Below are 97,867 nucleotides of genomic sequence, written 5' to 3'. Positions count from 1 at the left end.
CTCCCCCCCTACCCACACACTCTTTCCCTCCACGCCGCTCTTCCGTTGTGGGGGCCCGCCAGGGCCGGCCGCTCGCGGCCGGCCCCGCGCGGCGGCCGGGGCCCGGTCCCGGATACGGGAAGGGCCCGGTGCGGTTTTCCCGCACCGGGCCCTTCCCGTATCCGTATGCCCTACGGCAGCTGTGCCGTCCGCGCCTCGCGGCTCACGCGCCGGTTGTCACGGAAGGTGTTCACACGCCGGGCCGTCGCGAAGAGGGGGATCACGGCGCCCAGCACGACCTGGAGCGCGCACCCGGTCTGGAGCAGCAGCTGCCCGCCCGGGGCGTCGAACGCCCACGCCGCCAGCAGGCCCATCGCCCCGACGATCCAGCTGAGCATCGCCACCGCGAGGACACCCCGCGGCTTGGGGTACTCGACGCGGCTCACCATCAGCCACGCCGTACCGATGATGGCCAGCAGCGTCGGGATGAACGGCAGCTCCAGCAGCACGATCGACACGACCGTCAGTGCGCCGAAGGGGCTCGGCATGCCCTGGAACATGCCGTCCTTCATGGTCACGCAGCTGAATCTGGCGAGCCGCAGCACCACCGCCAGCAGCACCACGATCGCAGCCACCGCGGAGACCCGCTGGTGCGCGTCGTCCGCGACCATCCCGTACACGAGGACGAAGTACGCCGGGGCCAGCCCGAAGCTGATCAGGTCTGACAGGTTGTCCAGTTCGGCGCCCATCGGCGAGCTGCGCAGCTTGCGCGCCACGAGCCCGTCGCAGAGGTCGAAGATCGCCGCGAGGAGCATCAGGATCACGGCGGTGGCGGCGCTGTGCCGCGCCATGCCGGTCTCCTGGCTGCCCGTGAGGTGCGGGATCAGAATGCCGGTGGTGGTGAAGTACACCGCCATGAAGCCGCACGTGGCGTTGCCGAGCGTGAGGGTGTCCGCTATCGAGAGCCGCAGCGAGAGCGGCATCTCCTCCGCCTCGTCGGCTCCGTCCGCCTCCGCGTCGGTGACCCAGTTGGCCGGTGTCTCGGGATCAATCACGGTCAATTCGAGTCACCCCCGCAGTCGTGGTCTGACCGACCTCGACAGCGACGTCGACACCTTCCGGAAGGTAGATGTCCACGCGCGATCCGAAGCGGATCAGGCCGATGCGCTCACCCTGCTCGACCTTGGTCCCCTGAGGGATGTACGGCACGATGCGCCGGGCGACCGCCCCCGCGATCTGCACCATCTCGATGTCGCCGAGCTCGGTGTCGAAGTGCCAGACAACGCGCTCGTTGTTCTCGCTCTCCTTGTTGAACGCCGGCACGAAGCCGCCCGGGATGTGCTCGACGGACGTCACCGTGCCCGCCAGCGGCGCGCGGTTGACGTGGACGTTCAGCGGGCTCATGAAGATGGCGACCCGAGTACGCCCGTCCTTCCACGGCATGATGCTCTGCACCACCCCGTCGGCGGGCGAGATGACCCTGCCCTGAGCGATCTCGCGCTCGGGGTCGCGGAAGAACCACAGCATGCCCGCCGCCAGAGCGGTGGTGGGCACAGCGATGGCCGCGGCACGCTTGGAACGGCGTGAGCGGGCAAGACTGAGTGCAGCGGTGGCGACGGTCGGCAGGAGCCACGGCGATGCTCCGCGTGCGATGCGTACGCCGAGGTGGCTGCCGCGAGGTGCAGAGGTTTGGCTGTGGGGCATGGATGACCTTCGTAGCGGATGATGCCGCGCGGATGCGGGGGACGGCGGCTTTTGGGCGATGCTATCGGTTGCGGGCCGCAACTGGGCAAGCCAGCAGCCGAGTCGGCGGCCGGAAGACGATGACAGGGTGTGATCTTCTTCGCGGCCGAACCGACCTAAAAGCGACAATCAACCCTGGAACCGGTACTCCTCGAGCAGCCGACGCCCGATGATCATTTTCTGGATCTCGGCGGTACCTTCACCGATGAGCAGCATCGGAGCTTCCCGGTAGAGACGCTCGATCTCGTACTCCTTCGAGAACCCGTAGCCACCATGGATACGGAAGGCGTCCTCCACGACCTCCTTGCAGTATTCGGAGGCGAGGTACTTCGCCATCCCTGCTTCCAGGTCGTTTCGTTCCCCTGAGTCCTTTTTGCGAGCTGCGTTGACCATCATGGCATGAGCAGCCTCGACCTTGGTAGCCATTTCGGCCAGCTTGAACTGGATCGCCTGGTGCTGGGCGATCGGCTTGCCGAAGGTGTGACGCTGCTGGGCGTACGAGACACCCAGCTCAAAGGCGCGTTGTGCGACGCCACAGCCACGGGCGGCCACATTCACCCGGCCCACCTCGACGCCGTCCATCATGTGATAGAAGCCTCGGCCCGTGACCCCGCCGAGGACACGATTGGCCGGAATGCGCAGTCCGTCCATGATGAGCTCGGTGGTGTCGACCCCCTTGTAGCCCATCTTGTCGATCTTCCCGGGGATCGTCAGGCCCGGCCGGACCTCTCCGAAGCCGGGCTCCTTCTCCACCAGGAAGGTCGTCATCGACTTGTGGGGCGCGGTCCCCTCGGGGTGTCCTTCGTCACTTCGTACGAGAACGGCGACCAGCGTTGACGTTCCGCCGTTCGTCAGCCACATCTTCTGACCGTTCAGGACGTACTCGTCGCCGTCCTTGACCGCCTTCGAGGTGATCGCCGACACATCGGAGCCGAGCCCCGGCTCCGACATCGAGAAGGCGCCGCGCACCTCGCCGGCCGCCATCCGGGGCAGGAAGGTGTCCTTCTGCTCCTGCGTGCCGTGCTGCTTGAGCATGTACGCGACGATGAAGTGGGTGTTGATGATGCCGGACACGGACATCCAGCCGCGCGCGATCTCCTCCACGCACAGCGCGTACGTGAGCAGGGACTCGCCCAGACCCCCGTACTCCTCCGGGATCATCAAACCGAAGACACCCAGCTCCTTCAGCCCGTCGACGATGTCCTGCGGGTACTCGTCGCGGTGCTCCAGCTCCGTCGCGACCGGAATGATCTCCTTGTCGACGAAGTCCCGGACCGTCGACAGGATCTCCTGCTGGACATCGGTCAGACCGGGGGTCTGCGCGAGTCGGGCCATGGCTACTTCTCCGTCTTTTCCGAAGGGGCGTTCAGCTCCGGGCGGCCCGGCTGCTCGCCGCCGCGCTCCTTGATGTACGTCTCGGTGGGGACCATCACCTTGCGGCGGAACACGCACACCAGGGTGCCGTCCTGCTTGTAGCCCTTGGTCTCGACGTACACGATCCCGCGGTCCGACTTGGACTTCGAGGGGGTCTTGTCGAGCACGGTCGTCTCGCCGTAGACGGTGTCGCCGTGGAAGGTCGGCGCCACGTGGCGCAGCGACTCGATCTCCAGGTTGGCGATCGCCTTGCCGGAGACGTCCGGCACGGACATGCCCAGCAGCAGGGAGTAGATGTAGTTGCCCACGACAACGTTCCTGCCGAAGTCCGTCGTCTTCTCCGCATAGTTGGTGTCCATGTGGAGCGGGTGGTGGTTCATCGTCAGCAGGCAGAAGAGGTGGTCGTCGTACTCGGTGACCGTCTTCCCGGGCCAGTGCTTGTAAACGGCACCGACTTCGAACTCTTCGTACGTACGGCCGAACTGCATGGTGCTCACGCCTCCGGGGCTTCGAACTTCGAGGTACGGGTCATACCGGCGGCGCGGCCCTTGCCGGAGATGACGAGCGCCATCTTGCGGCTGGCCTCGTCGATCATCTCGTCGCCGAGCATCGCGGAGCCCTTCTTGCCGCCCGCCTCGGACGTGTAGTACTCGTACGCGTCCAGGATGAGCTCGGCGTGGTCGAAGTCCTCCTGGGAGGGCGAGAACACCTCGTTGGCCGCGTCGACCTGCCCCGGGTGCAGCACCCACTTGCCGTCGAAGCCGAGCGCCGCGGCGCGGCCGGCCACCTCGCGGAAACCGTCCACGTTCTTGATCTGCAGGTAGGGGCCGTCGATCGCCTGCAGGTCGTTGGCGCGGGCCGCCATCAGGATCTTCATCAGGATGTAGTGGTACGCGTCGGCCGGGTAGCCGGGCGGCTGCTCGCCGACCACCAGCGACTTCATGTTGATGGAGGCCATGAAGTCGGCCGGGCCGAAGATGATCGTCTCGATGCGCGGGGAGGCCTGGGCGATGGCGTTGACGTTGTTGAGGCCCTGGGCGTTCTCGATCTGCGCCTCGATGCCGATCCGGCCGACCTCGAAGCCCATCGTCTTCTCGATCTGGGTGAGCAGGAGGTCGAGCGCGACGACCTGCTCCGCGTTCTGGACCTTCGGCAGCATGATGCAGTCCAGGTTCGGACCCGCGCCCTCGACGACCGTGACGACGTCACGGTACGTCCACTCGGTGGTCCAGTCGTTGACCCGCACGACCCTGGTCTTGCCCGTCCAGTCGCCCTCGTTGAGGAACTTGACGATGGTGTGCCGCGCCTCGGGCTTGGCGAGCGGCGCGCACGCGTCCTCAAGGTCCAGGAAGACCTGGTCGGCCGGCAGCCCCTGGGCCTTCTCCAGGAAGCGCGGGTTGGAGCCGGGGACCGCCAGGCAGGAACGGCGCGGCCGGAGACGGTTCACAGGCGTGGTCATGCGGGGACCTCCACAGGGTCGAGCTTGTTCGCTTTCCGGATCTCGTCGACGATACGGCCGATGATCTCGGTGATACCGAAGTCCTTCGGTGTGAAGACGGCGGCCACTCCGGCCCGCTTCAGTTCGGCGGCGTCGGCGTTCGGGATGATCCCGCCGACGATGACCGGGATGTCCGAGGCGCCAGCCTCGCGCAGCCTGGCCAGCACGTCGGGGACCAGCTCGGCGTGGGATCCGGACAGGATGGACAGCCCCACGCAGTGCACGTCCTCCGCGAGCGCGGCGTCCACGATCTGCTCCGGGGTGAGCCTGATCCCCTGGTAGACCACCTCGAAACCGGCGTCACGCGCGCGTACCGCGATCTGCTCGGCGCCGTTGGAGTGCCCGTCCAGCCCCGGCTTGCCGACCAGCAGCCGCAGCCGCCCCGCGCCCAGCTCGGAAGCCGTCCGCGCCACCTTCCCGCGTACGGCGGCGAGCGGGGTGCCCTCCTCGGCCGTGATGGCCACCGGCGCCGACGAGACGCCCGTCGGCGCGCGGTACTCGCCGAAGACGTCCCGCAGCGCCCAGGCCCACTCGCCGGTGGTGACACCCGCGCGGGCGCATTCCAGGGTGGCCTCGAAGAGGTTCGCGTCACCGGCGGCCGTCGCCTTCAGCGCGGCGAGCGCCTCCTGGGCGCGGGCCTCGTCGCGGTTGTCCCGCCACTCGTGGAGCTTCGCCACGACCCGCGCCTCGTTGGCCGGGTCCACCGTCATGATCGCGGTGTCCAGGTCCGCGGTGAGCGGGTTCTCCTCGGTCGTCTCGTAGACGTTGACGCCGACGATCTTCTCCTCGCCGGACTCGATCCGGGCCCGCCGCTCGGCGTGCGAGGAGACCAGCTGCGACTTGAGGTAGCCGGACTCGACGGCGGCCATGGCGCCGCCCATCTCCTGGATCCGGTCGATCTCCGCCAGGCACTCCGTGACCAGGGCGTCCACCTTGGCCTCGATGACGTGCGAACCGGCGAAGATGTCGTCGTACTCCAGCAGGTCGCTCTCGTGCGCCAGCACCTGCTGGATGCGCAGCGACCACTGCTGGTCCCAGGGCCGGGGCAGGCCCAGCGCCTCGTTCCACGCCGGCAGCTGCACGGCACGCGCGCGTGCGTCCTTCGACAGCGTCACCGCCAGCATCTCCAGGACGATGCGCTGGACGTTGTTCTCCGGCTGCGCCTCGGTGAGGCCGAGCGAGTTGACCTGCACGCCGTAGCGGAACCGGCGCTGCTTGGGGTCCTCGATCCCGTACCGCTCCCGTGTGATCCGGTCCCAGATGCGGCCGAAGGCGCGCATCTTGCACATCTCCTCGATGAACCGGACGCCCGCGTTCACGAAGAAGGAGATGCGGGCGACCACCTCACCCCTGCGCTCCTGGGGCACCTGCCCGGAGGCGAACACCGCGTCGAGGACGGCGATCGCCGTCGACATGGCGTACGAGATCTCCTGGACCGGCGTGGCGCCCGCCTCCTGCAGGTGGTAGCTGCAGATGTTGATCGGGTTCCACTTCGGGATGTGGTTCACCGTGTAGGTGATCATGTCGGTGGTCAGGCGCAGTGAAGGACCCGGCGGGAAGACGTGCGTCCCGCGCGAGAGGTACTCCTTGACGATGTCGTTCTGCGTCGTGCCCTGGAGCTTGGTGATGTCCGCGCCCTGCTCCTCCGCGACCACCTGGTACAGCGCCAGCAGCCACATGGCGGTGGCGTTGATGGTCATGGAGGTGTTCATCTGCTCCAGGGGGATGTCCTGGAACAGCCGGCGCATGTCCCCGAGGTGGGAGACCGGGACCCCGACCCGGCCCACCTCGCCGCGGGCGAGGATGTGGTCGGGGTCGTAGCCGGTCTGCGTCGGCAGGTCGAACGCGACCGACAGGCCGGTCTGCCCCTTGGCGAGGTTTCGCCGGTACAGCTCGTTGGACGCCTCGGCCGTGGAGTGGCCGGCGTACGTCCGCATGAGCCAGGGGCGGTCCTTCTTCCGTTCCGTCATCAGATGTTCCGGAAGCGGTTGATGGCGTCGATGTGCTTGTCCCGCATCTCCTGGTTCTTCACGCCCATGCCCTCCTCGGGGGCGAGGCAGAGCACGCCGACCTTGCCCTGGTGGAGGTTGCGGTGGACGTCGTACGCGGCCTGGCCGGTGTCCTCCAGGGAGTACACCTTCGACAGCGTCGGGTGGATCTTGCCCTTGGCGATCAGGCGGTTGGCCTCCCACGCCTCGCGGTAGTTGGCGAAGTGCGAGCCGATGATGCGCTTCAGCGACATCCACAGGTAGCGGTTGTCGTACTCGTGCATGTAGCCCGAGGTCGAGGCGCAGGTGGTGATCGTGCCGCCCTTGCGGGTGACGTAGACGGACGCGCCGAAGGTCTCGCGGCCGGGGTGCTCGAAGACGATGTCGATGTCCTCGCCGCCGGTGAACTCGCGGATGCGCTTGCCGAAGCGCTTCCACTCCTTGGGGTCCTGGGTGCGCTCGTCCTTCCAGAACTTGTAGCCCTCGGCGTTGCGGTCGATGATCGCCTCGGCGCCCATCGCGCGGCAGATGTCCGCCTTCTGCTCACTGGAGACGACACAGATCGGGTTGGCACCGCCGGCGAGGGCGAACTGCGTGGCGTACGAGCCGAGGCCGCCGCTCGCGCCCCAGATGAGCACGTTGTCGCCCTGCTTCATGCCGGCGCCGTTGCGCGAGACGAGCTGGCGGTAGGCGGTGGAGTTCACCAGGCCCGGCGCCGCCGCCTCCTCCCAGCTGAGGTGGTCCGGCTTGGGCATGAGCTGGTTGGACTTGACCAGCGCGATCTCCGCCAGGCCGCCGAAGTTGGTCTCGAAGCCCCAGATGCGCTGCTCGGGGTCGAGCATCGTGTCGTTGTGGCCGTCCGAGGACTCCAGCTCGACCGACAGGCAGTGCGCGACGACCTCGTCGCCCGGCCGCCAGGCGTTCACCCCGGGGCCGGTGCGCAGGACGACACCCGCGAGGTCCGAGCCGATGATGTGGTACGGCAGGTCGTGGCGCTTGGTGAGCTCGGAGAGCTTGCCGTACCGCTCCAGGAAGCTGAAGGTCGAGACCGGCTCGAAGATCGAGGTCCACACGGAGTTGTAGTTGACCGAGGAGGCCATGACGGCCACCAGGGCCTCGCCCGGACCCAGCTCGGGCAGCGGCACGTCGTCGACGTGCAGCGACTTGCGCGGGTCCTTCTCGCGCGTGGTGAGACCGGTGAACATCTCGGTCTCGTCCTTGTGCACGGTCACCGCGCGGTAGGACTCGGGGAGCTGAAGAGCGGCGAAGTCGGCGGACGTGGTGTCCGGGGACTGGATCGCGTCCAGGATTTCCTTCACGGTGTTGCCTCCGGCGAAGCGTCGCGTCCTGAGGGGACGCTGAGGGGAACGTCGAGGATGTGCTGCTGTGGAGGTGTGCCGTCGGTTCGGCGGTGGTGCGGGTGTGGCGGCGCTGGGTGGTGCGCAAAGGTGCCTGTGACGCAGGCGTCCGGGCGCGCGAGCCGAGGGGCTTGCGGGGACAGCCGGCGTACGAGAGGTCTCTGCACGCCGGCCGCCCGGACACTTTCAACGTATGACACCGCGTGCCAGGCCGCAAGACACTGAGTGCCAAGAATTTCACTCAGATGCAATCAGCCGGTCACAGATGAGCGATGATCGATCACAGGTGCCGCGGAGACGCGAAACGCCCGCCCGGCTCGACGGTCGCGTCGAGCCGGGCGGGCGTCCCGGACGTGCCCGGTGGTACGGGTGCGGACGGGCTCAGTGGCAGGTCACCGGCGGTCCGCAGCGGGTCGGCGGCCGGTCAGCGGTGTTCCTTGAGGGTCCGCTCGATCGTGCGCATGATGTCCTCCAGCGGGGCGTCCGTGCGCGCCACCGTCACCAGGACGTCGCCGGTGGTGCGCGCGGTCGCGGCCGGCGCGGCGGATGAGGAGTGCGAGGCGTGCGTACCGGCCGTGCGGCCGGCGCCTATGCCCGTGCCGAAGGTGTCCCGGACGATGGCGAAGGCGTGGTCCAGCTGCGCCTCCACGTCCCCCTGGCCGCCCGCTCGCAGCCAGCGCCGCAGCACATGGTTGTGCGCGGTGACGACCGCCGACGCGGCCACCTCCGCCAGCAGCGGGTCGTCGTTCCCGTCGTGGTGGTCACGCTCGTCGAAGTGGCCCAGCAGATACCGGGTGAACAGCCGCTCGTAGCGGGCCACCGAGGCGATCTCGCGCTCCCGCAGGGTGGGCACCTCCCGGGTGAGCCGGTAGCGCTCGACGGAGACCGCGGGCGACGCCGCGTACATCTTCATGACTTCCTTGATGCCCCGGCAGACCGTGTCCAGCGGGTGCTCGTGCGGCGGGGCGGCGTTCAGCACCGCCTCCGCCCGCACCAGGGTGTCGTCGTGATCGGGGAAGATCGCCTCTTCCTTGGAGCGGAAGTGGCGGAAAAACGTCCGGCGTGCGACCCCCGCCGCGGCGGCGATCTCATCGACGGTCGTCGCCTCGTACCCCTTGGTCGCGAACAGTTCCATGGCCGCGGCCGCCAGCTCGCGGCGCATCTTGAGGCGCTGCGCGGCGGCGCGGCTGCCCGCGGCGCTCTCGGGGGCGTCGGGTGCGGAGGTGGCACGGGAGGGCCGACGGGCGGGATCAGCGGGCTGGGACATGACCTGAACGTACTGCATCCGCGCGGGGGACCGCGCCTGTGGGCCCGCCCCCGGGGGCGGGCCGCTCACCCCGCCGAGCAGCCCGCCCCACTCCCCGTACGGCTCAGCGCCGGGCATATTCGCGGAAGCCACGCCCCGTCTTCCGGCCGAGGCACCCCGCGGCCACCAAGTGCTCCAGGAGGGGCGCCGGGGCCAGGCCCGGGTCGCGGAACTCGCGGTGCAGCACCCGCTCGATGGCGAGGGAGACGTCCAGACCGACCACGTCCAGGAGCTCGAACGGGCCCATCGGGTAGCCGCCGCCCAGCTTCATCGCGACGTCGATGTCGTCGAGCGAGGCGTAGTGCTCCTGCACCATCTTGATCGCGTTGTTCAGGTACGGGAAGAGCAGCGCGTTCACGATGAACCCGGCCCGGTCGCCACAGTCCACCGGATGCTTGCGGATCCTCGCGGTGACCTCCCGGACGGTGGCGTGCACCTCGTCCGCGGTCAGCACCGTACGGACGATCTCCACCAGCTTCATCGCCGGGGCCGGGTTGAAGAAGTGCATCCCGATGACGTCCTGCGGGCGCGAGGTGGCGCGGGCGCAGGCGACGACGGGAAGGGACGAGGTCGTGGTCGCCAGCACCGCGCCCGGCTTGCACACCTTGTCCAGCGTCGCGAAGAGCTGCCGCTTGATCTCCAGGTCCTCGGCGACCGCCTCGACCGCCAGGTCCACCTCGGCGAACGCGTCCAGCGAACCGGCCGGGGTGACCCGGGCCAGCGTCTCGTCACGCGCCTCGGCGGTCAGCCGGCCCTTGTCGACGGAGCGCGCGAGGGACTTGGCGATGCGCGCCTTCGCCGTCTCGGCCTTCTCCAGGGAGCGGGCGGCGAGCACCACGTCGTACCCGGCCTTCGCGAAGACCTCCGCGATCCCGCTCGCCATGGTTCCCGAGCCGGCGACGCCGACCGAGCGGACCTCACGGGTCGCACCCGTGACGGCCGTCTCCGCCGGGGTCCACGCGTCGCGCACCACGACCGGGCTGCCCGGCTCCTCGTACGTGTAGAAACCGCGGCCCGCCTTGCGGCCCGTCAGGCCCGCGTCGCTCAGCTGCCGCAGGACCGGCGCCGGGGCGTGCAGCCGGTCGCCCGACTCGGCGTACATGGCCTCGAGGACCGTACGGGCCGTGTCGACGCCGATCAGGTCGAGCAGGGCCAGCGGGCCCATCGGCAGGCCGCAGCCGAGCCGCATCGCGGCGTCGATGTCCTCGCGGGAGGCGTACTTCGACTCGTACATCGCGGCCGCCTGGTTCAGGTAGCCGAAGAGCAGCCCGTCCGCGACGAAACCGGGGCGGTCGCCGACCGCGACCGGCTCCTTGCCGAGCGCGTGGGCGAGGTCGGTGACGGCGGCGACGGCCTGCGGGGCGGTCAGCACCGAGGAGACCACCTCGACCAGCTTCATCGCCGGGGCCGGGTTGAAGAAGTGGAGCCCCAGCACACGCTCGGAGTGCGCCGAGTCGGCGGCCAGCCGGGTCACGGACAGCGCGTTGGTGCCGGTGGCGAGGATCGCGTCCGGACGGACGATGGAGTCCAGCGCGCGGAAGACCTGCTGCTTGAGCTCGTACGACTCGGGCACGACCTCGATCACGAGGTCCGCGTCGGCGGCGGCCTGGAGGTCGGAGAAGGTGCGGAAACGCGCCAGGATGTCGCGCCGCTGTTCCTCCGTGATCCGCTCACGGGCCACGGAGCGGGCGGTGGCCGCCTCCAGGGAGGCGACCGCGCGGCGGGCGGCCGCCTCACTGATGTCGATACCGATGACCTCGCGGCCGGCCCGGGCCAGGACCTCGGCGATGCCGGCGCCCATCGTGCCGAGGCCGACGACGGCGATGGTGGAGAGAGGGGTGTCCATCACGGGACTCCAGGGATGAGTGACGACTGATGAGGGGAGCGCGGGGGACGCGCTCGCGGCGCGAGGGCGTCCCGTCGCGGGCGTGCCGCGCGCAGGTCGCGCTGGAGAGACCGACGGACCCTGTCCCGGAGCCTCGTCGTACAGATGTGCCGAACCGACGGACACGTCACCCCTGGCCTTGCGGCAGGGGAGATGCCCCCAGGCGGCGGCTGCGTCACCAGGCCACCGCGAGGGCTGAAGCGGGTGTGTCCCGCTCACTTGAGCTTAACCGGCGGGTAACGAGCGCGCCAGTCCCGGTAACTCCCCGAGAAGTGTGACGCTGGCTACGCTGACGGCCATGGACGAGGAGCTCCGGTCGCTCACGGACCGGTTACGGGACGAGGCGGACGGATCCCCCGCCTACGAACGGCTGATCGCCGTAAGGAACCGCGAGGAGCTCGCCGCGGTCCTCACCCGGCCGGGACAGCCACTGTGGGCCCGCGAGATCGCCGCTTTCCGGCTCGGGCTCGCCGGCGACCGGCGGGCCTTCGAGGCGCTCGTCCTCCTCCTGAACCACCGCGACCCGGAGCGCTGCGTGTCCGCGGCCTACGCCCTGGCGCGGCTCGGCGACCCCCGGACGGCCCGGGCCGCCGCCGCCCTCGCCACCAACGAACTGCGCGTCGCCTACGCGCTGACCCCGGTACGGCTGCTCACCGAGCTGCGCGCGGCCGAGTCCGTCCCGGCGCTGATCACCGTGCTGGGGCGCCGCCTCGCCGCCCCGGGTGACCCGCACTGGCGCGTCGCCCTCGCCTGCGCGGAAGGCCTCGGCACCCTGGGCGACCCCCGCGCCCGGCCCGTCCTGGAGGCGGCCCGCCGCCACCCGCGCCTCACCGCCGCCGCGGCGAAGGCGCTCACGCTGTTACGGACGGACGGCGCGCCCGCCCCGTGACAGGGGCCCTGACAGGGGCCGGGCGCAGCGGAGCTCCGGGAGCGAGGCGCCCCCGATCTCCCACAGCTCCTCCGTGCCGTCGGGGGCGAAACCGAAGGCCTCGTAGAAGCGGCGCGCACGGCTGTTGTCCTTCAGGACCCACAGGCGCATGGCCGGGTACCCGGCGGCCGTGGCGCGGGCGGCCGACTCCAGCAGCAGGGCGCGGCCCACCCCCGTGGAGAGGTGCGCCGGGTCGACGTACAGCGCGTACAGCTCGGCGTCGGCGGTCACGGCCCCCCCGTCGCGGTACGGCCCGTGGCACGCCCAGCCCACCACCTCACCGGCGCGTTCCGCGACCAGGTTGACCACCTCCGCGGGGGCCGCCGCGAGGTGGTCGCGGCGGCGGGCGGTCTCCTCCGGGACGCTCATCGCGGACAGGAAGGCGTCGGGGACCAGCCCCTGATACGCGAACTGCCAGCCCCTCACCCGGATGCGGGCGACCGCCGCGCAGTCGGTCGCCGCCATCCCCCGTACACCCACGGTCATCCGACCTCCCCCACCGGTCGCTCGCCCACCTCATCCTGGCGCACGGCGATCAGAAACGGGGAACCCTTTTCCGGTGGGGCGGCTCCACCGCGCGCGCCGGGCGGGCCGGTTGCGGGTCCGGGGTGGCCGCGCACACCGCGTCCGCCACGCCCACGCCGGCGCCGCGCGGCACGGCGCCCGTCTCCAGGTACCGCGCCAGATGGCCGTCCAGGCAGGCGTTGCCGCCCAGCGTGATCGCGTGGTTGCCGCCGCCCTCCTCGACCACCAGGCTGGAGCCGCGCAGCTGCTGGTGGACGGTGACGCCACCGCCGTACGGCGTGGCCGCGTCGTCCGTCGCCTGGAACAGCAGGACCGGCGGCAGAGCGTCGTTCGTCACGTCCGGCGGGGTCAGCCCGTCGACCGGCCAGAACGCGCACGGCGCGTTGTACCAGGCGTTGTTCCAGGTGGAGAAGGGCGCCTTGGCGTGCGTGGCCCAGTTGTCGCGGAGCCACACGCCCCACTCCCGCGGCCACACGGCGTCCCGGCACTGCACCGCCGCGTACACCGAGTACCCGTTGTCGTCCGTCGCGTCGGACGCCGCCAGCGCCCCGTACGCCTCGACGAGCGGATCGGGGTCCTGCTCGTTGACGTAGGCCGAGAACGCCTCCGCGAGCCGGGGCCAGAAGCCGTTGTAGTAACCGCCCGGCAGGAACGTGTCCTCCAGCTCGGCCGGGCCGACCTTCTTGCCCGCCGGCGTCTTCTTCAGCGTCTCCCGCATGGTGTACCAGCGGGCCTCGACCTCCGCCGGGTCGGTGCCGAGGCGGTACGTCGCGTCGTGCTTCGCCACCCACGCCATGAACGCCTTGTGGCGGGCGTCGAAGGCGAGGTCCTGCGCCATGTTCGCGCCGTACCAGACCGCGTGCGGGTCGACGACCGAGTCCAGCACGACCCGCCGCACCCGCTGCGGGAACAGCTTGGCGTAGACGGCGCCCAGGTACGTCCCGTACGAGTACCCGAAGTAATTGATCTTCTCCGCGCCGAGGGCCCGGCGGATCACCTCCAGGTCCTTCGCCGCGTCGACCGTGCCCAGGTGCGGCAGCAGGTCGCCGTACTTGTCCCCGCAGGACTTCGCGAAGGACGCGGCCCGCACCAGGTTGCTCCGCTCCGTCTCGTGGTCGAGCGGCCGGGAGTCGGGGCGCACGGGCGTGAAGTAGCCGGGCTCGCAGTCGAGCGCCGGCCTGCTCGCGCCCACGCCCCGCGGATCGAATCCGATGATGTCGTACTGCGCCGCCACCTTCGCCGGCAGCGAGGCCGCCACGAACCCGGCCATCGTGCGCCCGCTCGCCCCCGGGCCGCCCGGGTTCACCAGCAGCGGGCCCTGGAAGGTCTTCGCGGTGTGGGGGATCCGCGACAGCGCCAGGGTGATCCGCTCGCTCCGCGGGTCGTCGTGGTCGAGCGGCGCCTGCACCGTCGCGCACTGGAGCCTGGGGTACTCGTCGGTGGCGCATGCCTTCCACACGGGGCCGGGCGCGGTGGCCCGGGGCTCCGCCGTGGACGGTCCGGCGGTCACCGCGCCCGCCACCAGAGCTCCGGCGGCGATCAGCACCCCTGCGCGTTTCTGCATATGGCCTCCCGAGCCGGCGGAACGGTCCCTCGGCGGATCGTCCCCGCATTCCGGCCCGGAAGGTCATGTTCCGATCGGAGTTGACCCGATCAGAGGAGGGTGAGCTGCGTGGGCCGCGCGGCCTCCGGCCCGGGTGGCACGACGGGAGCGCGGCGTGCGGCGCCCGGCCGCGAGGGCCCTATGCCGAACTCGTCGGCCAGTTCGTGCACCTGACGGGTGATCCGGCGCTGATACCACTTGGGGGCGTACGCACCGTCCGCGTACATCCGCTCGTACCGCTCCACCAGGTGGGGGTGGTGCCGGTGCAGCCAGGTCATGAACCACTCCCGCGCCCCCGGCCGCAGATGCAGCACGAGCGGGGTCACGGAGGTCGCCCCGGACTCGGCGATAGCGCGGACCGTGGCGCGCAGCTGGTCGGGGTGGTCGCCCAGGAACGGGATGACCGGCGCCATCAACACCCCGCACCCGATGCCGTGGTCGGTCAGCGTCCGTACGACGTCGAGGCGGCGCTCCGGCGCGGGAGTGCCCGGCTCGACCGTGCGCCACAGCTCGCGGTCGGTGAAGCCGACCGAGACGGAGATGCCGACCTCCGTCACCTCCGCCGCCTGGACCAGCAGGTCCAGGTCGCGCAGGATCAGCGTCCCCTTGGTGAGGATCGAGAACGGGTTGGCGTGGTCGCGCAGGGCGGCGATGATGCCGGGCATCAGCCGGTAGCGGCCTTCCGCCCGCTGGTAGCAGTCGACGTTCGTGCCCATGGCGATGTGCGCGCCGTGCCAGCCCGGGGAGGCGAGGCGGCGGCGCAGCAGCTCGGGTGCGTTGACCTTGACGACGATCCGGGAGTCGAAGTCCAGTCCGGTGTCCAGGTCGAGATAGCTGTGCGTCTTGCGGGCGAAGCAGTACACGCACGCGTGCGTGCAGCCCCGGTACGGATTGACCGTCCATTCGAACGGCATCCGTGAGGCCCCGGGCACCCGGTTCACGATCGAACGGGCCCGCACCTCGTAGAAGGTGATGCCGCGGAATTCGGGCGTGTCGAACGTACGGGTGGTCACGGCGTCCGTACCGAACAGCACGGCCTCCCCGGCCCCGGTCGGGTTGTCGCTCAGATTGTCCCAGCGCATGGACGCCTCCTCGGGTAGCACTGACCAGAGAATAGAACAGATGTTCCCATGATCGCCTCTGGTCGGATTTGGGCGCGCCCCGCGCAGGTGATTGGCTGGGGTCTCCCTTTACGAACGAGTGCTGGAGGACAAGGCATGGCGCAGGTCGAGGCCACGACGGAGCGGGTCATCGCGGCGGACGCGGAGACGGTGTTCGACGCGCTGGCCGACTACCAGGGCACCCGCGCGAAGCTGCTGCCGGAGCACTTCAGCGAGTACGAGGTGCGCGAGGGCGGCGACGGCGAGGGCACTCTCGTCCACTGGAAGCTCCAGGCCACCAGCAAGCGCGTCCGCGACTGCCTGCTGGACGTCACCGAGCCGACCGACGGCCGGCTCGTGGAGAAGGACCGCAACTCCTCCATGGTCACCACCTGGACCGTCACCCCGGCCGGTGAGGGCCGCTCCAAGGCCGTCGTCACGACCGTGTGGAACGGCGCCGGCGGCATCGGCGGCTTCTTCGAGCGGACCTTCGCCCCCAAGGGCCTCGCCCGCATCTACGACGAGGTGCTGGCCAAGCTGGCCGCCGAGGTCGAGAAGTAGTCCAGCGGCAGCGGTCACCGATTCGGGTGGTCCTCCCGTCGGCTCCCCGGCGCCCGCCGCGCGGGGAGCGGCGGGAAACCACCTGATGGACGGGCGGCCACCGCCACCCCTCCGCACCCTGCGAACCCGCCTTGCCCGGCGCCACCAGCGGCCACCTCCCGCTCCGACAGCTCGGTTCGGGCATCGGCGCCGCCGCCGTCGGGACCCTCTTCGTCGTCGAGGGCGTCACCGAGGGCGGGATCACGGCGTACGGGGGCACCCCGGTACACGGGGAGGCGACGGCGCGGGTCTTCCTGCCGTCGGCCGCCGTGCTCGTCCTCGGACTGCTCCTCGCCTGCCTCCTCAAGGGGAGACCGCCGGTGTCCCACCACACCACCGCCGCCTCGCCTCCGCCCCCCTGGCCCGCACCACCCCCGACGGCGACGTCCGCACCCCCGGCCGGGCGGCCCCGCCGCGCGACTCCGGCGTCGCGGTGTGCGGCACCGTCCGGCACCAGGACGGCAGCCGCGTACGAGCGCCGCCCTCACCCTCGTCGACGGGCAGGGACGGCGGATCGGACGCGACGCGAGCGGCGAGGACGGCCGCTACGCGCTGACCGTGCCCGGCCCCGGCTCGTACGTGATGATCGCCGCGGCCGGCGGCCCCAGGCCGCCACCGTCACCGTCGGCGAGCACCCGGTCGACCTCGACGTGGCGCTCGGCGGCGCCGGACGGCTCACCGGCCGCGTCGTCACCGCCGACGGCACGCCCCTACGCGACGCGGCGGTCACCCCGACCGACGTCTGCGGCGACGTCGTCGCCGCCACCCGCACCGGGCGGGACGGCGACCACGCCCTCACCGGACTGGTGGCGGGCGAGCACACCCTCGCCGCGAGCGCCCCCGCCCACCGGCCCGCCGCCCTGCCGGTGAACGTGCGGGCGTACCGCGAGACCCGGCAGGACATCGAGCTCGCCGGCGGCGCGCCGCTGGGCGGCAGCGCGCGGGCCACCGGCCCGCCACCCCGTGGAGGACGCCCGCGTGACGCTGCTGGACGCCCCCGGCAATGTCGTCGACGCCCTCACCACCGGCCCGGACGGGCTGTGCCGTTTCGCCGACCTCTCCTCCGGCGCGTACACCGTCATCGCCTCCGGATACCCGCCGGTGGCGACGGTGCTGCGGGTGGCGGGCGGCGGACGCACCGAACGCGATGCGCGGCGCGGGCACGGGGACTGACCGCCCGGGCCGGGGACGTGTGCCGGGGCGACCCGGCGTGCGGGACTCAGCCGGTCTTGCCGCGGCCCGACATCGCGTCGCGCAGCCGGTCGACCAGCCCGGCGCCCGGGGCGAGCAGCTTGTTGGCCGGGGGCTTGTCCGGGGCGGACGGGTGGGGGCGCGTCGGCGCCGTCTTCTTGGCCTGGCGGACCTTGTCGCCCAGCTGCTCCAGCACCTCGGGGGAGCACGCGTCCCGCAGCCGGGGGAAGAGGTTGTTCTCCTCGTCGAGAATGTGCGCCCTGATCTCCGTCATCAACTTGCTGATCAGCATGTCGAAACGGGGATCGTCCGCCGCGCAGCCCTCCAGGTCCTTCATGGTGCGCTCGGCGGCGGCATGGTCGTTCAGCTCCTTGTCGGCGAGCGCGTCACCACCGGTGATGTGCTCGCGCACGGCCGGGTAGAGGTACTCCTCCTCGGCGACCGAGTGCCGGACCAGCTCGATGGTGGCCTGGTCCGCGTACTGCTTGCGCCGCTCGTCACCGGGCGGCAGCTCCTCGATGTTGGTGAAGAGCTCCTCCACTTCCTCGTGGTCGTGCGTCAGCTCGGCGATCACATCTCCGCCATGTCCCACGGGCGTCACTCCTCTGTGCGAATCCTGCGATTGCGGAAGTGCCATGATGTGGGCCAGGCCACTTTCGCTTCGTGAGCCACGCCATTTGAGGCGGTGAATTGCGGCGGTAGCGTTCCGGCGTGTCCCCAGACCTCAGCCCGCTCATCGCGGCCACCGCCCAGTGGCTGACCCGCGCCTACCCGTCCGGTGGCGGCGCGCTGGAGTCCGCCCTCGCCGGCGTACAGGCGCGGCAGGCGGTGACGGTCGCGGCATGGCTGCGCTACCCCACCGAGATGGACGCCGCGCTGGTCGCGTTCGCGGGGCCGGGAGGCTCGGCCCGGCTCGACTGGATCACCGGCGCGGACGGCGACGCGACGGCGGGCGAGGACCCGTGGCGCACCTGGGTCGACGAGGTCGTCGCCAGCTGGGCCGCCGCGCTGCTCAGCACGCCGGGCCTGGCCGCCACCGCGATGGGCGTCCTCGTCGCGTCCGGCCGCATGGACGGCCCGCCGGTCGACTTCCGGCGCCTGGTGACACCCGACGAGCACGACCGGCGGGCCGCATCGCTCCTGCGTCACCCCGATCTGCTCGCCCCGATAGCGGACCTCCACCGCGCCGAACTGCTCGACCGGCTCGCCCTGGCGGTCTGACGCCCGGGGCGGTCTGAGCGCCGAGATCCGACGTCCGGGGCGGTCCCACGGCTGGGAGGGCCCGAGGACTGTGACGGTCCGACGGCCTCAGCCGCCGTCGGTCGACGTCCCGCCATTCCCGCCGCCCGTGTCCGCGCCCGCGCCCGTGTCCGCGCCCGTGTCCGCGTCCGTCCGCGCCGCCGTCAGCGTCCGGATCACCTCGTCGTCGCCCACCTGGTCGAAGTCCAGGTACCACTGGCCCACCGACGAGAACGGCCGCGGCTGGTGCAGGTACACCAGCTCGTCCGCCTCCGCCGCCACCAGCCGCGCCGCCTCCGCCGCGCACACCGGCACGGCCATGACCACCCGCGCCGGTGCCATGTTCCGCACCGCCCGCAGCGCGGCGCGCGCGGTGACGCCGGTGGCCAGCCCGTCGTCGACCACGACGACGGTGCGGCCGCGGACGTCCGGCATCGGGCGGCCACCGCGGTACAGCTCCTCCCGGCGGCGCAGCTCGGTCCGCTCGCGCGCCACGGTCGGCGCCAGGCGCTCCTCCGTCAGACCGAGCGCGGCCAGCGTCCGCCGGTCGTACAGCGGAGGGGCCTCCCCGGCCACCGCGCCGACCCCGAGCTCCGGGTTGTACGGCGCGCCGATCTTGCGGACGACGAGCACGTCCAGGGGCGCGCCCAGAGCCGTGGCGATCTCGTCGGCCACCGGCACACCGCCCCGCGGCAGGGCCAGCACGATCGGGTCCGTCAGCGTGCCGTCGCGCTGCCGCTCGGCGAGGCGGGCGGCGAGCTCCCGCCCGGCCTCTCTGCGGTCGCGTAGAAGCACGGCTGCCTCACTTCCCTCGCCCCACGGGCCACCCGGGCCGCGTCACTCCCATGGGACGATCGCGCTCATGGGGCGGAACCAGTCCCGCGCGGCGGCCGCGGCCTGCTCCAGCGCGCCCGGCTCCTCGAAGAGGTGTGTCGCCCCCGGCACCACGTGGATGCGGTACGGGGCCCTCAGCCGCTCCGCGGCCTCCTCGTTCAGCCGCAGCACGTGATGGTCCGCCCCGCCGACCACGAACAGCACCGGCGCCCGTACGGCCGCCAGCGCGTCGCCCGCCAGATCCGGCCTGCCGCCCCGCGACACGACGGCCCGCACGCGTTCCGGACGCTCCGCCGCCGCCACCAGCGCCGCCGCCGCGCCCGTACTGGCGCCGAACAGCCCCACCGGCAGCCGCGCCGTGTCCGGCTGGGCGGCGAGCCAGTCCACGGTGGCCGTCATACGCCGGCCCAGCAGCGGGATGTCGAAGCGCAGCGCCGCGGTGACCATGTCGACGCGCTCCTCCGCCTGGGTGAGCAGATCGACGAGCAGGGTGCCCAGGCCCGCGTCCCGGAGAACCCCGGCCACCGCCCGGTTGCGCGGGCTGTGCCGGGAGCTGCCGCTGCCGTGGGCGAAACTCACCAGGCCGTGCGCGTCCGCCGGCAGCGACAGGTCTCCGACCAGGGGGGCGTCCCCGGCGTCGATGCGGACGGTCCGCTCCGACGGAGTCGTCATCGAACCCACCTCCGCTGCTCCGCGCGGGCTCCCCACGCCCGCCGGGGTACCCACCGCCGCCCGGGACATGCGGCGCGCGGGGTCTGTTTCGTGACGCGGCCCGCTCGGTAGGGTCGGAACTCCGGGCACAGCGGACCCGGTGAGAACGGAGCGGCCTTGAAGATCCTCATCAGCGCCGACATGGAGGGCGCCACCGGCGTCACCTGGCCCGCCGACGTGCTGCCCGGCACCCCCCAGTGGGAGCGCTGCCGCTCCCTGTTCACCTCCGACGTCAACGCCGCCGTCCTCGGGTTCCTCGACGGCGGCGCCGACAAGGTCCTCATCAACGAAGCCCACTGGACCATGCGCAACCTGCTGCTGGAGCACCTCGACGAGCGCGCCGAGATGATCACCGGGCGCCACAAGACGCTCTCCATGGTCGAGGGGGTCCAGCACGGTGACGTGGACGGCGTCGCCTTCGTCGGCTACCACACGGGCGCGGGCAGCGAAGGCGTCCTCGCCCACACCTACCTCGCCAACTCCATCACCGGCGTGTGGCTGAACGGCGTCCGCGCGAGCGAGGGCCTGCTCAACGCCCATGTCGTCGCCGAGTACGGCGTCCCCGTCATCCTCGTCACCGGCGACGACCTGACCTGCGACGACGCCCTCGGCTACGCCCCCGAGGCCCGCAAGGTCGCCGTCAAGGACCATGTGTCGCGGTACGCGGCGGTGTGCCGCACCCCCACCCGTACGGCCGCCGACATCCGTGCCGCGGCCCAGGAGGCGACCGCTCTCGCCGTACGGTACGAACCGGTGCGCGGCGGGCCGTTCACCGTGGAGCTGGAGTTCGACGCCGAGCACCTCGCGGCGGCGGCCACCGTCGTACCGGGCGTGGCGGCGAGCGGGGAGCGGCGCGTCGCCCACACCAGCGAGACGATGTACGAGGGCATTCGCACCTTCAAGGCGGTCACCACGATCGTCTCGGCCGCGGTGGAGGAGCAGTATGGCTGACGTGACCCCCTACGACACTTCCGGCAGCACGCCGTTCGACACGGACTCGCAGGCGCTCGACGAGGTGGTCACCTTCACCTCCGAGCTCATCAGGATCGACACCACCAACCGGGGCAGCGGCGACTGCCGGGAGCGGCCCGCCGCCGAGTACGTCGCCGAGCGGCTCGCCGACGCCGGGCTCGAACCGGCGCTGCTGGAGCGCACCCCGGGCCGTACCAACGTGGTGGCCCGCATCGAGGGCACCGACCCCTCCGCCGACGCGCTCCTCGTGCACGGCCACCTCGACGTGGTACCGGCCGACGCCGACGACTGGGACGTGCACCCCTTCTCCGGGGAGATCCGCGACGGGCTGGTGTGGGGCCGGGGCGCCGTCGACATGAAGAACATGGACGCGATGATCCTCGCCGTCGTGCGCGAGTGGGCGCGCCACGGCATCCGGCCCCGCCGCGACATCGTCATCGCGTACACCGCCGACGAGGAGGCCAGCGCCGCCGACGGCGCCGCCCATCTCGTACGCCACCACCGGCACCTCTTCGAGGGCTGCACGGAGGGCATCGGCGAGTCCGGCGCCTACACCTTCCACGCCGGACCCGACCTGGAGATCTACCCGATCGGGGCGGGGGAGCGCGGCACCGCCTGGCTCAAGTTGACCGCCGAGGGCCGGGCCGGGCACGGCTCCAAGGTCAACCGGGAGAACGCGGTCAGCCGGATCGCCGAGGTCGTCGCCCGCATCGGGCGGCACCAGTGGCCGGTGCGCCTGACCCCGACCGTGCGCGCGGCCCTGACCGAACTCGCCGCGCTGTACGGCGTCGAGGCCGATCCCGACGCGGACGACTTCGACGCGGACACGCTGCTGGGCAAGCTGGGCCACGCCGCCGCCCTCGTCGAGCCGACGATCCGCAACAGCGCCAACCCGACCATGCTGCAGGCCGGTTACAAGGTCAACGTGATCCCGGGAGTCGCCACCGCCCACGTGGACGGACGCGTGCTGCCCGGCTCCGACCTGGAGTTCGCCGAGACCATGGACATGCTCACCGGACCGGATGTGGAATGGGAGTTCCAGCACCAGGAGATCGCCCTCCAGGCGCCCGTCGACTCACCGACGTACGCGAAACTCCGCGCCGCGCTGGAGCACTTCGAACCGGACGCGCACGTCGTGCCGTTCTGCATGTCCGGCGGTACGGACGCCAAGCACTTCGCCCGCCTCGGCATCACCGGCTACGGCTTCGCACCGCTGCGGCTGCCGGTCGGCTTCGACTACCAGGCGCTCTTCCACGGCGTCGACGAACGCGTCCCCGTCGAGGCGCTGCACTTCGGCATCCGCGTCCTGGACCACTATCTGCAGACCGCGTAACGACCGCACGCCCAGCGCACGAGCACCGCACGAAGACCGCACGACCACCGCACCTGGACCGCGTAAGGGGGAGCGCCCGGAATGGTACCCACGGGGGCTTACGGAACCTGGCCGTCACCCATCGAGGCGTCGCTCGCCGCGGCGCGCGACGGACATCCCGAGTACGTCGCCGCCGTCGGCGACGAGGTGTGGTGGACCGAGCCGCGCCCCACCGAGGACGGCAGGCGCACCCTCGTCCGCAGACACGCCGACGGCACCGAGGAGCCGGTGCTCCCCGCACCGTGGAACGTCCGCACCACGGTCCTGGAGTACGGCGGGCAGCCGTGGGCCGGAGCGGTCCGGGAAGCCGGCCCGCTGGTGGTTTTCAGCCACTTCCCCGACCAGCGCCTGTACGCGTACGAACCGGACGGCGACACACCCCCGCGGCCGCTCACCCCGCTGTCCCCGGTGGGCGGCGGGCTGCGCTGGGCGGACCCGGTCATCCACCTCGACCTCGGCGAGGTGTGGTGCGTCCTGGAGGAGTTCACCGGCGAACGCCCCGGTGACGTGCGGCGCGTCATCGCCGCCGTGCCGCTCGACGGGTCGGCCGCCGGCGACCGGACCGCCGTACGCGAACTGACGGACGGCCGGCACGGGTTCGTCACCGGGGCGCGCCGCTCCCCGGACGGGCGGCACGTCGCGTGGATCGCCTGGGACCACCCGCGGATGCCGTGGGAGGGCACCGTCGTACTGACCGCGGAGGTGAACGGGAGCGGCCCCTTCACCGGGGTCCGGCAGGTGGCCGGGGGCGACGACGAGGCGGTCTGCCAGGTGGACTGGGCGGCGGACGGCTCGCTGCTGTACGTCTCGGACGGCGGGGGCTGGTGGGAGCCGTACCGCCTGCGGCCCGGGTCGGGCCCGCAGAGCCTGTGCACGGGCCGGACGGAGGAGTTTGGCGGCCCGCTGTGGCAGATCGGGCTGAGGTGGTTCCACCCCCTGGACAACGGCCTGGTCGCCGTCGTCCACGGCAGGGGCGCCACCAGCCTCGGCATACTCGACCCCGAGACCGGTGAACTCGTCGACGCGCCCGGCCCCTGGACCGCGTGGACGCCCACGCTCGCCGTGCACGGCACCCGCGTCTTCGGCGTCGCGGCCAGCCCTCGCAGCGCGTACGAGGTGGTCGAACTCGACACCAGCACCGGCCGGACACGGGTCATCGGCTCCCCGCACGACGACCCGGTCGACCCGGCGTACTACCCGGAACCGCAGATCCGCACCTTCACCGGCCCCGACAACCGCGAGATCCACGCCCACATCTACCCGCCGCACAGCCCCGACCGGATCGCACCCGACGACGAACTCCCGCCCTTCGTGGTGTGGGCCCACGGCGGCCCGACCGGGCACGTCCCGCTCGTACTCGACCTGGAGATCGCCTACTTCACCTCACGAGGCATCGGCGTCGCGGAGGTCAACTACGGCGGCTCCACCGGCTACGGTCGGGCCTACCGGGAACGGCTGCGGGGGCAGTGGGGCGTCGTCGACGTCGAGGACTGCGCCGCCGTCGCCGAGGCGCTCGCCGCCGAGGGCACCGCCGACCCGGCCCGGCTGGCGATCCGCGGCGGCAGCGCGGGCGGCTGGACCGCCGCCCTGTCACTGGCCGCCACTCGTCTCTACGCCTGCGGCACCCTCCTCTACCCGGTCCTCGACCTGACCGGATGGGCCGAGGAGGCCCACGACTTCGAATCGCGCTACCCGGAGTACCTGATCGGCCCGCCCGACGAGGTCCCGGCCCGCTACCGGGAGCGCGCCCCGCTCTCCCTCGTCGACCGGATCACCGCACCGTTCCTGCTGCTGCAGGGCCTCGACGACGTCGTGTGCCCGCCCGCGCAGAGCGAACGGTTCCTCGCCGCGATGGCGGGGCGCGGCACTCCGCACGGCTACCTCGCCTTCGCGGGGGAGGGGCACGGCTTCCGGCGCGCCGACACCATGATCCGCGCCCTGGAGTCGGAACTCTCCCTGTACGTCCAGACGTTCGGCATCACCCGCTTCGACGTCCCCCCGCTGGAGCTGAGGAAATGACGCCGCGTCAACGCCCGCGCCGCCTCCGCTCCGGCGACCGGGTCGCCGTCGTGGCGCCCAGCGGACCGGTGCCCGAGGAACGGCTCCAGGCGGGGCTCGACATCCTGCGCGGCTGGGACCTCGACCCGGTGGTGATGCCCCACGTCCTCGACTCGCGCCTCGGCTACCTCGCGGGCGACGACGAGGCGCGCGCCCGCGATCTGACGGACGCCTGGTGCGACCCCGCCGTCGCCGGGGTGATCTGCGCGCGCGGAGGGTACGGCGCGCAGCGCGTGGTCGACCTGCTCGACTGGCCGGCGATGCGGGCGGCGGGCCCCAAGGTGTTCGTCGGCTACAGCGACGCCACGGCGCTCCATGAGGCGTTCGCGGAGCGCATGGGGATCGTCACCCTGCACGGCCCGATGGCCGGGGTGGTGCCCTTCCTCAAGGACGCCCGCACCCAGGACTCGCTGCGCGCCACGCTCTTCGCGCCCGAGTCCGTGCGCACCCTGGGCCCGGACACCGCGCGCCCCCTGGTGCCCGGGCGGGCGCGCGGTGTCACACTGGGCGGCTGCCTCGCCCTGCTCGCCGCCGACCTGGGCACCCCGCACGCCCGCCCGTCCGCGGCGGGGGGCCTGCTGCTCCTGGAGGACGTGGGCGAGGAGCCGTACCGCATCGACCGCATGCTCACCCAGTTGCTGCGCGCCGGCTGGCTCGACGGCGTGGCCGGTGTCGCGCTGGGCTCCTGGGAGGAGTGCGGCCCGTACGAGGAGGTACGGGCCACGCTGCTGGACCGCCTGGGCGGCCTGGGTGTCCCGATCGCCGAGGAGTTCGGCTTCGGCCACGGCCCGACGGCCCTCACCATGCCGCTCGGGGTGCCCGCCGTCCTGGACGCGGAGGCGGGCACGATCACGCTGGACGCGCCCGCCCTGCGGTGAGCCGGATCAGGCGGTGGTGCAGGCGGCGCCGTTGAGCGTGAAGGCGGCGGGCCGGCCGTTCGCGCCGTCCCAGGTGGCGAGGAAGCCCAGGGTGACGGAGCCGTTCGCCGGGATCGTCGCGGTGTAGGAGGCCGGGGTCACGGCGACGGCGGACCCGGCCTGCGCGGGCGTACCGCCCCACATCTGGGTGACCCGCTGCCCGTCGGGGAACGTCCAGCCCAGTCGCCAGCCGCTCACGGGGGCCGCCGTGGTGTTGCGTACCGTCACCTCGGCCTGGAAGCCCCCGCCCCACTGGTGGGTGACCCGGTAGGCGACCGCGCAGCCCGGGGCCGGGTCGCCGCCGCCGGGACCGCGGTAGACGCTCGCCTCCTTCGCGGTACGGGCGATGCCGTCCACGCCGTGGAAGAGGCGTCGGCCCCAGTCGGTGAGCGCGGCGGGGTCGAAGGCGGTGGCCATGTCGAGGTATTCGACGCCGCCGCCGTTACCGCTCCAGGACCAGCCGAGGTAGCCCAGGCCGAGGGCCTGCGCGGTCGCCAGGATCGCGTCCTCGTCGGGGTTGCCGTCGGAGTGGTCGTGGCCGAACTCGCCCACGACGATGGGCAGCCGGGCGGCGACGAAGCGCTTCAGGTAGTCCTCGACTTCGGCGGCGGTGTCGAAGACGCCGTACATGTGGATGGAGAAGACGGTGTTGCGCAGCGGGTCGGCCGCGAGGACGGACGCGGCGTTGTCGCGCATGGTGAACGACCAGTCCTGGCCCCAGTTGGGCGCGTCGACCATGAGGGTGTGGGTGAACCCGGCGGTGCGCAGGGCCCGGACGGCGGCCTTGGTGTCGGCGGTCCAGCCGGACGCGTTCGTGTTGCCGTACGGCTCATTGCCGATGTTGACGATGACGTACCGCTCCTGGCCCTTGAGCGCGTCGGCCACGCCGGTCCAGTACTCGACCGCGCGGGAGAGCGGGACGGCGGCGCTCTGCTCGCCGTAGCCGGTGGTGTCGTGGACCTCCAGGACGCAGATGAGCCGGTTCTCCTTGCACAGCCCGACGACGCGGGCGACGTCGGCGGAGTCGTTCCTGGCCCACTGGTCACCGGAACTGAGCACCACGCGCACGGTGTTGGCGCCGAGCGCCTTGATGTCCCGGAAGGACGAGGTACGGGTGGGATACCAGGTGTGGGCGTGGTTCACGCCGCGCATCACGAAGTCGCTGCCGTCGGCTTCCAGCAGCCGGCCGGTCTCGCCGAGGTGGAAGCCCGTGGCCGGTTCGGCCGCCGAGGCGGGTCCGGCGACGGGGGCGGAGAGGAGCAGGGAAAGCAACAGAAGGAGGGGGGTTGCGATGGCCCGACGTAATCGCATGCGGGGCTCCTGGAGAGTGGGGGAGGGGGAGTGGGAGCGCTCCCATGGGGTCAGGGACATCAAGCCAGAGCCCGCCGGGAGTGTCAACGGCCCGCGCGGCATCGCCCGGAGTCACCATGGACACCATGACGGAACCCGCAGACACCCCGGACGCCCCCGCCCCCGATCCGGCCGACGCCCGGGTGGCCGAGCGCCTCGTCCCCTTCTGGCTGGAGGAGGCGGCCCGCTACGACGCGCCCGCGGCCGAGGAGGCGAGGCGCGGTTGGGAGCAGGGTCGTCTGTCGCCCGACGCCGCGCGCGAACTGGCCGACTGGGTCACCGCCCGGGTCACCGACACGGGCTTCAACGAGGACGAGGGCCCCACCCCGGACGGCCCCGCCCGCATCGGCGTCGCCGACAAGGCCGCCGTCCACCGGTGGCTGGCGGCGCAGGGGTACGACATCTGAGCACGCCCGCCCGGTGGAGTGGGCAGGATGCGGGAAACTCGCGCACACGCGTTGAGGTGGTCCGGCACGTGTCGCACGATGAGCCCGGCTGCTTCCTTGCCGTCGGTTTGCCCTCGGCGCTCCCGGTGCCCCCGGTGTGGAGGCCCTTCGTGTCGTCGTCGCGCGCCGCCCTGCCCCGACTCCGTACGCCCCTGGCTCCGGCGGTCGGTGCCGCGCTCGCCGCGCCACTCGTCGCCGCTCCGCTTCCGTCGTCGCCCGCCGTCGCCGCCCCGGCGGCGCCACCGGCCGCGGCGGGCCGGCCGGTGGCGCCGGGCCGACAGCGGCACCGAGCACGCTGGCGCCCACCGTCACCGCGCTGACGTGCACCGTCACGCTTCCCGGGATGGCCCACCGGTACGAGACGGGTCACCGGCTCCGGTTCGTCCTCGCCGCGGGCTACGGCGCGTACGCCGGCACCCGCGGCATCCAGCCGGTGACCGTCACCGGCGCCCCGCAGGACACCTGCATCCTCGAACTGCCCGTGGTCAGCGGGACGCCGCGATGGCCGCGTAACCCGGGCGGATCACCTCGTCGATGATCCGCCGGCGCTCCGGCAGCGGCAGGAACGCGGCCTCGACGGCGGCGATCGTGAACTCCTCGAAGACCTCGGGGCCGTAGCCGAAGGCGTCCACCATGTGCTGGAACTCGCGGCTCATGGTGGTGCCGGAGACCAGGCGGTTGTCGGTGTTCAGCGTGATGCGGAAGCCGAGGCGGCGCAGCTGGTCGATCGGGTGCGTCGCGTAGTCCTTCGCGGCGCCCGTCTGGAGGTTGGAGGTCGGGCAGACCTCCAGGGCGATGCGGTTGTCCCGGACGTACGCGGCGAGGTGGCCGAGCGTGGCGGAGCCGTCCTCGTGCGTCCGGATGTCGTCGGTGATGCGGACGCCGTGGCCGATGCGCTCGGCACCGCAGACCTGCACCGCCTCGTGGATCGACTCCGCGCCGACGGCCTCGCCCGCGTGGATGGTGAAGTGGCAGTTGTGCCGCTTGAGGTGCTGGAAGGCGGGCAGGTGGCGGGCCGGCGGGTTGCCGATCTCGCCACCGGCGATGTCGAAGCCGGCCACGCCGCGCTCGCGGTGGGCGACGGTCAGCTCGGCTATCTCCAGCGAGCGGTCCGTGTGGCGCATGCCGGTCAGCAGCGTGCCGACGGTGATGCGTCCACCGGCGCGGCGCTCGCCCTCCCGGAAGCCGTCGTTCACGGCCTCGACGACCTCGTCGAGGCTCAGACCGGCGGCGAGGTGCTGCTCGGGGGCGTACCGCACCTCGGCGTAGACCACGCCGTCCGCCGCCAGGTCCTCGGCGCACTCGGCCGCGACGCGGAAGAGCGCGTCGCGGGTCTGCATCACCGCACAGGTGTGGGCGAACGTCTCCAGGTAGCGCTCCAGCGAGCCGGAGTCGGCGGCGTCACGGAACCACACCGCGAGGGCGGCCGGGTCCTCGGTCGGCAGGCCGGTGTAGCCGCACGCGCGGGCCAGCTCGATGATCGTGGCGGGGCGCAGGCCGCCGTCCAGGTGGTCGTGGAGGACGGCCTTGGGTGCGTGGCGGATCCAGTCGGCAGCGGCGGGGGCGTCGGCGGGAACGTTGTCAGACAAGTGCATGGGGCGGGAGTGTACGCCACGGCCCGGGCCTGCGCCGTGACCTGTTCGACAGCGGTCAGTTCGACTGGAGGACGGGCAGGGCCGCCGCCCCCGTCGGCAGCATGTGCTTGGCCGCCATGATCGGGGTGTCCCCGGCCCGTACCACCTGCGTGATCAGTACGGCGGGGGTGTCGGCGGGCCGGCCGAGCTGCTCCCCGCGCCGCTGCCCCACGAGGGTCGCGGTCACACTGCTGTGCGCGGTCAGGGGCATCCCGCGCGAGGCGCCGACGAGCACGGCCAGCATCGACGTGCGGTCGGCGTCACCCGGCCCGGTGGTGGCCGGCCCGGTGGTGGCCGGCCCGGTGGTGGCCGGGCGGGGGGCGACCGAACCGGTGGCGACCGGCCCGACGGCGCCCAGCGCGGCGGCGAAGGCCGGGTGGGCGCGTTCCAGGACGTCCTCGGCGGCGGCCCATTCCTGACTCAGCGCCGCCGCCGTGCCGTCCGCGGCCAGCAGCGACTCCCAGAACCGCAGCTCGGCGCGGGCGGGTGCCAGCAGATGCTGGGTGGTGAAGTCGGTGGGCTCCTCGACGGTGCGCAGCAGGCCGCGTACGCGGACGGGGGCGCCCGCGCCGATCAGCTCCTCCAGCGGCTGGATGTGTTCGAAGCCGCGCCGGGGCGGGCGGTCGCTGACGGTCCGGCCGACCCCCCGGCGCACCGTGAGCAGGCCGTCCTCCTGGAGGAGCAGCAGGGCCTCGCGCAGGGCGGGGCGGCTGACGCCGAGCTCGGCGGCCAGCTTGGGCTCGGAGGGGAGGGTCGAGCCCGGGGGATAGGTGCCCGCGTGGATCGCGTCCGCGATCCGCTCGTACAGCACCACGACCGGTCTCCGCTGTTGTGCGCTGACCACCACTGCCCCTCCTCGGCCCGACCTGTCAGCAAGTTATGCCGACCCCGCCCGGGCGGGCAACGGCGGCTCGGTCTCGATTGAGGTGCGGAGATACCGGGATTCGAGCAGCCGACGAAAGTCACAGCCGTGGGGGTCTTGACGTTTACGCGCGTAGATCTCAGGCTGTCTCGCGGCACTTGTCTGACAAGGTGCCGCGCGTCTGCGTGGGGATGGTGTGAAACCCATGGCGCACGGACGCACCGACGCAGTGATCTCCGACGGCATGACATCCAAGGCAAAGGGGCCGACATGTCCAACACGCTCGGCCGGACACGTTCCGGAGCCGAATCCGATCTGGCGGGGCGCGGCCCCATGCTGCTGGCGATGGTCCTCGCCGTCCTCGGCTATCAGATCAACGCGACCATGCTGAGCCCCGCGCTGCCCGATGTCATCGAGCGCCTCGGCACCACCACCGCGGCCGCCGGTCTCTCCCAGACGCTGTTCTTCCTGATGGCCGCCATCGGCCAGGTCACGCTGGCCCGCCTCAGCGACCAGCGCGGCCGCAAGCCGATGATGGTGCTCTGCGCGGTCGTCCTGATCGTCGGCAACCTGCTCTGCGTCTTCGCGCCCAACATCGAGATCTTCATCGCGGGCCGCGTCCTGCAGGGCGTCTCCGCCGCGATGTTCACCCTCGCCTTCCTCACCCTGAACCAGCTGCTCACCCCGGCGGGCTTCGGCAAGGCCGCAGGCATCATCACCGCCGTCAACGGCGGCCTCGCCGGGGTCGACGCCATCGCGGGCGGCCAGATCGCCGACACCATCGGCTTCCGGGGCATCTTCGTCTGCTCCACCCTGATCGCCGTCGCCGGTCTGATCGGCGTCCGCCGGTACGTCCCCGACGTCCCGCCCACCGCCGACGCCGGCGCCCGCTTCGACTCCCGCGGCATCGCCGCCCTCGCCCTCGGCCTCACCGGCGTCCTCGTCGGCCTCGCCCAGGGCGCCGCCTGGGGCTGGACCTCCCCCCTCACGCTCGGCTTCCTGCTCGGCGGCGTCGCCTCGCTGGTCTTCTTCGTCGTCTCGCAGAAGAGCGCCGCCAACCCGGTCATCGACCTCGACGTGCTCGCCTCGCGCCGCGCCTGGCCGCTCCTGCTCACCACCGTCTGCACCCTCGGCGGAGCGTTCGGCGCGATCGCCCTCACCATCCCGCTCTTCTCCCAGGACGCCCGCGTCGGCCTCGGCCTGTCCGCCGTCACCGCCGCCGTCCTCTTCCTGACCCCGATCCAGCTGATCGGCGTGGTCTCCGCCCCGCTGACCGGCCGCCTCGGCCCGAAGATCGGCTGGCGCACGATCGTGGTCACCGGTGCCGTCGCCAACTTCGTGATCTTCGTCTTCGCCACGCTCTTCCTGCACAACGAGTGGATCCTGGTCGCCTCCCTGGCCGCGCTCGGCGTCACCTACGGCGGTTTCATGCTCACCGGTCTCAACGGTCTCGCCGTCACCACGGCCCCCAAGGACAAGCCCGGCTCGCTCTCCGGCCTCAACGGCGCCTGCTTCGGCATCGGGGCCTCCCTCGGCATCGCCCTCGCCTCCGCCATGATCACCGCGGGCAGCGACGCCAAGGGCGTCACCGAGGCCGGCTACCAGCACGCCATGTACGCGGCGCTCGCGCTGCTCGCCATCGGCGTCGTCACCGCGCTGCTCATCCAGCGCCCCGACCCGGCACAGGCGGTCGACGCCGACGAGCCGCGGCTGGTCGTCACCCACCACTGAGCCCCCGGGCCCGCGCCGTTCGCGCCCGCCTCACCCGTACGGCCTGTTCCACCGCCCCCGCGCGGCCGGGATCTGTTCATCCTAGTCCCGGGGGCGGGCCGCGTTCCGGTGTTCATTTCTTCAGGAGGCGAAAGTGAGACGTGCGGCAACAGTGACGGCGGGCCTGGTGCTCGGCCTGACGGCCCTGACGGGGACGGCGACGGCGGCGACCACGGTGAACCCGCCGACCGTGGCGACCACGGCCTCCGCGCCGGTGCCGGACTTCACCGGCAAGGGGCTGATGACCGTCTTCTCCACGATGGACTACCGCACGCGGGTCGACGTCCACGACGCGAGCGGGTACGGCCGCACCGTGCTCTGGCCGTCCAACTGGAAGATCTGCTCCCAGCACCCCGCCCCCGGCACGGAGCTCGGGGACCGCGCCCTCTCCGTCGAGGTGGTCAAGAAGACGGAGAAGTGCCCCGCCAAGAGCGCCCGTTGACGGCGCGACTACGCTGACCGGATGCCCGGCCCCAGCACATCACGCACGTACACGGCGGAAGGACCGCGCGCCGGTATCCGGCACTTCACCTACGAGGACGCCGCCGAGTTCACCGCGCGGGCCCGGGAGAGCCGGGACCTGCACCGGCCCTGGCTCTTCCCGCCCGTGACCCCCGACGCCTACGCCACCTACGCACGCGTGCTCATCGAGCAGCCGGACCGGGAGGCGTTCCTGGTCTGCGAGCGGGAGGCGGACGGCGCGATCGCCGGGTTCATCAACATCAACAACATCGTGCGCGGCGGCTTCCTCAACGGCACGCTCGGGTACGGGGCCTTCGCCCACGCGGCCGGGCGCGGCCTGATGAGCGAAGGGCTCGGCCTCGTCCTGCGGTACGCCTTCGGCCCGCTCGGGCTGCACCGGCTGGAGGCCAACATCCAGCCCGGGAACGCCGCCTCTCTGGCGCTCGTGCGCCGCGCGGGGTTCCGGCTGGAGGGCTTCTCCCCATCCATGATCTTCATCGACGGCGAGTGGCGCGACCACGAACGCTGGGCGATCACCGCGGAGATGCTCACCAGCCCTTCCGGCTGACGCACCTCGCCGTCGGCGGGCGCCGCCCGCGGGCCGCTGGACATCGCCCTGGTCGAAGCCCCTCCAACCTGGGCTGCGGCCCCCCGCCCGGGCACCGTCCCCGGCTGCCACAAGCCGGCCGGGCCCTGCGGGAGAACCGGATCGTCCAGCGGCTCGGCGCGTACGAAGGCGGCGTCGCGTGCCACCACGGTACGACCGGGGCGCCGACTGACGGGAGTGCGACGGCGTCTTCCACGCGGCGGCCGTCGCCGCATACACGGGAAACTCGCGACCCTGGTCGCACACCATGTGCGCGCCGGGGACTTCCCCCTCCTGCTGGGCGGGGACTGCTCCATCCAGCTCGGCGCCTCGCTCGCGCTGCGGCGGCTCGGACGGTACGGGCTCGCCGCCCGGGGATGCCCGCACGTCCGAAGGGCTGCGGGGGAACCTCCGCGGACTTCCGGCACCCGGGCGACTCCGACCGGGTCGGCGCGGCGGCGGAGGATGAGCCGGCGCTCGCCACCGGGCGGGGACAGGACGACCTCACCGACATCGACGGCCCGCGGCCCTGCCTCCGGGACCGGACGTACGGCTCCTGGGCATCCGGGACGCCGACGACGAGCGCACGAACTCGCCCACCTCGAGATTCCCACCGTCCCGGTCGGCGAGAGCCGAAGGTGGGGCGCCGCCGGGCCTGCCGCCGCGACCGTCCGCTCCCCGGGAGCGGCGGCCCTCGACGGCTTCCGGGTCCACTTGGACCTGGGCCCGAGTGGGATGCCGGCCGTCGACAGCCCCGACCCCTACGGGCTGCTGCCCGCCGAACTCGCCCCGCTGCCTGCGGACGCTGGTGCGCTCCGAACGGTGCGTGGGCCTCAACGTGACCATCCACGAACCGGACTTCGACCCCGACGGCACGGCGGGCACGCTCCTCACCGACCCCGTGGTCGACGCCTTCCACGGGGAGTGACCACGAGGCGGACCGGGTGGCTGCCCGGCCCGGCCCGTCAGCGCTTCCGGTCGACGTACTCGAAGACCGAGCCGTCCGGGTGGACGGCGATCACATTGCGCCCCACCGGCGTCTCCACCGGGCCCGCCAGGACCTGGGCGCCGACCTCCGAGAGGGTGGCGTGCGCGGCGTCCACGTCCTCGACGGCGATCGTGGCCATCACCTTGCGCAGCACCGCCAGCTCCGCCTCGGGGCCGCTCATCAGCAGGAAGCAGCCCACGGCGGCCACCGACACACCGCCGCGCTCGAAACGGAGCGCGCGGCTGCCGGTGAGCCGTTCGTAGAAGAGCACCGACCTGTCCATGCTCTCCGGGTCATCGAGGCAGATGCGCAACGTGGCGCCGAGGATCTCCATACCGGCGAGGGTAGTTGGCGCCGGGCCACCGTGAGATCCGTTCGGCCGGTCAGGCCTCACACCCGGCACAGCACCTCGCCGTGCGGCACCATGAACCACCCGTCGTCCCGCCGGCCCCACGCGCGCCACCCCTCGGCGATCACGGCCAACTGCTCCCCGGTCGCCTGCCCGCCCTCCACGGCGAGCTTCGCGTACACCGAATCGGTCGTGCGGTCGGCCCACAGGCCGCTCCACCACGCGCGCTCGTCAGGCGTGGCGAAACACCAGGTCGCGGCGGTGGCGGTGATGTCGGTGAGGCCCGCCTGCCGTGCCCAGGACAGCAGCCGCCGGCCCGCGTCCGGCTCGCCGCCGTTCGCGCGCGCCACCCGCCGGTACAGCCGCAGCCAGTCGTCCAGGACAGGCGCCTCGGGGAACCACGCGAAGGCGCCGTAGTCGCTGTCGCGCGCCGCGACGACACCTCCGGGGCGGCACACCCGTCGCATCTCACGCAGCGCCCGCACCGGGTCACCCACGTGCTGGAGCACCTGGTGGGCGTGGACCACGTCGAAGGAGTCGTCCGGGAAGTCCAGCGCGTGGACGTCGGCGATGGTGAACGTGACATTGTCCAGCCCGCGTTCGGCGGCCACGGCGCGCGCCTGGTCCAGGACGTCACCGGAGGCGTCCACCCCCGTGACCCGGCCGCCGGGAGCGACGAGCGCGGCCAGGTCCGCCGTGATCGTGCCGGGTCCGCACCCCACGTCCAGCACGTCGAGGCCCGGCCGCACCTCGCCCAGCAGGTACGCCGCGGAGTTGGCGGCCGTGCGCCACCGGTGGGAGCGCAGCACCGACTCATGGTGTCCATGGGTGTACACAGCGTCCGGCACGTCGGCGTCCGTCATGGCCGTACTTCCTTCGGGGCGTGGTGAGTTGGTGTGATCACCGTACGCCGACGTGCCGAATGATGAGATCGGCGTCTTGCGATACGGACAGCGGGTGTTGCTGTCGGCCCGGCTCCGCGCCGGCGCGGGGTCCTGCCCCGGCGCGGGGCGTTACCCGCCGGGGCCCACGGGTACCCGCCGCCCATGGACGCGAACCGACCCGCGACGGCGCGCACGGTCGTGATCACGGGAGCCGGTGGCGGGGTGGGCCGTGCGACGGCCCGGGCCTTCGCCGCCCGCGGCGACCGCGTGGCGCTCCTCGCCCGTGGCGAGAAGGGGCTCGCGGGTGCCGCGGCCGATGTGCGGGCGGCCGGCGGCACGCCCCTGACCGTGCCCGTCGACGTCGCCGACCCGCACGCCCTGGAGCTGGCCGCCGAACGCGTGGAGGACGAGCTCGGACCGATCGACGTCTGGATCAACAACGCCTTCACCGCCGTCCTCGCCCCGTTCTCCGAGATCACTCCCGGCGAATTCCGCCGCGTCACCGAGGTCACCTATCTCGGCTACGCGAACGGCACCCGCGCGGCCCTGCGCCGCATGGTTCCCCGCGACCACGGCACCGTCGTCCAGGTCGGATCCGCCCTCGCCTACCGGGGCGTGCCGCTGCAGTCCGCGTACTCCGGCGCCGAACACGCCATCCAGGGCTGGAACGAGTCGCTTCGCTGCGAACTGCTGCACGCCGGGAGCCGGGTGCGCACCACCATGGTCCAGCTGCCGTCCGTCAACACACCGCAGTTCGAGTGGGTGCTCTCCCGCATGCCGGGCCGCGCCCGCCCCCTCGCCCCCGTCTACCAGCCCGAGGTCGCCGCCCGGGCTGTCGTGCACGCCGCCGACCACCCGGGCCGCCGCGAGTACCGGGTCGGCGCCGTCACCGCGGCCACGCTCATGGCCAACGCGCTCGCCCCCGGCCTGCTCGACCGCCACCTCGCCCGGACCGGCTACCGCGCTCAGCAGCAGGGCGGCAACGGCCGCCCGGCCCACGCCGACGAACCCGCCCCATGCAACCTGTGGGCGCCCGTCGACGGCGCGCTCGGCCAGGACTTCGGCGCCCACGGCCGCTTCGACGGCGAGGCCCTCGACCTGTACGCCGATACCGTGCTGCTGCGCCACCCCGCCGTCCTGGCCGCCGCCGGGGCCGTCGCCCTCGTGGGCGCCGGAGCGGTGCTGCGCGGGCGCGGGCACGCGGGGCCACGGGCCGTCGGCCGCTGGGGCGGCGGCCCGTGGCACGGCGCCCGTGCGGGGCTGCGGCGCGTCGCCCGGGGGCGCGGCGTCCGCGTTTGGCCGACGGGCTCGCGGGCACCGGGAAGGTTCATTCGCCGTACGCGTACCACCATGTCCCGGATGGTTGAGATGTCCACGATGACGACGCAGACCCGATGACGACGCAGTCCCGCTGATCACGCTGACCCGAAGACCACGCAGACATGACGCTGGAGGCCCTGTGACCCCGTCCGTCAGCCCGTCCACCGGTTCCGGCGCTGGTACGTCCCCACGCCGCAGGCCACGGGTCGTGATCGTCGGCGCCGGGTTCGCCGGCTACCAGACCGCCCGCCACCTCACCCGGAGCCTGCGCGGCCGCGCCGAGATCGTCCTGCTCAACCCCACCGACTACTTCCTGTACCTGCCGCTCCTGCCGCAGGTCGCCGCCGGAATCCTCGAACCCCGCAGGGTCACCGTCTCCCTGCCCGGCACCCTGCGCCACGCCCGGCTCGTGCTGGGCCAAGCCGAGCACGTCGACCTCACCGGGCACAAGGTCCACTACACCGACCCCGAGGGCACCCCCGGCGAGCTCGGCTACGACCGGCTCGTCCTCGCCGTCGGCAGCGTGAGCAAACTGCTGCCCATCCCCGGCGTCGCCGAACACGCCACCGGCTTCCGGGGCCTGCCCGAGGCGCTCTACCTGCGCGACCACATCACCCGCCAGATCGAGCTCGCCGCGTCCGCCGGAAACCCAGCCGAGTGCAGCTCGCGCTGCACCTTCGTGGTGGTCGGCGCCGGCTACACCGGGACGGAGGTCGCCGCCCACGGCAAGATGTTCACCGACGCGCTCGTCCGCAAGTACCCCGCCTGGCCCAAGGACGTACGCCCCCGCTGGATGCTCCTCGACGTCGCCGACCGCGTCCTGCCCGGCCTGGACAAGCGGCTCTCCGACACCGCCGACCAGGTGCTGCGCTCGCGCGGCGTCGACGTGCGCATGGGTACCTCCGTCAAGGAGTCCACGCGTGACGGTGTCCTCCTCGACGACGGCGAGTTCGTCGACACGCGCTCCCTGATCTGGTGCGTCGGTGTCCGCCCCGACCCGCTCGTCTCCCAGCTCGGGCTGCCCGTCGAGCGCGGCCGGCTCGTCGTCACACCGCAGCTCGGCGTGCCCGGCCACCCCGACGTCTTCGCGTGCGGCGACGCCGCCGCCGTACCCGACCTGAACCGGCCCGGCGAATACACCCCCATGACGGCGCAGCACGCGTCCCGGCAGGGCAAGGTCGCCGCCCGCAACGTCGCCGCCTCCCTCGGCCTCGGCGAACCCGTCCCGTACAAGCACAGCGACATGGGCTTCGCCGTCGACCTCGGCGGCGTGAAGGCCGCGGCCAACCCGCTGGGCGTCCCCCTGTCCGGGCCCGTCGCCGGAGCCGTCACCCGCGGCTACCACCTGGCCGCCATGCCCGGCAACCGGGTGCGGGTCGCCGCCGACTGGCTCCTCGACGCCGCACTGCCGCGGCAGGCCGTGCAACTCGGCCTCGTCCGCTCCTGGCAGGTGCCCCTGGACACGGCCTCACCCGAACTGGCCAAGACCGGCTCCGGCTCACGCAAGGAGTGACATGCACCACGAAGAACTCGCCTCCCTCGGCCGGCAGCTGAGGGTCGACGCGATCCGGGCGTCCGACGCGGCCGGCTCCGGTCACCCCACGTCGTCGATGTCCGCCGCCGACCTCGCGGCCGTACTCCTCGCCCACCACCTGCGGTACGACTTCGACCGCCCCGACCACCCCGGCAACGACCGGTTCGTCCTCTCCAAGGGCCACGCCACGCCGCTGCTGTACGCCATGTACCGGGCCGCCGGCGCCATCGACGACGACGAGCTCGCCACGTACCGCACCCTCGGCAGCCGCCTCGAAGGACACCCCACGCCCCGGCTGCCCTGGGTCGACGTCGCCACCGGCTCCCTGGGGCAGGGCCTGCCCGTCGCCGTCGGCATGGCGCTCGCCGGCAAGCGGCTGGACCGGCTGCCGTACCGGATCTACGTCCTGTCCGGCGACAGCGAACTGGCCGAAGGGTCCGTGTGGGAAGCCGTCGAGCACGCCGCGTACAACCACCTCGACAACCTCACCCTCATCGTCGACGTCAACCGCCTCGGGCAGCGCGGCCCGACCCGGCACGAACACGACCTCGACGCCTACGGGCGGCGGCTGCACGCCTTCGGCTGGCACGTGATCGAGGTCGACGGGCACGACGTCGAAGCCGTCGACCGCGCGTACGCCGAAGCCCGCTCCACCATCCGGCAGCCCACCGCGATCCTCGCCGCCACCCGCAAGGGCCGCGGCGTCACCGCGGTCGAGGACCGCGAGGGCTTCCACGGCAAGCCCCTCAAGGACGCCGACGCCGCCATCGCCGAGCTCGGCGGTCGCCGCTTCGGCCACGTGGACGTCCAGCGCCCGCCGGACGTGGCCGCGTCGCAGCCGGCGCCCAACGGCGCCCTGGAACTGCCCAGGTACGACATCGGCGACACCGTCGCCACCCGCACCGCGTACGGGCACGCCCTCGAAGCGCTCGGCTCCGCGCGCGGTGACGTGGTCGCGCTCGACGCCGAGGTCAGCGACTCCACCCGCACCGAGTTCTTCGCGAAGGCCCACCCCGACCGGTACTTCGAGTGCTACATCGCCGAACAGCAGCTCGTCGCGGCGGCCGTGGGGATGCAGACGCGCGGGTACGTGCCCTACGCCTCCACCTTCGCGGCGTTCCTCACCCGCGCGCACGACTTCATCCGCATGGCGGCCGTCAGCCGCGCCGGGATCAACCTCATCGGCTCCCACGCCGGTGTGTCCATCGGGCAGGACGGACCCTCCCAGATGGGCCTGGAGGACCTCGCGATGCTGCGGACCGTGCACGGCAGCACCGTGCTGTACCCGTGCGACGCCAACCAGACCGCCCGGCTGGTCGCCACCATGGCCGACCTGCCGGGCGTCCGCTACCTGCGCACCTCGCGCGGCGACACGCCCGTCATCTACGGGCCGGACGAGGACTTCCCCGTCGGCGGCAGCAAGGTCCTGCGGGGCGGCGGCGACGACGACCGCGCGACCGTCGTCGCGGCGGGCGTCACCGTCCACGAAGCCCTGAAGGCCGCCGACCTCCTCGCCGAGGGCGGCGTCCCCATCCGGGTCATCGACCTGTACTCGGTCAAGCCCGTCGACACCGACACGCTCGCCGACGCGGCGGCGGCGACGGGGTGCCTCCTCACGGTCGAGGATCACCACCCTGAGGGCGGCCTCGGTGACGCGGTCGCCGCCGCCTTCGCCGACGGCCGTCCGGCACCGCGCCTCGTCCGACTGGGGGTCGGCAACATGCCGACCTCGGCGGCACCGGAAGAGCAGCTCCATGCCTCGGGCATCGACGCGGAGTCGATCGCGGCGGCGGTGAAGCTCCTGGTGGAGAGCGCCGTAGCGCCCTGACGACCTGCCCTTTGGGTGGCCCTGCGGGTGTCCTTGCACACGGCACCGCGCCTCCGGGTGCGGTGCCGCGCCGTGCGTCCGCGCCGAGCCGAGCCGTGCGGTGCCGCGCCGTGCCCGGGGCGGGCGCCGGCTCCTGGCGTGCTCGCGTACCGCAGGGGCCCGGGGGGAGGTGGTCTCGATGGGTACGAGCACCCGGACCGTCCGCGCCGGGCGCCGGACCGTGGAGGTCCACCGGCCGGACAAGGTCCTGTTCCCCGACGGCGGGCTGACCAAGGCCGGCCTCGTCGCGTACCACCGGTCGGTGGCGCCGTTCATGCTGCCGCACCTGCGCGGCCGGCCGATTCATGCCGGAGCGGGCACCCCGACGGCATCGACGGCCCCGCTTCATGCGGAAGGACACCCAGCTACCCCGAGCGGGCGCACCGCGCCGAGGTCGACAAGGAGGGTGGCGCCGTCACCCACACGGTGGGCGACGACACCTCGACGCTCGTCCACCTCGCCGACCAGGCGGCCGTCACGCCGCACCGCCGGCGGTCGAAGGCCGACCGGCTCCGGTGACCGGACCGCATGGTGTTCGACCTGGCTCCGGCGGGTGAGGACTTCGAGGCGGTGCGGCGCGCCGCCCACGCGCTGCGGGAGCTGCTCGACGCGGTGCAGCTGCCGTCCCGGCTGATGACCACGGGCTCCCGGGGCCTGCACGTCGTCGTGGAGCTCGCCGGTCGCAGCACGTTCGAGACGTCCGCGCCTTCGCCCGGGACCTGGCCGACACGTTCGCCGCCGCCCACCCCGGCGAACTCACCACCCCCCCCGCAAGCAGGCCCGCGGGGATCACCTGTACCTCGACGTCCATCGCGACGGCTACGCGCAGACCGCCGTCGCGCACTGGTCCGGGCGCGCCGATCGCCGCGCCCCTCACCTCCGGAACGGCTCGGCGGGTCGGCCACCCACCCTCGCCGCTGGACCGTCAGCAACGCCCTTGACCAGGCACGGAACACCCCCTGGGACGGTGACGGGGTCCGCCCGAGGGCCCTGGGTCCGGCACGTCGCCGACTGGACGCCCTGCGCTGACGGGGTTTGCGGGCCCCACGGGCGGCAACCCGCATGAAGTCATGGCCAACACATCCGAAACCCTGCGCGGCGCGTGCGAACAGCTCGCCCAACTCACCGGAATGACGACCGAGTCCGTCTCGTCGTTCCGGCGGACCGACGACGACGGCTGGCAGTTGACCGTCGAGGTCGTCGAACTCGAACGAGTCCCCGAGACGATGAGCCTGCTCGCCTCCTACGAGGTCGAGCTCGACCAGGACGGGGAGCTCACCGGCTACCGAAGGGTCCGCCGTTACGAACGCGGCAGGGCCGACCGATCGCGCTGACGGACCATCAGGGAGGGAGCAACCAATGACCGTTGCGACACAGACAGGCGGAGGCGGCTCCGGCGGCTCCAGTGGCCTGTACGACGTCCTGGAACTCGTGCTGGACCGCGGGCTCGTGATCGACGCGTTCGTTCGCGTCTCGCTCGTCGGCATCGAGATCCTGAAGATCGACGTACGGGTCGTCGTCGCCAGCGTCGACACCTATCTCCGCTTCGCCGAGGCGTGCAACCGCCTCGACCTCGAATCGGGCCCGCGCAAGAACCCCGGACTGCCCGACCTGGTCGGTGAGATGACCGAGTCCGGCGCGCAGGGCAAGACCAAGGGCGCCATCCAGGGCGCCGCCCAGTCCATATCCGAGAGCCTCGGCGGCCGTTCGTCGTCCCGGCGTAAGCAGGAGCAGGAGGAGGAGAAGTGAGCACGTACGTCTACGGCATCACGCGCAGCTCGCACCCCGCCCTCCCCGAGAAGATGGGCGGCATCGGCGACCCGGCCCGGGCCGTCCGGGTGGTCACCCACGGGGAGCTCGCCGCACTGGTGAGCGACGCGCCCGAGGACCTCAAGCCCAAGCGGCGCGACCTGCTCGCCCACCAGAACGTCCTCGCCGAGGCCGGCGCGGCCGGTGCCGTGCTGCCGATGCGCTTCGGCGCCGTCTCGCCGGACGACGACACGGTCGTCGCCGTCCTCGCGGAGCGCGAGGACCACTACCTGGAACGGCTGAAGGCGCTCGACAACAAGGTCGAGTACAACGTGAAGGCCAGCCACGACGAAGAGGCCGTCCTGCACCAGGTCCTCGCGGACGACTCGGAGCTGCGCGCGCTCAGCGAGGCCAACCGCGCGGCGGGTGGCGGCTCGTACGAGCAGAAGCTGGCCCTCGGTGAACGCGTCGTGGCGGCGGTGAAGCAGCGTGAGGCGCGTGACGCGGTCCTCGTCCAGCAGGCGCTGGAGGGGGCGGCCGTGGACATCCGCCCCGGTCCGGAGGGCGGTGCCTGGCTGGCGAACATCTCGTTCCTGGTGGAGCGGGACGACGCCGACGCCTTCGTCGCCGCGGTGGACACCCTCGGCAAGGACCACCCTCACCTGGTCCTCCAGGTGAACGGCCCGCTTCCCCCGTACAGCTTCGTGGAGTAGCGATGGGCCTGCTGGGAGAGCTGTTGCTCCTGCCCGCCGCCCCTGTGCGCGGCACCGCGTGGGTGCTGCGCCAGGTGGTGGCGGAGGCGGAGCGGCAGTACTACGACCCCGCCGCGATACAGCGCGAACTCGCCCGCCTCGAGGAACGACTGGAGGCGGGGGAGATCGACGATGCGGAGTTCGACCGCTTGGAGGACGAACTCCTCGCCCGACTGGAGAAGGGCACCAGAGAGATATGACCACCCCCGGCGGCCGCCTGCCCAGCCCGTACGCCTCCGACGGCAGCAGCGCCAACCTCGCCGACATCCTTGAACGTGTCCTGGACAAGGGCATCGTCATCGCCGGCGACATCAAGATCAACCTGCTTGACATCGAGCTGCTGACCATCAAGCTGCGCCTCGTCGTCGCGTCCGTCGACCGCGCCAAGGAGATGGGCATCGACTGGTGGGAGAGCGACCCGGCTCTCTCCTCCCGCGCCCACCAGCGCGAACTGGCGCGCAAGAACGAGAAGTTGCAGCGCCGTATCGCCGAACTGGAGGAGCGGACGACATGACCACCCCCACCCCCCGCACACCGCACCTGCGCTACGTGTACGCCGTGTGCCGCCCCTTCGAGGGGGTGCTGCCCGAGGGTGCGCACGGCATCGGCGGCGAACCGCCCCGGCTGGTGCGCCACGGTGACCTGGTCGCCGTCGTGGGCGCGGTGCCGGCCGAGGAGTTCGACGAGGGCCCGCTGCGCGCGCGCCTGGAGGATCTGGACTGGCTGGCCGCCACCGCACGGGCCCACGACGCGGTGATCGCCGCGCTGACCACGGTCACCTGCCCGCTGCCGCTGCGGCTCGCCACGGTCTGCCGGGACGACAGCGGGGTGCGGCGGCTGCTGGAGGACGGCCGGGAGCGGTTCGTCCGGGCCCTGGAACGGCTGGACGGCCGCGTGGAGTGGGGCGTGAAGGTGTACACGGAGCCGGAGGCGGTACGTGAGCCGGAACAGCCGGTACGTGAGCCGGCGGCGGCACCGGCGAGCGGCGGGGGACGCGACTACCTGCGCCGCCGGCTGCGGGAGCGGCGCGGCCGGGAGGCCGGCCAGGAGCGCGCCGACGCCCTGTGCCGCCGGCTGCACACCGAGCTCTCCGGGTACGCGGAGGCCGGGACCCTCCATCCGCCGCAGGACGCCCGGCTGTCCGGCGCGGCCGGTGTCAACGTGCTGAACGCCGCCTACCTCGTCGACCGGGAGCGCAGCGAGGAATTCGTCGAGCTGGTCGGCAGGGTGTCCGGGGACGGTGTGCGCGTCGAGCTGACCGGGCCGTGGGCGCCGTACTCCTTCGCGGGGATCGCGGAGGGCGGCGCATGATGGTCGAACAGCGGAGGATCGCCCTGGTCGACCTCCTGGACCGGCTGCTGGCCGGCGGTGTCGTCATCAGCGGCGACCTGACCCTGCGCATCGCCGACGTGGACCTCGTACGCGTCGACCTCAAGGCCCTCATCAGCTCGGTGAGCGCCGAGGTGCCGTCGCCGTGGGGAGAGCCGGTATGAACCAGGTACGTACGAGTGGGATCGGTGCGAGTGAGGCCGCTACGAGTGAGGCCGGTGTGAGTGAGGCCGCTACGAGTGGTACGGGCGAGCCGGGCCGTCGCCGGATCGAGCTCGATCCCGACACCGTGGAGCGGGACCTCGCGTGCCTGGTCCTCACCGTCATCGAGCTGCTGCGTCAGCTCATGGAGCGGCAGGCGCTGCGCCGTGTGGAGGGCGGGGACCTCACCGAGGAGCAGGAGGAGCGGATCGGCCTGACGCTGATGCTGCTGGAGGACCGCATGGAAGTCCTCCGGGAGAGGTTCGGACTCACTCCGGAGGACCTGAACATCGATCTCGGGCCGCTCGGCCCCTTGCTGTGACCCGCTACCAGCGGTACCAGCGCGACCGGGTGCCGCCCGTGGTCGTCCGGAACAGGAACCCGAGCAACCAGATCACCAGGACGGCCAGTGCGATCCACCACAGGACCTCGACCGCGAAACCGAGGCCGAAGAGGATGAGGACCAGCAGCAGAACCAGCAGGATGGGAACCATGATCTGCACCTCCACCTGCCGGGTCCCCCTCTTTCGCAGGCGTACACGGTGCGGAGCCGCGCGGCACCAGGTGTGCTGTCCCGGCCACACCCGCACGCGGCCCGAGGCCAGGGGGGTGGCGCGGTGGCTGACCCGCGCCTCACGCCCCGGGGGACCCGCCACGGGGTCATCCGTACGGCTCGGGCGTCCGGGAGGCCGAGGTCGGGTGCGGGAAGTGGCCCGCCCGAGGACGGCATAACGGTTTCCCCGGGACTTAGGTGGACCGGGGGAACTTCGAGCGCCTCATGGAGTCTCCACCGCGCGCGTCCGGCAGGATCGTCCGATCATCAGGTTTCATGGCTGCAAGATCTGATTCGTCGGTTGCCGGGGGCGCGGTGCGTGCCCTTCTCCTCACCGTGGTGTGCGCCGGACTGCTCCTCCTGGCCGGGTGCGCCTCTCCGGCGCCCGCCCCCACCGTCGGCCGTTCGGAGACGGGCCCCACCCCGCCGCCTCCGCCGGCCCCACCGCCCCCCGCGTCCGCGGCCCCGGGGCCTCCCGCCGCGCGAGCCCCCAGCATGCGCGCCGGGGACCTCCCCGGCCTCGGCCGAGCGACGCGCGCGCAGATCCCCGCCCGGACCCGGCAGGCGCTCGTCGTCACCGGCGAGGGCCGGGACTCCTCGCGCGCCACCGCCATCCTGTACGAGCACGAGCCGACGCTCGGCTGGCACGCGACCACCGACGCATGGCAGGCGCACAACGCCCTGCGCGGCTGGACCGACGACCATCGCGCGGACGACCTGCGCACGCCGATTGGCGTGTTCCGGCTGGGTGACGCCGGCGGACGCCTGCCCGACCCCGGGACCCGGCTGACGTACGACCAGGACGAAGAGTTCAACATGTCGGGCACCGGGTTCCACGGCGAGCCGCTCGAAGGCTCCTTCGACCATGTCGTCGCCATCGACTACAACCGCGTTCCCGGCACCTCACCCCTGGACAAGACCCGGCCGCTCGGCCAGGCCAAGGGCGGCGGCGTCTGGATCCACGTCGACCACGGCGGCCCCACCCGGGCCTGCATCTCGCTGCCCGTGGAACGGATGCGGGACCTCCTGCTCGCCCTGGACCCCGGGAAGGAACCCGTGATCGTCATGGGCGACGCGGCGTCCCTGGCCCGGTAACCCGCCCCCACCGGTCGCGCCCTTCCCAGTCCGCTCCGCCCCGGCGGGGCCGGGCGCGGCCGAGTGAGCCTCCACCGCGGGGCACTCACGCGAACCGGCGTCGGGACGCACCCGCGGCGTGCCCGCGGGCGGAACCCGGCGGGTGTTCGCGGGACCGGCGGGGTGGCGGGGCCGGCCGCCGCGAGCCGCCTCAGGTACGCATCTGCGGCCGGTACACGGTGAGCGCCTCGTCCTGCTTGTCGACCACCAGCTCCGGCGGCGCCTCGGTCACCTCACCGTCGTACGCGAGCGAGGTGCCCGGAGCCAGTCCCGCGATCCGCAGCCGCCGCAGCTTCCCCGCCGCGTGCACGGGGGAACGGCTCAACGGCCCGGCCAGCACCGCCGCCAGCAGCCGCAGCCCCGGCAGCCGCCCGCCGCGCACCACCCGGACGTCCAGCAGCCCGTCCGCCAGGTCGCGGCGGTGGCCCGGGGTCGGGCCCATCCGCTGGTACATGCCGTTCCCGGCGAACAGCAGCCACAGCGCGTGCCGCCCGCCCCCCAGCTCCGCCTCCAGCGGGTGCTCACCGCGCAGCACCTTCAGCGCGGCCAGGACGCCCGCGGGGATGGAGCCGATCCTCGGGGACCACCGCTCGCGCAGCCGCACCAGGTCCGGGTACACCCCGAGGCTGAAGGTGTTGACGAAGTACCCGTGGGCCGCGCCGCGCGGTCCCGGCGTGAACCGGCCCAGGTCGACCCGTACGGCATCGCCCTCCGCCAGCGCGCGGCACGTGTCGTGGACCGTCTCCACGCCCAGGTCGTAGGCGAAGTGGTTGAGCGTGCCGCCCGGGAACACGGCGAGAGGCAGCCGGTGGCGGGCCGCCACCACCGCCGCCTGGTTGACCGTGCCGTCACCCCCGAGCACGCCCAGCGCCCGGCACCGGCCCGCCGCCCGCTCCAGCTCCTCCTCCACCCGGTCGGGCGCGCACTCCACCACCTCGGCCAGCGGCAGCACGTCCCGCACCAGCGCGGCTGCGCCCGACGACCCGGAGGCCTGGTTGACCACGACCACCAGATCCTCGCCGCCCGGCAGGACCGGCGCGTCGGCGTGCGGCCGACCGGGCGACGGGATCTGCGACCGGGTCGGCGCTATGCCGCGTACGGCGAAAGCGGCGCCCACCCCGAGCGCCGCACCCACCAGGACGTCGCTCGGGTAATGGGCGCCCGTGTACACGCGGGAGAGCGCCACGGTGGCGGCCAGCGGCGCGACGGCCGCACCCCAGCCCTTCGACTCCAGCAGCACGCCGGTCGCGAAGGCCGCAGCCGACGCCGAGTGCCCGGAGGGGAACGACGTCGTCACCGGCTGCCGCTTGAGCTGCCGCACGACCGGCACCGCGTCCAGGACCGGCCGGGCCCGGCGTACCGACCGCTTGGCGACCGTGTTGATGGTGGCGGAGGCCAGGGCCAGGGACGCCACGCCGCGCACGGCGGCGCGCCGCGACCGCTGCCCGCGGCCGACCGCCGCGATACCGGCCGCCGTGGCGAACCACAGCAGCCCGTGATTGGCGCTGTGGCTCAACCGGGGGAGCACCGGGTCGGCGCCCGGCCAGTGACGGGAGGCCACCCGGTGGAAGACCTCCCGGTCCCAGCCGCCCAGCAGCTTCGTGACCCGGGCGCGAACGGTGTCGGCCGGCTGCACTTTGTACGCGTCGGACATGCGAGCCGCCTACCCCCGTCCGCTCCCCGCCACGCTCATCGGCGGACCCAGGCGGGCCGTCCGGGTTCCTCAGGCCGGTTCCGTGGCCCGCTCCCGCTCCTGCTCGTCGTACGGCCAGCGCAGCAGCGCCCCGAGTCCGCCGACCGGCACCTCGTCCTCGATCTCGGGCCGCACCCGCAGCACCTCGGCCCCGGTCATCACGGCCGAACGGATCAGCGCGTCGTCGGCGCGGGCCGGCAGCGGCTCCGTCTCGCCCAGGTACTGCGTCTCGCTGCGGCGCACCGCGATCTGGTCCGGCTCGGCGCCCACCCACACCTCGCGGTGCGCGTCCGGACCCTCGGTACGGATCAGCAGCTCGGCTATGCGGTGCTCCCGGGCCGCCTCGATCAGCGCCGGTACGCCCTCGGCCGCGCCCTCGGGACGGGCACCGCCGGTGGAGCGGGCGGCCTTGAAACGGTCCAGCTCCTCCTCCGCCATCCTGCGCAGGTGCTCCTGCCGGGCGGCCTCCACGTCCTCGTCCAGCAGCCGGCGGCTCGCTCCCGCCGCACGGCCACCGTGGTCGCTCTCCACGACCAGGCCGCGGATGTCCGGCGCCAGCCGCTCGTGGACGGAGCGCCGCTCGCGGGGGTCACCGGCCAGCACGATCAGATCGGCGCCCGTCTCCTGCTCACACCGGGCGAGGGCCTCGGCGATCTCGGCGGCGTTCTCCTCCCACGTCCTCTCCACGCTCAGCTGGAAGTGGCGCTCGGACCAGTCGGCGGACGCGGTCTTCCGCACCGGCCAGGTGCGGCCCTCGACCTGGCCGGCCGAGCGCGTGCCGAACGCGGTGCGCAGCTCCAGGTCCGCACCAGTGCGGTCGATGTAGGCGACCAGACAGACGGGCTCCAGCGCGGCCAGGTCCAGCAGCGGGCTCAAGTGGGGGAGCGCCGACCAGGTCACCAGGGACTGCCCCTGGGGCCGTACGGTGAGGGGCGGGTCGAGGACGACCTCGCCGTGGGCCGCGAACACCGCGCGCCCGGCCTCGCCCGGCGGGCGCGGCTCGGCGGTCAGCGCGTCGTGAACGGCCCGTTCGGTGGCGGGGTCGCACCCCTGCGCGCGGAGCTGCCTGCAGACCTCCTTGGCCTGGAGCTCACGCCGCTCCCTGGTGGACTCGTCGATCCGGGAGGTGTCCAGATAGACGCTGGCCCACGGACCGGGGCGGTCGAAAAGACTGGTGAGAAACGCGAGTTGCATGGCTCCCTCCCGGAGGCCGGATTGTGCGTCAACGGAGGCCGGACTGTGCGTCGCGAACGGGTTTCCGGCCCCGGCTTCAGGCCCTGCGGCCCACCATGGCCAGCAGTCTGGTCTGCGCGTCCGCGTTCGGCGGCGTCTTCACCGGCGGCGCGAACAGGCCGCTGCTTGACAGGTCGGCCGCCTGCGGGGCGAGGTCCCGGACGGCGAAGTCGACGAGGGACTTCGGCAGGCGCTCCTCCGCGCCGATCGCCCGCGAGAGGTCCCAGGCGTGCACGATGGCGTCGTCCACCATCTGGCGGCAGTAGTCCTCCGCGGGCGTCTCGCCGTAGGAGAGGTGCACGGTGCGTTTCAGCGCGCCGTCCTCGCGGAACGCCCGGACGGCCGCTTCCGCCGCCCGGTCCCACACCGCGGCCGGGTCGTCACCGAGGACGTCACCGTCGAAACGGTCACCCACCTCCGCCACCGTCAGGCCGTCGTGCACCAGCGGCACCACCCACAGCTGCTCGCCGGTGAGGTGGTTGACCAGATCACGCACGGACCACTCGGTGCACGGTGTCGGCGCGTCCCACTGGTCGTCCCGGACCATGTGCACCCGCTCGCCGAACAGGCCGAGCGCCTCGGCGTGCCGCGCGAGCAGCGTGTTCGCCATACGCAGTCACCTCCAGATCAGCTTTTCTCGCTTCGAGGGGGCTCCTCGTCCGCCGCGCGGGACGAGGAGCCGACCGGCGCGTGGACGTCAGCCACGCGACGCCTTGGCGAACCGTCAGTCACGTGACGCCTTGGCGAACACCTCGGTGAGCGCCTCGCAGAAGGCCTTCAGGTCGTCCGGCTTACGGCTGGTGATCAGGGTGGCGGGGGCGGCCTCGCAGACCTTGACCTGCTCGTCGACCCACTCGCCGCCCGCATTGCGGATGTCGGTCCGCAGGCTGGGCCAGGACGTGAGGGTCCGTCCGCGCACCACGTCGGCCTCCACCAGCGTCCACGGCCCGTGACAGATCGCCGCGACCGGCTTGCCCGCCTCGAAGAACCCGCGCGTGAACGCGACCGCCCGCTCGTCCATGCGCAGGAAGTCCGGGTTCGCCACGCCGCCGGGCAGTACGAGCGCGTCGTAGTCGTCCGCCGACACGTCGGCGACGGTGCGGTCCACCGGGAACGTGCCCGCCTTGTCCAGGTGGTTGAACGCCTGGATCGTGCCCGGCGCCGTCGACACCAGCCGGGGCGTCCCACCGGCGTCGGCCACCGCCTGCCAGGGAGCGGTCAGTTCCACCTGCTCGACACCTTCCGGCGCCACCAGAAATGCGATCCGCACGATGTCTGATTCCTTTCCGCTCATACGGCTCTTGCTGTGCGGCCCGCTCCACGAGCGGGCCGGGGAAGGCCCGGTCAGGCCGGCTCCGTGTTCGGCTCGGCCCGGCTGATGTCGGCGAGGGCGGACGACGGGTCCTGCGACACGGCCACATCGCCGATGCTCACGATGCCGACCGGGCGTCCGTCCTCCACCACGGGCAGGCGGCGGACCGCGTGCCGACGCATCAGCTCCACGGCGGTGGCCACCTCGTCGTCCGGCGCGACGCACACCGGGTCCGCGGTGCACACGGACTGGGCGTTGACGGTCAGCGGATCGACCCCGTCGGCCACCGCCCGCACCGCGATGTCGCGGTCCGTGACCAGGCCGACGACCCGGTCCCCCTCCGCCACCAGCACGTCCCCGATGTCCTGCGACCGCATCAGCTGCGCCACCTCGACGAGTGACGCGTCCGGACGTACCGCGGCCACGCCGGGCGTCATCACTTCCCTCACGAGCTGTGCCATTGCTGTCAGCCTTCCCTGCCTGATCACGTGGGACCGGATCGCGGGGACCCTGTCATCCGGATCGGTCACGTCGTGTGACGCCGCCCGGAGTACCCACCCCGGATGACGCCATGCCCCGTCCGCCCGGTCACCCTCCGTGCACCTCCACCGCCACGTCCTGCACGCTGTGGTACGTCCGGTCACCCGGCAGTTCGGCGACCAGGTCCGTCAGCCGGTCCGGGGCGTGCCGTTCGCGCAGCACCCGGATCAGGTCGCCGCGGTGCGCCGGGAACGGCGTGCGCGCCAGGTGCCGGCCGAGTTCCAGACGCAACGCCTCGAACCGGTCCGAGGGGACCCGCCCGGTCGTGACCTCCGGGTCGTCCTCGGCCACTGGCTCCGGGTCGTGCCACTCCTCGGTCCTGGTCGGGTGACCTGACCGCAGCAGCCCCTGGAGCTGGTGTTTCATCTCGTCGTCCCGGCGACGGCTGAGCCGCCCGCTCCCTCGCTCCATGGCACCCTCCACGGTCTGCGCGATCTGCCTCTTCGGTCGCCCGGCGGGTACCCGACGGGGCCGACGCAAACCGGTCCTTTCGCCTCCGGAGTGCCCACCCGAGGGCCCCGGAACGCGCGCCGGAACACTCCACGGGTTTGGCCCCTCCGGCAGCGGGGACTCGCTGACCCGGCCGAGCGGCCACGGGGTGAATGGGGTGAACAGGTCTTCGGGCGCGGGCGGCGGTCCGCGCCCGGGGATCCTCCTCTTCGACCCGGCAGCGCGGGAGGGAGCGGGGCGATGGGACTGCTGTCCGTACTGGTTGCCCTGGCGGCGCCGCCGACCCTGCTCGGCGCCGTAGTCGCCCTGGGCCGGTACGAGGAACTGATGCTCCCCGCGACCCTCCCCGCGGAACGGGACGGCTCCCCGGGCCCCGCGCAGGCCACCGCCACGGCGCCGCCGGCCGCCACCGCGCCGACGGCGCCCCCGGCCGCCTCTACGGCTTCCCGCCCTGCTTCCCACCGGGCAGGAACTCCTGCACCTTCGCCTTCAGCCCCTGCTTCACGACCGCGCCACGCTCGGCGTCGCCCTTCAGGAGCGCGGCTGCGGTGGACTCCATCTGCTCCCACGTCACATGCGGCGGGATCGGCGGTACGGACGGGTCGGTGACGAACTCGACGACCGCCGGGCCGTTCGCCGCCAGCGCCTCCTCCCAGGCGCCCGCCACCTCGTCCGGCTTCTCCACCCGGATGCCGGTCAGCCCGATCGACCGGGCGAAGGCGGCGTACGGCACGTCCGGCAGCTCCTGCGAGGGCAGGAACGACGGCGCGTCGCCCATCGCCCGCAGCTCCCACGTCACCTGGTTGAGGTCGCGGTTGTTCCAGACCCCGACGACCAGTCGCGGGTCGTCCCACCGGTGGCGGTACTTCGCGGCGGTGATGAGCTCCGCGAGCCCGTTCATCTGCATCGCCCCGTCCCCGACGAGCGCGACCACCGGCCGGTCCGGGTGCGCGAACTTCGCGCCGATCGCGTACGGCACCCCGCACCCCATCGTGGCGAGCGTTCCCGACAGCGAACCGCGCATGTCGCCGCGCATCGTGATGTGCCGCGCGTACCAGTTGACGACCGACCCGGAGTCGGAGGTCAGCAGCGTCCGGTCGGGCAGCAGGGGAGACAGGGCCCGCGCCACGTGCTCGGGGTTCACCAGCGCGGTGCTCACCCCGGCCCGCCGCTCCATGACCTCCTCCCAGCGCCGTACCGACCTCTCCAGGCTCTCCCGCCAGCCGCGCTTCTCGTTGCGCCGCAGCAGTGGGATCAGCCGGCGCAGGGTGGCGCCCGCGTCGCCGATCAGGTTCACCTCGTACGGGTAGCGCATCCCGGCCATGTGCGGGTCGATGTCGATCTGCACCGCCCGGGCCTGCCCGTACTCCGGCAGGAACTGGCTGTACGGGAAGCTGGAACCGATCGTCAGCAGGGTGTCGCAGCCCTGCATCAGCTCCCAGGAGGGCCGGGTGCCGAGCAGGCCGATCGACCCGGTGACGTAGGGCAGCTCGTCCGACAGGGCGTCCTTGCCGAGGAGCGCCTTGGCCACCCCCGCGCCCAGCAGTTCGGCGACCTCCCGGACCTCGGCGCGCGCCGCCGCCGCGCCCTGCCCGATCAGGATCGCCGGCTTCTCGCCGGAGTTGAGGACGTCGGCGGCCCGCTCCAGGGCGTCGTCCGCGGGCACCGCGGTCCAGGCGCTGCGGTCCAGGCTCGACGGCACCATCTTGAAGTCATGGGTCGGGGGACTGTACGCGAGCTCCTGCACATCCCCCGGCAGGATGATCACCGTCGGGGAGCGTCGCGCGTACGCCGTGCGGATGGCGCGGTCGAGGACGTTCGGCAGCTGCTCGGGAACGTTGACCGTGGCGATGAAGTCGGAGGCGACGTCCTTGAACAGGGAGTGCAGGTCGACCTCCTGCTGGTACGAGCCGCCCATCGCGCTGCGGTGGGTCTGGCCGACGATCGCCACCACCGGCACGTGGTCCGCCTTCGCGTCGTACAGCCCGTTCAGCAGGTGCATGGCGCCGGGTCCCGAGGTGGCCACGCACACCCCGAGCCGGCGCCCGAACTTGGCGTAGCCGACCGCCTCCAGCGCGGCCATCTCCTCGTGCCGTGACTGGATGAACCGGGGCTGGTCCTCGGCGCGACCCCAGGCGGCGATCAGCCCGTTGATCCCGTCACCCGGATAGCCGAACACGCACTCGACGCCCCACTCGCGCAGCCGCTCGAGTACGACGTCGGCGACGTCCCTGCTCATCTGCGTACCTCCGTAGCGATGTCCTACCGATCGATGCCCTACCGATCGGCGAAAGCCGCCGGAGAACCGGCAGCCCGGCACCGGGTACCGGGTGCCGATCGGCGGAAACGCGAGGACAGTGGAATCAGTGCAAGGAGGCGTTTGCTCGGGCACCCCCCGGGCATGCGCATCTCGTGCTTCGGACCGGAGGCACGTCCGTGGGAGCGGCCTACCGCTCCGGGCGTGTCCATGCCCGGAGAAGGGAGCTCTCCCGGGGTGACACCAACCGTCAGCACCGTCCAGGGAGCTGAAAAGCATCATGCCTACCCTCGCCCACTCGAAGCATCCGCACGACGACGCCCCTGACACCGCCGAGGCGTTCCAGCGCCTCGCCTCCCTCCCCGAAGGGGAGGAGAGGGAAGCCGTCCGGCAGGACATCGTGCGCGCCTGGCTGCCCATGGCGGACCGGCTGGCCGGCCGCTTCCGCAACCGCGGAGAGTCACTGGAGGACCTGCGGCAGGTCGCCGCCCTCGGGCTCGTCAAGGCCGTCGACCGTTACGACCCCGAGCGCGGCGCCGCCTTCGAGAGCTTCGCCGTGCCCACCATCACCGGTGAGATCAAACGGCACTTCCGGGACCACATGTGGACCCTGCACGTACCGCGCCGCGTCCAGGACCTGCGTGGCCGCGTCCGCACCGCCTACCAGGAGCTCTCGCACTCGGTGGGGGGCCGCGCCCCCACCGTCGCCGAGATCGCCGAGAAGGCGGGCATGACGGAGGAGGAGGCGATGGCGGGGCTGGAGGCCCTGGACAGCTTCACCGCCCTCTCCCTGGACGCGGAGCTGCCCGGCACGGAGGACGGCTACACGCTCGTGGACGCGCTCGGCGGACCCGACCCGGCGCTCGACATCGTCGTCGACCGCGAAGCGGTCAAGCCCCGGCTGCGCACGCTTCCCGAGCGCGAGCAGAAGATCCTCTACATGCGGTTCTTCCGCGACATGACCCAGAGCAGGATCGCCGAGGACCTCGGCATCTCGCAGATGCACGTGTCACGGTTGATCAGCCGATGCTGCACCCGGCTGCGGGAGGACATCATGCGGGACGCCGCCGCATAGCGAGCGCCACATGGCGGGACACCGCGTCGGCGGCCTGCGCCTCGGCCATCGAGAACGCCCGCCGCGCCCCCGTCCGGAACAGCGTCAGCACGCCCAGCACCCCGCCGTCCCCGCGCGCCAGCGGCAGACACAGCAGGGAACTGACCTGCGCGCGGGCCAGGACGGCCGCGCCGGAGGAGTCCTCGCCGAAGGCGAGGATGTCCTCGGGCCGCACCTGGAGCGACGACGACCCGCCGCGAGCCACCTCGACCACCAGGGGGCAGTCGGCCGGGTCCTGCTGGGCCACCGCCTTCACCAGCGGTTCCCCGGCGCATTTACGCCGCTCCCCGCCGCCGGGGCCGGCCGCCTCCTCGGGCGGGCCCAGCACGACCGCGCGGCGCAGCGGCCCGGAGGCGGCCGTGTCGATGACCACCCAGTCCGCGAACCGGCCGTGCAGCACCCGCCCGGCCGCCTCCACGGCCGCGGCCGGGTCACCCGCGGAGCAGTCCAGCAGGGCGCTCGCCATCGCGTCGACCAGGTCCAGCATCTCCGTGCGCCGCGTCGTCTCCGCAAGGTCGGGCGGCACCAGCCGCCGTGCCACCGCACCGGGCGGCGGCGTCGTGTCCGCCATGCCCGGCTGCAGCACCACGACGACCGTCGACTGCGGTTCACCCGGCAGGGGCAGCGACACGAGGGTGGCCCGCACCGGGTCGCCGGGCCGCTGCTGGAGCCGCACCTTCAGGCTGCGGCCCCCCTCACCGCGCGCGGTGGCCGCCGCCTGCGTACGGAAGGGCGCCCGGTCCCCGGAGATCAGCAGCCCCGCCAGCGGCCGTCCCGTGGCGTAGCCCGCACGGGCGCCCGTCAGCGCCGTCGCGGCGAAGTTCATCCGGCGTACCACCGTGTCGCGGTCGACCAGCACCACCGGCAGGGGCAGCCGCTGGAACAGCGTCTTCAGCAACTGCCGCTCCTGCCGGTCCGCCGAGGTGCCGTCCGGGGCGCGGGCCGCCAGCCGTTCGTAGCGCGGCCACAGCGACTCTGCCGCATGCTGGAGTTCGAAGAGGGCGGCGTCCAGGACGCCCTGCTGCTCGTCGGCGGGGAGTGCCCGGGCGGTCCGGAGCTCACCCACCCGGCGTACAAAATCCGCGAGGTCCTCGCCGAAGGCGTCCGTCTCCGTCATAGGAGCACCGTAACCGCACGGTGAGCCGGCGGCCGCGACGGTTTCGTGCCGGGGGCGCGGGGCAGCCGCCCGAGGAGAGGAGAGTCGTCGATGCTGCCCGAGCAGGGTTACGAAGGACCGGAACCGGCCTCGACCGTCCGCAGGCTGCAGAGGCTCACCGAGCAGTGTGTCCGTTCCGTCCCCGCCTGCTGCGGGGCCGTCGCGACCCTCAGTGACGGCGGCGCCGAACGCCGTACCAGCGCCACCCATCCGGACCTGGCCGCCCTGGTGTCCGTACAGCTCGACTCCGGTGACGGGCCCATCCGGGCCGCCCTCGACAGCGGCGAACCCGTCGACGCGGAAGACCTCCTCACCGACGACCGCTGGCCCGACTACCGCGCCATGGCGCTCGGCTCCGGCGTACGGGCCAGCGTCACCCTGCCCTTCCACCGGGCCGGCATCGACCTGACCCTCAACCTGTACGGCTTCCGGCCCGGCTCCCTGGGTGACGCCGCGCACGGACCGGCCGCCCTCCTCGGCGAGGAGATCACCGCCGGGCTGGCCCGGGACCGCCGCTACCGCGCCGCCCTCACCGAAGTCGGCCACCTCGCCACCGCCCTGCGCTCCCGGCCCGTCATCGACCAGGCCGGCGGCATCGTGATGCACGCCCTGGGCTGCGACGCGGACGAGGCACACGCCGTCCTGCGCCGCGTCTCGCAGCTCACCAACCGCAAGCTGGCCGATGTCGCCGGCGGGATCGTACGCAGCCGGGGGCGCGGACTGGAGAGGGAACTGGCCCGCCTCACGGCCACCACCGGCCCCGGAAAGAGCGGCGACACGCGAGGAATCTCCGTATAAAAGGCTTTGGACGGGATAAAGGGCTTCGGGGACGGGCAGGGTGCCCGCACGCACCGACGACGGAGGTGAGGGCATGCGGGAACCGGCTCCGGCGGACCACGAGAACCGCGAGCTCCCCGAAGGGCGCGGACCGGTGCGGTACGCGCCGGGAGCCGCCGACGCCGGACTGCCCGTGGAGCCCGGCCTCGCCACCGTCCTCGCGGCAGCCGCCGGACGCACCGAACCCGAACCCCCCGGCGGCGGGGCCGTCCTGCGCGACGCCGCCTGCGGCTACTGGTGGCGGCGCGGGCTGCGCTGTCACCCCGAGGACGTCGCCGCCGCCCCCGGCGCCCAGCCGCTGCTCGCCGCGCTGATCGCCGCCCACGCCGGCGACGTCCTGATGCCCCGGCCCTGCCCGGCCGGGTGGGCCCCCCAGGCGCGGCTCCTCGGGCGGCCCGCCTACCACGTACCCACGCCCGCCGAGTGCGGCGGCGTCCCGGACCCGTACGCCCTCCTCGAGACCGTACGCCGCGTACGCGCCGAAGGCGGCCACCCCGCCCTGCTGCTGCTCTCCGTGGCCGACGACCCCACCGCCACCGTCCCGCCCCCCGAACTGATGCGTGAGACCTGTGAGGCGGCCGTCGGCGAAGGCCTGCACATCATCAGCGACGAAACCTGGCGCGACACCCTCCACGACCCGCACGACACCGTCCTCGTCAGCCCCGCCGAGATGTGCCCCGACGACGCCACCGTCCTGTGCGACCTCACCGGCGCGCTCCTCCCCGCGTCCTGGCCCGCCGCCGTCGCCCGCTTCCCGCCCACCCCGGCCGGCAGCGCCCGCCGCGCCCGCGCCCTGGACCTGCTCACCGCGCTCGGCGCCCACGTCGCCGGCCCCGTCGCGGTGGCCGCGGCCCACGCACTCGACGAACCCGACCCGGTCACCACCCGGACGGCCGCCGCGGCCGCCCTCCACGCGCGCGTGGCCGCCGCCGCGCACCGCGCCGTCCTGACCGCGGGCGCCCTCGCCCTCCCACCCCGGGCCGGCCGCCACCTCTACGCCGACCTCGGGCCCCTGCGCGGCCCCCTCGCCGAGCGGGGCGTCACCGACTCCATGGAACTGGAGGAGTACCTGACCGGCCGGCTGGGCGCCCCCGCACCCGGCGGTCACCGCTTCGGCGACGAACTGGGCGCCCTGCGCGTACGGCTCCCCACCGCACCCCTCCTCGGCACCACCCCCGAGGAACGGACCGAAGCGCTCACCGCGGACGACCCGCTGGAACTGCCACCCGTCGCACGCGCGTTGAGCTCCTTCGGAGCCGCCTTCCGAGAACTCCAAGAACCACGGTGAACGGAGCCCGCAGATGACGGAACAGACGTCACCCGCCGAGCGGACGGCACCCGGCGACCGCACGGGGGCCGCCCCCGGCAGCCCCCGGCCCCTCGGCGAGATCCGCGTCTGGCCGAGATCCTTCGCCGACCGGCTCACCGCGCCCCTCCCCGGCGTACGCGCCATGGCCAGACTCGCGCGCGAAGGAGCCGTACGCCCCAGCCCCGAAGGCCTCCGCGACATCCCCCGGCTCCCCTTCGCGCCCGAGCCGCTGCCCGCCGTCGACGCCCGCACCGTCTCCCTCACCTGGGCCGGACACGCCAGCTGGGTCGTCCGCGTCGGCGGCCTGACCGTTCTCACCGACCCCGTCTGGTCCCGCCGCATCCTCGGCACCCCCACACGCATCACCCCCGTCGGTGTCCCCTGGGAAGACCTGCCGCCCATCGACGCCGTCGTCATCAGCCACAACCACTACGACCACCTCGACGCCCCCACCCTCAAGCGGCTCCCGCCCACCACCCCCGTCTTCGTCCCGGCCGGCCTCGGCCGCTGGTTCCGCCGCCGCCGCTTCACCCGCGTCACCGAACTCGACTGGTGGGAAGCCGCCGAACTGCGCGGCGTCCGCTTCGACTTCGTACCGGCCCACCACTGGTCCAAACGCACCCTCACCGACACCTGCCGGACCCTGTGGGGCGGCTGGGTGCTCACCGACCGCCACGACCACCGCGTCTACTTCGCCGGCGACACCGGCTACGGCCACTGGTTCGGCGAGATCGGCCGCCGCCACCCCGGCATCGACCTCGCGCTGCTGCCCATCGGCGCATACGCCCCCCGCTGGTGGCTCCGCGACGTCCACATCGACCCGGAGGAAGCGGTCCAGGCCTTCCAGGACCTCGGCGCCCACACGATGGTCCCCATGCACTGGGCGACCTTCGTCCTCTCCTCCGAACCCGTCCTCGAACCCCTGACCCGCGTCAGAACCGCCTGGCAGGCCGCCGGCCTCCCGCGCGACCGCCTCTGGGACATGCCCATCGGCACCACGCGGGTTCTGTGAGGGCTCGGTTCGCCTCCGTCAGGCCCTTCGCGGCACCGGCGGCCCCGCACCAGCGGCAGGAGCCGCACCCCGGGACACGGCAAGGCACCGCGCCGCACGCCCCAAGCCCGCCCCGCACCGGTCACCCCGCGCGGTGGCGCAGGCGCCGCCAGACCGGCGGCGCCGCGCTGATCAGCAGCGTCAGGGCTACCGCGGCCAGCACGCCCTCCCAGGGGCGGGCGAACAGCGAGCCGCCCAGGATGCCGATCAGCTGGTACGTCACCGCCCACGCCAGGCACGCGGGGACGTCACCGCGCAGGAACCGGCCCAGCCGCATCCCGGACAGCAGGCAGGCCAGCATCACCGGGATGCGCCCGGCCGGCACCAGCCGGGACAGCACCAGCACCGAGACCCGGTGCGTACGCAGTTTCTCCTGCGCCTGCTCCAACCGGTCCGGCGCCGCCCGGTCGCTCAGCGCCGCCAGCCAGCGCGAACCGTTCCTGGACCGCACCCCGCGCTGCCCCAGCCAGTACAGCGCCGCGTCGCCGGTGAACGCCGCGCCCGCCGCCAGGAGGAACACCGCCAGCAGGGCGAACGGCGCCGTCTGATGGAACGCCACCACCGCCGCGGAGCTGACGATCGCCCCGGTCGGCACCACCGGCACCAGCGCGCCCAGCGCCACCAGCAGGAACAGCGACGGGTACCCGACCGCCTGCTGGGTCGACTCGGCCGGCAGCCGCCCCAGCACCTCACCGATCACCGGACACCTCCGGCCGCACGCTCTCGCCGTGCCCCAGCCGGTGCACCACGACCCCGGGCGCGATCCGCGCCGCGTGCCGGACGAACTCGTCACCCGGCGCGTGGAATTCGTGCGGACGCACCGCGTCCAGCCCGATCGGCCAGTACGTGCCGTAGTGCACCGGCACGGCGGCGCGCGGCGCCAGCGCGGCGAGCGCCCGCGCCGCCCGCCCCGCGTCCAGGTGTCCGTGCCCCAGGTACGGCCCCCAGCCGCCGACCGGCAGCAGGGCGACATCGACGGGGCCGACCGCGTCGGCCATGCCGTCGAACAGCCCGGTGTCCCCGGCGAAGTACGTCCGCGCCGCCCCGCTGACCACGTAGCCGAGCGCGGGGGAGCGGTGCGGCCCGACCGGCAGCCGCCGCCCGTCGTGCGCGGCCGGGACCGCCCGGACGACCAGGTCGCCGACCTTCACCTCGTCGCCGGGGCCCACCTCCGTGACGCGCAGCCCGCGCAGCCTCCGCAGCCCCGGCACGGCGCGCGGCGCCCCGTGCGGCACCACCAGCCGGGTCCCGGGCGCGAGGCGGGCCAGCGACGGCAGGTGCAGATGGTCGGCGTGGAGGTGCGACACCAGCGCCACGTCGGCCCGCGCGGCCTCCGGCGGCGGCAGTTTCCCGCGCCGGCGCCGCAGGTGGGCCAGGCGCCGTACGAACACGGGGTCGGTCAGCACGCGTACGCCGGAGTCCTCGACCGTACACGTGGCATGACCCCACCAGGTGACTTCCACCGGCACGCCGCCCTCCTCACGCCTGACTCCTTACGAGCGTAAGTGCGCGCCCCTTCGCGCGGAGGCGTTCGGAGTAGGGTCTGCGCATGGACGACGTACGCGTGGCGGCGATCGCCAGCCTGACGCCGCTCGAGGAGCTCGACAGCGATCCCTTCCTGGTCGACACGCGCAGTCAGTACGCGATGTGCGAGCGGTGGGCGGCCGACAAGGGGTTTGTCGTCATCCGCCAACTGCTGTTCTACGGCCTGCGGCCCGACCACTCGATGCTGTGGGCGGATGTCGACGCCGGGGCGGTGGACCTCTTCGTGGCGCCCAACGAGCGGGTCCTGGAGCGGGCCGTGACCTCGGCGCGGGACTTCTCGGCGGAGTGCGAGCGGCGGGGCGTGCGGCTGGAGACGGCGGGCCTCGACGAGCCGGCGTACGACGCGGGGATGAAGGCCCATGTGCACCGCCGGCTGTCGATGCCCACCGCGGGCTACGACGGCTGCTGACGCGCACCCGGTCCTGCCGGTGGGGTGTGCCACGCTGGATGCCGGGCTCGACGAAAGGCTGACGGCGTGGTCGAAGGGCGATGGCGGACGGCCGGCAGCACCGTGCTGCGGGTCATCGTGGTGTGGGCGGTGTCCACCCTCACGATGCTGGCGCTCGCGGGCCTGCTGCCGGACTTCCAGCTGCAGTCGGACGACGGTGACAGCGTCACCAGGACCGCCGTCACCGCCGCGTGGGGGGCCGGGGCGTTCGGTCTGCTGAGCGCGCTCGTGTGGCCGCTGGTCGTGCGGGCGTTGCTCCTCGTCCCGGCCCTGGTCCTCGGCCTGCTCGCCTTCTTCCTCAACGGCTCGCTGCTGCTCGTCGCGCTCTGGCTGATCCCCGACGGCCGCGGCGAGGCCGACCCGGAGAACGCCGTCGTGGTGGCCGCCGTCATGTCCGCCGTCGCCTCCGCGACCTCCACCGCCCTGGCCGTGGGCGACGACAACGCCTACCGGCGCCGGCTCCACCGGCTCGCCGGGCGGCGCCGCCCCGCGACCGCCGGCCCCGGCCCCGGCGGCCCGCCCGGCACGGTGTTCCTCCAGCTCGACGGCGTGGGCCACCACGTGCTGCGGGACGCCGTGGCCGAGGGACTCATGCCCACCGTGGCCCGCTGGCTCGGCTCCACCCACCGCCTCACCCCCTGGTACACCGACTGGTCCAGCCAGACCGGCGCGAGTCAGCTCGGCATCCTGCACGGCACCAGCCACGATGTCCCCGCCTTCCGCTGGTACGAGAAGGACAGTGGCCGGCTGATGGTGTGCAACCGGCCCGCGAGCGCCGTCGAGCTGCAGCGCCGCGCCGTCGAGCGCACCGGTGACGGCGGGCTGCTCACCCTGGACGGCGCGAGCCGCGGCAACCTGTTCAGCGGCGGTGCGGACCAGCTCGCCCTCGTGCTGTCGGTCTCGGCGCGCCGGGGCCCCCGCACCCGCTCCCGCGCGGGCTACGTCGCGTACTTCCGCGACCCCGCCAACGCCGTCCGCACCGCCGTCTCGTACGCCGCCGAGGTGTGCCGGGAGGTCGGCCAGTCGACGCGGTCCCGGCTGCGGGGCGACAGCCCGCGCGTGGGCCGCGGCGGGCTGTACCCGTTCATCCGCGCCTTCGCGACGGTCGTCGAGCGCGACGTGGTGGTCGCGGCGGTGATCGGCGACATGCTCGCGGGACGCGCCGCCGTGTACGCCGACCTCGTCGCGTACGACGAGGTGGCCCACCACTCCGGGCCGCACAGCCGGGACGCGGCCAAGGTGCTGGAGCGGCTCGACCGGTCGATCGCCCTGATCGCGAAGGTCGCCGAGCACACGCCCCGCCCGTACCGGATCGTGCTGCTCTCCGACCACGGCCAGAGCCCCGGCGAGACGTTCGAGTCCGCGTACGGGCTGACGCTCAAGGATCTGGTGCGGGCGGGCTGCGGGCTGCCCGTGCCGCGCCGCGTCCGCCACAGCCCGAGCGGCGCCGAGGCGCGCGACGCGCTGCGCAGCGCCGTGCACCTGCCCCTGGAGCAGGGCCGCGAGGAGCGCCCGTCGCGCGGTTCGGGCCCGATGGTGCTGGCCTCCGGCAACCTGGGGCTGATCTCCTTCCCGGACGTGCCGTACCGGATGTCCCGGGAGGAGATCGAGCGCCGCCATCCCGCCCTGCTGCGGACCCTCGCCAACCATCCGGGCATCGGGTTCCTGCTCGTCCGCAGCGAGGAGCACGGCTCGGTGGTGCTGGGCCCCGCCGGGCTGGAGGTCCCGGTCGACGAACTCACCGACGGCGGGGGCCCGCTCGCCGTCCACGGCCCGGGCGCGGCCGACGCCATCCGGCGCGCCGACTCCTTCCCGCACGTGGCCGACATCATGGTGAACTCCATGTACGACCCGGCGACGGGCCGCGTGCACGCCTTCGAGGAGCAGATCGGCTCCCACGGCGGTCTGGGCGGCGAACAGTCGCGCGCCTTCCTGGTGTCCCCGCTGACCCTGTCCCCGCCGGTCGCGGACGGCGGCCGGCTCCAGGGCGCGGAGGAGGTGCACCGGGTGTTCAGGCGCTGGCTGCGCGAGTGCCACGGGCCGCAGGTGCCGGTCGGACCGCGGGCCGATGGCCTGCAGGAATCACCGCCACACCACCAACCGGAAGAAGCATTTCCGGTTCCGGACAGCCTCGCACCGGACAAACGCGGGTGATTTGGTACGCCGCTCTCCGTCCCCGACCATATTTCAGGTTTGTACGGAGAAAGGCGCACCACCCCCCATGACCACGGTCGTCACCACCCCACCCCAAGAGCAGCGGAGCGGGCAGGACCCGCACCAGCCGCAGTCGCCGCAGGACACGCACGCGCGGCGGTTCGGACTCCCGATCGCCACCGCACTGGTCATGGGCAACATCATCGGCGGCGGGATCTTCCTCCTCCCCGCCTCCGTCGCCCCCTACGGCACCATCAGCCTGGTCGCCTTCGCCGTCCTCACCGCCGGGGCCATCGCGCTCGCCCTCGTCTTCGGCCGGCTCGCCGAGAAGCACCCCCGCACCGGCGGCCCGTACGTGTACGCCCGCGAGGCGTTCGGCGACTTCGCCGGCTTCCTCGCCGCCTGGTCGTACTGGATCACCACCTGGGTCTCCAACGCGGCGCTCGCCGTCGCCGCCGTCGGGTACCTCGACGTCCTCGTCCCCGTCCACGGCTCCACGGCCGCGACCATCGCGGCGGCGCTGATCCTCCAGTGGCTGCCCGCCCTCGCCAACCTGGCCGGCACGCGCTACGTCGGCGCCGTCCAGCTCATCGCCACGGTCCTGAAGTTCGTGCCGCTGCTGCTCGTCGCCGTCGGCGGACTGTTCTTCTTCGACTCCGCCAACCTCGGGCCCTTCCGGGCCGGGGACTCCGGCGCCCTCGGCGCCGTCTCCGCCTCCGCCGCGATCCTGCTCTTCAGCTACCTCGGCGTCGAGTCGGCGGCGGTCAGCGCCGGCGAGGTCCGCGACCCCGCACGCAACGTCGGCCGCGCCACCATCCTCGGCACGCTCGGCGCCGCCACGATCTACCTGCTCGGCACGCTCGCCGTCTTCGGCACCGTCGCCCACGACAAGCTGGTCACCTCCACCGCCCCCTTCTCCGACGCCGTCAACACCATGTTCGGTGGCTCCTGGGGCGGCACCGCCGTGGCCTGCATGGCCCTCGTCTCCATGGTCGGCGCCCTCAACGGCTGGACGCTCCTCAGCGCCCAGACCCCCTACGCCGCCGCCCGGGACGGCCTGTTCCCGAAGGCGTTCGCCCGCAAGAAGCGCGGAGTGCCGACCGTCGGCGTCCTGGTCACCGTCGTCCTGGCATCGCTGCTGACCGTCTACAACTACACGGCGGGCTCCGACGGCGTCTTCGAGATCCTCGTGCTCGTCACCACCTTCACCGCCACCGTCCCCTATCTCCTGTCCACCGCCGCGCAGATCCACTTCCTCGCCTCCGGGCAGACCGACCGGGTCCACCGCGGCCGTCTCGTCCGCGACGCGGTGCTCGCCGCACTGGCCTTCGGCTTCTCCATGTGGCTGGTCGCCGGCTCCGGCTACGCGGCGGTCTACCAGGGTGTGCTGTTCCTCTTCGCGGGCGTGCTCGTGTACGCCTGGATGTCGGCCCGCAAGCAGCGCGCGGAGGGAGCGGGCCGCCGGTAATTCGGCTGCGCCGTGAGGTCCGGTGCGTCCACACTGTTCGAGCCCGCACCCGTTCGGGCGTTCGACCAGTCCGGGCGCACCGGACCTCACGCCTTCCCAGGAGCCCCCGCTTGCAGGCAGCCGTCACCGTCACGCCGGCCCGGATCCCCGAGCTGCTGCTCGGCCTCGCGACCGTACGCCCCGTCTTCCTCTGGGGCGCGCCCGGCATCGGGAAGTCCTCCCTCGTACGGAACTTCGCCGAGTCCCTCGGCCTGGAGTGCGTCAGCCTGCTGGGCACCCAGCTCGCGCCCGAGGACCTCATCGGCGTACCGCAGATCCGCGACGGGAAGTCGGTCTTCTGCCCGCCCGAGGCCATCGCCCGTGACGAGCCCTACTGCCTCTTCCTCGACGAGCTGAACGCCGCCACCCCCGACGTCCAGAAGGCGTTCTACTCCCTCATCCTCGACCGGCGCATCGGCACCTACGAGCTGCCCGCCGGGTCCATCGTCATCGGCGCCGGCAACCGCGCCACCGACAACGCGCTGGCCCGCCCGGTCGCCTCCGCGCTGATCAACCGTCTCACCCACGTCCACCTGCGCGCCTCCACCACCGACTGGCTGGTGTGGGCCGGGGAGAACGGCATCCACCCCTGGGTCGTCGACTACCTCACCGACCGGCCCGACCACCTCTGGTCCCAGCCGCCCAAGACCGAGGAGCCGTTCTCCACCCCCCGCTCCTGGCACATGCTCTCCGACGCGCTGCACTCCTTCGGCCCGACGCTCGACGAGGACACCCTCAAGATCGTCGCGCACGGCACCCTCACCCCGGCGCACGCCGTCTCCTTCTGCGGATACGCCAAGATCGTGCGGCACGCGTACGGCATCGACGCCATCATCAAGGGCGACGCGTCCTGGCCGCACCGCGTCGAGGACCGCGACCTGCTCTACTACCTCGCCGACGCCTTCCGCGGCCGGCTCATCAAGGAACTGCCCGCCACCAAGGACCAGATCCCGCCGGCCCTGCGGCAGGCCGCCCACCGCGCCAAGTCGCTGCTCGTGCAGCTCGCCGAGATCTCCGTCGAGGTAGCCCAGACCGTCATCGCCGACGACTCCGACGGCCGGCCCGTCCTGCCCGCCTGGTTCCTCGTCGAAGCCGCGCGCGACATGCCCCGGCTGGTCGAGGCCCGCCGGTGAGCCGTACGTCACGAGCCAAGGCCGCGCGCGACGACCCGGCCACCCAGGCGTTCCTCGCCGGGCTCGCCCTCGTCAAGCGCAACCCGGCGCTCGCCGCGCTGGAGGCCGACATCTGCCGCAGCCGCGACTGCGAGCGGTCCCCGCGCCACGGCCTCGCCGCCGTCGACTCCAACGGCCGGATCCACGTCCACCCCGAGCGCCGCGCCGACCCCGCCGACTGGGCCTGGGCCCTCGCCCACTGCCTCATCCACCTCGGCTTCGGCCACGTCCCCGCCCACCACGACGAACGCCCGCGGCCCGACCGCTTCGACCTCGCCGCCCGCTGCGCCGTCGTCAACCGCTTCATGCTCACCCTGCACGTCGGCCGCGCCCCCGCGGACCTGCCGGAGACGTACCCCGACGGCGACGAGGAACAGCTCGCCGCGCGCTGGCGCCGAGGCGGCGTCCCCGCCCCGTACGCGCACTGCGGTACGGCGGGAGACGCCCCCGACCAGATCCTCGTGGCCTGGCCCTCCTGGCGCACCCCGCCCGACTGGCAGCTCGCCTTCGCGCACGCCCTGACCCGCACGATGTCCGCCGCGATGGACGTCGCGGGCGGGCGGCGCGACGCGCTCACCGGTGAGCGGCGCGCGCTGCAGCCCTGGGACCGGGCGCTCAGTTGGTTCCTGTCCTCCTACCCGCTGCTCGGTGGCATCGCCGCCGGCATGAAGATCGTCGCCGACGCCGAACTGGCCCGCGCGCACGGCATCTCCGTCGCCGCCGTCGACGCCGCCCTCGGCGAGATCTACCTCAACCCGCTGCGCCGGTACGACGACGAGGAGTGGCGCTTCATCCTCGCCCACGAGATGCTGCACGCCGCCCTGCGCCACGGCGACCGGCGCGGCGGGCGCGACCCGTACCTCTTCAACGTCGCCGCCGACTACGTCATCAACGGCTGGCTCGTCGAGATGCGCGTCGGCACCATGCCCGAGGGGCTGCTGCACGACCCGCGGCTCAAGGGCGCGTCGGCGGAGGAGGTGTACGACCGGATCGCCACCGACGCCCGCCGGATGCGACGCCTGGCCACTCTGCGCGGCAAGGGCACCGGCGACATCCTCGGCGAGCCGCTCGGCGGCCGTCCCGGCGACTACGTCGACCTCGACGAGTTCTACCGGCGCGGCCTCGTCCAGGGCTTCGACCTGCACGTCAGCGGTGAGCGGGGGCTGCTGCCCGCCGGGCTCGTCCAGGCGATCCGGGCCCTGGCCCATCCGCCCGTGCCCTGGGACGCCCGGCTGGCGCGCTGGTTCGACGAGTTCGTGCCCCGCCCGGAGCCGGTACGCGGCTACGCCCGGCCCGCCCGCCGCCAGGCGTCCACGCCCGACATCCCGCGCGCCGGGCGGTACTTCCCGCCCGAGGAGGTCGCCCGCTGCACCTTCGGCGTCGTCCTCGACACCTCGGGCTCCATGAACGCGCGGCTGCTCGGCAAGGCGCTCGGCGCCATCGCCTCGTACGCCGAAGCCCGCGACGTGCCGGCGGCGCGCGTGGTGTTCTGTGACGCGGCGCCGTACGACGCCGGCTACCTGCCCCCGACGGAGATCGCCGGCCGGGTCCGGGTCCGGGGTCGCGGCGGAACCGTCCTCCAACCGGGCGTCGATCTGCTCCAGCGCGCGGACGACTTCCCGCCCACAGCTCCCCTCCTGATCATCACGGACGGCTTCTGCGACGTGCTGCGGGTGCGGCGGGAGCACGCCTATCTCATCCCGGACGGCGCGTCCCTGCCGTTCACGGCGCGGGGCCCGGTGTTCCGGCTCCGCTGAACGAGCGGTTCCCGGCCCGATCGGGTCACCACCCGCCCCGACGCGGGCAAGGGAACGCCCATGACCGGCATGACCGGGCTCGCCGTCGCCGCACGCCGGGCCGTGCTGGTCACCGTCCTGGAGCTGGCCGCCCTGCTGGGCGTCACGGCCGGAGCCGGACCGGCCCCGGGCGCCGAGCCCGGCCCGGCCGCCGCCCCCGCCGCACCGGAACCGGACCTGACGGAGGCGGAGGCGGCGGCCCCGCACCGCGCGGACCGCCGCCACCGGCGCACCGTCCGCCCCCGGCCCCGCGCCCCTACCGGCCCCGCGCCCCTACCGGTCCCTCGCCGCGGCCCCGCCCACGGCTCCGCTCCTCGCCGGCCATCCGGCGGTACGCGCCGTCCGGTGCGTGGTCCTGCGCTGCTGAGCGGTACGCCCCCGCTCGCCGCAGCCCAGCCACGTCACCGAACAGGAGGCCCCGCCATGCCCGCCGACCCCTTCGCGGCACTGACCGCCATGATCCGCGCCGAAGCCGCCCGCTCCGCCGACCCGAACGCTCCCCGCCGAGCCCCCACACCACGCGGACGGTGCGCCGCTGCCGCAAGCCCCTGAGGACGAGGAGAAGTGGACGAGGCGCCCGCCACCGCAGGGTGCGCCCGGTACGAGCCCCTCGCACCGGGCGCCCGCGGGCGTCAGCCCCCGGGGTGCGGCGAAGCCCCGGTTCCGGGAAAGGCGGGACAAGGGAGAACCCCCGTCACCCACCCGGCGTGGACAACCCCCGCGCCGCCCCCGCCAACGCGTCCAGCACCGGCCGGATGAGCGGATGCTCCTCCGCTCCCCGCCGCACCGCCGCGAACACGCGCCGGAACGCCGCAGGCCCCGCCACCGGCCGCACCACCACGTCCTTGAGTTCCATGCCGCGCAGCGCCGAGCGCGGCACCAGGGCCACGCCCGCCCCCGCGCCCGCCAGCGCGACGACCGCGCGGAAGTCGTCCGAGGAGTGCACCAGGCGCGGGTCGAAACCCGCCAGTTCGCAGGCGAGGAGCACCATGTCGTGGCAGGGGTTGCCGGGGTACGGCGCGATCCAGTCGGCGTCCGCGAGCGAGGCCAGCGCGACCTCCGGCCCCTGCCCCAGCGGATGCCCGGCGTGCAGCACCGCGTCGAACGGCTCCGCGTACAGCGGCACGCGGGCCAGCCGCCGGTCACCCTCGCGCGGCGCGCCCCGGTACTCCACGGCCAGCGCCACATCCGCCTCACCGTCCAGGACGAGCGGCAGCGACTCGTCGCCCTCCGCGTCCCGCACCCGCACCCGGATGCCGGGGTGCGCGTCGGCCAGCCGCCCGATCGCGGGCGCCAGCACCTCGGCGATGCCCGTGGCGAACGCGGCGACCGTCACCTCACCGGCCGTGCCGCCCGCGTACGCCGCGAGCTCGGCCTCCGCCCGCTCCAGCTGCGCCAGCACCTCGTTCGCGTGCTCCAGCAGGATCTCGCCGGCGGCGGTGAGCCGTACGCCCTTGCCGCTTCGGGTGAGCAGGGTGTGCCCGGTCTCCTGCTCCAGCGCGGCGAGCTGCTGCGAGACGGCGGACGGGGTCAGATACAGCGCCGCGGCCGCGGCGGTCACCGTACGGTGGTCCGCCGCGGCCCGCAGGATCCGCAGACGCCGGGGGTCGATCACCCCGCCATTGTCCCCCAGCCTCAGCCGGCCATCGCCGCCCGCGCGTCGACGAACGCGGCCACCGCCCGCTCCACGTCGCGCGTCGAGTGCGCCGCCGACAGCTGCACCCGGATCCGGGCCTGACCCATCGGCACCACCGGGTACGAGAAGCCGATCACGTACACGCCGCGCTCCAGCAGCAGTTCGGCCAGGCGGGCGGCCTCCGCCGCGTCACCGATCATCACCGGGGCGATGGCGTGCTCCCCGGGCAGGATCTCGAAACCGGCCTCCGCCATCCTCGTACGGAAGAGCTTGGTGTTGGCGTCCAGCTTCTCCCGCAGGTCACCCGCCGACTCCAGCAGGTCCAGGACCTTCAGCGACGCGGCGGCGATCACCGGGGCGAGGGAATTGGAGAAGAGGTACGGGCGCGACCGCTGGCGCAGCAGCGCGACGATCTCGGCGCGCGCCGCCACGTACCCGCCGGACGCGCCGCCCAGGGCCTTGCCGAGCGTGCCGGTGATGATGTCGACACGGTCCATCACACCGTGCAGCTCGGGCGTGCCGCGCCCACCCGGCCCCACGAACCCGACCGCGTGCGAGTCGTCGACCATCACCATCGCGTCGTACCGGTCGGCGAGGTCGCAGATCTCCGGCAGCGGGGCGACGTACCCGTCCATGGAGAAGACGCCGTCGGTGACGATGAGCCGGCGCCGCGCGTCCTGCGTCTCCTTCAGCTGCTTCTCCAGGTCGGCCATGTCCCGGTTGGCGTACCGGTGGCGGCGCGCCTTGGACAGCCGGATGCCGTCGATGATGGAGGCGTGGTTGAGGGCGTCCGAGATCACCGCGTCCTCGGGGCCGAGGAGCGTCTCGAAGACACCGCCGTTCGCGTCGAAGCAGGAGGAGTACAGGATCGTGTCCTCCTGCCCCAGGAACGCCGAGAGCCGCTGCTCCAGCTCCTTGTGGATCTCCTGCGTGCCGCAGATGAAGCGCACGGACGCCATGCCGTAACCCCAGCGGTCCAGCGCCTCCTTCGCGGCGGCGATGACCTCGGGGTGGTCGGCGAGGCCCAGGTAGTTGTTGGCGCAGAAGTTCAGCACGTCACCGGAGGGGACGGAGACGGTGGCGCTCTGCGGGGTGCCGATGACCCGCTCCGGCTTGAAGAGACCCGCGTCGCGGATCTCGTCGAGGGTGGTGCGCAGCTCGTCGCGGACGGACGCGAACATAAACGGAATCTCCTCAGTGAAGGTCAGACGGTCCAGTCAAGGATGATCTTGCCGCTGCGGGCGGTGGCGGCCTCGTCGAAGGCCGCGTCGAAGTCGCGGAAGCCGTAGGAGCCGGTGATCACCGGGCTGAGGTCGAGGCCGCCTTCGAGCAGCACGGTCATCGCGTACCACGTTTCGAACATCTCGCGGCCGTAGATGCCCTTGACCGTGATCATCGACGTGACGATCTTCGACCAGTCGACGGCGAACTCCTCGGCGGGCAGGCCCAGCATCGCGATCCGGCCGCCATGGGTCATGTTCGCGACCATGTCCCGCATGGCCTCGGCCCGCCCGGACATCTCCAGGCCGATGTCGAAGCCCTCGCGCAACCCCAGCTGCCGCTGCGCCTCACCGATGGTCGACTCGGAGACATTGACGGCGAGCGTCGCGCCCACCTTGCGGGCCAGCTCCAGCCGCGACTCACTCACATCGGTGATCACCACATTGCGCGCCCCGGCGTGCCGGGCGACCGCCGCCGCCATGATCCCGATCGGCCCGGCGCCGGTGATCAGGACGTCCTCGCCCACGAGCGGGAAGGACAGCGCGGTGTGCACCGCGTTCCCGAACGGGTCGAAGATCGCGGCCACATCCAGGTCGACCTTCGCCCGGTGCACCCACACGTTGGACGCGGGCAGCGCCACGTACTCGGCGAACGCCCCGTCCCGCCCGACCCCCAGACCGACCGTCGCCCGGCACAGGTGCCGGCGGCCCGCCAGACAGTTGCGGCACTTCCCGCACACCAGGTGCCCCTCGCCGCTCACCAGGTCACCGACCGCGACGTCCCGCACGTCCGCGCCGACGGCCGCGACCTCGCCGACGAACTCGTGCCCCAGCACCAGCGGCGTGCTGACCGCCTGCCGCGCCCAGCCGTCCCAGGACCTGATGTGCAGATCCGTACCGCAGATACCGGTACGCAGCACCCGGATCAGAACGTCGCCGGGCCCGGTCTCGGGCTCCGGCACGTCCATGAGCCAGAGGCCGGGCTCGGCCTTCCGCTTGACAAGTGCCTTCATGGTGCGGCTCCCCGGGGAGGTACGGGTGGAGATCGTGAACGCGCACCAATCTGCCCAGGTCACACCCACCGCGTCCATCGAGGTTTTCTTAAGCGGGTCAACAGGAGAGCTTCACGCGCCACGCCCTCTACCGTCCTCGTATGACGACGCCCGTCTGGTACACGTCCTACGGTTCCAACACGCACCTCGAGCGCCTGGCCTGCTACATCCGCGGCGGCACACCGCCCGGCGCGACCCGCGCCCACCCGGGCTGCCGCGACCGCCGCCTGCCGGCCGTGTCCGTCCCGGTCGAGCTGGAAGGAGCCCTGTACTTCGCCACCGAGTCACCGGTGTGGACCGGCGGCAGGGCGTTCTACGACCCGGACGCGGAGGGTCGCGTCCTGGCGCGGGCCCACCTGATCACGGCACAGCAGCTCTCCGACATCGCCGCCCAGGAGATGTACCGGGAACCGGGCCCGGACACCGACCTCGACCTGACCGACGTCCTCCGCGACGGCAGGGCGGTCCTGGGGGAGGGGCGCTACGAAACGCTGGTCTGCCCGGGGACCCTCGACGGCCACCCCCTCCTCACCTTCACCGCTCCCTGGCGGATGACGGACGTCGACCGGAACAGACCCTCCGCCGCCTACGTCCGCTACCTCGCCATGGGGCTCCTGGCCGCCGGCGCCTGGGACGCGGCCACCATCGCCGCGTACGTGGCCTCCTGCCCCGGCGCGGCCGGTCACTGGACCGAGCAGCAGATCAGGGACCTCATCGCCTTACCTCCGCGGTAATCGACCGGGACCTGCCCCGCCCGGCAGGGTGGCGGTACCGGAACCCACCCGTACCCACTCCACGGAGGCTGATCCGCCATGTCCCACGCCCTGCTCGCCGGCATCTCCCGCACGACCGAGCCGCAGACCATGCTGCGCCGCTTCCTCGCCCTCGACGCCGTCGTCACCGGGGCGAACGGTCTCGCGTACGCCGTCGCCTCCGCACCCCTCGGGCGGCTCCTCGGCGTCGACGCGAGCCTCCTGCTCGGACTCGGCCTGTTCCTCACCGGGTTCGCGGCGGCCGTCGGCTACCTCGCCTCCCGTCCGCAGCCGCCCGCCACGCCGGTCAGGCTGGTCATCGACGCCAACGCGGTCTGGGCGGTGCTCAGCGTCGTCGCGCTCGTCGCCTGGCTGTCACCCAGCACGGCCGGGGCGGTGTGGATCCCGGCGCAGGCCGTGACCGTGGCCGCTTTCGCCGCCCTCCAGTGGTGCGCCCTGCGGGCGGTGGGGCGCTAGAGGGACCGGAGGTACGTGACCGTCGCCGCGTCGGCCGGGAGGAACGTCTCGATGGCCAGCTCGGCGACCGTCACGTCCATCGGCGTGTTGAAGGTGGAGATCGACGACACGAAGGACAGCACCCGCCCGCCGTGCTCGACGCGCAGCGGCAGCGCCACGTACGGGTGGGAGGCGGGGTCCTCCCGGTCCTCCGGGGCGCCGCCCGCCCGCTCCGGCAGCGGATACGCCGCGACCTCGTCGTACAGCCTCCGCAGCGGCTCCGAGCGCACCAAGGCGATCTGGCGCTCCATCTGGGCCAGCAGGTGACCGCGCCACTCGCGCAGGTTGCGGATCCTCGGCGCCAGGCCCCGCGGGTGCAGGGTGATCCGCATGGCGTTCATCGGCGGCGTCAGCAGATGCTCCGCCACCCCCTCCAGCAGCATCGCGATGCCCCGGTTGGCCGCCACCACCGTGTACGAACCGTCCACCACGATCGCCGGATACGGGTCGTACCCGCCGAGCAGGCGCTCGATGCCCTCCCGCAGGCTTCCCAGCGACGGGTCGTCGAGCGGCGTCTCGGCGTACCGGGGTGCGTAACCGGCCGCCAGCAGCAGGGCGTTGCGCTCCCGTACCGGCACCTCCAGGTGCTCGGCGAGCCGCAGGATCATCTCCTCGCTCGGGCGGGACCGGCCCGTCTCGATGAACGAGACGTGGCGGGCGGACGAGTCGGCGCGCAGCGCGAGCTCCAGCTGGCTCAACCGCCGCCGCTCGCGCCAGCCCCGCAGCAGCGGCCCTACTCCGGTAGCGGACGCGACAGTTGTCATACCGCAGACCGTAACCCACGTGTTGACCTCCGGCCGGTGCCGTCGGACCGTATCGTCACCGGCACGTCCTCGTCGTTCACCGGTACCGACCGGAGGGAGCACCCCACATGCCCACGGAGCCGCTGTCGCAGAAGGAGATCGAGGACCGGCTGCGCGAACTGCCCGGCTGGTCGCAGGAGGGCGACCGGATCGCCCGCACCTACCGCCTCGGCACCCACTTCGCGGCGACCGCGATGGTCGTCCACGTCGCCCGGATCCAGGAGGAGCTGAACCACCACTCCGACCTCACCCTCGGCTACAACACGGTCGGCCTCACCGTGAACACCCACGACGCGGGCGGCGCGATCACGGAGAAGGACTTCCAGCTCGCGTCCCGCGTCGAGGCGATCGCGCCGTCCCACGGCGCGAACTGACGAACCGGAGCGCAGTGGTGAGCGGTGGGCAGGGGAACGCGGTGGGCCGGGAGCGGGTACTCGCCCACCGGGTGGCGGTCCATGGGTTCGACCGCTCCTCCCGCGCGCCGGACGTGCTCGTCCTGGGGGCGCAGGACACCCCGCACGGCGCGGCCCGGCAGGCACTCGCCGCCCGGGGGGCGTCCGCCGACGGTCTCGACCTGGTGTGGTCGTTCCGTGGCGCGCCCCACCTGCACCGGCGTACGGAACTCCCCGCGCTGGCCGGAGCGCTGTGGCCGCTCGACGACGCCGACGCGACGGCACGGATCAACACCGCTGTGATCAGGGAAGGAGCGCGGCTCGGTGTCGAGGCGTTCCGCGTCACCGCCCGGGCGTTCCGCCAGGTGGTGACCGGGCCGATGACCAAGGGGGACGTCAGCACGGCGGTCAGCGCGTCGGTGCCCGGGTCGCTGACGTACTGGTGCGAGCCCTGCGGCGCGCGGCACATCTCCGGGCTGCTCTTCCAGCAGGCCGGGCTCTTCGGCGGGGTCGGGGTGGCGGTGGAAGGCGGCAGGACCGTCCTCGCGCCGCTGCGGCGGCGGTTCCCCGTGCCGGTCGAGGCGTCGGGGACCGCCACGCTGGTGCGGGCGTATCTGCGCTTCCTCGGCCCGGCGACGCCCGCCGAGGTGGCGAGCCACCTGGGCACCACCCGCACCGTGGTCAAGGCGGTGTGGCCGGAGGGCCTCGCCGAGGTATCGGTGGAGGGGAAGCGGGCCTGGCTGCCCGCCCCGGAGCTGGCAGCGCTGCTCTCGGCGGAGAGCGGTGATCTCGTCCGGCTGCTTCCCCCGGGCGATCCGTTCCTCCAGGCACGGGACCGGGAACTGCTCGTACCCGACAGGAAGCGCCGGAAGGAGATCTGGCGGGCGGTCGGCAGTCCGGGCGCCCTGCTGGTCTCCACCGACATCGCCGGGACCTGGCGCGCCCGGGCCGCCGGCCGGGCACTGGTCGTGACCGTCGCGCCGTTCGGGCCGCTGTCCTCCGCCGTCCGCGAGAAGCTGGAGGCCGAGGCCGCCACCGTGGCCTCGGCCCGGGGAGCGAGCGAGGCACGGCTGCGGTTCGCCTGAGCGCCGCCCCGGCGTACACGCGGACCCTCAGGGGCCGGCTGGAGGGGCCGTCAGACGCAGCCCGGTGTGGGCGGCGCAGAACGCCAGCGCGTCGGCCTCCATGTCCAGCCAGCGGGAAACGGCGCGCGCCCCATGGCCGACGCCGTCCTCGCACCGCAGCACCACGGGCCTCCCCCCGGTCGTGGCGTGCTGGAGAGCGGCGGTGAACTTACGGGTGTGGGCGGCGCCGACGCGTGGATCCGTCCGGGCGGTCGCCATCAGGACCGCCGGGTAGCGGGTGGCGGGCCGGACGCGGTGGTAGGGCGAGTATCCGAGCAGGACGTCCAGGTGTGCGGGGTCGTCCGGGTCGCCGAACTCGTCGATCCACCACCGGCCCATGCCCAGACGCGGGTAGCGCACCAGGTCGGTCAGTGAGCCGGAGCAGACGGCCGCGGCGTACAGGTGCGGGTCACGGGTGATCGCGGCGGCGACCATGAGGCCGCTGTGCGAGGCACCTTTGACCGCCAGCCGGCCCGGGTCCGTGAGGCCGCTGCCGATGAGCCAGCGGGCGGCGGCGGCGTGGTCGGCGAGCGCCGTGGGTTTGTTGACCCCGCTGCCGGCCCTGTGCCAGGTCGTGCCGTGCTCCCCGCCGCCGCGTACTCCGGCGATGGCGTAGATCCCGCCCGCGGCGACCCAGGCCCTGATGGTCGCGGAGTAGGCGGGCGCGGCGCGGGCCCCGAAGCCACCGTAGGCGGTCAGCAGGGTCGGGCGCGGCCCGGGCCCGCGATCCGTGGGCATGACCAGGAACAGCGGTACGGCGGTGCCGTCCTCGGAGGGGTACGTGACCCGCCGTACCTCCGCCGGTGCCTGTCGCGCGGGACCGGAGGGGGCGGGGGCCGGGGGCGGGCCCGGGCCGTCGGGATGGCACCGCCGGTCACGCAGGCTGAAACGGTGGACCGCCGGGGCGGTGAGGAAGTCGGTGTACGTGAACCACGCCTGGTCGGTCCCACCGGGCGGCACGGTGAGACGGGTGAGGGTGCCCGGGCCGGTCCCGGGGGTCTCGACATCGGTGATGAGGCCCCCGTCGGCGTCGTGCAGGGACAGACACGCGGCGCCGTCCCGTGAGGAACTGAGCAGGAACCGCACCGCCCCCGTACCGGGCTCGGTCAGGGCCACGCACGCCGAGATGACCGTGCCCTCGCCGGCGGTGATCAAAGGCGTCCACGCGGCGGCAGCGAGGTCACCGGGGCCGTCGCCGGGGGTGTCGCCGGGATCGATGCGGCAGACCCGGCCGCCGGGCGCTCCGTCCGTGGTGATCGCGTACAGCAGTGCCCGCGGCCCGAACCTGACCAGTGCCTGCGCACCCGTGGCCGTGCCGTCGTGCACGACACCGAGCCTCGGCGCCCGGGCGGTGGCGGTGGTCAGGTCGGCCAGGTGGACCCGGTTGCCGCGCTGGGCGCCGGGAGCCTCGCTGATGGCGAGCCGGCGGCCGTCCGCGCTGGTGGACACCGACAGTTGCAGGGCGCGCGTCTCGAACACGACGGTGTCCGCGCCCCCGTCGTGGGCGGCGTCCAGCGGGTGCAGCCGGACCTGGCGAGCGCCGTCGTCCCCGGTGCCCACGTAGTAGAAGCCGGAGTCGTCGGCCAGCCAGGCCACCGAGCTGACCCGTCCAGGGTGCAGCACCGGACCGATCGGGCGCCGGGCCACCACGTCCATCACCCGCAGGGCCGGTTCCTCGCTGCCCCGGGAGGAGACCTGGAACACCAGAAACCTCCCCGACCAGGACGGGCGCCACGCGTCCAGCACCGTACGCCCGGACCGGTCCGGCACCAGTGGGTCGACCAGCACCCGCCGGCGGTGACCGGGCGAGTCGACGACCAGTACCGGCAGCTCCCGCCCGGCGTCGCGGCGCAGTGAGAACCGGTACGGGCCGCGCCACACCGGCGGCGAGGCCGCCGGCGCGGTGGCGGTGCCCGCCTCCGTGAACTCCTCCAGCAACCGCCGGAACACCGGCCTCGTCCCCCACCCGGCCGCCTGCGCCTCGAACCACGCCCGCTGCTCGGCCAGCCACTCCTCGCACGCGACACCGTCGTCCGCCTCCAGCCACCGATAGGGGTCCTCCACCCTGCGGCCGTGTACGTCCTCGACCACCGGCATGCGCCTGGTCACGGGATGCGGCCCCATGGACACCTCTCCGAACAACGCGACGACGACCCGACGAAGACCCGACACAGACCCGGCGAAAGTCCCGGCACCGCCCCGCCAAGGAGGAGCGGCGGCCCACGAGGACCGCCGCACACGGACAGGGATCAGTCGCTGTCACCCTCACCGAGGGCGGCCTGCCAGTCGGGAAGGACGATCACCTCGTCCGCGGGGAGAAGGGGTTCCAGGAGAAGGGGAAGCTCGTTCATCTGTGGCGCTCCTTTCACGGCGTCTGGCCGAGAGAGCTACCCCGCGGATGCCGCGCCCAGCGCGGATGGCGACCACTCGCCACGCGTGGGGTCGTGATGCTCGCCCCCGGGCCGGAGGGCGGCGGTCGTTCGTGAGCGCGGTCCACTACGGGTCGGCGGGGTTGCCGAAACGGCAACGGAGCTCGACGCCCCCTCGCCTTCCCTGCACGCTGTGCCCATGAGCCATGACCACCACGACACAGACATCGACTGGAACGAGATGCTGCCGCTGCTGGAGCACGGCGCGGAGCTCCAGACACCGCTCTACCGGAAGGCCGCGGCCTGGCTCGGTGAGCTCGCGTCGGCGACCGCCGTGCGCCGTGTTCTCGACATCGGCAGCGGCCCCGGCGTGCTGTCCTGCCTCCTCGCCGAGGCGTTTCCGTACGCCGAGGTCGTCGCCGTGGACGCCGCGCCCGAGCTCCTTCGGCGCACCCGGGAACGCGCCGCGACGCTCGGTCTCACCCGCGTCACGACCCGGCACGCCGAGCTCCCGGACGACATGGCCGGGCTCGGCGGGGCCGACCTCATCTGGGCGGCGAACTCCCTGCACCACCTCGGCGATCAGCGCGCCGCCATCCAGGGACTGGCGGGCCTGCTGCGACCCGGCGGTGTGCTCGCTCTCGTCGAGGGCGGCCTGCCCGCCCGTCACCTGCCGCAGCACACCGGGATCGGGCGCCCGGGGCTGGAGGCGAGGATGGACGCGGCGAAGGCCGACTGGTTCGCCGAGATGCGGGCGGCCCTGCCCGCGGCCAAGGAGGAGGGCGACGACTGGCGGGGCCTCCTGGCCGGGGCGGGGCTCGTGCCGAGCGGCACGCGCACGTTCCTGCACGACGTTCCGGCCCCGGTCCCCGACTCCGTACGCGACCACGTCATCGCCCACTTCACCCGGCAGCGCCACGCCCTTGGCGAACGCCTCGCTCCGGACGACCACGCGGCCCTCGACCGGCTGCTGGACCCGGCCGACCCCGAGGGCCTGCACCGGCGGCCGGACGTGTTCCTGCTGACCGCCCACACGGTGCACACCGCGCGCCGCGGCTGATCGATCAAGACACCGGCTCCAGGTGCCACCACTGTGACGGCGAGTCGGTGTCCTCCCACTGCCGTACGTTCGCGCCGTCCTCCATCGACCCGTCCGCGACTTCGAGCAGCAGGCCGCTGATGAAGCTGACGAGGGTGACGGTGTCCGGCGCTTCCAGGTCCCGCTCGATGGTCCACTCCTGGGCGCCGAAGTTGTTCGCCTTCCACTGCTGGACGTTGGCGCCGTTCTCGGTCGACGCGCCCTGGACGTCCAGCCGCTTGCCGCTCGCCGCGTTGATCAGGTGGTGGAGGCCGCCACCGTTCTGTACGGGCACGATGTGCCACTGCTGGCCCGGGCTGCCGTTCTCCTTGCCCTGCTGCACATTGGCACCGCTGCCCTTGGCGCCCTTGTGGACCTCCAGCAGGAGCCCGCTGGCCGCGTTGCGCACCAGGTAGAGACCCTCCTCGACCGGCGGCGGCCCGGGTCTGCGTTCGCTGCTCACGCTCCGTACTCCTCGTTCGGTGGACATCACGACGCGAGACAGCCTAGGGAGTGCAAGGAACGCCGATCGCGGCGCAGTTGTGTTCCGGTTCGGATCGGCGGTCCGGTCGTGACCTGCTGACGCGAGGTGGGACCCTCTGTCGGTCGGGCGCCCGGAGGATTACTCTAATTGTGGGCATATCGGTCATAAGTGAGGGGGTCGGTCCTATGTCAACGGGGACCCTCCTGGCCATCATCATCCCGGTCGCGGTGGTGCTCGCCGTCATCGCCGCGGCGGCGTTCCTGGGCTTGCGCCGTAAGCGCCTCCGCGAGCGGTTCGGCCCGGAGTACGAACGGACGGTCGAGGACACCGGAAGCCGGCTCGCGGCCGAGCGCGATCTGAGCGAGCGCGAGAAGCACCACGACGCGCTGGACATCAAGCCCCTGCCCGGCGATGTCCGGGACCGCTACTCCAGGGACTGGAACAACGTGCAGGGAGAGTTCGTGGACCGCCCGGAGGACGCCGTCCAGGACGCGGACCTCCTGGTGACCTCGCTGATGCGGGAGCGCGGTTACCCGACCGACGACCTCGCCCAGCGGATCAGGGACCTCTCCGTCGAACACGGCCGCACGATCGAGCACTACCGAGCCGCGCACGAGGTGAATCAGCTCAGCATGAAACACCAGGCGACGACCGAGCAGCTCCGGGGAGCCATGGTGCACTATCGCGCGCTCTTCGACGAGCTGCTGTCCGACGGGGGCCAGGCTCATCGCACCCCGGCCTGACCTGGACCGGCCCGACCGGGCGGAGGGAGAAGAGATGCAGCGCGAGGACGTACCAGAACCCACCGAGAGCGGCCTGTCCACCGAGGACCTCGCCCAGCCGCGCGACCCGGGTGGGGGCAGCGAGGGGATCGGAACGCCGGGAGGGCCCGGCGGCGGAGGCGGCCCCGACGTTCCCGCCTTCCCCGGCGAAGGCACCTCCCTGACGGAGGACACCACCGAGCCCCCGGCCGCGGAGCCGGCCGACGCCGAACCCGGCCCCACCGAACCCGGCCCCACCGAACCCGAATCCGAACCTGAACCCGCATCGGAATCCCCATCCGAATCCGGGCCCGACGAGCCGTCCGCTTCGGCGCGGCAGGAGGACGAAGCACCGCAACTTCTGAACTCCGCGGACGCGGCCCACTTCCGCGAGCGCTGGCAGGACATCCAGAACCAGTTCGTCGACGACCCGCGCGAAGCCGTCCACACTGCGGACGCCCTCGTCGCGGACCTGATGCGGCAGCTGGCCTCCAACTTCGCCGAGCACAAGCAGGACCTGGAGGGCCAGTGGAACCGGGGTGAGGAGGCGAACACCGAAGACCTGCGCATGGCCCTGCGCAAGTACCGGTCGTTCTTCAACCGCCTGCTCAGCGCCTGACCACCAGGCCGCCTGATCGCCGGGCCGCCTGGCCCATCAGGCCCCCACGCTCGCCACCAGCGGACGGCGCAGCCGCGCATCGCGGCTGCGCCGTCGTCGTGGCCCTGGGTCGCTCAGGCGCCGTAGTCGAAGGTGGCCGGGTCCGGGCCCAGGCGCTTGCCCTCGTCCAGTGCGGCGAAGGCCGCCAGGTCGTCGGAGTCCAGCTCGAAGTCGAAGACGTCGATGTTCTCCTGGATCCGCGACGGGGTGACCGACTTGGGGATCACCACGTTGCCGATCTGGAGGTGCCAGCGCAGCACCACCTGGGCCGGCGTGCGGTCGTGCTTGCGGGCGATCGCGACGACCGTCGGCGCCTCCAGCAGGCCCTTGCCCTGGCCCAGCGGCGACCACGCCTCGGTCGCGATGCCGTGCTTCGCGTGGTAGGCGCGGGACTCGGCCTGCTGAAGCTGCGGGTGCAGCTCGATCTGGTTGAGCACCGGCACGACCGAGGTCTCGCCGAGGAGGCGCTCCAGGTGCTCCGGCAGGAAGTTGGAGACACCGATCGCCTTGGCGCGGCCGTCCGCGTAGATCTTCTCGAACGCCTTGTAGGTGTCGACGTACGCGTTCTTCGACGGCAGCGGCCAGTGGATCAGGTACAGGTCGACGTAGTCGAGGCCCAGCCGGTCCAGCGACGCGTCGAAGGCGCGCAGCGTCGAGTCGTGACCCTGCTCGCTGTTCCAGAGCTTGGTGGTGACGAAGAGCTCTTCGCGGGGGATGCCGGAGTTGCGGATGGCCTCGCCGGTGCCCTGCTCGTTCTCGTAGATCGCGGCGGTGTCGATGCTGCGGTAACCGGCCTCGAGGGCCGTGCCCACCGCCTTCGCCGCCTCGTCGTCGGGCACCTGCCAGACGCCGAAGCCGAGCTGCGGCATGCTGACGCCGTTGCTGAGGGTGATGGAGGGGACCTTGGTCACGAGCGGTCGATCCTTACGTCGTGTTCGTTGTGTACTCCGATGGTCAACGATCACATACCCGAACCTGTTCCCGGCTCTCCTCCTCACCTCCTCACCCTTCTTTGGCCGAGGTTCGTCGCGCGTGTCGAACCGGCGAGCGGGTGCCGGGGCCTCTCGCGGCCCGGTCACCGGTACGGCCCTTCCACCGGTTCGGCGCGTCACCGGTACAGCGCGTCGACCTCCATCGCGTACGCCGTCTCGATCGCCTTGCGCTTCAGCTTCAGCGACGGCGTCAGCAACCCGTGCTCCTCCGTGAACGGATGTGCCAGTATCCGGAAGGTACGGATCGACTCGGCCTGCGACACCAGCGTGTTGGCGGCCACCACCGCGCGCCGGATCTCCGCCTCCAGGGCGGGGTCCCGCACCAGCTCGGCAGGCGGCAGCGGGGCCCGGTTCTGCATCGCCAGCCAGTGCCCGACGGCCTCCTGGTCGATGGTGACCAGCGCCGCGATGTACGGGCGGTCGTTGCCCACCACGATGCACTGCGCCACCAGTGGATGCGACCGCACCCGCTCCTCCAGACCGGCCGGCGCCACGCTCTTGCCGCCCGAGGTCACCAGGATCTCCTTCTTCCGGCCGGTGATGGTCAGATAGCCGTCCTCGTCGAGCGCGCCCAGGTCGCCGGTGGCCAGCCAGCCGTCCCTCAGGACGGCGTCGGTCGCCTTCTGGTCGTTCAGATAGCCGGAGAAGACGTGGTCGCCGCGCAGCCACACCTCCCCGTCCTCCGCCATGTGCACCGTCGTCCCCGGAATGGGCTGCCCGACGGTGCCGTACTTGGTGCGCTCCGGCGGATTGGCGGTGGCCGCCGACGCCGACTCGGTCAGCCCGTACCCCTCGTACACCGTCACGCCCGCGCCCTCGAAGAACAGCCCGAGGCGCCGGGACATGGCCGAGCCGCCCGACATGGCGTGCCGCACCCGGCCGCCCAGCGCGTCGCGCACCTTCCCGTACACCACCTTCTCGAAGAACTGGTGCTGCACGCGCAGCGCCGCCGACGGGCCCGGGCCGAGCCCGAACGCCCTGAGTTCCAGCGCCTCCGCGTACCGCACCGCCACCTCGACCGCCTTGTCGAACGCCGACACCTTGCCGGCCGCCTCCGCCTGGCGCCGCGCCGCGTGGAAGACCTTCTCGAAGATGTAGGGCACGGCCAGGATGAAGGTGGGCCGGAACGACGCCAGGTCCGGCAGCAGCGCGCTCGCCGTCAGCGCCGGCTGATGGCCGAATCTGACGCGCTTGCGGACCGCCGCGACCTCCACCATCCGGCCGAAGACATGCGCGAGCGGCAGGAACAGCAGTGTGGACGCCTCGTCGCCCGGCTTGGCGCGGAACACGGTCTCCCACCGGCCCACCAGCATGTCCGCCTCGAACATGAAGTTGCCGTGGGTCAGCACACATCCCTTGGGGCGGCCCGTCGTCCCGGAGGTGTAGATCACCGTGGCGACGGACTCGGGCGTCACCGCGCGGCGGTGGCGCTGCACGACCTCCTCGTCGATGCCCGCGCCCGCCGCCACCAGCTCGTCCACCGCGCCGGCGTCCAGCTGCCAGAGCCGCTTCAGGCGCGGCAGCCGGTCCACCACCGAGCCGATGGTCATCGCGTGGTCCTCGTGCTCGACCACGCACGCCGTCACCCCGGCGTCGTGCAGCATCCAGTGGACCTGGTCGGCGGAGGACGTGGGGTAGATCGGCACGGACTGCGCGCCGACCGTCCACAGCGCGAAGTCGAAGAGCGTCCACTCGTAGCGCGTACGGGACATGAGGGCGACCCGGTCCCCGAACCGTACGCCCTGCGCGAGCAGCCCCTTGGCCAGCGCCAGTACCTCGTCGCGGAACTCCAGCGACGTGACGTCCTCCCACCGCCCGCCCGCGTCCTTGCGGCCGAGCGCCACCCGGTGCGGTGCGTCCAGGGCGTGGTCGAACACGGCGTCGGCCAGCCCGCCGACGAGGGGGGCCGTCGCCATGGGCGGGAGAGAGAACTCGCGCAATGGTGCTCCTTGTGACGCTCCGCACAGCGGTGGGTGACGGTACCCCACGGACAGGCGCGGCGGGAGGGGCTTCGCAAAGTCCGACGGCCGCGCATCGCACCAGGTCAGACCCGCAGTGGACGGGGGAGGGGACGGGCGGAACGGAATGCTGACTCCGGAGTAAGGAGGTGGTGTCCGAATCTTCACGGAACCTGTACGTTGTGGGCGTTCGAGACCGGCGGCCCCGCGGCAGGGGGCGGCAGCGCCGCGAGGGCAACGGCGCCGATCAGCCCGTGGGCCCCGCGCGGCGGCCTTTCTTCGCCACCCCCGCTCCCCGCGGATGATCAAGGGTGCCGATAACGTGACGCCATGCCCGCACTCGATGCACGCCGCACCGCGCTGGTCCTCGTGGACCTGATGGAGCGCATCGTCGCGCTGCCGCTCGCGCCCCGGTCCGGAGCCGATGTCGTCGCCACCTCCGGACGCCTGGCCCGCGCCTTCCGCTCGGCCGGCGCGCCCGTCGTCCTCGTCCGGGTGGAGCGGCCGGGCGCCGAGCCCCAGCCGGCGGGCGGCGACCTCGTCCCCGGCCTGGCCCATGACGGCGACACCGTCGTCGTCAAGCGGACCATCGGCGCCTTCCAGGGCACCGCCCTGCACGAGCTGCTCGGCGAACGGGCCATCACCACGCTCGTGTTCGGCGGCATCGCCACCAACCTCGGCGTCGAGTCCACCGCCCGCGCCGCCGGCGACCTCGGCTACGAAGTCGTCTTCGTCGAGGACGCCCTGACCGCCCTCACCGCCGAAGAACACCGTGCCGCGGTCGAGTTGGACTTCCCGCGCCTGGGCACCGTCACCGACGCCTCCGCGCTCACCCTGGACGCCGCCCGGTGAACCGCCCCGCGAACAGCCCCGCGAACCGCGCGACGAACCGCTCCTGGATACGCCCGGGCGCCTCCCGCCCCTGCTCCCTCGTCGTCTGCCGGGGCTGCTGCTGCGGGGACGCCCGCAAACACCCCGGCACCGACCACGCGGGCCAGTTGCGGCGGCTGCGCGAGGCCGCCGCGGCCTCCGGCGGCCGGCTGGCCGTCCGTACCAGCGACTGCCTCGGCCCCTGCGGCCAGGCCAACGTCGTGGTCGTCCAGCCCTCCACCGAAGGCCGGCGCCGTGGCGCCCGCGCCGCGTGGATCGGCTGGACCCTCGACGACGACTGCCTCGACGACATCCTCGCCTGGGTCGAGGCGGGCGGCCCGGGCGTCGCCGAACCACCGGCCACGCTCGCGCTCCAGATGATCGACGCGCCCAAGAGGTAGGGGCGGCGCGGCACCGGCGGCCTACCCGCCGGCCCGGCCCCGCCCGCCGTGAACGGGCGGCGACGGTCAGCCCCGGGGGACCACGGCCTCCAGGGCGATCCGGTCCTCACCCGCGTACACGTTCATGTTCCGGCCGCGCAGGAAGCCGACCAGGGTCAGGCCCGTCTCGGCGGCCAGGTCCACGGCGAGCGACGACGGCGCCGACACCGCCGCCAGCACCGGAATGCCCGCCATGACCGCCTTCTGCGCCAGCTCGAACGACGCCCGGCCCGACACCAGCAGGACCGCCCGGTCCAGCGGCAGCAGGTCCTCGCGCAGCGCGCGGCCGACCAGCTTGTCCACCGCGTTGTGCCGGCCGACGTCCTCCCGTACGTCGAGGAGCTCACCGGCCTCCGAGAACAGGGCGGCGGCGTGCAGGCCGCCCGTCCGGTCGAAGACCCGCTGCGCCGCGCGCAGCCGGTCGGGCAGGTCCGCGAGCAGCCCGGGCTCGATGCGCAGCGGGGGAGTGTCGGCGATCGGGAAGCGGGCCGTGGTGCGTACGGCGTCCAGGCTCGCCTTGCCGCACAGTCCGCACGACGACGTCGTGTAGACGTTGCGCTCCAGCGTGATGTCCGGCACGGGTACGCCCGGGGCGAGCTGCACGTCCACCACGTTGTACGTGTTGGTGCCGTCGTCCTTGGCCCCGGCGCAGTACACGATGTTGCGTACGTCCGACGCCGACGCCAGGACGCCCTCACTGACCAGGAAACCGGCCGCGAGGGCGAAGTCGTCGCCCGGGGTGCGCATGGTGATCGCGAGCGGGCGGCCGTTCAGCCGGATTTCGAGCGGCTCCTCGGCCACGAGCGTGTCGGGACGGGCGGACACGGCCCCGTCCCGGATGCGGATGACGCGGCGGCGCTCGGTGACCCGTCCCATGGCTCATCAGTCCCGGTTCTGAACGTGGTGGCAGCCGAATCGGCCCTGACGCGGAGGTTGCCGTGGGTCACCGGGCCGTCGTGCGGCGAGGTGACCTTCGCGGTCCCATTGTCCCGCACGAGCCCGGTGAGGTCGCGGCCGGCTCCGCGGCACACGCCGACCGTCACCGTCTCGCGGACCGGGAAGGCCGGACAGCTTTTCACGAGGCGACGCGCCGCGACGGGCGATGTTGCGGAGTCTCCAAGAGGCGGGCGTGAATCCTGTCGGTTCACGTGACGGGTTACTCACCAGTCGCTGAGGAGACTGGTGGGCTCCTGCAGACGAATCGAACACCAAGGGGGTCCCGGGCATGACGGGCACTCGTATCGCCGCGCTCGGGCACTACCAGCCCGCCAAGGTGCTCACCAACGACGACCTGACGGCGCTGGTCGACACCAGCGACGAGTGGATCACCAGCCGCGTCGGCATCAGGACGCGCCATGTCGCCGGCCCCGACGAGCCGGTCGACGAGATGGCCGCGCACGCCGGCGCCAAGGCTCTCGCCTCCGCCGGGCTCACCCCGGCCGACATCGACCTGGTCCTCGTCGCCACCTCGACGGCGATCGACCGTTCCCCGAACACCGCGGCCCGGGTCGCGGCCCGGCTGGGCATGGCGTCGCCCGCCACCCTGGACCTGAACGTCGTGTGCGCGGGCTTCACCCACGCCCTGGCCACCGCCGACCACGCCGTACGGGCGGGTTCCGCGACCCGGGCGCTCGTCATCGGCGCCGACAAGATGACCGAGGTGACGGACTGGACCGACCGGACGACCTGCGTCCTGGTCGGCGACGGCGCGGGCGCGGCGGTCGTCGAGGCGGCGCCCGCCGCCGGGATCGGCCCGGTCCTGTGGGGTTCCGTCCCCGAGATGGGCCACGCCGTCCGGATCGAGGGCACCCCGCCGCGCTTCGCCCAGGAGGGGCAGACGGTGTACCGCTGGGCCACCACCCAGCTCCCGCCGATCGCGCGCCGGGTGTGCGAGCGGGCCGGCATCGCGCCCGAGGACCTGGCGGCGGTCGTGCTGCACCAGGCCAACCTGCGCATCATCGAGCCGGTCGCGCGGAAGATCGGAGCGGTCAACGCCGTGATCGCCCGCGATGTGATCGACTCCGGCAACACCTCGGCCGCCTCCATCCCGATGGCCTTCGCCAAGCTGGTCGAGCGCGGCGAGGTCGAGTCGGGCGCGCCCGCGCTGCTCTTCGGCTTCGGCGGGAACCTCTCGTACGCGGGCCAGGTCGTCCGCGTTCCGTGAGGTCCGCGACCACCTCGTACCGGACCTTTGTCCTCGCTGTGGAGAAAGTTGGCGTGGATTGCCGCGCAACTTCTTCCCCCTGCGGGAAAGCGCTGCTACGTTCCCCCCGAAAGCCGGGCCGGAAGGACACGGCCACGGGCGGATGAAGCCACCACGGCGGGGAGGGGCGCGTGAGACGTATGACGGCTCGACCCGCCAACGCGCACCAGGCCAGACTGCTCCGGCTGCTGCGTGACGGCGGCCCCAACTCCCGTGCGCAGCTGGGCGATCAGGTCGACCTGTCCCGTTCCAAGCTGGCCGTCGAGGTGGACCGGCTCCTGGAGACCGGACTGGTGGTGGCGGACGGCCTCGCCGCCTCGCGCGGCGGACGGCGCTCGCACAACATCCGGCTCGCACCCCAACTGCGCTTCCTCGGAGTCGACATCGGTGCCACATCGATCGATGTCGCCGTCACAAACGCCGAGTTGGAGGTCCTGGGCCACCTCAACCACCCCATGGACGTGCGGGACGGCCCGGTCGCCGTCTTCGAGCAGGTGCTCACCCTGGCGGCCAAACTCAAGGCGTCCGGTCTCGCCGAGGGGTTCGACGGCGCCGGGATCGGCGTACCGGGGCCGGTGCGCTTCCCGGAGGGCGTACCGGTCGCGCCACCGATCATGCCCGGCTGGGACGGGTTCCCGGTGCGCGAGGCGCTCAGTCAGGAGCTCGGCTGCCCGGTCATGGTCGACAACGACGTGAACCTGATGGCGATGGGGGAGCAGCACGCGGGCGTCGCACGCTCCGTGGGCGACTTCCTCTGCGTCAAGATCGGTACGGGCATCGGCTGCGGCATCGTCGTCGGCGGCGAGGTCTACCGGGGCACGACCGGCAGCGCGGGCGACATCGGCCACATCCAGGTCGTCCCGGACGGCCGCGCCTGCGCCTGCGGCAACAAGGGCTGCCTGGAAGCCCACTTCAGCGGCGCCGCGCTGGCCCGCGACGCCGAGGACGCGGCGCGCGCCGGCCACTCGGTGGAGCTCGCGCGGCGGCTCGAGGAATCGGGCCGGCTCACCGCCGTGGACGTCGCCGCGGGCGCGGCGGCCGGTGACGCCACCTCGCTCGCCCTGATCCGGGAGGGCGGCAATCGCGTCGGCCAGGTCATCGCCGGGCTCGTCAGCTTCTTCAACCCCGGCCTGGTGGTGATCGGCGGCGGGGTGACCGGGCTCGGCCACAACCTGCTCGCCAGCGTCCGCACCCAGGTCTACCGCACCTCCCTGCCCCTGGCCACCGGCAACCTGCCCATCGTCCTGGGCGAGCTCGGCGCGGTCGCCGGAGTCATCGGCGGCGCCCGCCTCATCAGCGACCACCTGTTCTCCCCGGCCTGACGCCCTCGGGCGGCACGGACCGGACCGCACCGGACCCGCACCCACCCGCAAGACCCGCGTACGCCCGTATCCACAGCCCCGTACCCACAGCCCCGTCCCCACCCCACCCCACCGCATCCGCGCAGCGCACCTCACAGCGCACCTCCGCACAGCGCACCTCCGCACAGCGCACCTCCGCTCAGCGCTCACCTGGTACCTCGCCCTGCCCGCTCACCGGCCGCACCCGCCGAGGGGATTCGTCATGGCAACACCAGAAACACCGGAGACACCGGAACCACCCCGCATACCGGATACACCGACAGCTGCGAAAGCACCGCCCACCACCGCAGCCCCCACCACCCCCCGGCCGCCGCTCCTGACCATGGCCGGCATCACCAAGTCGTTCCCCGGCGTCCGCGCCCTCGACGGCGTCGACCTGGAGGTCCGGAGCGGCGAAGTCCACTGCCTGCTCGGCCAGAACGGCGCCGGCAAGTCGACCCTCATCAAGGTGCTCGCCGGCGCCCACCAGCCCGACGGCGGTGAGATCACCTGGGGCGGCGCACCGGTCACCCTCAGGTCCCCCATCGCCGCCATGCGCCTCGGCATCGCGACCATCTACCAGGAACTCGACCTGGTCGAGGGGCTGTCGGTCGCCGAGAACGTCTTCCTCGGCCATGAACCGACCGCCGCCGGGTTCGTCGTACGCGGCCGGCGCGCCCGCGCCGCCACCGCCGCCCTGCTGCGCCGCCTCGGCCATCCCGAGCTCGAACCGGGCCGTCCCGTCGGAGAGTTGTCCGCAGCGCAGCGGCAGATCGTGTCGATGGCCCGGGCCCTCTCCCACGACGTGCGCCTCATCGTGATGGACGAGCCGTCCGCCGCGCTCGACCCGGACGAGGTGGAGAACCTCTTCCGCATCGTCACCGACCTGACCGCCGAAGGGGTCGCCGTCGTCTACATCTCGCACCGCCTGGAGGAGATCCGCCGCATCGGCGACCGGGTGACCGTGCTGAAGGACGGCCGGGCCGTCGCCGGGGGGCTGCCCGCCCGGCAGACCCCGACGCGGGACATCGTCGCCCTGATGACCGGCCGGAGCGTCGAGTACGTCTTCCCCGAGCGGCCCGTGGCCCCCGCCCCCGGCCGCCCGCCGGTCCTGAAGGTCGAAGGGCTCACGCGAGCGGGCGAGTTCGCGCCGGTCGACCTCGAACTGCGCCCCGGAGAGATCGTCGGCCTCGCGGGACTCGTCGGCTCGGGGCGCTCGGAGATCCTGGAGACCGTCTACGGAGCGCGGCGCCCCACCGCCGGGCGCGTCGTCGTCGACGGCCGTCCCCTGCGGCCCGGGAGCGTCCGCGCCGCCGTCCGCGCCGGGCTCGGCCTCGCCCCCGAGGAGCGCAAGGCGCAGGGCCTGCTGATGCTGGAGTCGGTCACCCGTAACGTCTCCGTGTCGTCCCTGTCCCGCTTCTCGCGCGGCGGGTGGCTCGACCGCACCGCCGAACGTGACGCCGCCCGCCGCGCCACCCGCGAGCTGTCGCTGCGCCCCGACAACCCCGACGCCCGCGTCCGGACCCTCTCCGGCGGCAACCAGCAGAAGGCCGTCCTCGCCCGCTGGCTGCTGCGCGGCTGCCGTGTCCTCCTTCTCGACGAGCCGACCCGTGGTGTCGACGTCGGCGCCCGCGCCGAGCTGTACGCAGTCATCCGCCGGCTCGCCGACGACGGGCTCGCCGTCCTGCTCGTCTCCAGCGAGGTCCCCGAAGTGCTGGGCCTCGCCGACCGGGTGCTGGTGCTCCGGGAGGGACACGTCGTGCACACGGCGCCCGCCGGGGAGCTCGACGAGCACCGCGTACTCGACCTCGTGATGGAAGGGAGCCCGACGCCATGACGCAGCCCGCCTCCCGGGCGCACTCCGCGGCGCGGAAGGACGCGCCGGCCGCCGGGACGACTCCGCCGGCGAGCGGCCGGCGGCCCCTGGGGATGAAGGCCGACCTCCGCAACCTCTCACTGGTCGGCGTCCTCGCCGTACTGGTCGCGGTCGGCGGCGTCACCAAGCCCGACCAGTTCCTCGACACCAACAACCTCCAACTGATCCTCACCCAGGCGTCCGTCATCGGTGTCGTCACGGTCGGCATGACGTTCGTGATCACCAGCGGCGGCATCGACCTGTCGGTCGGCGCGATCGTCGCCCTGGCGTCGGTGTGGGCGACCACCGTCGCCACCCAGGAGTACGGTTTCGCCGGCATCCTCTTCACGGCCGTCGTGGTGGGCCTGGGCTGCGGACTGGTGAACGGGCTGCTCATCGCGTACGGCGGGATGGTCCCCTTCATCGCGACGCTCGCCATGCTCGCCTCGGCCCGCGGGCTCGCCCTCCAGATCACCGACGGCAGGACCCAGATCGTCACCGTCCAGTCGGTCCTCGACCTGGGCGTCCCCGACGCGTACATCCTCGGCGTCCCGCCGCTCGTACTGGTCTTCGCCGCCGTCACCGTCATCGGCTGGCTGCTGCTGAACCGGACGACCTTCGGGCGGCGCACGGTCGCCGTCGGCGGCAACGCCGAGGCGGCCCGGCTCGCCGGGATCGACGTACGCCGCCAGCGCCTCCACCTGTACCTGCTGTCCGGGCTGTGCTGCGGTATCGCGGCCTTCCTGCTGATCGTCCTGGCGGGCTCGGGCCAGAACACCAACGGCAACCTCTACGAACTGGACGCCATCGCCGCCGCGATCATCGGCGGCACGCTGCTCAGCGGCGGACGCGGCACCATCGTCGGCTCCGTGCTCGGCGTCCTCGTCTTCACCACCATCACCAACATCTTCGCCCTGAACAACCTCCAGAGCGACGTCCAGCAGATCGCCAAGGGCGCGATCATCGTCGCCGCCGTCCTGGTCCAGCGCCGCACCGCCCGCGGCTCGGGCGAGGCCTGACGCCCCGCCACCCCCCATGTCCGTCCCGACCGGAAGGGTCCCATCGCCATGCCACCAACCAACCGCAGAGGACTGCTGTTCGGCGCCGCCGCCGTTTCCACCGGAGCGCTCCTCACCGCCTGCACCAGCAACGAACCCAGGAACGCCACCCCCGCCACCAACAACGTCCCCGCCGCCGACGACAAGCCCGGCACGCCGGTCACCATCGGCTTCGCCGGGCCGCAGGCCGACCACGGCTGGCTCAACGCCATCAACCAGAACGCCGAGGAGCGGGCGAAGAAGTACTCCGACGTGACCCTGGAGATCACCGAGGGGTCCAACGACACCGCCACCCAGATCGGCCAGATCCAGACGCTGATCAACAAGAAGGTCGACGTGCTCGTCATCCTGCCGGCCGACGGCAAGGCCCTCACCCAGATCGGCCTCCAGGCCATGAGGGCGGGCATCCCCGTCATCAACCTGGACCGGGTCTTCGGCTCCCCGCAGGCGTACCGCTGCTGGATCGGCGGCGACAACTACGGCATGGGCCTCAACGCGGGCCGGTACATCGGCGAACAGCTCAAGGACAAGCCCAACGCCACGGTCGTCGAGCTGGCGGGCCTCGACAACCTGGAGCTCACCAAGCAGCGCACCCAGGGCTTCGACGACGCGCTGAAGAACTACCCGAACATCAGGAAGGTGGCCCGGCAGGCCGCCGAGTTCACCGTCGAGTCGGGCCAGGCCAAAATGGCGCAGCTCCTCCAGGCCCAGCAGCGGTTCGACGCGCTGTGGAACCACGACGACGACCAGGGAGTGGGAGCGCTGCGCGCCATCCAGCAGGCCGGCCGCGACGACTTCCTGATGGTCGGCGGCGCGGGCGCCACGTCGGCGATGGACGCCATCAAGGCCGACAACAGCGTGCTCAAGGCGACCGTCCTCTACCCGCCGACCATGGCCGCCTCCGCCATCGACCTCGCCCGCGCGCTGGGCCAGAAGAAGGGCGTGAGCGGCATGTCGGAGCTGGAGATCCCCGCGTCGATCACCCTGTACTCGGCGGTGGTGACCAAGGAGAACGTCGACCAGTACCTCCCCACCGGTTTCAGCTGACCCGGTCCGCCCGCCCCCACCGAGCAACCGACGAGGAGGAACCCGTATGGCCCGGCAGGACCGGAAGGAACAGACGGACAGTCACAGCGCCCCCACGCTCGGGGTCGGCATGGTCGGGTACGCGTTCATGGGCGCCGCCCACTCACAGGGCTGGCGAACCGTGGGCCGCGTCTTCGACCTGCCGTTGCGGCCCCGGCTCGCGGCGGTCTGCGGCCGGGACGCCGCCGCCGTACGGGCCGCGGCCGACAGACACGGCTGGGCCGCCGCCGAAACCGACTGGCGGGACCTCGTCGCGCGCGACGACGTACAGGTGGTGGACATCTGCACCCCGGGCGACAGCCACGCCGAGATCGCCGTCGCCGCCCTGGAGGCGGGCAAGCACGTCCTGTGCGAGAAGCCCCTCGCGAACTCCGTCGCCGAGGCCGAGGCCATGGTCGCGGCGGCCGGGCGGGCGCGCGCACGCGGCCAGGTCGCCATGGTGGGCTTCAACTACCGGCGCGTGCCCGCGATGACGTACGCGCGCCGGCTCGTCGCCGACGGGCGGCTCGGCGCCCTGCGGCACGTACGCGTGACCTACCTTCAGGACTGGCTGGTCGACCCGGACTTCCCGCTGACGTGGCGGCTGGACCGGCGGCACGCCGGGTCGGGCGCGCTCGGCGACCTGGGCGCGCACATCGTGGACCTCGCGCAGTACCTGGCGGGGGAGCCCCTGGTGGGGGTGTCGGCGCTCACCGAGACCTTCGTACGGGAGCGACCGCTGCTCGCCGGGGCGTCGGCCGGGCTCTCGGCGTCGGGGGGCCTCCCGGCTCCGGGCGGTGCCGGGCGCGGGGCGGTGACGGTGGACGACGCGGCCGTCTTCACGGGGCGGCTGGCGTCCGGTGCGCTCGCGACGTTCGAGGCGACCCGGATGGCGACGGGACGGAAGAACGGGCTGCGGCTGGAGATGAACGGCGAGCGCGGGTCCCTCGCCTTCGACCTGGAGCGGCTGAACGAACTTTCCTACTACGACGGGACGGAGCCCGCCGCGACGGCCGGCTTCCGGCGCATCCTCGTCACCGAGCCCGGCCACCCCTACCTGGAGGCCTGGTGGCCGCCGGGCCACGCCCTCGGCTACGAACACACCTTCACCCACCAGGCGCGCGACCTCGTGCACGCCATCGCCTCCGGCACCGACCCGGTCCCGTCGTTCGCCGACGGCCTCCAGGTGCAACGGGTGCTGGCAGCGGTGGAGGAGAGCGCCGAGAAGAACGCCGTGTACACACCCGTCGCCCCGGTCCAGGAGGTCTAGCACCGTGCCCCGTTCCTTCACCCTCTTCACCGGCCAGTGGGCCGACCTGCCCCTGGAGGAGGTCTGCCGGCTCGCCCGCGACTTCGGCTACGACGGCCTCGAACTGGCCTGCTGGGGAGACCACTTCGAGGTGGACAAGGCCCTCGCCGACCCGTCCTACCTGGACGGGCGGCGGGCCCTGCTCGACAAGTACGGCCTGAAGTGCTGGGCCGTCTCCAACCACCTGGTCGGCCAGGCCGTGTGCGACCACCCCATCGACGAGCGCCACCAGGCCATCGTCCCGGCCCGGATCTGGGGCGACGGCGACGCCGAAGGCGTACGGCAGCGGGCCGCCCGGGAGCTCGCGGACACGGCGCGGGCCGCCGCCGCCTTCGGCGTACGGACCGTCATCGGGTTCACCGGGTCGTCGATCTGGCACCTGGTGGCGATGTTCCCGCCGGTGCCGGAGCGGATGATCGAGCGCGGGTACGAGGACTTCGCCGAGCGCTGGAACCCGATCCTGGACGTCTTCGACGCGGAGGGCGTGCGGTTCGCGCACGAGGTGCACCCGAGCGAGATCGCGTACGACTACTGGACCACGCAGCGGGCGCTGGACGCGGTGGAGCGGCGCCCGGCGTTCGGGCTCAACTTCGACCCGAGCCACTTCGTGTGGCAGGACCTGGACCCCGTCGGGTTCCTGTACGACTTCCGGGACCGGATCTACCACGTGGACTGCAAGGAGGCGCGGCGGCGGCTCGACGGCAGGAACGGCCGGCTCGGCTCCCACCTGCCGTGGGGCGATCCACGGCGCGGCTGGGACTTCGTGTCGGCCGGGCACGGGGACGTGCCATGGGAGGACGTCTTCCGCATGCTGCGGTCGATCGGGTACGACGGGCCCGTCTCAGTGGAGTGGGAGGACGCCGGGATGGACCGGCTGACCGGCGCGCCGGAAGCGCTTGCCACCCTGAAGCGGTACGACTTCGACCCGCCCGCGGCGTCCTTCGACGCGGCGTTCGGAGGCGCGGACTAGAACGGAACAGCAGGTCAACGGCCCGGTTGCGGTCGACGCCACCGGGCGTCCCGGCCTGCCCTCGCCCGGCTTTGTCCAGCCCCGGGAAAAAGTGCAACAGCACTGCCGCACAAGGGCTTTCGGGCCAGGACCAACCCGGCTAACGTCCCTTCCGTGTACGGCCCTGAGGTGTACAGGACACCGACGCAGGCTTGGAACCGACCAGCGTGACGGCGCACGCCGGTCCCCGGACATCCCGGCGCGCCCCCGGGGGAGCACTCCCCGGGAGCCGCCCGATCGAGGCAGCCCCCACGTCCCTGGCGGGCGTGGGTGAACCCCCGTACGACCGGCCTTCTCCGGAGGACATTCGTGCACAGAAAACGGCTCGGAGCGCGCAACGCGCTCGCACTCCTCACCGGCGGCCTGCTCGCCGTCACCTCCCTGACCCTCGGAGCCCCACCGGTCGTGGCGGCCGGCGCCCCCGCCGCCGCGGCACAGGAGCAGTTCCAGCAGGTCACCCTCGCCAAGGGCGGCGAGGAGGTCGGCGAACCCATGTCGCTGGCCGTGCTGCCCGACCGCAGCGTCCTCCACACGTCCCGGAAAGGGGAGCTGCGGCGTACCGACGCGGCCGGCAACACCGAGGTCATCGGCACCGTCCCGGTCTACTCGCACGACGAGGAAGGCCTGCAAGGCATTGCCCTCGACCCGGACTTCACCCGGAACCGCGCCATCTACCTCTACTACGCGCCCCCGCTCGACACCCCGGCCGGTGACGCGCCCAGCGACGGAACGGCCGCCGACTTCGCGAAGTACGACGGCGTCAACCGGCTCTCGCGCTTCGTGCTGAAGGCCGACGGCACCCTCGACAACGCGAGCGAGAAGAAGGTCATCGACATCCCCGCGACGCGCGGCATCTGCTGCCACGTCGGCGGCGACATCGACTTCGACGCGCAGGGCAACCTGTACCTGTCGACGGGCGACGACTCCAACCCGTTCGCCTCCGACGGCTTCACCCCGATCGACGAGCGGCCCGGCCGCAACCCGGCGTACGACGCCCGCCGCACCTCCGGCAACACCAACGACCTGCGCGGCAAGATCCTGCGCTTCAAGGTCGCGGAGGACGGCTCGTACACCATTCCGGAAGGCAACCTCTTCGCGCCCGGCACCCCGAGGACACGGCCCGAGATCTACGCGATGGGCTTCCGCAACCCGTTCCGGTTCAGCGTCGACAAGAAGACGGGCGTGCTGTACGTCGGCGACTACGGCCCCGACGCGGGCGCCGCCGACCCCAGGCGCGGCCCGGCCGGACAGGTGGAGTTCGCCCGCGTCACCGAACCGGGCAACTTCGGCTGGCCGTTCTGCACCGGCGACAACGACCCCTACGTCGACTACGACTTCGCCACCGGGACCCCCGGCGCCGCCTTCGACTGCGCGGCGCCCAGGAACGACTCCCCGCACAACACCGGCCTGGTCGACCTGCCGCCGGCCGAACCCGCGTGGATACCGTACGACGACGGGTCCGTGCCCGAGTTCGGCTCCGGTTCGGAGTCGCCGATGGGCGGCCCGGTGTACCGGTACGACGCCTCCAACCCGTCGCCGGTGAAGTTCCCCGAGGCCTACGACGGGGACTTCTTCGCCGGCGAGTTCGGGCGACGCTGGATCAAGCGCATCGAGCATGGTTCCGACGGGGCCGTGCGGTCCATCAACCCCGTGCCGTGGACCGGCACGCAGGTGATGGACATGGCGTTCGGCCCGGACGGGGCGCTGTACGTCCTCGACTACGGCACCGCCTGGTTCGGCGGCGACGAGAACTCCGGCCTGTACCGCATCGAGAACGCCACCGGGGGCCGCTCCCCGGTCGCCGAGGCGTCGGCGAACAGGACGTCCGGCAAGGCACCCCTGCGGGTCGCCTTCTCCTCGGCCGGGACGACGGACGCCGACGGGGACGCCCTCACGTACAGCTGGGACTTCGGCGACGGCGCCGGTACGTCGACGGCCGCGAACCCCACGTACACCTACCGCACGAACGGCACCTACACCGCGACGGTCACCGCGCGCGATCCCTCGGGCCGCACCGGCTCCGCGAGCGTGCACGTGGTCGTCGGCAACACGGCGCCCAAGGTGACGCTCGACCTGCCGAAGGACGGCGCACTGTTCAGCTTCGGCGACGAAATCCCGTTCAAGGTCACCGTCACCGACCCGGAGGACGGCACCATCGACTGCGCCAAGGTCAAGGTCACGTACATCCTCGGCCACGACAGCCACGGCCACCCGGTGACCTCGGCTCACGGGTGCGAGGGCACCATCAAGACGTCGGCGGACGGCGGCCACGACCCCAACGCCAACATCTTCGGGGTCTTCGACGCCGAGTACACCGACGGCGGGGGCGGCGGACAGGCCCCGCTGACCGGCCACGACCAGGCCCAGCTCCAGCCGCGGCACCGGCAGGCCGAGCACTTCACGTCCTCCTCCGGCATCCGTACGCACGACAAGGACGCCGCGCACGGCGGCAGGACGGTCGGGGACATCGACGACGGCGACTGGATCTCCTTCACGCCGTACAACCTGACCGGGTCGACCAAGCTGACCGCCCGGATCTCGTCGGGCGGTGCGGGCGGGTTCCTGGAGGTACGCACCGGGTCGGCCACCGGGAGGCTGCTCGGGTCCGCACCGGTGCCGGTCACCGGCGGCTGGGAGACCTTCCAGGACATCGACGTACCCCTGAGGGCCGTGCCGAAGAAGACCACACAGCTGTTCCTGGTCTTCAAGGGCGGAGCGGGCGCCCTGTACGACGTCGACGACTTCGAACTGTCCGACACGCCGGTCGACCGGACCGCCAAGCGGGTCCTGGTCTTCTCCAGGACCGCCGGCTTCCGCCACGACTCCATCCCGGCCGGCATCGCGGCACTGAAGGAACTCGGGGCGTCCAGCAACATCACGGTCGACGCGACGGAGACCGCGGCCCAGTTCACCACCAGCAACCTCGCCCGGTACGACGCCGTCGTGTTCCTCTCCACGACCGGTGACGTGCTCGACGACGGGCAGCAGAAGGCGTTCGAGAACTACGTCGCCACGGGCGGCGGATACGTCGGCGTCCACGCCGCGGCCGACACCGAGTACGACTGGGAGTTCTACGGCGGCCTCGTCGGCGCCCACTTCGCCTCACACCCGCACATCCAGCCCGCCACCGTACGGGTCGAGGACCACGACCACCCGGCCACCACGCACCTTCCGGCGGCCGGCTGGGAGCGCACGGACGAGTGGTACAACTACCGCACCAACCCACGCGGCCAGGCCCGCGTCCTGGCCACCCTCGACGAAACCACCTACCAGGGCGGCACCATGAAGGGCGACCACCCGATCGCCTGGTGCCAGAGCTACGAGGGCGGACGCGCCTTCTACACCGGGGGCGGCCACACGGTCGCGTCCTACGCCGAGCCGGCCTTCCGGCAACACTTGCTGGGCGGACTGCGCTACGCCACCGGCCAGGTCACTGCCGACTGCACGCCACGGACCGGCTACCGCTCCCTCTTCAACGGACAGACACTGGAGGGCTGGAAGCAGGCCGGGCCGGGGAGATTCACCGTCGTGGACGGTGAACTGCGCTCCGAGGGCGGCATGGGCATGCTCTGGTACCAGGCGAAGGAACTGTCGTCGTACTCGCTGAAGCTGGACTGGAAGATGGCGGGCGACGACAACTCCGGCGTCTTCGTCGGGTTCCCCGCGTCCGACGACCCCTGGTCGGCCGTGCGCAACGGCTACGAGATCCAGATCGACGCCACCGACGCCGCCGACCGCACGACCGGAGCCGTCTACGGCTCCAAGTCCGCCAACATCAAGGCCCGCGACCAGGTCCTCCGCCCGCCCGGCCAGTGGAACAGCTACGAGATCAAGGTGCGGGGGGAACGGCTCCAGGTCTTCCTCAACGGAGTGAAGATCAACGACTTCACCAACACCGACCCCGCCCGCAGCCTGAAGGACGGCTACATCGGCATCCAGAACCACGGCGCCGAGGACCGGGTGTCCTTCCGCGACATCCAGCTCAGGGAGCTGCCCTCGTCCTCATAGGGGGCCGGGGCCCGCACAAGCCGGCGGCGGGCGGGGAGGCGCCGTACCCCCGCCCGCCGTCTCCACCGCGCCACACCCAGGGAGGCTGGCCATGTCCGCTGATCATCGTGTCGGAGTCTGGTTCATCGGAGCCCGCGGCTCCGTCGCCACGACCGCCGTGACGGGATGCGCGGCGGTCGCCGCCGGGCTGCACCCGCCGACGGGCATGGTCACCGAGACACCCCCGTTCAGCGCCTCCCGCCTTCCCTCCCTGTCCTCCCTCGTCTTCGGCGGGCACGACACGGCGGCGTGCCCGCTGCCCAAGCGGGCGGAGGAGCTGACGGCCGCCGGCGTACTGCCGCACGGCCTCGCCGCGGCAGTACGGGAGGAACTCACCGCGGCCGACACGGA

Annotated in this window: 90 protein-coding genes and 6 pseudogenes (1 of these 96 running past the window's edge); 55 read left to right on the top strand and 41 right to left on the bottom strand. The window is 72.8% G+C overall.

Annotated features, from left to right (window positions below):
* Positions 1 to 170: 170 nt before the first annotated feature.
* The 9 genes from pssA to ABZZ38_RS08060 all read right to left on the bottom strand — a co-directional run bounded on the left by pssA (position 171) and on the right by ABZZ38_RS08060 (position 11,092).
* Positions 171 to 1,034 (bottom strand): CDP-diacylglycerol--serine O-phosphatidyltransferase, encoded by an 864-nt coding sequence (pssA, locus tag ABZZ38_RS08100; RefSeq protein WP_356736951.1) that lies wholly within the window; start codon positions 1,032 to 1,034, stop codon positions 171 to 173.
* Entirely contained in the window at positions 1,027 to 1,683 is a 657-nt protein-coding gene (locus tag ABZZ38_RS08095; protein ID WP_356736922.1) for a phosphatidylserine decarboxylase, read from the bottom strand. The genes pssA and ABZZ38_RS08095 overlap by 8 nt, the downstream gene beginning before the upstream one ends.
* A gap of 168 nt (positions 1,684 to 1,851) precedes the next feature.
* Entirely contained in the window at positions 1,852 to 3,057 is a 1,206-nt protein-coding gene (locus ABZZ38_RS08090; RefSeq protein WP_356736920.1) for an acyl-CoA dehydrogenase family protein, read from the bottom strand.
* Positions 3,058 to 3,059: 2 nt separating this feature from the next.
* Complete coding sequence (locus ABZZ38_RS08085; protein WP_356736949.1) at positions 3,060 to 3,584, bottom strand: MaoC family dehydratase; 525 nt, start codon at positions 3,582 to 3,584, stop codon at positions 3,060 to 3,062.
* A 5-nt stretch (positions 3,585 to 3,589) separates the two neighbouring features.
* Entirely contained in the window at positions 3,590 to 4,555 is a 966-nt protein-coding gene (locus tag ABZZ38_RS08080; RefSeq protein ID WP_031073922.1) for a CoA ester lyase, read from the bottom strand.
* Positions 4,552 to 6,564, bottom strand: a complete 2,013-nt coding sequence (locus tag ABZZ38_RS08075) for a protein meaA (RefSeq protein WP_356736918.1) — start codon at positions 6,562 to 6,564, stop codon at positions 4,552 to 4,554. The genes ABZZ38_RS08080 and ABZZ38_RS08075 overlap by 4 nt, the downstream gene beginning before the upstream one ends.
* Complete coding sequence (ccrA, locus tag ABZZ38_RS08070) at positions 6,564 to 7,901, bottom strand: crotonyl-CoA carboxylase/reductase (protein WP_356736916.1); 1,338 nt, start codon at positions 7,899 to 7,901, stop codon at positions 6,564 to 6,566. The genes ABZZ38_RS08075 and ccrA overlap by 1 nt, the downstream gene beginning before the upstream one ends.
* Before the next feature lie 463 nt (positions 7,902 to 8,364).
* Positions 8,365 to 9,225 (bottom strand): TetR family transcriptional regulator, encoded by an 861-nt coding sequence (locus ABZZ38_RS08065; RefSeq protein WP_356736947.1) that lies wholly within the window; start codon positions 9,223 to 9,225, stop codon positions 8,365 to 8,367.
* A gap of 85 nt (positions 9,226 to 9,310) precedes the next feature.
* On the bottom strand, positions 9,311 to 11,092 hold the full coding sequence (locus ABZZ38_RS08060) for a 3-hydroxybutyryl-CoA dehydrogenase (protein WP_356736914.1): 1,782 nt from the start codon (positions 11,090 to 11,092) through the stop codon (positions 9,311 to 9,313).
* Positions 11,093 to 11,429: 337 nt separating this feature from the next.
* Between ABZZ38_RS08060 and ABZZ38_RS08055 the strand changes: the two genes are divergently transcribed.
* Entirely contained in the window at positions 11,430 to 12,020 is a 591-nt protein-coding gene (locus ABZZ38_RS08055; RefSeq protein WP_356736912.1) for an adenylosuccinate lyase, read from the top strand.
* Here ABZZ38_RS08055 and ABZZ38_RS08050 read toward each other — a convergent pair.
* The 3 genes from ABZZ38_RS08050 to ABZZ38_RS08040 form a co-directional block, all read right to left on the bottom strand.
* On the bottom strand, positions 11,991 to 12,545 hold the full coding sequence (locus ABZZ38_RS08050; protein WP_356736910.1) for a GNAT family N-acetyltransferase: 555 nt from the start codon (positions 12,543 to 12,545) through the stop codon (positions 11,991 to 11,993). The genes ABZZ38_RS08055 and ABZZ38_RS08050 overlap by 30 nt on opposite strands.
* A gap of 49 nt (positions 12,546 to 12,594) precedes the next feature.
* Positions 12,595 to 14,148 carry an alpha/beta hydrolase gene (locus ABZZ38_RS08045; RefSeq protein WP_356736908.1) on the bottom strand — a complete coding sequence of 518 codons (1,554 nt, stop codon included), beginning with the start codon at positions 14,146 to 14,148 and terminating at the stop codon, positions 12,595 to 12,597.
* 89 nt (positions 14,149 to 14,237) lie between these two features.
* Positions 14,238 to 15,269: an Rv2578c family radical SAM protein gene (locus ABZZ38_RS08040; protein ID WP_356736906.1), complete on the bottom strand. Its 1,032-nt coding sequence runs from the start codon at positions 15,267 to 15,269 to the stop codon at positions 14,238 to 14,240.
* 135 nt (positions 15,270 to 15,404) lie between these two features.
* Between ABZZ38_RS08040 and ABZZ38_RS08035 the strand changes: the two genes are divergently transcribed.
* Both ABZZ38_RS08035 and ABZZ38_RS08030 read left to right on the top strand, forming a co-directional pair.
* Positions 15,405 to 15,848 (top strand): SRPBCC family protein, encoded by a 444-nt coding sequence (locus ABZZ38_RS08035; RefSeq protein WP_356736904.1) that lies wholly within the window; start codon positions 15,405 to 15,407, stop codon positions 15,846 to 15,848.
* Positions 15,849 to 15,973: 125 nt separating this feature from the next.
* Positions 15,974 to 17,060 (top strand): annotated as a pseudogene (locus tag ABZZ38_RS08030) (carboxypeptidase-like regulatory domain-containing protein); the annotation flags it as partial.
* 46 nt (positions 17,061 to 17,106) lie between these two features.
* On the opposite strand, the gene ABZZ38_RS08025 reads toward ABZZ38_RS08030, so the two are convergent.
* On the bottom strand, positions 17,107 to 17,670 hold the full coding sequence (locus ABZZ38_RS08025; protein WP_356736902.1) for a hemerythrin domain-containing protein: 564 nt from the start codon (positions 17,668 to 17,670) through the stop codon (positions 17,107 to 17,109).
* A 119-nt stretch (positions 17,671 to 17,789) separates the two neighbouring features.
* Here ABZZ38_RS08025 and ABZZ38_RS08020 point away from each other — a divergent pair, with 119 nt between their 5' ends.
* On the top strand, positions 17,790 to 18,299 hold the full coding sequence (locus ABZZ38_RS08020) for a hypothetical protein (RefSeq protein WP_356736900.1): 510 nt from the start codon (positions 17,790 to 17,792) through the stop codon (positions 18,297 to 18,299).
* Positions 18,300 to 18,386: 87 nt separating this feature from the next.
* On the opposite strand, the gene ABZZ38_RS08015 is transcribed toward ABZZ38_RS08020, so the two are convergent.
* Together ABZZ38_RS08015 and ABZZ38_RS08010 are read right to left on the bottom strand one after the other, a co-directional pair.
* On the bottom strand, positions 18,387 to 19,112 hold the full coding sequence (locus tag ABZZ38_RS08015) for a phosphoribosyltransferase family protein (RefSeq protein WP_356736898.1): 726 nt from the start codon (positions 19,110 to 19,112) through the stop codon (positions 18,387 to 18,389).
* Positions 19,113 to 19,154: 42 nt separating this feature from the next.
* Positions 19,155 to 19,823, bottom strand: coding sequence for a dienelactone hydrolase family protein (locus ABZZ38_RS08010; protein ID WP_356736896.1), 669 nt, complete (start codon positions 19,821 to 19,823; stop codon positions 19,155 to 19,157).
* A 156-nt stretch (positions 19,824 to 19,979) separates the two neighbouring features.
* Between ABZZ38_RS08010 and ABZZ38_RS08005 the strand changes: the two genes are divergently transcribed.
* The 4 genes from ABZZ38_RS08005 to ABZZ38_RS07990 all read left to right on the top strand — a co-directional run bounded on the left by ABZZ38_RS08005 (position 19,980) and on the right by ABZZ38_RS07990 (position 25,142).
* Positions 19,980 to 20,813 carry a M55 family metallopeptidase gene (locus ABZZ38_RS08005; protein ID WP_356736894.1) on the top strand — a complete coding sequence of 278 codons (834 nt, stop codon included), beginning with the start codon at positions 19,980 to 19,982 and terminating at the stop codon, positions 20,811 to 20,813.
* Positions 20,806 to 22,167 carry a M20/M25/M40 family metallo-hydrolase gene (locus tag ABZZ38_RS08000; protein ID WP_356736892.1) on the top strand — a complete coding sequence of 454 codons (1,362 nt, stop codon included), beginning with the start codon at positions 20,806 to 20,808 and terminating at the stop codon, positions 22,165 to 22,167. The genes ABZZ38_RS08005 and ABZZ38_RS08000 overlap by 8 nt, the downstream gene beginning before the upstream one ends.
* Before the next feature lie 81 nt (positions 22,168 to 22,248).
* Positions 22,249 to 24,225: a prolyl oligopeptidase family serine peptidase gene (locus tag ABZZ38_RS07995; RefSeq protein WP_356736890.1), complete on the top strand. Its 1,977-nt coding sequence runs from the start codon at positions 22,249 to 22,251 to the stop codon at positions 24,223 to 24,225.
* A complete protein-coding gene (locus ABZZ38_RS07990; RefSeq protein WP_356736888.1) occupies positions 24,222 to 25,142 on the top strand; it encodes an LD-carboxypeptidase in 921 nt (306 codons plus the stop codon). The genes ABZZ38_RS07995 and ABZZ38_RS07990 overlap by 4 nt, the downstream gene beginning before the upstream one ends.
* 6 nt (positions 25,143 to 25,148) lie before the next feature.
* Here the strand turns inward: ABZZ38_RS07990 and ABZZ38_RS07985 are convergent, their stop codons facing one another.
* Positions 25,149 to 26,492, bottom strand: coding sequence for a cellulase family glycosylhydrolase (locus tag ABZZ38_RS07985; RefSeq protein ID WP_356736886.1), 1,344 nt, complete (start codon positions 26,490 to 26,492; stop codon positions 25,149 to 25,151).
* A 125-nt stretch (positions 26,493 to 26,617) separates the two neighbouring features.
* On the opposite strand from ABZZ38_RS07985, the gene ABZZ38_RS07980 reads away from it, so the two are divergent.
* Positions 26,618 to 26,938, top strand: a complete 321-nt coding sequence (locus ABZZ38_RS07980; RefSeq protein ID WP_356736884.1) for a hypothetical protein — start codon at positions 26,618 to 26,620, stop codon at positions 26,936 to 26,938.
* Positions 26,939 to 27,302: 364 nt separating this feature from the next.
* A pseudogene (locus tag ABZZ38_RS07975) lies at positions 27,303 to 27,515 on the top strand (hypothetical protein); the annotation flags it as partial.
* Here ABZZ38_RS07975 and ABZZ38_RS07970 read toward each other — a convergent pair.
* Positions 27,463 to 28,572, bottom strand: a complete 1,110-nt coding sequence (locus ABZZ38_RS07970; protein WP_356736882.1) for an adenosine deaminase — start codon at positions 28,570 to 28,572, stop codon at positions 27,463 to 27,465. The pseudogene ABZZ38_RS07975 and the gene ABZZ38_RS07970 overlap by 53 nt on opposite strands.
* Positions 28,573 to 28,627: 55 nt before the next feature.
* Positions 28,628 to 29,458 (bottom strand): GntR family transcriptional regulator, encoded by an 831-nt coding sequence (locus tag ABZZ38_RS07965; RefSeq protein WP_356736881.1) that lies wholly within the window; start codon positions 29,456 to 29,458, stop codon positions 28,628 to 28,630.
* 285 nt (positions 29,459 to 29,743) lie between these two features.
* Here ABZZ38_RS07965 and ABZZ38_RS07960 point away from each other — a divergent pair, with 285 nt between their 5' ends.
* From ABZZ38_RS07960 to ABZZ38_RS07945, 4 genes and pseudogenes are all read left to right on the top strand, one after another.
* Complete coding sequence (locus ABZZ38_RS07960; protein WP_356736879.1) at positions 29,744 to 31,204, top strand: MFS transporter; 1,461 nt, start codon at positions 29,744 to 29,746, stop codon at positions 31,202 to 31,204.
* Positions 31,205 to 31,337: 133 nt separating this feature from the next.
* Positions 31,338 to 31,685 (top strand): hypothetical protein, encoded by a 348-nt coding sequence (locus ABZZ38_RS07955; RefSeq protein WP_356736877.1) that lies wholly within the window; start codon positions 31,338 to 31,340, stop codon positions 31,683 to 31,685.
* A gap of 21 nt (positions 31,686 to 31,706) precedes the next feature.
* Complete coding sequence (locus ABZZ38_RS07950; protein ID WP_356736875.1) at positions 31,707 to 32,273, top strand: GNAT family protein; 567 nt, start codon at positions 31,707 to 31,709, stop codon at positions 32,271 to 32,273.
* Positions 32,274 to 32,309: 36 nt separating this feature from the next.
* Positions 32,310 to 33,219, top strand: a pseudogene (locus tag ABZZ38_RS07945) (arginase family protein).
* 37 nt (positions 33,220 to 33,256) lie between these two features.
* On the opposite strand, the gene ABZZ38_RS07940 reads toward ABZZ38_RS07945, so the two are convergent.
* Positions 33,257 to 33,613, bottom strand: a complete 357-nt coding sequence (locus ABZZ38_RS07940; RefSeq protein WP_356736873.1) for a VOC family protein — start codon at positions 33,611 to 33,613, stop codon at positions 33,257 to 33,259.
* Between the two features lie 56 nt (positions 33,614 to 33,669).
* Complete coding sequence (locus tag ABZZ38_RS07935; RefSeq protein WP_356736871.1) at positions 33,670 to 34,491, bottom strand: methyltransferase domain-containing protein; 822 nt, start codon at positions 34,489 to 34,491, stop codon at positions 33,670 to 33,672.
* A gap of 183 nt (positions 34,492 to 34,674) precedes the next feature.
* Here ABZZ38_RS07935 and ABZZ38_RS07930 point away from each other — a divergent pair.
* From ABZZ38_RS07930 to ABZZ38_RS07875, 12 genes and pseudogenes are all read left to right on the top strand, one after another.
* Positions 34,675 to 35,691 (top strand): annotated as a pseudogene (locus ABZZ38_RS07930) (SDR family oxidoreductase); the annotation flags it as partial.
* A gap of 349 nt (positions 35,692 to 36,040) precedes the next feature.
* Positions 36,041 to 37,345: an NAD(P)/FAD-dependent oxidoreductase gene (locus ABZZ38_RS07925; protein ID WP_356736946.1), complete on the top strand. Its 1,305-nt coding sequence runs from the start codon at positions 36,041 to 36,043 to the stop codon at positions 37,343 to 37,345.
* A 1-nt stretch (position 37,346) separates the two neighbouring features.
* A complete protein-coding gene (locus tag ABZZ38_RS07920; RefSeq protein ID WP_356736869.1) occupies positions 37,347 to 39,194 on the top strand; it encodes a transketolase in 1,848 nt (615 codons plus the stop codon).
* A gap of 178 nt (positions 39,195 to 39,372) precedes the next feature.
* Positions 39,373 to 40,262 (top strand): annotated as a pseudogene (locus tag ABZZ38_RS07915) (ATP-dependent DNA ligase).
* Positions 40,263 to 40,303: 41 nt separating this feature from the next.
* The gene (gene gvpO, locus ABZZ38_RS07910) at positions 40,304 to 40,567 is read left to right on the top strand and encodes a gas vesicle protein GvpO (protein WP_356736867.1); all 264 of its coding nucleotides are present in this window, start codon (positions 40,304 to 40,306) and stop codon (positions 40,565 to 40,567) included.
* Between the two features lie 25 nt (positions 40,568 to 40,592).
* Positions 40,593 to 40,982 carry a gas vesicle structural protein GvpA gene (locus tag ABZZ38_RS07905; RefSeq protein ID WP_356736865.1) on the top strand — a complete coding sequence of 130 codons (390 nt, stop codon included), beginning with the start codon at positions 40,593 to 40,595 and terminating at the stop codon, positions 40,980 to 40,982.
* Positions 40,979 to 41,695, top strand: coding sequence for a GvpL/GvpF family gas vesicle protein (locus tag ABZZ38_RS07900; RefSeq protein ID WP_356736863.1), 717 nt, complete (start codon positions 40,979 to 40,981; stop codon positions 41,693 to 41,695). The genes ABZZ38_RS07905 and ABZZ38_RS07900 overlap by 4 nt, the downstream gene beginning before the upstream one ends.
* Before the next feature lie 2 nt (positions 41,696 to 41,697).
* A complete protein-coding gene (locus tag ABZZ38_RS07895) occupies positions 41,698 to 41,934 on the top strand; it encodes a gas vesicle protein GvpG (RefSeq protein WP_356736861.1) in 237 nt (78 codons plus the stop codon).
* Complete coding sequence (locus ABZZ38_RS07890) at positions 41,931 to 42,248, top strand: gas vesicle protein (RefSeq protein ID WP_356736859.1); 318 nt, start codon at positions 41,931 to 41,933, stop codon at positions 42,246 to 42,248. Before ABZZ38_RS07895 ends, ABZZ38_RS07890 begins: the two co-directional genes overlap by 4 nt.
* A complete protein-coding gene (locus tag ABZZ38_RS07885) occupies positions 42,245 to 43,045 on the top strand; it encodes a GvpL/GvpF family gas vesicle protein (RefSeq protein WP_356736858.1) in 801 nt (266 codons plus the stop codon). The genes ABZZ38_RS07890 and ABZZ38_RS07885 overlap by 4 nt, the downstream gene beginning before the upstream one ends.
* The gene (locus tag ABZZ38_RS07880; RefSeq protein WP_356736944.1) at positions 43,045 to 43,227 is read left to right on the top strand and encodes a gas vesicle protein; all 183 of its coding nucleotides are present in this window, start codon (positions 43,045 to 43,047) and stop codon (positions 43,225 to 43,227) included. The genes ABZZ38_RS07885 and ABZZ38_RS07880 overlap by 1 nt, the downstream gene beginning before the upstream one ends.
* A 56-nt stretch (positions 43,228 to 43,283) precedes the next feature.
* Positions 43,284 to 43,586 carry a gas vesicle protein K gene (locus ABZZ38_RS07875; RefSeq protein ID WP_356736856.1) on the top strand — a complete coding sequence of 101 codons (303 nt, stop codon included), beginning with the start codon at positions 43,284 to 43,286 and terminating at the stop codon, positions 43,584 to 43,586.
* A gap of 4 nt (positions 43,587 to 43,590) precedes the next feature.
* On the opposite strand, the gene ABZZ38_RS07870 is transcribed toward ABZZ38_RS07875, so the two are convergent.
* A complete protein-coding gene (locus tag ABZZ38_RS07870) occupies positions 43,591 to 43,758 on the bottom strand; it encodes a hydrophobic protein (protein ID WP_356736854.1) in 168 nt (55 codons plus the stop codon).
* Positions 43,759 to 44,093: 335 nt separating this feature from the next.
* Here ABZZ38_RS07870 and ABZZ38_RS07865 point away from each other — a divergent pair, with 335 nt between their 5' ends.
* Positions 44,094 to 44,912, top strand: a complete 819-nt coding sequence (locus tag ABZZ38_RS07865) for a hypothetical protein (RefSeq protein ID WP_356736852.1) — start codon at positions 44,094 to 44,096, stop codon at positions 44,910 to 44,912.
* Between the two features lie 190 nt (positions 44,913 to 45,102).
* Here ABZZ38_RS07865 and ABZZ38_RS07860 read toward each other — a convergent pair whose 3' ends face one another.
* The 7 genes from ABZZ38_RS07860 to ABZZ38_RS07830 all read right to left on the bottom strand — a co-directional run bounded on the left by ABZZ38_RS07860 (position 45,103) and on the right by ABZZ38_RS07830 (position 52,418).
* On the bottom strand, positions 45,103 to 46,605 hold the full coding sequence (locus tag ABZZ38_RS07860) for a phosphatase PAP2 family protein (protein ID WP_356736850.1): 1,503 nt from the start codon (positions 46,603 to 46,605) through the stop codon (positions 45,103 to 45,105).
* Between the two features lie 69 nt (positions 46,606 to 46,674).
* Positions 46,675 to 47,838, bottom strand: a complete 1,164-nt coding sequence (locus tag ABZZ38_RS07855) for a Vms1/Ankzf1 family peptidyl-tRNA hydrolase (protein WP_356736848.1) — start codon at positions 47,836 to 47,838, stop codon at positions 46,675 to 46,677.
* Positions 47,839 to 47,914: 76 nt separating this feature from the next.
* Positions 47,915 to 48,487, bottom strand: coding sequence for a TIGR03086 family metal-binding protein (locus ABZZ38_RS07850; protein ID WP_356736846.1), 573 nt, complete (start codon positions 48,485 to 48,487; stop codon positions 47,915 to 47,917).
* Positions 48,488 to 48,601: 114 nt separating this feature from the next.
* Complete coding sequence (locus tag ABZZ38_RS07845; protein WP_356736844.1) at positions 48,602 to 49,147, bottom strand: type 1 glutamine amidotransferase domain-containing protein; 546 nt, start codon at positions 49,145 to 49,147, stop codon at positions 48,602 to 48,604.
* Between the two features lie 74 nt (positions 49,148 to 49,221).
* Complete coding sequence (locus ABZZ38_RS07840) at positions 49,222 to 49,650, bottom strand: CBS domain-containing protein (RefSeq protein ID WP_356736842.1); 429 nt, start codon at positions 49,648 to 49,650, stop codon at positions 49,222 to 49,224.
* A 127-nt stretch (positions 49,651 to 49,777) separates the two neighbouring features.
* Positions 49,778 to 50,140: a DUF2795 domain-containing protein gene (locus ABZZ38_RS07835; protein WP_356736840.1), complete on the bottom strand. Its 363-nt coding sequence runs from the start codon at positions 50,138 to 50,140 to the stop codon at positions 49,778 to 49,780.
* A 475-nt stretch (positions 50,141 to 50,615) separates the two neighbouring features.
* On the bottom strand, positions 50,616 to 52,418 hold the full coding sequence (locus ABZZ38_RS07830) for a thiamine pyrophosphate-requiring protein (RefSeq protein ID WP_356736838.1): 1,803 nt from the start codon (positions 52,416 to 52,418) through the stop codon (positions 50,616 to 50,618).
* A 298-nt stretch (positions 52,419 to 52,716) separates the two neighbouring features.
* On the opposite strand from ABZZ38_RS07830, the gene ABZZ38_RS07825 reads away from it, so the two are divergent.
* Positions 52,717 to 53,511: an RNA polymerase sigma factor SigF gene (locus tag ABZZ38_RS07825; RefSeq protein WP_356736836.1), complete on the top strand. Its 795-nt coding sequence runs from the start codon at positions 52,717 to 52,719 to the stop codon at positions 53,509 to 53,511.
* Here the strand turns inward: ABZZ38_RS07825 and ABZZ38_RS07820 are convergent.
* Positions 53,489 to 54,667, bottom strand: coding sequence for a PAS domain-containing protein (locus ABZZ38_RS07820; protein ID WP_356736834.1), 1,179 nt, complete (start codon positions 54,665 to 54,667; stop codon positions 53,489 to 53,491). The two genes, ABZZ38_RS07825 and ABZZ38_RS07820, sit on opposite strands and share 23 nt — an antisense overlap.
* A 90-nt stretch (positions 54,668 to 54,757) precedes the next feature.
* On the opposite strand from ABZZ38_RS07820, the gene ABZZ38_RS07815 reads away from it, so the two are divergent.
* The 3 genes from ABZZ38_RS07815 to ABZZ38_RS07805 all read left to right on the top strand — a co-directional run bounded on the left by ABZZ38_RS07815 (position 54,758) and on the right by ABZZ38_RS07805 (position 57,864).
* Positions 54,758 to 55,504: a GAF and ANTAR domain-containing protein gene (locus tag ABZZ38_RS07815; RefSeq protein ID WP_356736832.1), complete on the top strand. Its 747-nt coding sequence runs from the start codon at positions 54,758 to 54,760 to the stop codon at positions 55,502 to 55,504.
* Between the two features lie 73 nt (positions 55,505 to 55,577).
* Complete coding sequence (locus ABZZ38_RS07810) at positions 55,578 to 56,831, top strand: aminotransferase class I/II-fold pyridoxal phosphate-dependent enzyme (protein WP_356736942.1); 1,254 nt, start codon at positions 55,578 to 55,580, stop codon at positions 56,829 to 56,831.
* A gap of 13 nt (positions 56,832 to 56,844) precedes the next feature.
* A complete protein-coding gene (locus ABZZ38_RS07805) occupies positions 56,845 to 57,864 on the top strand; it encodes an MBL fold metallo-hydrolase (RefSeq protein ID WP_356736830.1) in 1,020 nt (339 codons plus the stop codon).
* Between the two features lie 121 nt (positions 57,865 to 57,985).
* Here ABZZ38_RS07805 and ABZZ38_RS07800 read toward each other — a convergent pair whose 3' ends face one another.
* Entirely contained in the window at positions 57,986 to 58,603 is a 618-nt protein-coding gene (locus ABZZ38_RS07800; protein WP_356736828.1) for a VTT domain-containing protein, read from the bottom strand.
* Positions 58,593 to 59,372: an MBL fold metallo-hydrolase gene (locus ABZZ38_RS07795; protein WP_356736826.1), complete on the bottom strand. Its 780-nt coding sequence runs from the start codon at positions 59,370 to 59,372 to the stop codon at positions 58,593 to 58,595. Before ABZZ38_RS07795 ends, ABZZ38_RS07800 begins: the two co-directional genes overlap by 11 nt.
* 80 nt (positions 59,373 to 59,452) lie before the next feature.
* Here ABZZ38_RS07795 and ABZZ38_RS07790 point away from each other — a divergent pair, with 80 nt between their 5' ends.
* The 6 genes from ABZZ38_RS07790 to ABZZ38_RS07765 all read left to right on the top strand — a co-directional run bounded on the left by ABZZ38_RS07790 (position 59,453) and on the right by ABZZ38_RS07765 (position 67,077).
* Positions 59,453 to 59,857, top strand: a complete 405-nt coding sequence (locus tag ABZZ38_RS07790; RefSeq protein ID WP_356736824.1) for a hypothetical protein — start codon at positions 59,453 to 59,455, stop codon at positions 59,855 to 59,857.
* 66 nt (positions 59,858 to 59,923) lie between these two features.
* Positions 59,924 to 62,050, top strand: a complete 2,127-nt coding sequence (locus ABZZ38_RS07785) for a phage holin family protein (protein ID WP_356736822.1) — start codon at positions 59,924 to 59,926, stop codon at positions 62,048 to 62,050.
* Positions 62,051 to 62,117: 67 nt separating this feature from the next.
* Positions 62,118 to 63,518 (top strand): amino acid permease, encoded by a 1,401-nt coding sequence (locus ABZZ38_RS07780; protein ID WP_356736820.1) that lies wholly within the window; start codon positions 62,118 to 62,120, stop codon positions 63,516 to 63,518.
* Positions 63,519 to 63,628: 110 nt separating this feature from the next.
* A complete protein-coding gene (locus tag ABZZ38_RS07775; RefSeq protein WP_356736818.1) occupies positions 63,629 to 64,690 on the top strand; it encodes a MoxR family ATPase in 1,062 nt (353 codons plus the stop codon).
* Positions 64,687 to 66,486, top strand: coding sequence for a hypothetical protein (locus ABZZ38_RS07770; protein ID WP_356736817.1), 1,800 nt, complete (start codon positions 64,687 to 64,689; stop codon positions 66,484 to 66,486). Before ABZZ38_RS07775 ends, ABZZ38_RS07770 begins: the two co-directional genes overlap by 4 nt.
* 60 nt (positions 66,487 to 66,546) lie before the next feature.
* Positions 66,547 to 67,077, top strand: a complete 531-nt coding sequence (locus ABZZ38_RS07765) for a hypothetical protein (protein ID WP_356736815.1) — start codon at positions 66,547 to 66,549, stop codon at positions 67,075 to 67,077.
* Positions 67,078 to 67,219: 142 nt separating this feature from the next.
* Here ABZZ38_RS07765 and ABZZ38_RS07760 read toward each other — a convergent pair whose 3' ends face one another.
* From ABZZ38_RS07760 to tdh, 3 genes are read right to left on the bottom strand one after another with little or no spacing between them, the layout of a single operon-like run.
* Positions 67,220 to 68,140, bottom strand: coding sequence for a LysR substrate-binding domain-containing protein (locus tag ABZZ38_RS07760; RefSeq protein WP_356736813.1), 921 nt, complete (start codon positions 68,138 to 68,140; stop codon positions 67,220 to 67,222).
* A 20-nt stretch (positions 68,141 to 68,160) separates the two neighbouring features.
* On the bottom strand, positions 68,161 to 69,342 hold the full coding sequence (locus ABZZ38_RS07755; protein ID WP_356736811.1) for a glycine C-acetyltransferase: 1,182 nt from the start codon (positions 69,340 to 69,342) through the stop codon (positions 68,161 to 68,163).
* A gap of 23 nt (positions 69,343 to 69,365) precedes the next feature.
* Positions 69,366 to 70,394, bottom strand: coding sequence for an L-threonine 3-dehydrogenase (gene tdh / locus ABZZ38_RS07750; RefSeq protein ID WP_356736809.1), 1,029 nt, complete (start codon positions 70,392 to 70,394; stop codon positions 69,366 to 69,368).
* A gap of 140 nt (positions 70,395 to 70,534) precedes the next feature.
* Between tdh and ABZZ38_RS07745 the strand changes: the two genes are divergently transcribed.
* Together ABZZ38_RS07745 and ABZZ38_RS07740 are read left to right on the top strand one after the other, a co-directional pair.
* Complete coding sequence (locus ABZZ38_RS07745; RefSeq protein WP_356736807.1) at positions 70,535 to 71,167, top strand: histone deacetylase; 633 nt, start codon at positions 70,535 to 70,537, stop codon at positions 71,165 to 71,167.
* 78 nt (positions 71,168 to 71,245) lie between these two features.
* On the top strand, positions 71,246 to 71,662 hold the full coding sequence (locus ABZZ38_RS07740; protein WP_356736805.1) for a hypothetical protein: 417 nt from the start codon (positions 71,246 to 71,248) through the stop codon (positions 71,660 to 71,662).
* Here the strand turns inward: ABZZ38_RS07740 and ABZZ38_RS07735 are convergent.
* Positions 71,659 to 72,465: a helix-turn-helix transcriptional regulator gene (locus ABZZ38_RS07735; RefSeq protein WP_356736803.1), complete on the bottom strand. Its 807-nt coding sequence runs from the start codon at positions 72,463 to 72,465 to the stop codon at positions 71,659 to 71,661. The genes ABZZ38_RS07740 and ABZZ38_RS07735 overlap by 4 nt on opposite strands.
* Before the next feature lie 107 nt (positions 72,466 to 72,572).
* Between ABZZ38_RS07735 and ABZZ38_RS07730 the strand changes: the two genes are divergently transcribed.
* Complete coding sequence (locus ABZZ38_RS07730) at positions 72,573 to 72,878, top strand: 4a-hydroxytetrahydrobiopterin dehydratase (RefSeq protein ID WP_356736802.1); 306 nt, start codon at positions 72,573 to 72,575, stop codon at positions 72,876 to 72,878.
* 17 nt (positions 72,879 to 72,895) lie between these two features.
* A complete protein-coding gene (locus ABZZ38_RS07725) occupies positions 72,896 to 73,981 on the top strand; it encodes a crosslink repair DNA glycosylase YcaQ family protein (RefSeq protein WP_356736800.1) in 1,086 nt (361 codons plus the stop codon).
* 27 nt (positions 73,982 to 74,008) lie between these two features.
* Here ABZZ38_RS07725 and ABZZ38_RS07720 read toward each other — a convergent pair whose 3' ends face one another.
* Positions 74,009 to 76,129, bottom strand: a complete 2,121-nt coding sequence (locus ABZZ38_RS07720; protein ID WP_356736798.1) for a prolyl oligopeptidase family serine peptidase — start codon at positions 76,127 to 76,129, stop codon at positions 74,009 to 74,011.
* 459 nt (positions 76,130 to 76,588) lie between these two features.
* Here ABZZ38_RS07720 and ABZZ38_RS07715 point away from each other — a divergent pair, with 459 nt between their 5' ends.
* On the top strand, positions 76,589 to 77,449 hold the full coding sequence (locus ABZZ38_RS07715) for a class I SAM-dependent methyltransferase (protein ID WP_356736796.1): 861 nt from the start codon (positions 76,589 to 76,591) through the stop codon (positions 77,447 to 77,449).
* Positions 77,450 to 77,453: 4 nt separating this feature from the next.
* On the opposite strand, the gene ABZZ38_RS07710 is transcribed toward ABZZ38_RS07715, so the two are convergent.
* Entirely contained in the window at positions 77,454 to 77,930 is a 477-nt protein-coding gene (locus tag ABZZ38_RS07710) for an RICIN domain-containing protein (protein ID WP_356736794.1), read from the bottom strand.
* A gap of 206 nt (positions 77,931 to 78,136) precedes the next feature.
* Here ABZZ38_RS07710 and ABZZ38_RS07705 point away from each other — a divergent pair, with 206 nt between their 5' ends.
* Together ABZZ38_RS07705 and ABZZ38_RS07700 are read left to right on the top strand one after the other, a co-directional pair.
* Complete coding sequence (locus tag ABZZ38_RS07705) at positions 78,137 to 78,694, top strand: hypothetical protein (protein ID WP_356736792.1); 558 nt, start codon at positions 78,137 to 78,139, stop codon at positions 78,692 to 78,694.
* 34 nt (positions 78,695 to 78,728) lie between these two features.
* Positions 78,729 to 79,331: a hypothetical protein gene (locus tag ABZZ38_RS07700; protein ID WP_356736790.1), complete on the top strand. Its 603-nt coding sequence runs from the start codon at positions 78,729 to 78,731 to the stop codon at positions 79,329 to 79,331.
* A 113-nt stretch (positions 79,332 to 79,444) separates the two neighbouring features.
* Here ABZZ38_RS07700 and ABZZ38_RS07695 read toward each other — a convergent pair whose 3' ends face one another.
* Both ABZZ38_RS07695 and ABZZ38_RS07690 read right to left on the bottom strand, forming a co-directional pair.
* The gene (locus ABZZ38_RS07695; protein ID WP_356736788.1) at positions 79,445 to 80,281 is read right to left on the bottom strand and encodes an aldo/keto reductase; all 837 of its coding nucleotides are present in this window, start codon (positions 80,279 to 80,281) and stop codon (positions 79,445 to 79,447) included.
* A gap of 197 nt (positions 80,282 to 80,478) precedes the next feature.
* On the bottom strand, positions 80,479 to 82,278 hold the full coding sequence (locus ABZZ38_RS07690) for a long-chain fatty acid--CoA ligase (RefSeq protein ID WP_356736940.1): 1,800 nt from the start codon (positions 82,276 to 82,278) through the stop codon (positions 80,479 to 80,481).
* 372 nt (positions 82,279 to 82,650) lie between these two features.
* Here ABZZ38_RS07690 and ABZZ38_RS07685 point away from each other — a divergent pair, with 372 nt between their 5' ends.
* Positions 82,651 to 83,172 carry an isochorismatase family protein gene (locus ABZZ38_RS07685; protein WP_356736787.1) on the top strand — a complete coding sequence of 174 codons (522 nt, stop codon included), beginning with the start codon at positions 82,651 to 82,653 and terminating at the stop codon, positions 83,170 to 83,172.
* 47 nt (positions 83,173 to 83,219) lie between these two features.
* Positions 83,220 to 83,591: a (2Fe-2S) ferredoxin domain-containing protein gene (locus tag ABZZ38_RS07680; RefSeq protein ID WP_356736938.1), complete on the top strand. Its 372-nt coding sequence runs from the start codon at positions 83,220 to 83,222 to the stop codon at positions 83,589 to 83,591.
* 66 nt (positions 83,592 to 83,657) lie between these two features.
* Here the strand turns inward: ABZZ38_RS07680 and fdhD are convergent, their stop codons facing one another.
* Both fdhD and ABZZ38_RS07670 read right to left on the bottom strand, forming a co-directional pair.
* Complete coding sequence (gene fdhD, locus ABZZ38_RS07675) at positions 83,658 to 84,506, bottom strand: formate dehydrogenase accessory sulfurtransferase FdhD (protein WP_356736785.1); 849 nt, start codon at positions 84,504 to 84,506, stop codon at positions 83,658 to 83,660.
* 6 nt (positions 84,507 to 84,512) lie between these two features.
* A pseudogene (locus ABZZ38_RS07670) lies at positions 84,513 to 84,652 on the bottom strand (Fe-S-binding domain-containing protein); the annotation flags it as partial.
* Positions 84,653 to 84,855: 203 nt separating this feature from the next.
* Between ABZZ38_RS07670 and ABZZ38_RS07665 the strand changes: the two are divergent.
* The 9 genes from ABZZ38_RS07665 to ABZZ38_RS07625 form a co-directional block, all read left to right on the top strand.
* A complete protein-coding gene (locus tag ABZZ38_RS07665) occupies positions 84,856 to 85,794 on the top strand; it encodes a beta-ketoacyl-ACP synthase III (RefSeq protein ID WP_356736783.1) in 939 nt (312 codons plus the stop codon).
* Between the two features lie 179 nt (positions 85,795 to 85,973).
* Entirely contained in the window at positions 85,974 to 87,155 is a 1,182-nt protein-coding gene (locus ABZZ38_RS07660) for an ROK family transcriptional regulator (RefSeq protein WP_356736781.1), read from the top strand.
* Between the two features lie 361 nt (positions 87,156 to 87,516).
* Positions 87,517 to 89,010 carry a sugar ABC transporter ATP-binding protein gene (locus tag ABZZ38_RS07655; protein ID WP_356736779.1) on the top strand — a complete coding sequence of 498 codons (1,494 nt, stop codon included), beginning with the start codon at positions 87,517 to 87,519 and terminating at the stop codon, positions 89,008 to 89,010.
* A 92-nt stretch (positions 89,011 to 89,102) separates the two neighbouring features.
* Entirely contained in the window at positions 89,103 to 90,047 is a 945-nt protein-coding gene (locus tag ABZZ38_RS07650) for an ABC transporter permease (RefSeq protein ID WP_356736936.1), read from the top strand.
* Between the two features lie 48 nt (positions 90,048 to 90,095).
* Positions 90,096 to 91,133: a substrate-binding domain-containing protein gene (locus ABZZ38_RS07645; RefSeq protein ID WP_356736777.1), complete on the top strand. Its 1,038-nt coding sequence runs from the start codon at positions 90,096 to 90,098 to the stop codon at positions 91,131 to 91,133.
* Between the two features lie 46 nt (positions 91,134 to 91,179).
* Positions 91,180 to 92,421, top strand: a complete 1,242-nt coding sequence (locus ABZZ38_RS07640; protein ID WP_356736774.1) for a Gfo/Idh/MocA family oxidoreductase — start codon at positions 91,180 to 91,182, stop codon at positions 92,419 to 92,421.
* 4 nt (positions 92,422 to 92,425) lie between these two features.
* Positions 92,426 to 93,430, top strand: a complete 1,005-nt coding sequence (locus ABZZ38_RS07635) for a sugar phosphate isomerase/epimerase family protein (RefSeq protein ID WP_356736772.1) — start codon at positions 92,426 to 92,428, stop codon at positions 93,428 to 93,430.
* A gap of 348 nt (positions 93,431 to 93,778) precedes the next feature.
* Positions 93,779 to 97,477, top strand: a complete 3,699-nt coding sequence (locus ABZZ38_RS07630; RefSeq protein ID WP_356736770.1) for a ThuA domain-containing protein — start codon at positions 93,779 to 93,781, stop codon at positions 97,475 to 97,477.
* A gap of 91 nt (positions 97,478 to 97,568) precedes the next feature.
* Positions 97,569 to 97,867 carry the start of an inositol-3-phosphate synthase gene (locus tag ABZZ38_RS07625; protein WP_356736768.1) on the top strand. Its footprint extends 817 nt past the window's final position, so only the first 299 of its 1,116 coding nucleotides appear in the window; it begins with the start codon at positions 97,569 to 97,571; its stop codon lies beyond the right edge, outside the window.

This window comes from Streptomyces sp. NPDC006368, assembly GCF_040612535.1.
Lineage (GTDB): Bacteria > Actinomycetota > Actinomycetes > Streptomycetales > Streptomycetaceae > Streptomyces.
Note: the sequence above shows the minus strand (reverse complement) of the source record. Positions and strands in the feature narration are given on the sequence as shown.

Coding starts and splice junctions, on each gene's coding strand:
- ABZZ38_RS07685 (WP_356736787.1), top strand. CDS start 82,651: ATGCCCGCACTCGATGCACGCCGCACCGCGCTGGTCCTCGTGGACCTG.
- ABZZ38_RS08010 (WP_356736896.1), bottom strand. CDS start 19,823: ATGACGACTCCGTCGGAGCGGACCGTCCGCATCGACGCCGGGGACGCC.
- ABZZ38_RS07940 (WP_356736873.1), bottom strand. CDS start 33,613: ATGGAGATCCTCGGCGCCACGTTGCGCATCTGCCTCGATGACCCGGAG.
- ABZZ38_RS07780 (WP_356736820.1), top strand. CDS start 62,118: ATGACCACGGTCGTCACCACCCCACCCCAAGAGCAGCGGAGCGGGCAG.
- ABZZ38_RS07735 (WP_356736803.1), bottom strand. CDS start 72,465: ATGACAACTGTCGCGTCCGCTACCGGAGTAGGGCCGCTGCTGCGGGGC.
- ABZZ38_RS07655 (WP_356736779.1), top strand. CDS start 87,517: ATGGCCGGCATCACCAAGTCGTTCCCCGGCGTCCGCGCCCTCGACGGC.
- ABZZ38_RS07705 (WP_356736792.1), top strand. CDS start 78,137: ATGTCAACGGGGACCCTCCTGGCCATCATCATCCCGGTCGCGGTGGTG.
- ABZZ38_RS07895 (WP_356736861.1), top strand. CDS start 41,698: ATGGGCCTGCTGGGAGAGCTGTTGCTCCTGCCCGCCGCCCCTGTGCGC.
- ABZZ38_RS07730 (WP_356736802.1), top strand. CDS start 72,573: ATGCCCACGGAGCCGCTGTCGCAGAAGGAGATCGAGGACCGGCTGCGC.
- ABZZ38_RS07810 (WP_356736942.1), top strand. CDS start 55,578: ATGCGGGAACCGGCTCCGGCGGACCACGAGAACCGCGAGCTCCCCGAA.
- fdhD (WP_356736785.1), bottom strand. CDS start 84,506: ATGGGACGGGTCACCGAGCGCCGCCGCGTCATCCGCATCCGGGACGGG.
- ABZZ38_RS08050 (WP_356736910.1), bottom strand. CDS start 12,545: ATGACCGTGGGTGTACGGGGGATGGCGGCGACCGACTGCGCGGCGGTC.
- ABZZ38_RS07840 (WP_356736842.1), bottom strand. CDS start 49,650: ATGGCACAGCTCGTGAGGGAAGTGATGACGCCCGGCGTGGCCGCGGTA.
- ABZZ38_RS07815 (WP_356736832.1), top strand. CDS start 54,758: ATGCTGCCCGAGCAGGGTTACGAAGGACCGGAACCGGCCTCGACCGTC.
- ABZZ38_RS07755 (WP_356736811.1), bottom strand. CDS start 69,342: ATGTTCGCGTCCGTCCGCGACGAGCTGCGCACCACCCTCGACGAGATC.
- ABZZ38_RS07820 (WP_356736834.1), bottom strand. CDS start 54,667: ATGACGGAGACGGACGCCTTCGGCGAGGACCTCGCGGATTTTGTACGC.
- ABZZ38_RS08040 (WP_356736906.1), bottom strand. CDS start 15,269: ATGCGCTGGGACAATCTGAGCGACAACCCGACCGGGGCCGGGGAGGCC.
- ABZZ38_RS07850 (WP_356736846.1), bottom strand. CDS start 48,487: ATGGCGAACACGCTGCTCGCGCGGCACGCCGAGGCGCTCGGCCTGTTC.
- ABZZ38_RS07790 (WP_356736824.1), top strand. CDS start 59,453: ATGGACGACGTACGCGTGGCGGCGATCGCCAGCCTGACGCCGCTCGAG.
- ABZZ38_RS08060 (WP_356736914.1), bottom strand. CDS start 11,092: ATGGACACCCCTCTCTCCACCATCGCCGTCGTCGGCCTCGGCACGATG.
- ABZZ38_RS07990 (WP_356736888.1), top strand. CDS start 24,222: ATGACGCCGCGTCAACGCCCGCGCCGCCTCCGCTCCGGCGACCGGGTC.
- ABZZ38_RS07905 (WP_356736865.1), top strand. CDS start 40,593: ATGACCGTTGCGACACAGACAGGCGGAGGCGGCTCCGGCGGCTCCAGT.
- ABZZ38_RS07665 (WP_356736783.1), top strand. CDS start 84,856: ATGACGGGCACTCGTATCGCCGCGCTCGGGCACTACCAGCCCGCCAAG.
- ABZZ38_RS08035 (WP_356736904.1), top strand. CDS start 15,405: ATGGCGCAGGTCGAGGCCACGACGGAGCGGGTCATCGCGGCGGACGCG.
- ABZZ38_RS07855 (WP_356736848.1), bottom strand. CDS start 47,838: ATGCAACTCGCGTTTCTCACCAGTCTTTTCGACCGCCCCGGTCCGTGG.
- ABZZ38_RS07835 (WP_356736840.1), bottom strand. CDS start 50,140: ATGGAGCGAGGGAGCGGGCGGCTCAGCCGTCGCCGGGACGACGAGATG.
- ABZZ38_RS08045 (WP_356736908.1), bottom strand. CDS start 14,148: ATGCAGAAACGCGCAGGGGTGCTGATCGCCGCCGGAGCTCTGGTGGCG.
- ABZZ38_RS07985 (WP_356736886.1), bottom strand. CDS start 26,492: ATGCGATTACGTCGGGCCATCGCAACCCCCCTCCTTCTGTTGCTTTCC.
- ABZZ38_RS07890 (WP_356736859.1), top strand. CDS start 41,931: ATGACCACCCCCGGCGGCCGCCTGCCCAGCCCGTACGCCTCCGACGGC.
- ABZZ38_RS08055 (WP_356736912.1), top strand. CDS start 11,430: ATGGACGAGGAGCTCCGGTCGCTCACGGACCGGTTACGGGACGAGGCG.
- ABZZ38_RS07870 (WP_356736854.1), bottom strand. CDS start 43,758: ATGGTTCCCATCCTGCTGGTTCTGCTGCTGGTCCTCATCCTCTTCGGC.
- ABZZ38_RS08085 (WP_356736949.1), bottom strand. CDS start 3,584: ATGCAGTTCGGCCGTACGTACGAAGAGTTCGAAGTCGGTGCCGTTTAC.
- ABZZ38_RS07715 (WP_356736796.1), top strand. CDS start 76,589: ATGAGCCATGACCACCACGACACAGACATCGACTGGAACGAGATGCTG.
- ABZZ38_RS07880 (WP_356736944.1), top strand. CDS start 43,045: ATGGTCGAACAGCGGAGGATCGCCCTGGTCGACCTCCTGGACCGGCTG.
- ABZZ38_RS07650 (WP_356736936.1), top strand. CDS start 89,103: ATGAAGGCCGACCTCCGCAACCTCTCACTGGTCGGCGTCCTCGCCGTA.
- ABZZ38_RS07970 (WP_356736882.1), bottom strand. CDS start 28,572: ATGCACTTGTCTGACAACGTTCCCGCCGACGCCCCCGCCGCTGCCGAC.
- ABZZ38_RS07645 (WP_356736777.1), top strand. CDS start 90,096: ATGCCACCAACCAACCGCAGAGGACTGCTGTTCGGCGCCGCCGCCGTT.
- ABZZ38_RS07765 (WP_356736815.1), top strand. CDS start 66,547: ATGACCGGCATGACCGGGCTCGCCGTCGCCGCACGCCGGGCCGTGCTG.
- ABZZ38_RS08065 (WP_356736947.1), bottom strand. CDS start 9,225: ATGCAGTACGTTCAGGTCATGTCCCAGCCCGCTGATCCCGCCCGTCGG.
- ABZZ38_RS07935 (WP_356736871.1), bottom strand. CDS start 34,491: ATGACGGACGCCGACGTGCCGGACGCTGTGTACACCCATGGACACCAT.
- ABZZ38_RS07980 (WP_356736884.1), top strand. CDS start 26,618: ATGACGGAACCCGCAGACACCCCGGACGCCCCCGCCCCCGATCCGGCC.
- ABZZ38_RS07830 (WP_356736838.1), bottom strand. CDS start 52,418: ATGAGCAGGGACGTCGCCGACGTCGTACTCGAGCGGCTGCGCGAGTGG.
- ABZZ38_RS08080 (WP_031073922.1), bottom strand. CDS start 4,555: ATGACCACGCCTGTGAACCGTCTCCGGCCGCGCCGTTCCTGCCTGGCG.
- ABZZ38_RS07745 (WP_356736807.1), top strand. CDS start 70,535: ATGACGACGCCCGTCTGGTACACGTCCTACGGTTCCAACACGCACCTC.
- ABZZ38_RS07640 (WP_356736774.1), top strand. CDS start 91,180: ATGGCCCGGCAGGACCGGAAGGAACAGACGGACAGTCACAGCGCCCCC.
- ABZZ38_RS07805 (WP_356736830.1), top strand. CDS start 56,845: ATGACGGAACAGACGTCACCCGCCGAGCGGACGGCACCCGGCGACCGC.
- ABZZ38_RS07865 (WP_356736852.1), top strand. CDS start 44,094: ATGGCTGCAAGATCTGATTCGTCGGTTGCCGGGGGCGCGGTGCGTGCC.
- gvpO (WP_356736867.1), top strand. CDS start 40,304: ATGGCCAACACATCCGAAACCCTGCGCGGCGCGTGCGAACAGCTCGCC.
- ABZZ38_RS07950 (WP_356736875.1), top strand. CDS start 31,707: ATGCCCGGCCCCAGCACATCACGCACGTACACGGCGGAAGGACCGCGC.
- tdh (WP_356736809.1), bottom strand. CDS start 70,394: ATGAAGGCACTTGTCAAGCGGAAGGCCGAGCCCGGCCTCTGGCTCATG.
- ABZZ38_RS07960 (WP_356736879.1), top strand. CDS start 29,744: ATGTCCAACACGCTCGGCCGGACACGTTCCGGAGCCGAATCCGATCTG.
- ABZZ38_RS07690 (WP_356736940.1), bottom strand. CDS start 82,278: ATGGCGACGGCCCCCCTCGTCGGCGGGCTGGCCGACGCCGTGTTCGAC.
- ABZZ38_RS07860 (WP_356736850.1), bottom strand. CDS start 46,605: ATGTCCGACGCGTACAAAGTGCAGCCGGCCGACACCGTTCGCGCCCGG.
- ABZZ38_RS07920 (WP_356736869.1), top strand. CDS start 37,347: ATGCACCACGAAGAACTCGCCTCCCTCGGCCGGCAGCTGAGGGTCGAC.
- ABZZ38_RS07700 (WP_356736790.1), top strand. CDS start 78,729: ATGCAGCGCGAGGACGTACCAGAACCCACCGAGAGCGGCCTGTCCACC.
- ABZZ38_RS07740 (WP_356736805.1), top strand. CDS start 71,246: ATGTCCCACGCCCTGCTCGCCGGCATCTCCCGCACGACCGAGCCGCAG.
- ABZZ38_RS08000 (WP_356736892.1), top strand. CDS start 20,806: ATGGCTGACGTGACCCCCTACGACACTTCCGGCAGCACGCCGTTCGAC.
- ABZZ38_RS07660 (WP_356736781.1), top strand. CDS start 85,974: ATGACGGCTCGACCCGCCAACGCGCACCAGGCCAGACTGCTCCGGCTG.
- ABZZ38_RS07995 (WP_356736890.1), top strand. CDS start 22,249: ATGGTACCCACGGGGGCTTACGGAACCTGGCCGTCACCCATCGAGGCG.
- ABZZ38_RS08090 (WP_356736920.1), bottom strand. CDS start 3,057: ATGGCCCGACTCGCGCAGACCCCCGGTCTGACCGATGTCCAGCAGGAG.
- ABZZ38_RS08095 (WP_356736922.1), bottom strand. CDS start 1,683: ATGCCCCACAGCCAAACCTCTGCACCTCGCGGCAGCCACCTCGGCGTA.
- ABZZ38_RS07885 (WP_356736858.1), top strand. CDS start 42,245: ATGACCACCCCCACCCCCCGCACACCGCACCTGCGCTACGTGTACGCC.
- ABZZ38_RS07825 (WP_356736836.1), top strand. CDS start 52,717: ATGCCTACCCTCGCCCACTCGAAGCATCCGCACGACGACGCCCCTGAC.
- ABZZ38_RS08075 (WP_356736918.1), bottom strand. CDS start 6,564: ATGACGGAACGGAAGAAGGACCGCCCCTGGCTCATGCGGACGTACGCC.